Here is a 114,480-nt window from a genome sequence, read left to right as displayed (position 1 = left end):
CGCTACTACGCCCGCTTCGGCTTCACGAGCAACCCCACCTTGCGCTATGCCGACGTGCCCACCGAATATTTTCAGTACATCGTGTTCGAGGGAGCTGTGCCAACCGGCGCAGTTGCATATCACGCTGGATACGATGCTACTTGATCAGGAGAAAATGGTGGGCCCGGAGGGACTCGAACCCCCAACCAAGCGGTTATGAGCCGCCGGCTCTAACCATTGAGCTACAGGCCCGGCGCGAAAAAGCTTCGCGCTTGCGACTCCGGAGCAATGGTTCTCCGCAGCCGACTTGGCTCTAACCCAATTTCTCTTTTCCGACAAGGGACTGCCGTAATACCTTCACAATCAATCCGCAAAAGCGAATCCTGAGGAATTATCAACCAAGGAACGAACATGCTTCGGAAGAAAACCAGAGATTTTGCTCTTGCCGCTCTTGTCAGCGCCACTTTCTTCGTGCCTGCGGCAACCGCCTTTGCGGAAGACGCCAAGTCGCCGGAAGCCGTCATCACCGTCACCGGTGAAGGGCATGCGACGATTGCGCCGGACATGGCCGTTGTGACGTTGTCGGTCGTCCAGCAGGCGAAAGCAGCCCAGGATGCGCTCGACCAGAACAATAAGGCCATGGGCGCCGTACTGGCGACGCTGAAGGAGAGCGGCATTGCCGAGCGCGATCTGCAGACCTCGGGCTTTTCGATCCAGCCGCAATATACCTATCCCAACGACAAGGATGGCCGCGGCCAGCCGCCGGTCCTGACCGGTTATCAGGTGACGAACGGCCTGACCGTTCGCGTGCGTGATCTCTCCAAGCTCGGCGGACTGCTCGACCAGGCAGTCAAGCTCGGCATCAACCAGGGCGGCGATATTCAATTCACCAACGACAAGCCGGATGCGGTCCTTGAAGATGCCCGCAAGAAGGCGGTTGCCGATGCCGCCGCCAAGGCGAAGACCCTGACGGATGCCGCCGGCGTCAAGCTCGGCCGCGTCATCGCTATCAATGAGGGTGGGATCGCTGCTCCGCCGCAGCCCTACATGCGCAGCATGGCCGCAGCCGCGCCGATGGACAAGGCCGTGCCCGTCGCAACCGGCGAGAATGAGTACAACGCGTCGGTCAGCATCACTTACGCGATCCAGCAATAGAGCAGTTCCAGGAGAAGTGCTGAGCGGTTTCCGTCCGGAATTGCGAGACAACAAAGAGATGGAGCGGTTCAGAGTTTCCGTGAAAAGCTGAACCGCTCTTGACCAAAACAAAACCGCCCTTCGCTCAAATCCATTCGGATCGAGCAAAGGACGGTTTCGCGGCCCCCGCCAAAAAAAGCGAAAAGGTCAACATGAAGAGCGGGCGCCTTGTGCGCCCGCAATGTTTATCAGCGGCCGAGCATCGGGCAGCCGCGAACATTGGCAAACATCATCGTGTCCGGGCCGCGGCGACCGAAGCCATCGACGATAACACGTCGCGGCGTCACATCCACGACCCGGGCACGACGCAAGCCATAGCTGCGGGCAACGTCGATAGCCTGACGCGGGTCGCAACCGCGACGGTCAAAGCGCGGAGGCGGCCGATCATAGTCCGGCGGTGGCGGACGATGCCGGCCCGGACCGACATAGATATCCACGCCCTGTGCGGAAGCAAAATCCGCCGTGCCTGACAGCGCAGTTACTGCAACGGCAACGGCGACCCCCAACTTTGCCAGCATTTGTTTCATTATCTTCTCCGTGAAGCAAAAGCGCCCCTCATCTCCGCAGGATTTACCGAGCGAACGGGCAAGACGTAACGGCGCGATACTGAACGAGCTCAGAATCAGCCATTCATCCAATATTCAGCTACAATGAACGCTAAAGTGACACCAGATGGCCGATAATAGCATAGCGTAAAAAATAAAGCCGCCTCCCTTTCGGAGGCGGCTTCGAATCCATCGAATAGATGTGGAAAACCTTGGTGCGCTGCAATCAGCGGCGGATCAGCGGGCAACCGCGAACGTTTGCGAAGACAACGCGATCCGGACCGCGGCGACCGAACCCTTCGACCACGACGCGGCGTGGCGTGATGTTGTCGATGCGGGCGCGGCGCAGGCCCATGTCGCGCGCCTTCTGAACGGCAAGGCCCGGCGAGCAGCTGCGGCCGCGATAGTGGTCATAGCGTGCCTGCTGGATACCCGGGTGGAAATCGTTGGCCGATGCAGAGACGGCCGTTGCGGAAATGGTGCCGAGCGCGATGAGAGCTGCAATACCTGCCTTGGCGAAAAGATTGGTCATGGTGTTTCTCCTTCAAGTCCTTGCTACGGATCGTTGCAATCCCGTTATCTGCCCCGTTGATGGCCGATGCCTTTGGGATTGAGGGCACGTTAGGTCCGTCAAGCTGAACCGAACGCGAATTGGCCGTTCAGATTGTATTCATGACGATTAACAACCGATTGACGCAAAGGCATAAAGGGCTCAGGTGGAAAAATGCAGCACGATTTCGCGCCGGTGCGGCCGGTCGCGATGCTCGAAAAGATAGATCCCTTGCCAGGTGCCGAGCGCCAGCCGGCCGCCCATCACCGGAATGCCGATCGAAACCTGCGTCAGCGCCGCCTTGATATGCGCCGGCATATCGTCCGGCCCCTCCATCGTATGCACGATCCAGCGCATCGAAGGATCGGAGGATGGCGGCACGAGCCGGCTGAAGAAAGCCTTCAGATCCGTCTTCACATCGGGATCGGCATTCTCCTGAATGAGCAGGGAACAGGAAGTATGACGCACGAAGACGGTCAAAAGCCCCTCGCCGCCGGCCGCCGCCGTCCGGACGAACTCCCTCGCCTGATCGGTGAATTCGTAGAGCCCCTGCCCGTGGGTGGAGAGCGTAACAGCGGTTTGCGGCATGGCATTCCCCCACGTGGCGATAGATCCGCATCAGGTCGGGCGCAGTGGCCGGAATGTCAAGCCCGGCCACTGCTTACCGACTATAGTGCAATGGCGATTTTGAAGCCGCCATAGATCATGCGCTTGCCATCGAAGGGCATGTTTTCCATGTCATCCTTCAAACGCGGATCGGCCATGACCTTGGCCAGGATCGCATCGCGGCTCTCCCGCGATTCATAGGTGATCCACGAAAACACCACGACCTCGTCTTCCGTCGCCTGCACCGCACGCGGGAAGGAGGTGAGTTCGCCATAGGGCACGTCGTCGCCTATGGCCTCGACATAGCTGAGCGCACCATATTCGCGCCAGACCTCGCCGGCTTTGCGCGCCAATGTCTTGTACGGCTCGATCTTATCTTTCGGTACGGCAACAATGAAACCGTCGACATAGGACATTTCTGCCTCCTTTGTTCTATGCTCACCTTTGAAGGACGATCGGCGATGACCGGATCCGACATGGGTCCAGCACTTTTCTGCTTCGGCCTGACCAGATGGAGCGGACAAGAATTTGCCACAGCGCCCATCCGAAGGAACGCCAATGGAGATAGAATACAGGAACAATCCGAATCTCGGAAATGAGGCGCTCAATGCCCTGTGGGCTTCTGCATGGGGCGCATCCTCCGCGCGGGATTTCCAACCGATCCTTTCCAGAAACCTCGCCCATGTCGGCACGTTCGCCGATACGAGGCTGATCGGCTTCGTCAACGTCGCTTGGGATGGCGGCATTCACGCCTTCATTCTCGACACCTGCGTCGACCCGGCATTTCGCCGGCAGGGCATCGCGACCGCCTTGGTCGAGCGGGCAAAAATCCTGGCTCGCGAGGGCGGTGCTGAATGGCTGCATGCCGATTTCGAGCCGCATCTTGCCGGCTTCTACCGGAGGCTTGGCTTCGCCTCCACCGAAGCCGGCCTGATACGACTGCGCGATTGAGATAGGTGCCTAGAGCCGGATGATTTTAGGTCGAATCGACCTAAAATCTGAATCCGCCCTAGAATCAAAGAAGTAGAGCGTGATGTCGTCCGAAAACCGCCCACACTTTTCGGCATCACGCTCTAACCCTACGAGTGGACCTGCGAAAGCAGCCAGTTACGGAACAGGGCCGCGGCTGGATTTTGCAAGGCGTTTGGCGGATAGACGAGATTGTAGCTGGCAGCGGCCGGCTGCACCTCGACAAAACACCGAACCAGCGTCTTCTCGGCAAGATCGCGAGCGACCAGGGAGCTGCGAACGAGGGCGAAGCCGTGGCCTTGCCGGCAGGCTTCAAGCATATCGGCGAAGGAATCGAACAACGGCGCCTCCTCCACGGCCCGCGCAATGTCGAAACGCGGAGTTGCCTCGTCGTTGTTTCCGCCGGTGATCTGCTCGTACCAGCGTTGCCAATCCAGTATCGTATGCCGCATGCCGGCGTAACGCAGCAGCGGTGCGGCCCTTATGCCCTCACGCGGCGGCAATCGTTCGGACAGCTCCGGCGAACTGACGACAAATTCCTCATCCGTCAGCAGTTCCTCCTGCGTGAGGCCGGCCTCGGCACGGCCAAGCCAGATTGCCAGATCGGCACCGCCGGGCTGGAAATCCGGGCGCTGATAACCGACGGCCATTTTCACTTCGATTTTCGGGTGACGCTGGCAGAAATCCGGCAATCGCGCCGCCAGCCACTGGCTCGAAAACTCCGGCGAGACGGAGACGGCGACGCTGCGAACCGAGACACTCGCACGTGCCTGATAGAGCGCCGCTTCCAGTTCGAAAATCGTGCCGGCAATCGCGGGATGCAGGCGAGCGCCCAAGGACGTCAGCCTCGCGCCGTTTCGGCCTCTGTCGAATAGCCGCCCGCCGATCCAGCCTTCGAGCTGCGCAAGCTGATGGCTGATCGCCGTCTGCGTCTGCCCGATCCGCTCCGCGGCGCGACCAAAACCTCCGGTTTCGGCGATCGCGCAGAATGTCTGCAGCACGGATAGCGGTGGAAGCGGCCTCTTTCCCATGAAAATCCCGCATGCTTTCGAGCGCAAGACTTCATTATACACGGCATTATTTCAGGCGCATCTATCCATTCTCGAAAGTTTGGAGATCGAGATCAGATGAATATCTTTCATGATTATCGCTACAGGCCATGGATCACGCGACTTTTGCTCCGACAAAGCAGCGTTAAAAAACGGTCGCATGCGAAGGGCAACGGCAAGCGGGATGCCCTGCCCCCGGCGAACAGGCATTTGCTGCGAGATGTGGGGCTGGAGAGCCTCGCGGAAGCGCGTCGAGCCGATAAGAACCGTTAGCCTCTGAGCGTCTTCACCTTCGTCAGATCCGGAAAAAGCCGCATCCAGAGCAGCACCACGAATATGGTGCCGAGGCCACCGACAATGCCGGTCAAGACCGGCCCAAGCACGCTTGCAAGCATGCCGGACTCGAACTCGCCAAGCTGGTTGGACGTGCCGATGAAAAGCGAATTCACGGCATTGACGCGGCCGCGCATGGCGTCCGGCGTGAGGAGCTGCACGAGCGAACTGCGCACGACAACGCTGACGGTATCGGATGCACCGACGACGAAGAGCGCGGCGACGGATAGCAGGATATTACTCGATAGCGCGAAGACGACGGTGGCAACGCCGAAAATCAGCACCGCGAACAGCATCTTCTTGCCGACATCCGTCTGCAGCGGCCGCCGCGCCAACCAGATCGACATCACCAGCGCCCCGATCGCCGGCGCGGCGCGCAAGAGGCCAAGTCCCCATGGCCCGGCATGCAGGATATCGCGCGCAAACATCGGCAACAGCGCCGTTGCGCCACCGAGCAGGACGGCAAAGAGATCGAGCGAGATCGTGCCCAGCATGACCGGCCGGCTTTTGATGAAGGAGACACCGGCAAAAACAGAGCTCAGCGTCATCGGTTCGCGAGATGGGGCCTGTTTCTTCTCGAGGCGGATCGAGATGACATTGATGCTGGCAACGACATATAGCGCGGCCGAAGCGGCGAAAGGAGCGACGGGGCTGACGCCATAGAGCAGGCCGCCGAGCGACGGACCGATGATGAAGGCAGTCTGCATCATCGATGTGGAGGTGGCGATGGCCACCTGCAACAGCGAGGACAGCACGATGTTGGGCAGCAACGCCGCCATTGTGGGACGCTCGAAGGCCGTTGCCGCGCCCATGACGGCGACGGCGGCGAGGATCCCGACGGGACCTATCCAGCGCTGCCAGACGGCCACGGCCAGTACCAGTGCAGTCAGCGCTTCGATCAACTGGCAGGCAAGACCGATGCGTCGCCGATCGAACCGGTCGGCGACATGGCCGACGACGAAGGTCAGGATGACCATGGGCAGGAATTGGCAGAGGCCGACGAGCCCAAGGAAAAAGGCGCTGTGGGTCTGGTCATAGATCATCCAGCCCATGGCGACGGTCACGGACTGGAAGCCTATCGAGGAAAAAACGCGCGATGCCGCAAAGGAACGGTAGCCAGAGTGCCCGAGCACGCTCGGCCGGTCTTGAGTCTGCAGGGTATCCATGGGCTTTCTTCGTCCGCCTGCACAGATGCGCGGAGACTCGCTTTTCAATCGTTCGAAATTCTATCGAAGCCCCTGCTCTGCCTGAACCAGCGGCTTGTCAACCGCGTTTTTGCTGTCGTTGTGAATTCATTGCAGATGACAGATCAAATCGCGGTGAAGACGAGCTGAGAAGCCCCTGCGTGGCCGTGATCGACCAGTCGACGCCCAGCTCCGCCGCAATTGCACCGACCAGCCTCGGAACGTCGCTTCGCGCCTCCTCGTGCATCGCCTCCGCGACGATCAGCGCGGAGCGCGTGTCGTCGCGTACCGCGGATAGGCCGCTCTGCCGATTGGTCCATCGCCGGGCATGCGCCTGTCCGGCCTTATCGGCAAAGATCACCTCCCGCGGTTCCGGATGCTCCGTCTCGCCGGAAAAAGTCAGGTAACTTTCGCTGCCGTCGGCATGCCGCACTTCGAGATCACCGGATATTTTCGCGAGATCGAAAACGGCGACGGGAATGGCGAACGCAATCGAGATGGCATTGCAGAGATCGACGAGCGGATGCAGCCGCGGCAACGATCCCTCCTGGCGAAACCGGCGAAGCAGCGCTTCGGACGCGCAGCGATATTGCGTCGGCTTCAATCCCATCTTCGAAAACGTCCGCCGCCAGGCCTGTATTTCAGGCATCTCGCTTTCGCCGCCCTGCGCCAGCCGGTCGGCGGCAATCGTATGATATCGCGCGATACGATCCGAGACGTCGACATTGGAACTGATCCCTTCAGCGAACAGCACGCCGGGAACCAGCTCGGGAAACTCGCTCCACATCTCGTTCGAATGGCGGAAAAACATGGGCATCTCCTTCTGCATGGTTTTGCTTGGCACCGCAGAAAACCCCGTCATCATCCTCCGGTCTTGAATAAAATTGCGGACGCCTCAACCGATGGCCGCGGCATAGACGCCTGGCGAAAGGCCGAAGTTGCGGACGAAAGTGCGCGTCATGTGACTTTGATCGGCAAAGCCGCTGGCAAATGCCGCTTCCGCCAAGGACGTGCCCATGGCAATCAATCGGCGGGCTTCCTGTATCCGGCGCTGCAGGAGATAGGCGTGGGGCGTGAGTCCCGTTGCCTTGGCGAACGCTCGCAGGAACTGGAAGTTGCTCAACCCACATGAATCAGCGAGGTCGGCAAGGGTCAAAGGGGCGGCGGGATCGTCATCGATCAGATCTCGCGCCCGGCTGATAGCCGCGGGAACTGCGGCATCACGCGAGCTGCCCGGCCCCTCGCCCATCGCGGTGGCAACAAGCGATAGGAGCAAACCATCCCGCAAAAGTGCGTTCTGCGATGCAGTGCCTATTACGAGCGGAAACAAGGTTTTGAGACATGCAGCCATCTCGTTGTTGCGCATGACGGGCGACGGGAATTCCGCCGCTCCAAACCTGCCCTCGCCGATGTCGCGCAAGAGATCGGCGATGAGGCGAGGATCGAAATAGAGCATGGACCAGGCGCGGCTCTCGCCGACGGGCATGCCGTCATGCACCTCGTTCGGGTTGACGCTAATGACGTCGCCGGCTTCGGCCCGTACCATCCCTCGCCCGCTGAGCGAAGCCTGTGCGCCGGCCTCGATAACCCCGATGCCGAATTGATCATGCGTATGCTTGGGAAAGCTGTGGCCTGTTTCGGCCCTGACAGCCTCGACGCCGGCAACGCTGGAACGGTATATACTGAATTGACCGGACTTCATCCGCACCGTCTTCCTATGCCGCCAATATCGCTGCAGCGATGGCAGCAGCGCGTGCCATCACCTTTGAACGGCAATGATTGCGCGCCCGCAATCAGGAAGCAAGGCTCAGGCGCCTCCGGCCCCTTTGCCGTCTTCTGCCGTCACTAGTGCCGCCTGTGTGTTGCCGGCGACGGCCGTCGGCAGCGGTGTGCCGCGCTTGCGCTCGCGCGCCAGCGTCAGCAAGCCGGAAAAGATGATGAGTACGATGCCGACGGCCATCGGCATGTCGATGCTGTCGTTGAACAGCAGGTAGCCAAAGGCGATCGCCCAGAGCATCTGGCTGTATTGCGGCGGCGCGACCAGATTGGCGGGCGCCATTTGCGCGGCGTTCAACAGCAGGACGCTACCGAAAGCGCCAAGCAGGCCGTAGCTCGCCAGGAATATCCACTGCGTCGGCGTGGGCATGGTGACTTCGGAGAGCATGAGAAAGCCACTGACGATGAGGGTTCCGAAGAGGCCCGCGCCGTAGAGCGAAATGCGCTTCTCCTTCGAGCCAAGCGCGCGGTTGATGACAATGGAGATCGCCGCGGCAAGGCCGCCGATCGCCGCGCAGAGGTGGCCGACCGAGAGTTCGCGAAAGCCCGGACGCAGGACGATCAACACGCCGACGAAACCGAGAATGACGGCCGTCCAGCGCTGCCAGCGCACATCCTCCTTGAGAAAGATCACCGAGAGAATGGTCACGAAGGACGGCAGCAGGAACAGCAGCGCAAAGGCCTCCGCCATCGGCAGCATGGTGAAGGCGATGACGGAGCAGATGGCGCCGGTCGCGCCGCAGACGAAGCGCAGCAGCCACAAGGGACGGTTCGACGTCCTCACCATGTCGGTCCAATCGTCTTCCCGCCGCTTTAGAAACGGCACGGCGGCAAAGCCGAACAGCGCGCCGATGAAGGCGACCTGATAGGAGGGAATGACCCCATGCAGGATTTTGATCGAAGCATCGCTGAAGGCGAAGACGGCATAGGACGCGAATGCCACAAGGACACCACGCAGGGTGGAGCGGCCAACGGCCGCGGAACTGGAATCGGCTGTAATCGAGGACATCGGAATCTTGAGAAAAATGCGATGGGAGGACATTGAATCAGTGAGATACAGGCAATTGTATGATGAAATGAGCTGAATTTCGATTGGGTGGAAATAAACTATTGTTTCAGCCTGGAGGCATAACTGTGCGTATCATCAAAATGCAGGCAAACCGAGCCTCTCAAGCTGATTTTTAGGGACACGTCCATCGTTCGTATATGAAAAGGCCGTGACCTTCAAAGCTGCATCGTCAACTTGGCACCTGAAGGCAACTCGATACCAACCTTTTGAGGTCGGAACCGCCACCCCGTCGGCGGAGACACCGGTATCACTCCGCATAGTAGGCGAGAATGCCGAATTGACATAATTTGGCGCGTTAAATTCATGCCCAAATTGAGCTAGAGCTTCACTACGGCAAAGATACGAAACGCGCTCTCTACGTGGCATCTTCTTCCAGGCATCATAATTGCTCTTGGACAGTCGAGCCATCTCGACATCTGAATAAAGCTTTTTCGCGCGGACAGCCATCTTCGTCGCGTCTGATTTAGGCTGCGCTTCAGTGACTAATGCAGTGCCGCCAGTCGGATTACCTTGACTGCTCGAAGCGGACTGGTCTTGAGAATTTTGCTGAGAGGGAGAGGGCTTTACCGCCGGAACGACAATCTGTGGCAGATCTTTTGCTTCATTCTTGGCCTGCTCTGCAGGAGCCTGCTGTTTCAGGTCGGATGACGCCGCCGGCGGCTGCACCTGAAAATCCGAAGGCTCCTTGGTCGCAAGAACATCGGGCGCCGATGATGGGGCCTTGGTGGTCGAGTCACTTGCCGGCGGCTCAGCCGCATTTGCCGTCTGGTCCTTGGCATCAGCCTGCTGCTGGGCATCCTGCGCCTGTTGCGTTGCCTGCGCTTGTGCAACTGTCTCCGTGGCTGCCTCTGCCTGTTGCTCGGCCGCAGCATTGTTTGGCTGCATCGTAGGTGTATCGTTCCGCTGCTCCGAGGTGCCGGCCTGCTGTGTTGTGGTCGGATTCTTCTGATCGCCGTTCATGTCTGGAACAGGTACATCTACGACAGAAGGTTGCTGCTCGGCCTTCTCAACGGGCTTCTCGGCGCCGGGATCGTCAGGCTTGGGTGCGGGCTTTTCCGCCTTCTCCACCGGCTTGTCGGCCTTCGCTTCATCGGGTTTGGCGGGAGGCTTTTCAGCCGGCTCCTTGCCTTGAGGGTCGGATTGCTTTGGAGGCTGGTCGTCCGACTTTTTCCCCTGAGGCTGCTGCGGCTCCTCTTGGGTTTCGGCCGTCTGCTGCGCCGGCTTCTCGTCGGGTTTCGTCGTCGGCTTCGGAGGCTGGTCGGGCTTCTCGTTCGCCTTCGTCGCAAGCTCCTGCTTTTCCTCCTGCTGCGGCACCAGCTCGACATTGACGCTCTGCTCGGGCTTTGCCTCCGGCGGCGCCGGCAGCAGCGGCAGCAGAAAAATCGCGACAAACAGGACATGCAGAAGGATCGACAGGACAAAGCCCGGCCTTATCTCCCTATCCCGTTTTTCCGTCACCTTTTCCATTGCTTAGCGGACGGTTCGTGAGCAGAAAGCAATCAAGAGGAAACTGCGCATCGATTCATTCGATCCTTGCCGGCTAAAAGATCAGAGAGGACTTCTCGGTCGCTGACATATGGTACACGACCACATGCCGCGAAAGAGGCATCTGTCGAAATCGAACTTGTCAGGCCTCCGTGCGATCCGCAATGGCGCAAAAACAAACCTGCGTGATCACATCTAGCGAAAGCCGACCCCGTCCACCGTTAGAAAAATTCATCCAGCAGGCGATAGTAAGCCATTTTTTCGGCCTTCGGTTCGAAATTTCCATAGGCCTTCAAAAACTCGGAAACCAATCTTTCTCCGAAATTGCGCTCGATGCTGCCGCAGGCAAGCGCGATATCCTGATGGCGGTCGGCAATACCGAGACGGCAGCAATCGATATAGCCGCTGAATTTATCGCCATCGACGATGAAATTCGGAAGGCAGGCATCGCCATGCGTGACGACGAAATCCTCCGTTGACGGTCTTCTGGCCTGAAGCTCACGGAAAAGATCCTCTGCCGACCTTCCCAGTCGGGTCTCATCGAAGTCATCCTCATCGACGTGGCCGGCAAGCAGGCGCGCCCTTGCCGCGCCAATTCTGTTCTCCAGCCGATTGTCGAAGGGACAGGCGGCGATGTCGACAGCGTGCAATCGCCTCAAAGCATCCGCCAAGAGCTGCACGCGCTCGAGTGGCTGCAACCGTTCCGCGCTGACGAGATCGTTTCCCGAGAGCGCGCTCATCAAAAGCCATTCGCGTTCGCCGTCCTTCTCGTGGGCAATGACGTCCGGGCAGGTAAGGCCCTGCGAGGCCAGCCATCGCAGTCTGGCGACCTCGCCGGTCAGCTCACCCAAAGGATCGGCCAGCTCAGTCTTGAGATAGACCGGCGCTCGCCCATCGGCCTCAAGCCGGAAGACATGGGCCGAGGAACGCCCAAGCACATCCTGCCGCCACTCGTACCCAGCCAGCAGACCGCGCAGTCGAGCTGGGATGGATGCTTCCATGAATTGCGGCTCGCCTGCCATGTTCACCCCCTTGATGCCCATATCGTCAATAAAAAACCCGGCTCGCTTTCACGAACCGGGCCTGATTTCATAAGCTGCCGATGCAACTTAACTGTCGAGGAAGCTTCTGAGCTTGCGCGAGCGGCTCGGATGCTTGAGCTTGCGCAGCGCCTTGGCCTCGATCTGGCGGATACGTTCGCGCGTCACCGAGAACTGCTGGCCGACTTCTTCGAGCGTGTGGTCGGTGTTCATGCCGATACCGAAGCGCATGCGCAGCACACGCTCTTCGCGCGGCGTCAGCGATGCCAGAACGCGGGTCGTCGTTTCGCGCAGGTTCGCCTGGATGGCGGCGTCGATCGGCAGAAGCGCGTTCTTGTCCTCGATGAAATCGCCGAGATGCGAATCCTCTTCGTCACCAACCGGGGTTTCGAGCGAGATCGGCTCCTTGGCGATCTTCAGCACCTTGCGCACCTTTTCGAGCGGCATGGCGAGCTTCTCGGCCAGTTCTTCCGGCGTCGGCTCGCGGCCGATTTCGTGCAGCATCTGGCGCGACGTGCGGACGATCTTGTTGATCGTTTCGATCATGTGCACCGGAATACGGATGGTGCGCGCCTGGTCGGCGATGGAGCGGGTGATCGCCTGACGAATCCACCAGGTGGCATAGGTCGAGAACTTGTAGCCGCGGCGATATTCGAACTTATCGACCGCCTTCATCAGGCCGATATTGCCTTCCTGAATGAGATCGAGGAACTGCAGGCCACGGTTGGTGTACTTCTTGGCGATGGAGATGACGAGGCGCAGGTTGGCTTCGACCATTTCCTTCTTGGCAATGCGTGCTTCGCGCTCGCCCTTCTGCACCATGTGAACGATGCGGCGGAATTCCGAGATCGAAATGCCGGTTTCGGTCGCAAGGTTCTGGATCTCCTGACGGATATCCCGAATGGTGGTGTTTTCGGCCTTGGCGAATTCCTTCCAGCCGCGCGCGGCCAGATTGCCGATCGACTTCATCCAGTTCGGATCGAGCTCGGCGCCCTGATACTGCTCCAGGAAGCTGTCACGCTTGACGCCATAGGATTCAGCGAGGCGCAGCAGGCGACCTTCGTTCTGAACGAGGCGCTTGTTGATGTCGTAGAGCTGCTCGACCAGAGCGTCGATACGGTTCTGGTTCAGCGACAGAGACTTGACCGACTTGACCAGCTCATCCTTGAGCTCCTTATAGCGGCGCTCCTGCGCCGAAGACAGCGTACCGGAAGCCGACAGGCGTTGCTCGACCTGCTGGTCCTGCAGCTTGCGCAGCTTCTTGTAGGTTTCGGCGATAATGTCGAGCGTCGTCATCACCTGCGGGCGAAGCTCGGCTTCCATCGCGGCGAGAGAGAGGTTGGATTCGTCCTCGTCCTCTTCTTCTTCCTCGATTGGCAGGCCTTCGCCGCCGACATTGGTGATGTCGTCGTCACCGGAAGGAGAGCGGCCGCGGCGTGCCTTTTCCTTCTCTTCGGCTGCCTTGCGGTCAGCCTCGATCTTCTCGGGGCTCTGGAACTGCGGTGCAGCCTTGGCCTCGGGACCGGAATAGGTGGTTTCAAGATCGATGATTTCGCGCAGCAGCGTCGTGCCTTCGTTGAGTTCGTCGCGCCAGATAATCAGCGCCTGGAACGTCAACGGGCTCTCACAGAGGCCGCCGATCATGGTTTCGCGGCCGGCCTCGATGCGCTTGGCAATCGCGATTTCGCCTTCGCGCGACAGGAGCTCGACGGAACCCATTTCGCGCAGATACATGCGCACCGGGTCGTCCGTACGGTCGGTCGGCTCTTTCTTCTTCGCGGTCGCAAGCGCGGAACCGGTGGAGGGGGCCAGTTCGCCGCCTTCACTTTCATCGTCGCCGCCGGCATCGTCGTCGTCGCTTGCTGTGGCGCCAGCCTCTTCGACATCCTCATCTTCGATGACGTTGATGCCCATGTCCGACAGCATAGACATCGTGTCTTCGATCTGTTCGGACGTCACCTCTTCGGACGGCAGCACGGCATTGAGCTCGTCCATCGTCACGTAGCCGCGCTTCTTCGCGGCCTTGATCATTTTCTTGACCGCGTCATCGGAAAGATCGAGAAGCGGGCCGTCCGAGGTGCCGTCGCGTTCGACTTCAGCTTCTTCGTTCTCTTTGACCTTGGTTGCCATCTCTATATCGTCGCTTTCCCTGACGCTGCAAACTTACACGCGGTGAAACATTCACTCTGACTGGCGCGCCCTGCACCAGCCGCGACTCACCGACGAACACCTAACGGAATGACCTTTAATGCCCGATTAACCACGATCACCGCCACCGGAGTGCAAAGCTGGATTGCGTTTGGATTTCCGGCCATGATATTAGGTGATCCGCTTGCTCCAGTTTACCGTTCTTTCCGAAGTTAAACGGTGATTCCTAGAATTTTTGTTCTCGTCAAGCTTTTCCAGCAAAAAAAGCCGTTTAATGCGCGAAAAACCCTTATCCACAGGCTTGGCGCACCGTAATCAATTGCTTCCCGTATTTAGGAAGTCCCCGCACGATGACAAGAGCATACTGAACAAAGCCTCACATTTCCGGCATCGGCAGGTATTGCCGATGCCGGAAATGCGTTCAAATGGCATCAATTCCAGTCCATTACGACCTTGCCGGAATTGCCTGAACGCATGGCTTCGAAGCCATCGCGAAAATCATCGATGGCTATACGATGGGTGATGACCGGCGATACATCGAGACCGCCCTGCACGAAGGCGATCATCTTGTACCAGGTCTCGAACATCTCGCGACCATAGATGCCCTTCAGATTCAGCATTTTGAAGATGACCTTGTTCCAGTCGATCTCGAAGCCGGCCGGTGCGATGCCCAGAATGGCGATTTTGCCGCCATTGTTCATCTTGTCGATCATGTCTCGGAAGGCGGGAGCGGCGCCCGACATTTCCAGCCCGACGTCGAAGCCTTCGGTCATGCCGATGGATTTCATCACATCGGCAAGATTCTCCTTGGAAGCGTCGACGACGTGATCGATGCCGACCTTGCGGGCGAGCGCCAGCCGGGTGGGATTGATGTCGGTGATGACGACCTTGCGCGCGCCGCAACGTTTGGCGACCATCGCCCCCATAATGCCGATCGGTCCGGCGCCGGTGACGAGCACATCCTCGCCGACCAGATCGAAGGAGAGCGCGGTGTGAACCGCATTACCGAACGGATCGAAGATCGCGGCGATTTCATCAGGGATATCGTCGGGAATCGGCACGACATTGGATTCGGGAATGCAGACGAATTCGCCGAAAGAGCCAGGACGATTGACGCCGACGCCGAGCGTATTGCGGCAGAGATGGCCCCGGCCCGCGCGGCAGTTGCGACACTTGCCGCAGACGATGTGCCCCTCGCCGGAAACGCGCTCGCCGACGTGATACTTCGTCACCGCCGAGCCGATTTCGGCGATCTCGCCGCAAAATTCGTGGCCGACGACCATCGGCACGGGAATGGTCTTCTGCGCCCATTGATCCCAGTTCCAAATATGGACATCCGTGCCGCAGATCGCCGATTTCTTGACCCGAATGAGAACATCGTTCGGCCCGACCTCGGGAACCGGAACATGCTCCATCCACAGCCCGACTTCCGGCTTGGCTTTGACCAACGCTTTCATCATGTTCGACATGATCGGCTCTCTCCAACCAATTCAAATGATTCCGAGTTCTTTACCCGCTTCCGCGAAGGCCGTGATCGCTCTTTCGACATCCGCCTTCGAGTGAGCAGCCGACATCTGCGTACGGATGCGCGCCTGGCCCTTGGGCACGACGGGGAAGGAAAAGCCGATGACGTAGACGCCCTTCTTCAGCATCAGCGCCGCCATGTCCTGCGCGAGCTTCGCATCGCCGAGCATGACGGGGATGATCGCGTGATCGGCGCCGGCGAGCGTGAAGCCGAGTTTCGTCATCTCGCTGCGGAAGAGTTCGGCATTGCCCCGGAGCCGCGCACGCAATTCGGTGCCATTCTCGATCAGATCGAAGACCTTCAGCGAGGCTGCGGCGATAACGGGGGCCAAGGTGTTGGAGAACAGATAGGGGCGCGAGCGCTGCCGCAACCACTCGACGATCTCGCCTCTGGCGGAAGTATAACCGCCGGAAGCGCCGCCAAGCGCCTTGCCGAGCGTACCAGTGATGATGTCGATGCGGCCTTCGACGCCGCAATATTCGGCCGACCCGCGGCCATGCGCGCCGACAAAGCCGACCGCGTGGCTGTCATCGACCATGACCATCGCACCATATTTCTCTGCCAGGTCGCAGACGCCGCCGAGATTGGCGATGATGCCGTCCATGGAGAATACGCCATCGGTCGCAATCAGCTTGAAGCGGCTCCCTTCAGCCTTCTTCAGCTCCTCCTCCAGCGCTGCCATGTCGTTGTTGGCGTAACGGAAACGCTTGGCCTTGGAGAGCCGGACGCCATCGATGATCGAGGCGTGATTGAGCGCATCCGAGATGATGGCATCTTCCTCAGACAATAGCGTCTCGAACAGCCCACCATTGGCATCGAAGCAGGAGGAATAGAGGATCGTCGCCTCCATGCCGAGGAAAGCCGAAATTCGTGCTTCGAGCTGCTTGTGCTCTTCCTGCGTGCCGCAAATGAAGCGAACCGAGGCCATGCCGTATCCGTAGCGGTCGAGCGCCCTCTTCGCAGCATCGGCAAGCTCCTCATTGTCCGCCAGGCCGAGATAGTTGTTGGCGCAGAAGTTGAGGACGCGCGCACCGCCAAGGACAGCGATTTCACCGGCTTGCTTTGACGTGATAACGCGCTCGGCCTTGAAGAGCCCGGCTTCTTTCAAGCCGGCAAGTTCGCGGCGCAGATGTGAAAGGAATTCTGAGGTCATTGTCGCATTCCAATGCTGGTCACAGTGCCTAACTAACCAAGAAATAACATAGGATTGGGCCTCTTGCTGCATCCAGCAGCGGCAAAAATGCGCAACGCCGTGGCGTCCGCGCGATAGAGTGCAGGTTCGATATTATCTGTCGAAATGAGCTAGACAGGCGCAACTTCTCAGCCCGGCCCAACCGATCGCCATTGCAAAAATTACTTGACTGAGTCCACTATTATGCGGCAGATCGGTTGTCGTTACATGATAAGGCGAATCCAATGCGCTTGTTTCACAGATTTTCCCTCGCGGGACGGCTTGCCCTCGTCACCGGCGGCGGACGCGGCCTTGGCTTTGAAATGGCGAAGGCACTTGCCGACGCCGGAGCGCATGTCATCGTCAATGGACGCACGGCTGCCACATTAGACAAGGCCGTGGAAGCGATTCAAGCGACTGGCGGTTCCGCCGAAGCCGCTGCTTTCGACATTGCCGATCGCGAAGCACAGCGCGCAGCGATAAGTGCCATCGAGAAAAATCACGGCCGGCTCGACATATTGATCAATAATGTCGGCGCCCGCGATAGACGCTCCCTGGCCGACTTCGACGACGAGGCGATCCTCGCTTTGCTCAACACGGATCTCGCCGCCTCTATCATGCTCTCGCGCGATGCCGCCCGCCTGATGAAGCGAAACAATCATGGGCGGCTGATTTCGGTCACCTCGATCAGCGGACAGGTCGTCATGCCCGGAGACTGTGTCTATCCCGCAGCCAAGCAAGGGCTGACCGGCCTCATGCGCGGCATGGCTGTGGAATTCGGCCCGCATGGCATCACCAGCAATGCCATCGCCCCAGGCTGGTTCGCAACGGAAACCAACGCTGCAATGGCGGCGAACAAAGAGTTGATCCCTTTCGTGCGCCAACGCATCCCCGTCCAGCGCTGGGGACGGCCGGACGAGATCGCGGGTGCTGCGCTGTTCCTCGCCAGCGATGCCGCCTCCTTCGTCAACGGCCATGTCCTGACCGTCGATGGCGGGATGACCGTGCGCATGTAGCTGGCAGACCGTCTAGCCGGCACGCTCTGTCGTCAACGACCTATGAAATCCGCGATGACGGCGAGGAACGCATCCCCGTAGCGCTCCAGCTTCGACTGCCCGACACCGGAAATCCCGAGAAGCGCCTTGTGGTTCTTCGGTCGCTCCGTCGCAAAGGCGATCAGGGTCGTATCGGGAAAGACGACATAGGGCGGCACGCCCAATTCCTTGGCGATCCGGGTACGCTCGGCACGCAGCGCATCGAACAGGGCTTGCGCCTCGCCGGCAAGGCCATGCGCCGGCTTCTCCGACCGTCCCGCCTTCTTGCCCCGACGGCCGGTCTCGGGCCGATCCTTGCGGAAGAAAACCTGCCGCTCGCGCTTGAAGACCGCCCTTGCCTCCTCCTCAAGCTTCATGGCGCCGAAAGCCGTATGGTCGACACTCAGAAAGCCGCTCGCCAATAATTGCCGGAATATCGATTGCCAGGTGCGGGCGGGAATATCCTTTCCCGCGCCGAAAACGGGCATATCGACATGGCCGAACCGCTCCGTCTTTTCATTGACCGTGCCCATCAGCACGTCGATGACATGGCCGGTACCAAAGCGTTCGCCAGTGCGATAAACAGCGGCGAGCGCCTTGATCGCCGCCTCCGTGCCGTCCCAGGTCTCCACCGGCTTGAGGCAGGTATCGCAATTGCCGCAACCGCCGCCATGGGCCTCGCCGAAATGCGCGAGGATGGACTGTCGCCGGCATCCTGCCGTTTCGCAAATGGCGAGAAGCGCATTGAGCTTCGCCCGCTCGACACGCTTGATCTCCTCGGATGCGGCGCCCTCATCGATCATTCGCCGCCGCTGGATGACATCGGCCATGCCATACGCCATCCAGACATTCGAGGGCAGGCCATCGCGCCCAGCGCGGCCCGTCTCCTGATAATAGGCTTCGATCGAACCCGGCAGATCGAGATGGGCGACATAACGCACATTCGGCTTGTCGATGCCCATGCCGAAGGCGACCGTCGCCACCAGACAAAGATCTTCTTCCTTCAGGAACGCATCCTGATTGGCGTCGCGAAGCGATCGGTCCATGCCGGCATGGTAGGGAAGCGCGCGGATCCCCTGCCCGTTCAGCCATTCGGCCGTGTCCTCGACCTTGGCGCGCGAGAGGCAATAGACGATACCACTGTCGCCGCGATGGCCATCGAGAAAGCGCAGCAATTGCTGGCGCGGCTGATCGCGCTCGACAATCTCGTAGGCGATGTTCGGGCGATCGAAGCTGGTGGTGAAGACCTCGGCCTCATCGAGGGCCAGCCGCTCTATGATATCGTCGCGGGTATGCGGATCGGCCGTTGCCGTCAGCGCGATACGGGGCACGCCGGGAAAGAGTTCGGCAAGCCTGCCGAGATCACGATATTCCGGCCTGAAGTCATGCCCCCATTGCGAGACGCAATGCGCCTCGTCGATCGCGAAAAGCGCGATCCTGGCTTTGCCAAGCATCTGGCAGAAGCCCTCCGTCGCGATGCGTTCCGGCGTCACGTAAAGCAGATCGAGCTTGCCTGCGGAAATCGCGCGATAGACTTCGCTCGCCTCCTCGCGCGACAGGGAGGAATTCAAGGCAGCAGCGCGAATGCCGAGCTGCTTCATCGCCTCCACCTGATCCCGCATCAGGGCGATCAAAGGCGAAACGACGATGCCGACACCATCGCGGCAAAGTGCCGGAATCTGAAAGCAGAGCGATTTGCCGGCTCCAGTCGGAAACAGCACGACCGCATCGCCGCCGGAAACGACATGCTCGACGACCTGCTGCTGCTTGCCGCGAAAGGCGGGATAACCGTACACGCGTTTCAGGACGTCGAGCGGCGCGGGCGCATCGATGCGGTCACCGAACAACACGTCGTCTGCGGAAAATCGTGGCTCTTGTCTTTCAGGCTGTGACATCTATTCCCTATTTGCCAGCGGCACCTTTGACACGGCCGGAAAGCACGCCGAAGCCATCGATGATCGCCTCCTGATTTTCCAGCCTTGTCGCTTCGAGCTGAACTTCCTGCAAGGCGCGCATCAACTGCTCGATAAGCTCGCCATCGCCATCTTCCGTCGCCTCGGCAATCGCGCCCTGCAATTCGATCTTGTGCCAGCGGAGCGCCTTGGAGCGCTTGTGAAGCGCGAGCGCCTGACGGTAGCCTTCGCGCGCGTCTTCCATGGCAGCCTCCTCGGTCGCCGTCCACAGCCGGGCATTGCGGACCTGCTGGTCAAGGCCCTTCAGCAAGGCGCCGAAGCCTTGCTCCTCCAACTGTTCGATCAATCGCTCGCGGACGAATTGCGGCCCGACCATGGCCGCGGCAATCCCGAGAACCGCCGACCACAGGCGCTGCAATTCGCGGCTCTCGTAATCGATCGCGGCAATCTCGTCATACTCATCCTGCAACAGCGGCGGGTGATTGACGATGGTCAAGGCCAGCACGCTTTCGCGAAGACTCGGAATATCCTGATGTCCCTTGATCATGGCCGAGCGCTGTAAACGATCGGATGCCGTCGTCGGCATTGGGGGAGCGCCGCGCGCTTGCCCGCCGCGACCGCCGAAAGAGCGGCCGTTGCCATCGCGCGAGAAGCCGCGCCCCTGCTGGCCACCGTTTCGTTGGAACTGCGGCTGAAAAAGCCCGCCCAGCCGCTCGCGCATATTCTGTTGATAGTGACGGCGGACATCCTCATCCGTGATCACTGACACGATGCGCCGCAGCCGCGCTTCCAGCTCCGCCCGCGCCTCGGGCGTCTCGAACGTACCGCTGCCGGCCTCCCTCGCCCATATCAGATCGGCCAGCGGCTTTGCCTGCGCCAGCACCTTGTCGAAGGGCGCGCGCCCGTCATGCCGGACGAGATCGTCGGGATCCTTGCCGTCGGGCAGCAGCGCAAACCGCACGGTGCGGTTCGGCTTGATATGCGGCAGCGCCAGATCGGCTGCACGATTGGCGGCGCGAATGCCGGCACCGTCACCGTCAAAGCAGAGGACGGGTTCCGGCGTCATCTTCCAGAGAAGATCGAGCTGGCTTTCCGTCAAGGCTGTGCCCAGTGGCGCAACCGCATTCTCGACGCCGGCCTGGTACAACGCGATGACATCCATATAGCCTTCGACGGCAATGATGGTGCCGGCGCCATCGGCACCCTGGGCAGCACGACGTGCGCGCGTGAAATTATAAAGTACATTGCCCTTGTGAAAGAGCTCGGTCTCGTTGGAGTTCAGGTATTTTGCCGGCGCATCGGCCGACATGGCGCGGCCGCCGAAGGCAATGACCTTTTCTCTGGAAGAGAGAATCGGAAACATGATGCGGTCGCGAAACCGGTCGTAGGAGACCGGCACGTTCTCATGCACGACGAGGCCGCAGGCCTCCATCTGCTCCTTCAATACGCCCTTGCCGGCAAGATGCTCTTTCAGCGCGTTGCGGCTATCGGGCGAGTATCCGAGGCGGAAGGTCTCGATCGTGCGGCCGCTGAGGCCGCGATCGCGCAGATAGGCGCGCGCCCTCGCGCCGTTTGCCGTCTGCAACTGATCCTGAAAGAACTGCGTCGCCATCTCCATGACGTCGAGCAGCGATGTGCGTTCCTTTTCGCGCTTCGCCTCCATCGGATCGGCAACCGGCATGGGAACGCCTGCCATATCGGCAATCTGCTGCACCGCCTCCGGAAAGCTCAAACCTTCCAGCTCGGTGAGAAACCGGAAATGGTCGCCCGTTACGCCACAGCCGAAGCAATGATAACGTCCCTTGCGATCCTCGCAGTGGAAGCTCGGCGATTTCTCGCCATGAAAAGGGCAGCATGCCCAATAATCCCCGCGCGGCACATTGGTCTTGCGCCGATCCCACGCCACGCGACGACCGATCACGTCCGAAATCAAGACGCGGTCGCGAATCTCGTCGAGAAACGTATTGGAAAATCGCATGGCTACCTCTGGCTTGTCCCATATAAACAGGAATGAAGGGCATTGCCACGCCGCCTGGATATCCACACACGGTATTCACAGGCCTTTACCGGTGATTGCCTTGCCGCCCTCGCGATCACAACTCCGTGAACTGCCGTCCGGTTTTGCCCTGTCTTCCACCGCCCCGAATGCCGCATTTGACCTGTGGAAGGCAAGGCAAATGCTTTTCCCGCAGGAAAAAATGACCTCCCCGGGATTAACTGAGTAACTGATTGGTGTAAGAAAATCCGCGAAAAAGCAATGACTTGCACAGCCTGAAGTCGATAGCCGTAAATAAAATCCATGCCATGGACAATCAATGGATGCAAAGAAGCCGCACATAGGCGACACTCTTCGGCGGCACATTTGCGGCATTGTTCGTAAGCCAAACATTATTTTTTTGTAATTTGATTGTTGATGTGCGGCGCAATAGCGTTCTTCTCACGGGGCGAGACAAGCCGGCGAAGAAACTGCTTCGCGACGCGACATGCCGAGACGCCCCGACGAACGGGAAGCCATCAGGTACGGGCTTTCAGTTTAGGAGAGGGAAATGCGCATTCTAATCGTACCCCTGGCAGCCGCAGCCATCTTCGCCACAGCTAATTACAGCGCGGCCACGATGACCAGCGGCGCTCACGAGAAGAATGTGCTCTACGCCGGTGCGGGATATCAGTTACCGGCGGATATGAATGTCCCTGCTCTTACAGCAGGCATAAAGATTCAAATGTCCCGACTGCCGTCGCAGGCATTGGCCCTGCCCCAGGAAGTCAGGATCCTCAGATAAGTTCACCAGATACTCAGGTGGGGCACCATCCCTACCCCCGGCGCCGCCCCACCTGAGTGCCTTTGCAAAAGACGTTTGATTTTTGGGCCCCACCCTGCGTCATCAAACGTCTGCAAAGCGCAAGAAGGCAGGAGCTCCCCCAGCTCCTGCCTTCTCTAATTTCGGGCCTTCTCTAATTTCAGGCCCTCTCCAATCTACCAAGCAAGAGCAATGAACATACGCATGTGGTACATTTTGGTACCGCAAGCGTGAGTATCTTGACGCAACCGTCTCGATGGATATCTTTTATTACCTACGCATATGCGATCTTAATGATTATTTACTCAGACATTTTGGAATTTTGCTCAGTTCAACGGAGACGGCTGCATGTCTTTATCCGCAAAGGAACTTGCTCAAGACTCTGATTTTTTCGCGGAAATCATCAGCTATACTAGAGAAATTATATCAACTTACGATGAGAATCAGCGCGCATGCTCTGTTTTTGCTTCGCAGCAGCGCTGGCTGATGGCGCTCGCCGGCTTTGGCCTCTATTGCGGCGGCATCGACGGCGAGCCGCCGGGCCTCCATGCCAACCGCTTCGCCCACTATATCGTCGAGCACGAGATCGCCAGCCACAATACGGCGCTCAGTTTCATTCAGGAGATGGTGGCGCTCGGCTTTCTGCGTCATCTGCCCATCGCGGCCGATCGGCGGGCGCGACCGATGCAGCCCACGGAAGAAGCCGCAAGGCAGCTTGCGAAGTGGATCAGCATTCATCTTTCCGTACTGGACCGATTGGATGGCGGCAGGCGCAACGCCCTGCTTATCAAGCAACCGGAACTCGTCGGCCTGCTGCAGCCCCCGATCTCCGCCGGCATCATCGAAAGTGACGACCTGCGCCACCCGGGAGAGACGTTCGATCTGTTCACCTGGGCAAATTCAGGCGGCATCATCATGGACTATCTGATCTCCCGCGTCGGGACGATCAATCCGACCACGCAGAAAGCGATCATCGGACGGGTTGCCTTTACGGACCTCTGCTGCCGCTTCCTCATTTCCAGAACCAACGCAAAACGGCTCATGAACAAGGCCGTAAAGATGCAAAGCATCGGATGGACGGGACCTTCGGGACGGAGCCAACTCTGGCTGTCCCACTGCTTCATCCAGGAGTATTGCAATTACCAGGCGGGGAAATTCGCCATCATAGACGCCGCCTGGCAAAACACCCTCGGCCTGCGGCGGACCGGCATGCCGAGGGTGAAACAGAATTTTACTTCAGCAGTTCCTTCAGGATAGCCGAGGCCTTCGCAAAATCCATCTGACCGGCATAGCGTTCGCGCAGGGCGGCCACGCACTTGCCCATGTCCTTCAGGCCCTGCGCGCCGAGTTCCGCAACGATCGCGACGCAGATCTCGCGCACCTTTTCTTCGGAAAGCTGCTCGGGCATGAAACCCTGGATGACGGCGATTTCCCCGCCCTCCTTATCGGCCAGCTCCGGACGGCCGCCCTCGATATAGATCTTTACCGATTCCTCGCGCTGCTTGATCATCTTGGCGAGCAACTGCAGGATTTCGTCCTCGCTCGCCTGCTCCTTGCCGAGACCGCGATTGGCAATGTCCTTGTCCTTGATGGCCGCAAGGATGAGACGAACGGTCGAAAGCCTCGCCGTATCCCTTGCCTTCATGGCGTCCTTCTGGGCGTTGGAAAGGGTTTCGCGGATCATGTCTTTAACTCCTTGAGCAGGCCGGCGGGATCTTCCCGGCCACTTATGTCATGTCGTTGTCTCTTAGACCAACAGTGTCGATCAATGCAATTGCGCCCGAGAGCCCGAATTCCTTGATGAGAAAGCAAAAGCGCGCATTGACCGGCTCGCCTTGTTTAGCTATGTCCATCACCTGCACATTAGATCGATAGGAAGATCTCAAGCCGTGACGCGCGTCGCCGGCTGTACCTTGCTACAAACATGGCGGAACCGCCGGTCTCTTCAAGGCCGCGCCCGACGCCGGAAACGGGATGACTATGACCGCCACAGCCCCATGGACCACTGAAAAGCCGACCGCTCTCCTCGTTCTTGCCGATGGCACCGTGATCGAAGGCAAGGGCATCGGCGCGACCGGCAAGGTCCAGGCCGAAGTCTGCTTCAACACGGCGCTGACGGGTTACGAAGAGATCCTGACCGACCCCTCCTATCTCGGCCAGATCGTCACCTTCACCTTCCCGCATATCGGCAATGTCGGCACGAACGACGAAGATATCGAAGATCTGACACCCGCTGCCCGCCACGGTGCCGTCGGCGTCATCTTCAAGGCTGATATCACCGATCCCTCGAACTATCGCGCCGCCAAGCACCTCGACCAATGGCTGAAAGCGCGCGGCATCATCGGTCTCTGCGGTATCGATACGCGCGCGCTGACCGCCTGGATCCGCGAAAACGGCATGCCGAATGGCGTCATCGCCCATGATCCCAACGGCGTCTTCGACATCGAGCAGCTGAAGGCGGATGCTAAGGCCTGGAGTGGTCTTGAAGGTCTCGACCTAGCCAAGGTCGCCTCTTCCGGCCAGTCGTCGCAGTGGTCGCAAACACCTTGGGTCTGGAACGAAGGCTATGGCGAACTCGCCGCCGCCAACGCAAAATATCACGTCGTCTGCCTCGACTATGGCGTCAAGCGCAATATCCTGCGCCTGTTTGCCGGCCTCGATTGCAAGGTCACCGTCCTGCCGGCGACGGCCTCGACGGATGACGTCCTCGGTCTCAAGCCGGACGGCATCTTCCTCTCCAACGGCCCGGGTGATCCGGCGGCAACGGGTGAATATGCCGTTCCGGTCATCAAGGATCTGCTGAAGGCGGATATCCCGCTTTTCGGCATCTGCCTCGGCCACCAGATGCTTGGCCTCGCGCTCGGCGCCAAGACCGCGAAGATGCATCAAGGCCATCACGGCGCCAACCATCCGGTCAAGGACCACACGACGGGCAAGGTCGAGATCGTCTCCATGAACCATGGCTTCGCGGTCGACTCGAAGTCGCTGCCGGAAGGCATTGAGGAGACTCACGTTTCGCTCTTCGATGGCAGCAATTGCGGCCTGCGCGTCGCGGGCAAGCCGGTCTTCTCCGTGCAGCATCACCCGGAAGCCTCTCCCGGTCCGCAGGACAGCCATTACCTTTTCCGCCGCTTCGTCAATCTGGTGCGCGAAAAGAAGGGCGAACCCGCTTTGGCGGAACGCGCCTGATAGCGTCGACCACCTAATCACAAAGAGAAAAGCCCCGGATTGATAATCAATCCGGGGCTTTTCTCTTTGTGCGTCAAGTTGGGAGGTCTTTTCGTCACATCGCCTTCGGCTTCCTGAAACTCACGCCTGCAGACGGCGCTGCTTGACCACTTCAAGCTCGCTCATCAGGATTTCCTCGAGGAATTCGAAGTCAGATTGTCCGAACTCGACGAGGCCGAATCTCAGTTTGTAGCCCCAATTCTTGTCCTGGGTAAAATCAAGCCAGCCCAAGAGAGGACGAAGCGGCTGTTCGGGCGCATCCAGCCAATCCACATCCTTGCGGTAGGCCTTTCCGCAGCTCATCTCGCCAAGGTAAGGCTCGCCCTCACGAACAAAGCCGATGGCGGTAAAGCTCTGAAAGCCGTCCCTCTCGCCCATTTTGACGGATGGTGAGTAGTAGACGATGCCGTCACCCGGCTTGATGCGCATCAAGGGAGCTCGCTTGCCATGATTCACCTGCATGAAGCCATGCTTGCGCCCAAGGCGTACGTGCTCGGCGCTGGCCACCGCCAGCCAATAGGATCTCTGCGCCGGCTCGGGCCGCCGGCCGGACTCGTTGGCGGATGGGAAGAGGCGAACCATCTTACCCTGATCAAAGGAATCTTCCCGCGGGAAAGGCGCGGCATCGATACGATCGCTTGCATTGAATGTCATGGTCATCTCCCGTCTTTGGTATGAGACAACTATAGACGATCATGCTGTCAATTTTTGTCAGCAGTCTCCCAATCCGAGATTCCGCTATCAGCTGGCGGCCTTCTCCGAGCGCACGAGAATATAGAAACGAGCGCACAGCATCGCCGCGGCCGAGGCAAGACCGAGCAGGAAGCCGAACCATATGCCGATGCCGCCCAAGCCGAACCGAAACGCCAGCAGCCAGGCGAGGAAGAAGCCGATCGGCCAATAGGCGATCAGCGCCAGAATCATCGGCACGCGCGCGTCCTTCAACCCGCGCAACAGACCGCTGGCAATCGCCTGCAGCCCGTCGACAAGCTGGAACAGGCCGGCCACGACAATCAGCGGCGCGGCATAGGCCAGCACCTTCGGCGCGTCGGCCGACGTGACGTCAAGGAACCAGCTTCCCAGCCAGAATGGCGCGGTCGCGAACAGGATGCTGCCGCAAAGCGCAATACAGCTCGAAACGATGAGCACCACGATCGCAGCACGCTTCAGGCCGAAATGATCGCCCTGGCCGTGCGCGACACCCACCCGCACGGTCGCCGCCTGGCTGAGACCGAGCGGGATCATGAAGGCGATTGAAGCCCACTGCAAAGCGATACCGTGAGCGGCTAGCTCGATCGTACCGATCTGGCCCATCAGCAGCGATGCAGCGGTGAACAGGCTGACTTCGGCCAGAACCGTGACACTGATCGGAAAGCCGAGCCGGATGACATCCCACAAAGCGTGCCAGTCGGGCCGCCAGAATCGGACGAAAATCTCATACCGGCGCGTGTCCTCGTGGCTCTGAACATAAGCAACGATGAAGAGGAACCCAGCGGTCTGCACGGCAACGGAAACGATAGCCGCGCCATGCAGCCCCATAGCCGGCAAGCCAAAATGGCCGAGCACCAGAATGTAGGCCAGCACGGCATTCATCACCAACATGGCGATGGTGACCTTGAGGATGATGCCGGCACGGCCGATAGCACTCACCAGCGCACGGATAACATTGTAGAGCAGCCCGGGCAGCAAGGCGAAGTGACCGATATCGATATAGCCGCTGGCGAGTTTCGCGACATCGGGCTTCTGTCCCGCCGCCAGAAGGATTTGCTCGGAATAGAAAAAGGCGGGTTGCACTATTACCCAGTAAGCCGTCACGACCCAAAGACCCATGCGCAGCGCACGGCGCACCGAGGAAACGTCGCCTTTTCCGTAGGCCTGCGCCACCAGCGGCACAACGGCGATGGAGAAGCCCGAGCCGAAAATCAGAATCGTGAAGAGAAACTGCGCAGAGAGCACCATTGCCGCCAGCTGCTCGGCGCCGAGCCGGCCGACAATCATAACGTCCGTCGTATTGATGCCGAGCTGCGCCAACTGCGCACCGATCAAAGGAATGCCCAGCGCAAGCGTAGCGCGAACATGCGCGGACCACGAATTATCATTGTCATGCGCGGACGGGCGCGCAGTTACCGGCATATCCATTACGAAAACTCGATTGCTAGAGTCGCGCGAACCGCCCTACCCAAGGGTGCGCAAGCCTGTCGATCTATCGCAATTGGCGTTAAAAAGCCAGCCGACAAACCTATAATGCTAAAGAATTCATCATGGCATCAAAATATCTGATGAATTTTTAGGCCGCCTCGCCCGCCTGTGACTCGGCGACCATTTTGGGCTCCGTCTTGCGGACCTTGGTCAAAAGCACGATCAGCGCCGCCGCGACCAGAATGGCACCCATGATGAAGGGCGCGCCTGCAAAGACCACCGGCGCCGTCGGCGCAGTATAATACTGGAATAGATAAGGGAATAGCACGGGTCCGACGATGGCGGTGATGCTTGTCAGGCTGCCGAGCGCGCCTTGCAGTTCGCCCTGCGCTGAAGGCGGCACCTTGCTGGCGGCGATGGAACGCAAGGGCGCATCCGCGACGTTTTCGATGACGGTAAAGACAACGACCGCATACACCATCCAGCCCTGCCATGCGAAAGCGTAGCCCATGAGGCCGAGGCACGAAAACATCAACCCGAGGATCGCAGTCTTCCATTCGCCGAGCTTGGGAACCAGCCGCGGCAGAACGAGGCCCATAACGATGGCGGCCCCGATCCCATAGACGCCGAGGGAGAAGCCGATCTGGCCCTCGCTCCAGTTATAGCGATAGGACGTCACGAAGGACCAGACCGCCGGATAGACGCCGTGCGCCAGCCAATTCAGGAACATGACGACGCAGACCCAGCCGATGCCGTGATAGCGCCGCATCTGCTTGAGCGCCCCGAACGGATTGGCTCGCGTGATCTCGAAGGGCCGGCGATGCTTTGCATCCAGCGTTTCGGGCAGCAGGAAATAGGCGCCTACGAAATTCAGGAACGCCAGTGCCGCCGCGCCATAGAAGGGTACGCGCGGACCGAACTCGCCAAGGAAGCCGCCGATGACCGGGCCTAGGACAAAGCCGACGCCGAAAGCCATGCCGATCAGACCGAAATTCTTCGCGCGGTTCTCGTCATTGCTGATGTCGGCAATATAGGCCGAACAAGTGGAGAAGCTCGCGCCGCTGATGCCGGCGAGGACGCGGCCGACAAACAGCATCCAGTAGGAACCGGCGATCGCACAGATGAAATTGTCGATCGCAAATGTCAGCACGGACGCCAGCAGCAGTGGCCGACGGCCGAAGCGATCGCTCAGATTGCCGATCAACGGCGAAAACAGGAACTGCATGGCGGCATAGGCAAGCAGCAGCCAACCGCCTTCCGTCGCCGCCGCGCTGACCGACGCCCCCGTCAACTCCTCCAGATATTTCGGCATGACCGGCATGATGATCGCAATGCCGATGACGTCGAGAAAGAGGATAAGGAAGACGAGGAACAGACCTCGACGAGCGAATTTTTGATCGATCATGGAGATGCCTTCTGGCGGCCCCGCCTCCATGAAAGAGACAGAACGTGAACGAAAAACTGGAGCGTTCCCCATACATAAAGATTTTGGGAGAAACAATCCGTGAACGCTTCAATCTTATTGATTTATTGACCGCTTTTTTTGATCCTCGGCATAAAAGCGACTATCGGCCGCGACCGCGCCGCTGCTCGCGATTGAGAAAATCGACGAAAGCCCGCAGCGGCGCCGGCATGTGTCGTCTGCTGGCATAATATAGAAATGGCCCAGAAAAGACCGTATCCCATTCCTCGAGGATAGGCGCCAGTTCTCCGCTGGCAATCTGTGGCGCAAGGAACTCCCGAAATGTTCTGATGATGCCTAGTCCGGCCGCCGCCGCACTGCGCTCAATGTCGATCGAATTCGTCGCGATGACCATCGGCGGAGCAATGAAAATCGTCTCCCCATTCCTTTCGAACTCCCAGGGCGCAACCGAGCCGCTCAAGAAGCGATGACGGATACAACGATGCTCGAGTATGTCGCGCGGATGTTGCGGCGTGCCGTTTGCAGCCAGATAGGCCGGCGCAGCCGCAGTGACATAATGTTGCTGCCGCGGCCCGATCGGCACGGCGATCATGTCTTTTTCCAGTCTTTCGTCGTAGCGGATGCCGGCATCGTAACCGGCGGCCACGACATCGATGAAACTGTCTTCGGCAACGATTTCGACTGATATTGCGGGATATTCTATCAGGAAACGGCTGATGATGTCCGGCATGACGACCATGGCGGCGACGGTCGGCACATTCAGCCGCAAGGTTCCCCCTACGCTGTCGCGAAAACTGTTGATATCATCGAGCGCGCCGGCGATCTCGCCCATGGCGGGCGTCAAGCGTTCCATCAGTCGCTCCCCCGCCTCCGTCGGCGTTACGCTTCGAGTGGTACGATTGAGCAGACGGACCGCCAGCCGCTCCTCCAAGCGGCGGACCGCTTCGCTCAATGACGAGGCGGAAACCCCGCGTTTGCGCGCCGCTTCGCGAAAGCTGCGCTCGCGGGCAACGGCGGTAAAGGCAACCAGATCGGCCAGCGGCAAGTCATCCATTGTGCGAAATTCCAAACAGCCCGTTTCGATTTACCCGGATTATCGCACAGAGAGCAACGAAGTAAAACACCATCAAAGAAGCCTCTGGAAATGGGGACGCGCCTTCGACCAAGGAGAGTAATGATGGAAAAGCATCAATTGGGAAAAACCGGACAGCAGGTATCGGCGCTCGGCCTCGGCTGCATGGGGATGTCGGGCATGTATGGCCCGTCCGATCGCGCCGAGAGCATTGCAACCATTCATGCCGCGCTCGATGCCGGGATCAATCTGCTCGACACGGGCGATTTCTACGGCATGGGCCACAATGAGATGCTGATCGGCGAAGCCATCAAGGGGCTGAAGCGAGACGATTTTCTGCTGAGCGTCAAATTCGGCGCCCTGCGTGATCCCGCCGGTGCTTGGCTCGGCTACGATGCCCGGCCGGCGGCGATCCGGAATTTCCTCGCCTATTCGCTGCAGCGTCTCGGCGTCGACCATATCGACATCTATCGCCCTGCCCGCCTCGATCCGAATGTGCCGATCGAAGACCAGATCGGCGCGATGGCCGATCTCATCAACGCCGGTTACATCAGGCATATCGGCCTGTCGGAAGTCGGCGCGGATACGATCCGCCGCGCTGCCGCCGTTCATCCGATCGTCGACCTGCAGATCGAATATTCGCTGATCTCGCGCGGCATCGAGGACAAGATCCTGCCGGCTTGCCGCGAACTCGGCATCGGCATCACCGCCTATGGCGTCCTCTCCCGCGGCCTCATCAGCGGTCATTGGCAGAAAGACGGTGCTCGGAAAGGCGATTTCCGCACCTTGAGCCCACGTTTCCAGGCGGGAAACGTGGAAAAGAACCTGGAACTCGTGGAAGCCCTGCGAGAGATCGCCGAGGCGAAGGGCGTCAGCGTCGCCCAGATCGCGATCGCCTGGGTCGCAGCCCAAGGCAAGGAAATTGTGCCTGTTATCGGCGCCCGCCGCCGCGACCACCTCACGGAAGCCTTGGGAGCACTATCAGTCGAACTGTCGGATGCCGATATGGCGGCGATCGAGCGCGTGATCCCCAAGGATGCCGCCGCTGGCGGCCGCTACCCCGAAGCGCAGCTGACGCATCTCGACAGCGAGCAGTAACGAGCCAAAGGGCCTGCCCGCTCCCCGGTATTCCGGGAGCGGGCAAGCGAAATCAGACGGGATTGTTCAGCGTATCGCAATCGCTGAGCTTGCCGGAATCGAAGCCCTGCTTGAACCACTTCATGCGCTGCGCCGAAGTGCCGTGGTTGAAGCTGTCGGGAACGACGTAGCCCTGGGTACGCTTCTGCAGCGTATCGTCGCCGATCTGCTGCGCGGCGTTCAAGGCCTCTTCAAGATCGCCGGCCTGCAATATGCCCTTCTGCTGCGTGAACTTGCCCCAAATGCCGGCAAAGCAATCGGCCTGCAGCTCGATCCGCACCGACATCTTGTTGGCATCCGCTTCGCTCATGTTGCGGCGGGCCTGATTGAACTTCGGCAGGATGCCGAGCAGGTCCTGAACATGGTGGCCGACCTCGTGCGCGATCACATAGGCCTGCGCGAAATCGCCGGATGCGCCGAACTGGTCCTTCATCTGCTTGAAGAAGGCCATGTCGAGATAGACCTTCTGATCGCTCGGGCAATAGAAGGGGCCGGTGGCCGCAGACGCTTGCCCGCAAGCCGAAGGGAAACTGCCGGAGAACAGCACCAGCTTCGGATCCGTATAGGTCTGGCCCATCGACTTGAAGATGCCGGTCCAGGTGTCTTCCGTATCGGCAAGAACCGTTGCGACGAACTGCTTCATCTCGTCATTGGCCAGCTGACCGCCGCTGTTGTTGTCGGAAGTGCTCTGCTGATATCCGGAACCGCCACCCTCCAGCATGCCGCTCTGCTGCAACAGGCCGATGACGTCGACGCCCATCGCCCTCAGAATCAGGAAGATCACAATCAGCACGATAATGGTGCGGAAGCTCAAGCCGCCGCCGCCAACCCCCCCGCCGGGGAACCGGAAGCCGCCACCACCGCCACCCACGGGCGATGAGCCGCGCTCGTCCTCGATATTGTCGGATTGCCGACGCCCCTTCCAATCCATGGCGCACCTCCTGGCGATGCCTAAAATCAAAGTCCCTTGAGGCATTTATATATCCAGGAAGTGTAACAAAGCCAGTTGGCTATCGACAGAAGATCAGCTTAAACGGCGACGGCGCCACATTTCTTTCGACATCAGCCACAAAAGCGCGACGCCTATGCTTGCCACGACCAGGAGCGGGGCAATTTCATCGCCCTCGAAGGCCACCTTGTCCATGATGCGGCCGGGAATGAACGTAAACGCGCCCGCGCCGACAATACCGCCGAAGTAAAGGCCTCTTACGACGCGCTTATGAGCCTCGATATTGCGCTTGCGGGCATTGACGATGGCGCCCCAGCAGCCGAACAGAACGTATATCGAAAGCAGGTGAATGGGGCTGAAGCCATAAAACATGTTGATCTGATGAATGAAGAAGCTCGACAATGCCGTAACGACCATCAGAACCAGCCATATCTTGCCGAGCAGGCGGTGCCTCGGCGTCCCCTTCGGCCTGACGAGGAGATAGGTGCCGAGCAAGGCGGCGGGAATGACGGCCGCGACATGGATTTGGATCGCGATCGGGGCATCGAGAAGCGGCTCGAGGGTCATCATCTGTATCCGGTTGAGTTTGCCGAGCCTTTCCGCGATAGTGTTGTTCTCTCAATCGAAATTGCGTGAAAGAACGGGGAATCTTCGTGGATCACATCTTTCTGCAATCCACGCTTCGTGAATTGCAGGTCATCCAGCGTTCACCGCGCTTCTGGGCGACCTTTGTCACGATCGTCCTGATCTTTGCCTTGACCGGCCCATACGGCACCCTTGATCGGCTGATGCCGGGAGCGCGGCTCGGCTACTGGCTTGCCCTACACGCCATGGCCTGGTCGATCGCGATCGTCTTCTCCGTCTCCGCCGAAATCCTGCTGCGCAGGCATATAGCGAGCATGTTCGCCCGGTTAATGATCGGATCCATCGTTGCCGCATTGCCGATTGGCTTCGGCATCACGCTCATTAATCTCGCGTTCTTCGGAACGGCGCCCAGCCTGAGCGCCAGCCTGCATCAATCGCTCGGCTCCTTACCGCTCTGCGTCCTTTTCTGTATTCTCACCTATCTGACCATGCACCGGCAGATAGTGATGGCAGCGGAGGGATCGGATGCCACGGAAGCGAAAGCTACGCCCACCGCCGCGGCAGAGAGTCGAACCGTGGCTTCTCAGCCGCCGATTCTATTGCGCTTGAAGCCAGAAAACCGGGGCGCATTGGTAAGGCTCACCGTTCGCGATCACTATACCGAAGTCGTGACTACACGCGGTCGGGAGCTCATTCTGCTGCGTTTCGGCGACGCACTCGCGGAAATTGGCAATACGGAGGGCATGCGCCTGCACCGATCCCATTGGATCGCGACGGATCATATCACCCGCCTGAAGCGCGACAACGGCAAGCTTTTCGTCATTACGCGTGACGGTACCGAGGTGCCCGTCAGCCGCTCCTATGCCGACGCTGTCCGGCATCGCTTCGGCTAATGGCGGCAAAGGTTGCAGAATTCATGTCGATTCCGCGATTTATGGGGTTCCGTTTGCAAATACATTTGCCTATAAGCCGCTTCTAGCCTGAAAATATTTGCCCATGCGCCCCGGCCGGTGATCTCCCACCCTGGCCGGTTTTTCGCGCAACGAAAAAACGGATGAGAGCCCATGCCGAAGCGTCAAGATATCAAGTCGATCCTCATTATCGGTGCAGGACCGATTGTTATCGGACAGGCTTGCGAATTCGACTATTCGGGCACGCAGGCCTGTAAGGCGCTGAAGGAGGAGGGCTACCGTGTCATCCTCGTCAATTCCAACCCGGCAACGATCATGACCGACCCGGGCCTGGCGGACGCGACCTATGTCGAGCCGATCACGCCTGAGGTCGTCGCCAAGATCATCGCCAAGGAGCGCCCGGACGCGCTGCTGCCGACCATGGGGGGCCAGACCGCGCTCAACACCGCGCTGTCCCTGAAGCGCATGGGCGTGCTCGACCGCTACAATGTCGAGATGATCGGCGCCAAGCCCGCCGCGATCGACATGGCCGAGGACCGCGCCCTCTTCCGCGAGGCCATGGCCCGCATCGGGCTGGAAACCCCGCGCTCGATGCTGGCGAACGCCACCGACATCAAGGATGCCGACCGCAAGACGCATGAGGCCGAGCGCAGCAAGCTGAAGGCGCAGCTTACCGGCGCCGAGCTCGACAAGGCGCTCGACGAGCTTGAAAACCAGTGGAACCTCGGCGAAAGCGACCGCAAGCAGCGCTACATGAGCCATGCCATGGCGATCGCCGCCCAGGCACTCGATCATGTCGGCCTGCCAGCGATCATCCGTCCCTCCTTCACGCTCGGAGGCACCGGCGGCGGCATCGCCTACAACCGCTCGGAATTCTTCGAAATCGTCGGTGGCGGCCTCGACGCTTCGCCGACCACGGAAGTTTTGGTCGAAGAATCGGTCCTTGGCTGGAAGGAGTTCGAGATGGAAGTCGTCCGCGACAAGGCGGACAACTGCATCATCATCTGCTCCATCGAAAACATCGACCCGATGGGCGTCCACACCGGCGATTCCATTACCGTCGCCCCGGCGCTGACGCTGACGGACAAAGAATACCAGATCATGCGCAACGCCTCGATTGCGGTGCTGCGCGAGATCGGCGTCGAGACCGGCGGCTCGAACGTGCAGTTCGCGGTCAATCCGAAGGACGGCCGCCTCGTCGTCATCGAAATGAACCCGCGCGTGTCGCGCTCCTCCGCGCTGGCCTCGAAGGCCACCGGCTTCCCGATCGCGAAGATCGCCGCCAAGCTCGCCATAGGCTATACGCTGGACGAGCTCGAAAACGACATCACCGGCGGTGCGACGCCAGCCTCCTTCGAACCGTCGATCGATTACGTCGTCACCAAGATCCCGCGCTTCGCCTTCGAGAAGTTCCCCGGCGCCTCTCCGGTTCTGACCACTGCGATGAAGTCTGTCGGCGAAGTCATGGCGATCGGCCGCACCTTCGCGGAATCACTGCAGAAGGCATTGCGCGGTCTCGAAACCGGCCTGACAGGCCTCGACGAAATCGAAATCCCCGGCATCGAGGAAGGCGAAGGCAGCCGCAACGCCATTCGCGCCGCCATCGGCACGCCGACGCCGGACCGTCTGCGCATGGTCGCTCAGGCGCTGCGCTCGGGGCTGAGCATCGAGGAAGTGCACGAAGGCTGCAAGATCGACCCGTGGTTCCTCGAGCAACTTAAGAATATCGTCGATATGGAGGCCCGTATCCGCGAACATGGCCTGCCGGAAGATGCGACCAACCTGCGCATGCTGAAGGCCATGGGCTTTTCCGATGCCCGCCTCGCGACGCTGACAGGCAAACGCCCGAAAGAAGTTGCCGAACTGCGCAACGGGCTGGACGTTCGCCCGGTCTTCAAGCGCATCGACACCTGTGCCGCCGAATTCGCTTCGCCGACCGCCTATATGTACTCTACCTATGAAACGCCTTTCGTCGGTGCCGCCCGCTCCGAAGCGCAGGTTTCCGACCGCAAGAAGGTCGTCATCCTCGGCGGCGGCCCGAACCGTATCGGCCAAGGCATCGAATTCGACTATTGCTGCTGCCATGCCGCCTTCGCCCTGAAGGATGCCGGCTATGAAGCGATCATGATCAACTGCAATCCAGAAACCGTTTCGACCGACTACGACACCTCGGATCGCCTCTATTTCGAGCCGCTGACGGCGGAAGACGTCATCGAAATCCTCAAGGCCGAGCAGGAAAACGGCGAGGTCGTCGGCGTCATCGTCCAGTTCGGCGGCCAGACGCCCTTGAAGCTCGCCGAAGCGCTCGAAAAGAACGGCATTCCGATCCTCGGCACGGCTCCTGATGCGATCGACCTTGCCGAAGACCGCGATCGCTTCCAGAAGCTGCTGATGAAGCTCGATCTCAACCAGCCGAACAACGGTATCGCCTATTCCGTCGAACAGGCTCGCCTCGTCGCCTCCGAAATCGGCTTCCCGCTGGTCGTGCGTCCGTCCTATGTTCTTGGCGGCCGCGCCATGCAGATCCTCCATTCGGAAGGTCAACTCCAGACCTATCTTCTCGACACGGTTCCCGAACTCGTGCCGGAAGACATCAAGCAGCGCTATCCGAACGACAAGACCGGCCAGATCAACACCCTACTTGGCAAGAATCCGCTGCTGTTCGACAGCTACCTTGCCAACGCCATCGAAGTCGACGTCGACTGCCTGTCCGACGGCACCGACGTTTACGTCGCCGGCATCATGGAGCATATCGAGGAGGCAGGCATTCACTCCGGTGACTCCGCCTGCTCGCTGCCGCCGCGCACGCTCTCGCCTGCTATGATCGATGAGCTCGAGCGCCAGGCGAAGGCGATGGCCAAGGCGCTGAACGTCGGCGGCCTGATGAACGTTCAGTTCGCCATTAAGGACGGCACGGTCTACGTGCTGGAAGTCAATCCGCGTGCCTCGCGTACCGTGCCCTTCGTCGCCAAGACCATCGGTGCGCCGATCGCCAAGATCGCCGCCCGCGTCATGGCCGGCGAAAAGCTCGACGCAACGTTTGCCGCCTACGGCGAAAAGCCGGATCCGCGCAAGCTGAAGCACATTGCGGTCAAGGAAGCCGTCTTCCCCTTCGCGCGCTTCCCCGGCGTCGACATTCTCCTCGGGCCGGAAATGCGCTCGACGGGCGAAGTCATCGGCCTCGACACCGATTTCGCGCTGGCCTTCGCCAAGTCGCAGCTCGGCGCCGGCGTCGAATTGCCGCGTGACGGGACGGTGTTCGTCTCAGTTCGCGACGACGACAAGCCTCGCGTGTTGCCAGCCATCCGCATGTTGACGGAACTCGGCTTCAAGGTGCTCGCGACCGGCGGAACCCAGCGGTTTCTCGCCGAAAATGGCATCGAAGCGACGAAGATCAACAAGGTGCTGGAGGGCCGTCCGCATATCGAGGATGCCATCCGCAACCGCCAGGTCCAGCTCGTCATCAACACGACCGACAGCAACAAGGCGATCTCGGACTCGAAGTCGCTTCGCCGCGCGACACTGATGCAGAAGGTGCCCTATTACACCACCATGGCCGGCGCCGAAGCCGCTGCCATGGCGATCAAGGCACTGAAGGCCGGAAACCTCGAAGTCCAGCCGCTGCAGAGCTATTTCTGATGGATGTGATTCGGCCGTGACGGGTGTGAAACAGGATAGCCGGCTCACATTTTGGCACGGCCCGTCGGGCGGCCGAACGGGCAAGGAGCTTCAACAGGAGCCTTTCCTTAAGTCTTCGAATTTTCTGGCAATCGTCCGCCGCAATCTGCTATAGATGACAAAATAATGGCTCTGAATGGTTCCGAAGTACCGCTTCGGGACCTGTTTTCTTTTGTGTCTGCAGCAGAGCAACACAGGGAGTGAAGGACAAAAAAATGGTTGAAAAGGTACCGATGACACAGAACGGGTTCGTCAAGCTGCAGGAAGAGCTGCGCTGGCGTCAGCAGGAAGAGCGCCCGCGGATCATCGAGGCAATTGCGGAAGCACGCGCCCATGGCGATCTCTCCGAAAACGCCGAGTACCATGCAGCCAAGGAGGCCCAGAGCCACAACGAAGGCCGCATCGCTGAACTCGAAGACCTGACGGCACGCGCCGAAGTCATCGATCTCACCAAAATGTCCGGCTCGAAGATCAAGTTCGGCGCCAAGGTGAAGCTCATCGACGAGGACACCGAGGAAGAAAAGATCTATCAGATCGTCGGCGATCAGGAAGCCGACGTGAAGGCCGGCCGCATTTCCATCTCTTCTCCGATCGCCCGCGCGCTGATCGGCAAGGAAGTCGGCGATTCCATCGAGGTCAACGCGCCCGGCGGCGCCAAGGGCTACGAAATCCTCTCCGTCACCTGGGGCTGATCGCCCGTGCGCGATCGCGAATCAGCGCATGCCAGCGATCTCAGCGAGATCGAAATCATCGCAACGAATTTCAAACGCCGGCTTTCCGGCGTTACCTCGACGATCGTGCAGCTGATCCCCAAACAGGTCGAGCTTGGCTATCATATCGCCACGCTCGGCCCCGGCCTGCCGGAAGATCTGCCCAAGCTTGGCTGGCTCCGGCTTCCCGGCTTATGGAGCAGGCCGCGCCGCTGCCGCGTGCGCGTCTGGCATGCCCGCCGCAACAACGAAATGCTGGTGGGCATGCTGCTGCGCTCCGTGTTGCGCATGCCTCTGAAGCTGGTCTTCACCTCGGCGGCCCAGCGCCGCCACACCGGCTATACGCGCTGGCTCATCCGCCGCATGGATGCCGTGATCGCCACCAGCACCCGCTCCGGCAGCTTCCTCGAGGTGCCGCACACCGTCATCCAGCACGGCGTCGATCTCAACCGCTTTCATCCGCCGGAAAGACCCGACGACCGCATGGCGGCAACCGGCCTGCCCGGCACCTATCTGATCGGCTGCTTCGGCCGCGTCCGCCATCAGAAGGGCACCGATCTTTTCGTCAAGGCGATGATCGAGCTGCTGCCGCGCCATCCGGACTGGACGGCCGTGGTCTGCGGCCGCGTGACGGCCGAGCATCGCGGTTTCGGGGATGAGCTGGAGAAAATGGTGGCCGAGGCCGGCCTCTCCGATCGCATCCGCTTTCTGGGCGAAGTCGACGATATCAAGCCCTGGTATCGCCGCGCCACTCTTTATGTCGCCCCGTCCCGCAACGAAGGCTTCGGCCTGACGCCACTGGAAGCCATGGCTTCCCGCACGGCCGTCGTCGCCTCCGATGCCGGCGCCTATGCCGAGATGATCGTCCCGGGCGAGACCGGCGCCGTCGTGCCTGCCGGCGATGGTGAATCTCTGACCAGAGCGATCGCCTTTTATCTGGCCGATCCGGAGGAAACGCTTCGCCAGGGTGAGAATGCCGTACGCCATGTGCGCAGCGAATTCGCACTGGAAAAGGAAGCAACCGCCATCGGCGAGGTCTATAAGCGGCTGCTCATCGCCAATAAATAAGGCATGCCCCGCAAAGGTGCGCAGGGATTTTGCGATAATGACATGCGAAAAATCAAGAGCTTAAAGCACACGGAACGAATCTGTAGGCGGTCGATCAGCGACCAAGGTCAATATGGTGGCGCTCGATGAAATCGATCATCGAACGATCCTCCACCACATCTTCCTCGATGCTTTTGACGACCGACAGGACCTTGTCCCGATATTTCGCCGCGCTGCTGTCGTAAGCCCATCCTCGCGCGAGCTTCTCCGTCAGTTCCTGCCAGGATTTCGTATAATAATGGTTGAGCTGCAGAAACCGGTTTGAATAGAATTCCGGAGATTTTCGCGCGCGCCGCGTGAAACGCTTGCCGGCGTCATTGGCCGTCAGATCGCCATAAGCACGCGTCTGGAATTGATGCACGCTGACCTCAGTCACCTCGCATGGATCGACGATACATTTGAAATTGCTGACATTTTCCTTTGATGTCATCGGATCGGCGCCGCGCATCGTATAATTCAGTGTCAAAGGTCCGTCCGGCGGCGTCTCATGGCCGCTGGTGGCAAACATGTGCCATGGCAACGAGACATTCGGAAAATCGCCGACTGCCTCCAGTGCCCGCTCGACGGTCGCCGCGTCCTTCGGCAGAAGAAATTCGTCGACATCGATGAATGCCATCCAGCGATAGTCGCCACCAAAATTCAGGATGGCATGCGCAAAGGTGATGACCTGGCCGTTCAGCACGGTCGATGTCGCCGTATCGCGCATTCGCCCGGCCCAGGGGATGATCGTCAGCATATCCTCATTCAGGAGATTGCGAAGAAGAGTACAGGTATCGTCGCTGGAACCGTTGTCATAGATATAGAAGTGACGAATACCGACCGCCCGGTGGAATCGTACCCATTCCTCGATATAGCGCGCCTCGTTCTTGACGCAGGCAGCGATGGCGATGCCATGGCGCCCTGCCCTCGCCTCGGGCGGATCGATGGTCAGCTTCTTGGCATCGGACGCTTTGGGTTTCAGCCAGCGCATGAGCTTCATTCCAGCAACCTTGTTTTCAATCTACGCGTGGGCTCCGTCATCTTCGGCAAGCGTCACGCCTTCGATTTCATGGCGAACCTGTCGTTGTAACCGAAGTCATATTTCAGGAGTGCCGAAATGGGAGAATAGTTGACGAAAGAGACGCCACGCTCGGTGGCGATCTGCCGTGCAAGCACGAGATGCTCGATGATACGGCTTTCAGCCCGCGCAATGCCCGAAAAAGCCATATCGCCGACTGTCTCATAAAAGCGCGGCTCACCGGCATTGGAAATATCGATCCCCATAAAGCCGACCTGATGCTGTGCGCAATACAGAGCGAATTGCAGAGCGGATACCGCGACCGATCCGCCTAGAAAAACGCCGCGATCCGGCGAGAGTGAAAAGCCTGCCGAGCCCTCGGCATCCAGCTGCACATATTGCAGCTTCCTGAGATCGTCGAGCGAGCGGCGACGGGCGCCATAGGGTTTGCGGATATCGTCGATCAGGATGATGGTCTTGTCCGCCAGCCAGCTCTTGTCGATCTCGCAAAGCGCGCGCAGCACCGCGACGGAAAACAGACAAAGCGAACCTGGAGCGACCTTCTTGCGCAATAGGTCGATGTGTCGCCAGACGAAACGCTCATCCTCGACCGCAATCGCCAATGGCTCGCCGATCGGGTCGCCGGTCAGCCCGATAGCGCCGTTCAAAAGAATAGCGCTTTTGGCTTCCAGGCCGCTCAGGTCGCAGCCGCGAATGGATGGCCCGGAGCCGACAATATAGATTGCATCGCCACAGCGTTCGCGCAGCCGATCCATGCCGGCAAGGCTCGCGACTTTCGCTCCGCGGTAATGCACCTCGCTGATGCTTTGGCTGCGGACGATGCTGAGCCCTGGAAACCAATCCTGCACATGCGCCAGCGAACCGCCCAGGAAAAGGCGCACGCCGGACTTGATCAGCGACCGGTGCCAGGGGCGATCCGCCATCCGCCTAGAGCTCCACCAGACCGAGCTTCTTGACCTGCCTGATCGTCAGCATGGTGCGCACGGTATCGACATGTTCGTTCGCCGTCAGGACTTCGATGACGAAATCCTGGAAGCGGGTGAGGTTTTCGGCAACGCAGTGCAGAAGGAAATCGCTGTCGCCGGAAACCATCCACGCCTGCCGCACCAGCGGCCAGGCCGCCGTCGCATTGGCGAAAGCCTTGAGATTGGCCTCCGACTGATGCTTGAGGCCGACCATGCAGAAGGCCACGAGATCGAAGCCCAGTTTCGGGCTGTTCAGCATCGCGTGATAGCCTTCGATGACGCCGGCTTCTTCCAGCTTGCGCACCCGGCGCAGGCATGGTGGCGCGGAAATGCCGACACGGTCTGCCAACTCGACATTGGTCATCCGTCCGTCTCGCTGCAGTTCCCGCAGAATCTTGATATCGATGGCATCGAGTTCAGCGCGAAGCACTTTTATTGCCTTTCTTTAATTCCCCTTCGCCAGCTTCTATATAAGGCAGTAAAATACGCAAGAAAGTTTCTCTTGCGTAACCGATTCTTACACTAAGCCGATTTGCTCTGTGTGTAATGCAAGGCTGCCCTTGAATAAATGCATAAGGCAATCATAAATGAAGCGGCGGACCGTGAAATCGCCTGCTTTGGACGTTTGAAGCCGCGATTTCCCATCGCTGAAATTGAAAGGACTGACTATGCCTGCCCGCCACACGAAGGTGCTCATCATCGGCTCCGGCCCCGCCGGCTATACCGCCGCGGTTTACGCTGCGCGCGCGATGCTGCAGCCGGTTCTGATTGCCGGTCTGGAACAAGGCGGCCAGTTGATGATCACCACGGATGTCGAAAACTATCCGGGCTTTGCCGATCCGATCCAGGGTCCGTGGCTGATGGAACAGATGCTGTTGCAGGCCCAGCATGTCGGCGCCGAGATCGTCAATGATCTCGTAACCGAGGTCGATACCAGCCAGCGTCCCTTCGTCGCCCGCACCGATAGCGGCCAGGTCTGGACCGCCGACACCCTCGTCATAGCCACCGGCGCCAAGGCGAAGTGGCTGGGAATCGAAAGCGAACAGCATTTCCAGGGCTTCGGCGTTTCCGCTTGCGCGACCTGCGACGGCTTCTTCTATCGCAACAAGGACGTGATCGTGGTCGGCGGTGGCAACAGCGCCGTCGAGGAAGCGCTCTATCTCTCCAACATCGCCAAATCGGTGACGGTCGTGCATCGCCGCGATTCCTTCCGTGCGGAAAAGATCCTGCAGGAGCGCCTTTTCGCCAAGGCGAACGTCAAGGTTCTCTGGAATACCGAGGTTGCCGAAATCACCGGCACGCCGGCCAAGCCGCCGATGCCACCATCCGTCACGGGCGCACGCCTGCGCGATCTTCGCTCCGGCGCGATCGCCGAAACGCCGATCGACGGCGTCTTTGTCGCCATCGGCCATGCGCCGGCGACCGAACTCTTCAAGGGCAAATTGAAGCTCAAGGATAATGGCTATCTCTGGACCGCACCGGATTCGACCGCGACAAGCGTCGAGGGCATCTATGCCGCCGGTGATGTGACCGACGATACGTTCCGACAGGCGATCACGGCAGCGGGGATGGGCTGCATGGCGGCGCTTGAGGCGGAACGCTACTTGACCGGGCACATGCCCGTCGCCGTGGCTGCGGAGTGATGCAGCCGATGAGGGGAAACGGCATGCCATTGGATTGGGACAAGCTGCGTATCTTTCACGCGGCTGCCGAAGCGGGTTCGTTCACGCATGCGGCCGACAAGTTGCATCTGTCCCAGTCCGCCATCAGCCGACAGGTCAGCGCGCTCGAGCAGGACGTCGGCATCAAGCTTTTCCACCGCCATGCGCGCGGCCTCATCCTGACCGAACAGGGTGAGTTGCTGTATCGCACGGCTCACGACGTTCTCTTGAAGCTAGAGACGGTCAAGATGCAATTGACCGAGACGACCGACAAGCCGAGCGGCAAGCTGCGCGTGACGACGACCGTCGGCCTCGGCCAGGGCTGGCTTACCGACAAGATCCAGGAATTCTTGCAGCTTTATCCCGACATGTCGATCCAGCTCATCCTCGACAATGAGGAGCTTGACGTGAACATGCGCCATGCGGATTGCGCCATCCGGCTGCGCCAGCCGCAGCAATCGGATTTGATCCAGCGCAAGCTCTTCACCGTCCACATGCATGTCTATGCAGCCCCCTCCTACATCAACCGCTACGGCGAGCCGCAGTCGGTGGAGGCCCTGGACGAGCATCGCATCATCAGCTTCGGTGAACCCGCGCCGAACTACCTGCTCGACGTCAACTGGCTGGAGATCGCCGGCCGGTCGTCCGATAACAAGCGCGTGGCGCATCTGCAGATCAACAGCCAGACATCGATCAAGCGCGCATGCCTGCTCGGCATCGGTATCGCCGTTCTGCCTGATTATATCGTCGGTCGCGATCCGGGGCTGATTCAGCTCGCGATCAATGCGGACGTACCATCCTTCGACACATATTTCTGCTACCCGGACGAGATGAAAAACGCGGCTAAGCTCAAGGTTTTTCGTGATTTTATCGTGTCCAAGGCTCGCAACTGGAATTTCTAGTGAAGGTAAGTCACTGATAACGAACTCTTTTTATGACTAATATATCAGCTGCGCGTATGATGCATAGCTGATATGCACAAAATAGAGTTGAAGCCTGCCCATTTAACTACCATATCGCACATAGCTGATGCACACGGTGGCTTTTCCTCCCAGTTCCACCGCATTGGCTGTTCCCCTCTGGAGGTTTTTGACCTTCATACCTATAGGGCCCTGGTTTACTCCGGTGGCCCTTTTTTTTGCCTTTTTGATCCTGCCGTTGCAAATGCATAACTGCCATGCACAAAAAAGCATTGCGCACTGCACAAATTAGCATCATAACGCACGTAGCTGATGCACATGGTGGCTTTTCCTCCCAGTTCCACCGCATTGGCTGTTCCCCTCTGGAGGTTTTGACCTTCACACCTATAAGGGCCCTGGTTTACTCCGGTGGCCCTCTTTTTTTGCCCAATTTCTAAGCACCGCGCCCGCAGCCCCGTCAAAAAATAATATCCGGTGCGACCCTTGATATATCGAAATCCGTCGATACATGAATCGAGATTATTCGATATTGCTTGGTGAACACCATGGACAAGAACGAAATATTGAAGGCCTTGGCCAATCCGGCCAGGCTCGAAATCCTCAACCACCTCAAAGATCCAGAGACCCATTTTCCAACCCAGGAACACCCGCTGGAGCTTGGTGTCTGCGCCAGCCAGTTCGAGCGCTGCGGCCTCTCGCAATCGACCGTCTCGGCTCATCTCGGCACGCTCCACCGCGCCGACCTGGTGACGACGCGGCGCCTCGGCCAATGGATTTTCTACAAGCGCAACGAAGAAACCATCGCCGAATTCCTCGAAGCCATGCGGAAGGAACTCTGAACATGCCTCTTGCGCTCCTCGTTCTCGCGCTCAGCTCCTTTGCCATCGGCACGACCGAATTTGTCATCATGGGGCTGCTGCCGGAAGTGGCCTCGGATCTTGCCGTTACCATTCCGCAAGCGGGTTGGCTCGTCACCGGCTATGCGCTGGCCGTCGCCGTCGGCGCGCCGATCATGGCTGTCTCGACGGCCCATTTGCGCCGGCGATCGGCGCTGATCATGCTGATGGGCTTCTTCATTCTCGGCAACCTTCTCTGCGCCGTCGCCCCGAACTATTGGGTCCTGATGATCGCCCGCATCGTCACCGCGCTTTGCCACGGCGCCTTCTTCGGTATAGGTTCGGTGGTCGCTGCCAGCCTGGTACCGGAAAACCGCAAGGCCCGCGCCGTCGCCCTGATGTTCACAGGCCTGACGCTCGCCAACGTGCTCGGCGTTCCCCTCGGCACCGCGTTCGGCCAGGCCTTCGGCTGGCGCGCGCCGTTCTGGATCGTCACGCTGCTCGGCGTCGCCTCGATCGCCGGACTTGTCGCCGTACTGCCGAAGGATGAAGCGGCTCGTGAGGGTAGCCTCGGCCGCGAGATCGCGGCATTGCGTGGCCTCGGTCTCTGGCTGGCGCTGCTGACGACCGTTTTCTTCTCGGCCGCCATGTTCGCCCTTTTCACCTACATCGCCCCGATGCTGCGCGACGTCACCGGCGTCTCGCCCGAAACCGTAACCTGGACGCTGCTCTCGATCGGCGTCGGCCTGACGATCGGCAATCTGATCGGCGGCAAGCTGGCGGACTGGCGCCTTGGCACCACGCTTGCCGGTGTCTTCCTGGCGATCGCCGCGACATCGGCGATCTTCAGCATGACCATCCACTCCCTCGTCGGCGCCGAGATCACGCTCTTCCTGTGGGCCGCGGCGGCTTTCGCCGCCGTGCCGGCATTGCAGATCAATGTCGTCAACTTCGGCAAGGACGCCCCGAACCTCGTATCGACCATTAACATCGGCGCCTTTAACACCGGCAACGCACTCGGCGCCTGGGTCGGCGGGATGCTCATCGACGAGGGTTTTTCGCTTTCGCAAGTACCGCTGGCCGGCTCGGCCATGGCAATCCTCGGTTTCCTTACCGTCCTGCTGACATTCGCAGCCCTACGTCCCAGGGAAGAGGCGCTCGCCTCCTCCTGATCCCTTCCTCCTCTCCATCCTCCCCCTCATAGAAAGGATTACCCATGACCAAATTGTTCGAACCAACGAAGCTTGGCGACATCTCCATCGCCAACGGCATCGTCATGGCGCCTCTGACGCGCAATCGCTCGCCGAATGCCGTGCCGAACGAGCTGAACGTCAAATATTATGCCCAGCGCGCCACCGCTGGCCTGATCATCACCGAAGCAACGGCGATTACCCATCAGGGTCAGGGCTATGCCAACGTTCCCGGCCTCTATAGCAAGGAAGCGCTCGACGGCTGGAAGAAAGTGACGGATGCCGTGCATGCCAATGGCGGCAAGATCGTCGTGCAGATGTGGCATGTCGGCCGTATCTCCCACACGACTTTGCAGCCGGACGGCGGCAAGCCGGTCTCCTCTACCTCCAGGCGCGCTGAAAATTCGAAGACCTATCTGGTCAACAGCGACGGCACCGGCGGCTTTGCAGACGTTTCCGAACCGCGTGCGCTCGAAACCTCGGAAATCCCCGGCATCGTTGAAGATTATCGCAAGGCCGCCCGCGCCGCGATCGATGCCGGTTTCGACGGTGTCGAGATCCATGGCGCCAACGGCTATCTGATCGACCAGTTCCTGCGCGGCGACGTCAACGACCGCACCGACCAGTATGGCGGCTCGATCGAGAACCGCGCCCGCTTCCTGTTCGAAGTGGTCGATGCCGTCACCAAGGAAGTCGGTGCGGGCCGCACGGCAATCCGTATTTCGCCGGTCACGCCATCGGGCGATGCCAGCGATCCGGCCCCGCAGCAGCTCTTCACCTATGTCGTTGAGGGCCTGGCGAAGTACGGCCTCGCCTACATCCATGTCGTCGAAGGCCAGACCGGCGGCAAGCGCGACTTCCTGCCCTTCGATTACGATGCTCTGCATGCAGCCTATAAGGCCGCAGGCGGCAAGGCCGGCTGGATGGTCAACAATGCCTATACCCGCGAGATGGCTATCGAAGCCGTCGATAGCGGCAAGGCCGATGTCGTCGCCTTTGGCAAGCCGTTCATCTCCAACCCGGATCTCGTTCGGCGCCTGAAGCAAAATGCGCCGCTGGCGCAATGGGACCAGGCAACGCTCTATGGCGGCGGCGCCAAGGGTTACGACGACTATCCGGCTCTGGACGAGGCGGCTTGAAGCGGCCTCTGAAGGCTCCTCATATCAACAGAGCACCCTCGCAACGGATGTTGCGAGGGTGTTTCATTATCTGAGCTTTGAAATGGACCGAAATAGCCGGATTAAGCAGGGTATTGCGCCTGAAAACGGCGCTCATGTGCCCTGCAGGCAACCGATGGACGCCAGGCTTGCCTGGACAGCCGCATCGATCGGCGTATGCGGTTCTTCGCCGAGCGCGGCCAGCAGCTTGTCGTTGCGCATCTGCAGCGGCACGTCCCAGAGATAGCTCATTTCGCGCAGCTCCCGCATGAATGGGACGAACGGAGCCGCCAGCGGCACGATCCACCAGGGAAATGCCTTTACCTTCACCTTGCTGCCGAGCGCACGCTGTACGGCATCCACCATCTGTGTACCGTCCCCGTCCCAATGTCCCCGCATATGATAGACGGCGAAGACCGGCAGCTCGTCGCCCTTCTCGATCAGCCGGATCATGGTCTCGGCGACATCAGGCAGATAGGCCCATTGATGACCGACACCGCGTTTGCCCGGGTAGGTCATCGAGCTGATCGGCTTGCCCGGTGTCACCATCGCCTGCGAGAACCAGCTGTTGGCTCGCGCTCCGCCGAAGAAATCACCGGCCCGGACGATGATGACCGGGGTGCCGTCCTGCTCCGCGGCCGCTCTCAACCGCCGCTCCATCTGAACGCGAATGGCACCCTTGCGGGTCTTCGGCCGCTGCGCGCTATCCTCGCTGACATCAGGGAAGACATCGGGACCGAAATTATAGACGGTCCCCGGCAGCACGATCCGCGCGCCGACTGCCTTGGCCGCTGCAATGGTATTATCCAGCATCGGCAGGACGACCTTGCCCCAATTGCGGTAACCGGGCGGGTTGACCGCATGCACGATGACAACGGCGCCCTGCGCAGCCTTCAGGACATCTTCGGCCTGCATCGCGTCGCCCTGAATCCAGTCGAACTCCGGCTGGCGGCGGGATGCCTCGGCTGCATTGCGGTTCAGCGCCCGAATGCGCCAGCCACGCGCGGCGAGCCCCTCAGAGACGGCGCCGCCAATGCCGCCGGTGGCGCCGAGTATCAAGGCTGTCCTGGTATTTTCTCTCTGGTTGTTCATGGTCATCTCCATCGGTTTCGATGGGCTGACTATGCTTCTAGTTACCGATAAACGAAATTGCCGAAAAATCTGCAGATGATATACATAAATGTATGACGCCATTATCTGAGCCAAGCTGGGATTTCTATCGCACCTTTCTCGCCGTGCTGGAGCATGGCTCACTGTCGGCTGCCGCGCGCGAACTCGGCCTGACGCAGCCGACGGTCGGCCGTCATGTCGACGCGCTGGAACAATGGGTCGGAGCGGAATTGTTCACGCGGTCACAGCAGGGTCTGCTGCCGACCGACGCCGCCCTCGTTCTGAAGCCTTATGCAGAGACTTTGGCGAGCACGACCTCAGCTCTGTTGCGGGCAGCGTCCGGCTCGAAGGACAAGATCAGCGGCACGGTGCGGATCAGTGCGAGCGAGGTCATCGGCGCGGAAGTCCTGCCACCGATCCTTGCCAAGCTGCAGGCACGATACTCCGATCTGATCGTGGAGCTTTCGGCCTCCGATACGGTGGAAGATCTGCTGCAGCGCGAGGCCGATATCGCCGTGCGCATGGTCGCGCCGGCGCAAGGAGCATTGCTCGCGCGGCATATCGGCATCATCTCACTCGGTCTCTTCGCTCACCGCAGCTATATCGAGCGGCACGGCAAACCGACAACGATCGAAGAATTGCATCAGCACAGACTCATCGGCTTCGATCGCCAGACTGCCTATATACGCATGATGCAGAAGCGTTATCCGATGCTCGAAGGCGCCACCTTCAGTTTTCGCTCCGATCACAGTATCGCGCTTCACAATGCGCTGCGTGCCGGCATCGGCATTGGCTTCCTTCAAATCCCCTTGGCAAGCCGCGATCCAAACCTCGTGCAGCTGTTACCCAAGATCGAGGTGCAGATCGACACCTGGATCGTCATGCACGAAAACCTGAAAACATCGCCACGCTGCCGCGTGACATTCGACGCGCTGGTGACGGGTTTGCTTGATTACATCAAGGAAAACAGCGCGGAGAACGGATCTTGACCATGGGAACAGCGGTGGAGTTAGTGCCATACGACCGACGATGGCCGGAAGACTACGAACGCATTCGCGAAAAGCTCGAACAATTGTTGGCGCCCCACGTCGTGACGATCGAGCATATCGGCAGCACATCCATTCCCGGCCTCGCGGCAAAACCGCTTATCGATATCGACATTACCCTGCGTGGATCCGCCGACATTCCTGCCGCGACGCGGATTCTTCTGGACCAAGGCTACGAACCGCGCGGCAACCGCTATGACGATGAAGTCTGGGCATTCATGCGGCGCGACGGCAGGCCGCCAGAGCGCGTGTATCTTTGCCCGCCGAACAACCGGACACATGAACGCAGGATGATCTTTCGGGATTATCTTCGGACGCACCCGGCGGAAGCGGCGGCCTATGCGAAACTAAAGCTGGAACTCGCCCAAACCCACCGGCACGATGGTGACCGCTATACCGCCGAGAAGCGTCACTTCGTCGACGCGATCATCGAAAAAGCAGTCGGCCAACGGCAGGCTAGCGCAATTTCAGGAAAAGTGCGCAGCCTTTTTCCGTCCGGAATTATGAGAAAACACTAAGATGGAGCGGTTTAGAGATTCCGTGAAAACTGAACCGCGCTAGGCACCAGGCGCCGTATCGACCGGCGGAAAATGCCTCTGGCCGTCGAGAACCTCCGTTTCCGGACGGTCCCCGCCATCGGCATATTCCTCATGCCACTTGCCGCTCTCATCCTGCCAGCTGATTTCAGCCGAGTCGCCCCCGATCTGCTGTTCAGCCGCAACGATCCGCGCGGCCTCCACAGCTTCGGAATGCGTCGGAAACGCCTCCGAATAAACATCGCGGAAGCGATAAGCCCAACCACCGTCATGCGGCACGATTTCGTAAACGACCTTGACCATTCAAACCCTCCTTCTCATCTGCCAAGACCTTTGAAGCCGGACGTTGCCGGCGGGATCGCGTGCATCTGAGACGGGTTTCGAGGATGCCGCGGCATTTTGGATGGGCAGACCTATCCGCGCAGTATTCCATTAAACTGCGTTAACTGCAAATTTCGGCCCGGCCTGGCTGCTTGATGTGCGAAATCATTGCTTTAGAGTACAACCGTGAATCGGCGCAGAGGTTGGGGCAAAGGTTGGGAAAGTGATCACAGCAAAGTGGTTCAAGCAGGAAAAATTCCTGTTGGTCGCATTGGCAATTGCCGTCATTGCCTATGTTGGCGAGCATTCCGTGCTCGAAGTGGGACAAACTGCCTCGATGATCGCAGCAGCGGCATTGATCGCAACGATTGTGCTGGCCTCCATGCGTGTCGCGCATCATGCCGAGACCCTCGCCGTCAAGGTCGGCGACCCCTACGGCACGATGATCCTGACCTTGTCGGCCGTCGCTGTCGAAGTCATCATCCTTGCCATCATGATGAGCGGGGAAAGCTCGCCGACGCTGGTGCGCGACACGATCTATGCCGCTGTCATGCTCGATATCAACGGTATCCTCGGCCTCGCCGCCCTTCTCGGTGGCCTCAAACATGGCGAGCAGCCCTACAATGACGATTCCAGCAAGACCTATGGCGTGATGATCCTGACGGCCATGGGAATTTCGATGATCGTGCCGGAATTCATTCCGGATGCGAAATGGCATTATTATTCCGCCTTCACCATCGTTGCGATGGTCGCGCTCTATGCGCTGTTCCTGCGCATGCAGGTCGGCAAGCACAGCTATTTCTTCAGCTATAGCTATCCGCGCACGGAGAAGAAGCACACCGCCTCGGAAGAAGATCACGATGAAGAGTCCACCACCACCTCCATCGTCACCATCCTGATCGGCGTCGTGCTGATCGGCTTGCTGGCGGAATTCATGTCGGCCTTCATGGATACCGGCCTCAAGGGCACGGGGGCGCCGCCCGCCATCGCGGCTATCGTCGTCGCGGCAATCTCGGCGGCCCCGGAAATCCTGACGGCATTGCGGGCAGCCTTGCGCAACCGCATGCAGGCGACGGTCAATATCGCCATGGGTGCCTCGCTATCGACCGTCATCTTGACGGTGCCCGTCATGGAGGCGATTGCGCTCTATACCGGTCAGCCCTTTATCATGGCCATGTCGCCGGTGCAGACCGTCATGGTGATGATCACGCTGATCGCGGCCGCCATCAATCTCAACGACGGCGAAACCAACGCCATCGAAGGCATGACCCATTTCATTCTCTTCGCAACCTTCATCATGCTGACCGCACTTGGTCTTTGATTCCGATTTCAACGGCTTGCGCCGATCGGCGGACTCAAATTGCGAAGCGCTTGAAGCAGTTCATGAGCCCGAAACCATCAAGCTGAACGCAAAAGCCCGCCATCTCTGGCGGGCTTTTCATCTGGTTTGTCTTCAACGTTACTTGCAGGCTGCGCAGAAGCGCTGAATGCGGCGGCAAGCTTCTTCGAGCAGCTCCTCCGAGGTCGCATAGGAGATGCGGAAGTTCGGGCCGAGGCCGAAGGCCGAACCGTGCACGACGGCCACGCCTTCCGATTCCAGCAGCTCGGACACGAAGTCCTCATCCGTCTCGATGACCTTGCCGGTCGGAGCCGTCTTGCCGATCAGGCCGGCGCAGGACGGGTAGACGTAGAAAGCACCTTCCGGAACCGGGCAGGAAATGCCCTTCGCCTGGTTTAGCATCGATACAACGAGATCGCGACGGCCTTCGAAGATCTTCTTGTTGCGGGGAATGAAGTCCTGCGTGCCATTCAGCGCCTCGACGGCGGCCCACTGGGCGATGGAGGTCGCGCCGGAGGTCTGTTGGCCCTGGATCATGTCCATCGCCTTGATGAGCTGCAGCGGGCCGGCAGCATAGCCGATACGCCAGCCGGTCATGGCATAGGCCTTCGAGACCCCGTTCATCGTCAGCGTACGGTCATAGAGGCTCGGCTCGACTTCGACCGGCGTGGCGAATTTGAAATCGCCATAGGTCAGGTGCTCGTACATGTCGTCGGTCAGGACCCAGACATGCGGATGCTTGACCAGAACGTCCGTCAGCGCCTTCAGTTCGGCATGCGAATAGGCGGCGCCCGACGGATTGGACGGCGAGTTGAACATGAACCACTTGGTCTTCGGCGTGATCGCAGCTTCCAGATCGGCCGGCTGCAGCTTGAAGCTGTTGGCCTGCGTCGTTGCGACGAAAACCGGCGTGCCGCCGCAAAGCGCCACCATTTCCGGATAGGAAACCCAATAGGGCGTCGGGATGATGACTTCGTCGCCGGGGTTCAGCGTCGCCATGAAAGCGTTGAACAGGATCTGCTTGCCGCCGGTGCCGACGATCGTCTGCTCCCAGGTATAGTCGAGATTGTTCTCGCGCTTGAACTTGGCGGCGATCGCCTTGCGCAGTTCCGGGATGCCGGCGACCGGCGTGTACTTCGTCTCGCCGCGATTGATCGCGTCGATGGCGGCCGTCTTGATATTATCGGGCGTATCGAAATCCGGCTCACCGGCGCCGAGACCGATCACGTCGCGTCCTTTTGCTTTCAGCTCGCGCGCTTTCTGGGAAACGGCGATGGTGGCAGAAGGCTTTACACGGGAAAGAGCGTCGGCAAGAAAGGCCATGGTGATCGGTCCTATTCGGTTGAAAATGGCAGAAAGCCTGCGGACCAGTTTTCTGCGCTAAGCTCTATGTCGAATATGGGCGGACGTTTCAAGCGCAAAGGCGTCACAGTGGCTTTATTTCCTGGCTTCCCGCGCCAAACGTGCGAGCTCTTCCTATCCGCCTGGAAGCCTGCAATACGGGACCACGCGCCTCTTCTGTCCGAACCAGATCGACAAACCGCCGAACACCGGCGATCCGTCCGAACTTGAATCAATACATGAGGCACTTGAATCAGGTTCAGAAGAACAGAGAAATTTCCAATAAAGAACAAATACCTCCCCGACATCAGCCCCTCGCGAAAAGGGTCGGTTGCCGCAAGTATCCGAAACAGCCCTCGCCTGCCGGCAGGATCGAGAGAACTGAGGGACTTGCCATCCGAAGATGCAGGAACACAAAGACGTTATCGGTTCAACCGCTGCCTTGAATGCTAAGTGAACGGCCCCACCTTGCGAAAACGAGGATATTGGGGAGTTGGAACGAATGCGCCCTGATGGAGTGGGATTTGGCAGAGTCGGAGTTTCGATCGTTTTGATGGCCAGCGCCGTGCTCTCGGCCACGGCCACGCTCGCCGAACCATCACAAACCATCAAGACCCAAGAAGTAACCGTCAAGGTCGAAACGATAGCGGCGGGGCTCGAACATCCCTGGGCGGTCGAAGTCCTGCCGGACGGAGCCTATCTCGTTACGGAACGCCCGGGTCGCATGCGGCTTGTTCGCGACGGCAAGATCTCCGCTCCGATCTCTGGCGTCCCTGAAGCCTATGCGCACGGCCAGGGCGGCCTGCTTGACGTGGCGCTCGATCCGAAATTCGCCAGCAACCGCACGCTCTATTTCACCGCCTCGGTGGCGGGCAACGGTGGAAGCGGCACGGCCGTCTTTCGTGCCCGATTGTCGCAGGACGGAAAACAGCTGACCGACGTGAAACGCATCTTCCTGATGAACAAGCTGTCGCGCGGCGATCTTCAGTATGGCTCGCGCATCGCGATCGCCCGGGACGGCAGCCTTTTCGTCAGCCTCGGCGATCGCCGCCAGCAGGATCGCGCCCAGGATTTTCAGGACGACGCGGGTTCCATCATCCATATCGAGAACGACGGAAGCGTCCCGGCCGATAATCCGTTCAAGGACGGCAAGCGTGCCCTGCCGGAAATCTGGTCGAAAGGCCATCGCAATCCGCAGGGCATCACCTTCGACAGCGAGACGAACAAGCTCTACACGGCAGAACACGGCGCCAGAGGCGGCGATGAGATCAATACGCCCGAAGCCGGCAGGAACTACGGCTGGCCCATCATCTCCTACGGCGTCAATTATTCCGGCACGAAGATCGGTGTCGGCACCGCGAAGGCCGGCATGGAGCAACCTCGTTTCTATTGGGACCCTTCGATCGCGCCCGGCGCCATCGCCGTCTATCGCGGCAAGATGTTTCCCGAATGGAACGGCGATTTCCTCGTCACGGCGCTGAAGTTCGAGCTGCTGTCACGACTGAGCCAGGACGGCAAGGGCAAGATCACCGAGCGGGAACGCATGTTCGACGATAAATTCGGCCGCATGCGCGATATCACGATCGCCCCCGATGGCGCACTGCTGATCACCACCGATGAAGACGATGGTGCGCTCCTGCGGATTTCCAGGGCTGCAAACTAGCCTGAAGCGCTCCGCTTCGGGCGCCTTTCGCCTTGCTCGGCGCAAAAGCAGCTGCTAACGGTCGCGTCACTCTTTCCTTCCCTTCCGCAGGATGCAGATGTCTCGCATACAGGCGAATTTGTTGTTGTTGGTTGCCGCCGCGATCTGGGGCGGCGGTTTCGTTGCACAATCGACAGCCATGAAAGCGATCGGACCCTTCTGGTTCATCGGCCTGCGATTTGCCGTGGCCACCCTGGTCGTCCTGCCTTTCGTTTGGATGGAAAAGAGGAAGGCCGCAAAGCCCCTGACACGCAGCAACTGGCTCGCCTTTCTGCTGATCGGCATCACACTTTTCGGGGGTGCCGCGACCCAGCAGATCGGGCTTTTGACAACGACGGTGACGAATTCGAGCTTCATAACCGGCCTCTACGTGGTCTTCGTGCCGCTGATTGCCGTCATCTTCCTGCGCCGGTCGCCGCATTGGATCATCTGGCCGGCAGCGCTGATGGCGCTCTGCGGCATCTACCTGCTGTCGGGAGGCTCATTCTCACGCCTGACATCAGGCGATTTCCTGACAGTCGTCTGCGCGCTCTTCTGGGCGGCGCAAATTACCCTTGCCGGCTCGGCCGTCAACGAAACGGGCCGGCCACTTGGTATTTCCGCAACGCAGTTTGCCGTCACCGCCGTTCTCGCCCTGGCCGTGGCAATCGCCGTCGAACCGATCAGCATCGCCGATATCCGCGCAGCACTTGGCGAAATCCTTTATGTAGGCATCTTTTCGTCCGGCCTGGCTTTCGCGCTGCAGATCATCGGCCAGCGCTACACGACCGCCCCCCAGGCGGCGATCTTCCTTTCTTCGGAAGCATTGTTCGGGGCTTCGCTCGGTGCTTTGCTGCTGGGCGAAACCATGGGGCCGCTCGGCTATGTCGGTTGTGCCTTGATGTTTAGCGCTATGCTTGCAGTCGAACTGGTACCGGAATTGACCCGCCGTCGCCATGCCACGGCATAAAAAGCCCTGAAATGCGTGCTTTCAGCGGCTTTTGACAAGCTTTACTGAAATTTTTCCGCACAATCGAAAATGGGCGTTCATACCAGCCGATTTGGGAAAATTTCGCCAAAACTATATCGCGAGCGATGGAAAAACCTTAGAAACTTGTTTCGAAGCGAGAAAATTTGCGAATCGCCATAACACATGCGCATTACGCTATTGTGCCTCTGCCGATACGTTAGAAAACTTTTGCTTGCCAATTTCCCATAAACACAGCACTCTCAGCGCTGTTCGGGCATTTTTAGAGCATGGGAAGTCCTAATAGAATTGCGCGCCGGAAACGCTAATATTCCGGTCAGCCTGATCGAGAAGCGGGTGGCAAACATCGCATCGAGATCATGCCGAGTTACGGGGACCTTTTCCTTCAAAATTCGAGAACTGCCTGCAAGCGCCCGCAAGGGTAAGGAAGTAGTGCTGCCCGTGTGGATGGTGGGCAGAGAGAAAAGGACCTGAGGCATGGCCGAGACTGGCACTGTAAAGTTTTTTAATACCGATAAGGGCTTCGGTTTCATTAAACCGGACAAGGGTGGCGCGGACATCTTTGTACATATTTCTGCAGTTCAGGCTTCTGGTCTGGCTGGATTGTCGGAAAACCAGAAGGTAAGCTTCGACACGGAACCGGATCGCCGCGGCAAGGGACCGAAGGCCGTCAATCTGCAGATTGCCGGCTGAGACGCCTTAACGGCTTTCAATTCGAGTTGAGGCCCGGCAGCGATGCCGGGTTTTGTCATTCAGTCTGCATTCAGTTTGCCCCGTATAGTCTGCCCCATGAAAGAGCGGGAATGACAGTCATCCCGTTTCCTTAGAGGATAGGCCAATGACCATACTCGGCAAAACGCTCGTCATGTCCGCGGTCGCCGCGGCACTGACGGTAACTTCCATGAGCGCCGCGTCCGCTGATGAATGGCGTCATCACAACCGCGATGGATGGGCGCTCGGCGCCGCCGGACTCGCTACCGGCCTGATCGTCGGTTCTGCCATCGCCAGCCAGCCGCGCTATGTCGAGCCGGGTCCGGCCTATGTCGATCCCGATTACGACGCGCCTCCCCCAGCCTATTATTATCGTCAGCCTCCGCGCCGCGTTTATGTCGAGCGGGATGTGAGCTACTATGCACAGCCGGTATCCGGTCTGCGCCCGTGGTCCTCCGCCTGGATGCGTTATTGCTACGACCGCTACAGAAGCTTTGACGGCCGCTCTGGCACCTATGTCGGCTATGACGGCATGCGCCACTTCTGCGCTGCCGACTGATTGGAGCAATTCCAGGAAAAGTGCGCAGCGGTTTTCCTGGAATTGCGAGACAACAAAGCGCCGCTTTCGAGCGGCGTTTTTTTACAATCCGCGCAGGAAAGGATTGGTGCGGCGCTCGTCGCCGATCCGGCTGCCTGGCCCATGACCGCAGATGAAGCCGACCTCATCGCCAAGCGGGAAGACCTTGTCGCGGATCGATTCCAGCAGCTGCTGGTGGTTGCCGCCGGGCAAATCCGTTCTTCCGATCGAGCCGTTGAACAGCACGTCGCCTAGATGGGCAAAGCCCTGCTTGCGGTTGAAATAGATGACATGACCGGGGGCATGGCCTGGGCAGTGGAAAACCTCGAACTCATGCTCACCGAAGGAGAGCTTGTCGCCCTCCTTCAGGAAGCGGTCCGGCACGACATTGCGCACGCCGGTAATGTTGAACATCTTGCCCTTGCCCTCGATATCGTCCAGCAGGAAGCGATCGTCTTCATGCGGGCCGATCACCTCGATCCCAAGCGCTTCGCGCAGCTCGTCGGCGCCGCCGGCGTGATCGATATGGCCGTGCGTCAGCCAGATCGCCTTCAACGTGATGCCGTTCTCGCGCACGGTCTGCAGGATGATGTCGACATCGCCGCCCGGATCGACCACGACGCCCTCCTTCGTCTCCGGATCGAACAGGATGGTGCAATTCTGTTCGAAAGGGGTCACCGGAATGATACCGGCTTGGAGCATGCCCATGGAGCGCCTCGTCTGTTTGATCGTCCTGCTGCGGATATAGCCGCAAACCTCCGGCAAAACAGCCCCCGCCGGCGTCAAAGCGATGCCAAAGCCAGCTTTCGCCTCGCAAAATGGCGAATAAATATAAAGAATTAATAGATTTAAAGGCGCGTGTTCATTCAACGGAAGCGGGATCAAAGCAGGCCAGCCGGAACACTGAAGCACCCGAGGCGTTGAGATAGGTCTTTAGAGGCCAGAAGGAGAGAACCAATGTCCTTGAAGAGAAATTTGCTGCTGGCCGGTGTCATCCTTGCCGGCAGCGCGGGCCTGGCCCAGGCTGAAATGTCCGCAACCACCGCCACCGACATCGAAGTTCGCTCCGGCCCGGGCGCGGAATTCCCGACCGTCGGCGTCGCAACGCGCGGATCCGAGGCGACGCTGGATGGCTGCATCGAAGGCAGCCGCTGGTGCCGCGTGGATGTCAACGGCATGCGAGGCTGGGTCTATGCCCAGTCTCTCAGCGTCGAACAGAACGGCGCGTCGGTGGTAGTCCAGGACCACCGCGATGATCTCGGCATTCCCACCATCACCTATGAGCAGACGGATTCCGTCAGGACCGGCAGTGTCCGGACCGCGCAGCCTGGTCCAAATGACGAATTGCTCGGCGCCGTCGATCAGGGCAGCGGCAATGTCGTCGTGATCACGCCATCTGAGGAAATCCGAACCTACATCGACGACAATCCGGTCGATACGGTCCAGTTGAACGGTGACCTGGTCGTCGGCGCCACGGTTCCGCAAAGCGTGGAAGTGCACCGCATTCCGGATTATCAGTACAGTTATGTCGAAGTGAACAACCAACCGGTCCTGGTCGATCCGAGAACGCGTCGCATCGTCTACGTCTACCGCTGATTCGCCCGCAAGGCCGAACAAGATGGCGAAATTGGCTTGCGACTGACCGGCCGCAAGCTCATATCGCGGATTTCCCCTGAAATTATTGCAGAATTCTCCCGTCTGAGTTGCCCTTCTATTTGCAGCGATCCTTGCTTGATGTAATCCTAATATCCACTGGGGATTATCGCCGCTTCCTGCTGTAGCAATCCGGGACGCGACGAGAGGGGATCCGGGAGCGTCTTCCGGAGCAATAGGAGAAGGGTAGTCATGGAAAGTCTAGGGCCTATCATCACGCAATTGATAGCCGGTGCGATCGGTGGCAACGCCGCGAGCGCCGTTTTGAAGCAGGATGGGATAAATCTTGTCGCAAGAACCATCGCCGGCGCCATCGGTGGCCTTGGCGGCGGTCTGATCCTTAATCTGATCGGCAGTGAAGCGCTTACCGGCCTCATCGCGCAAGGCATATCCTCGCTGGTTGCCGGCGGCGTGCTTTCCGCCATTGTTGGCGCGGTTCTCGGCCGCAAGTCGTAAATTCATCAAATCGCACAGGCCGGCGGAGAGACCCGCTCGGCTTGTGCGCATCCGAGCGCCGCTCCGTCCGGCACCGGTCTCCGCCCATCCGTAGCTCGGAATGGGATGACATGGACCATGTCGGCGCAGCCGACGCTTACCGAATTCGGATCGAATGCCTTGCCATTCGATCGCTTTTATGCGGCCTCTCTTCCTGCCATGGCCTGCAAAGATTGCCTTCGCCACCACACAGGGGTTGATTATCGTTTCCACCGCGCTCTATCCACGAGATGCAACAGGGGGAAATACGAGATATATTGGAATTTTGCGGAGCCGCTCGCGTAATTTTCCGATGCGGCAACGCCGTTTGAGCCGTGCGGCAATTGTACGAAAACAGTCGATGGCGTAAAAATGTGTCAACGAAGCTGACATATTTTTATATAAGTTTCCCGGATGCTCCAAAATTGGAAAGGAACTGCCAGGGTGCCACGACAGATGAGCCAGAACGCGGCAAAGACGGAGCTGCTGGAAACGCCGATGCAGAATGCGGGAAGCATCGATTTCGAGGTGATCGAGCTGCTTTTCTTCGCCTACCGCGATTTCGTTTCGGATCCGGACCAGATTCTCGTCAAGAGCGGCTTCGGGCGTGCTCATCATCGCGTCGTTCATTTCGTTAACCGCGAACCCGGCATGACCGTTGCAGACCTTCTGGAAACATTGCAGATCACCAAACAGAGTTTGGCGCGGGTTCTCAAACAATTGATCGATTCGGGTTATATTCGGCAGGTCGCCGGTCCGAAGGATCGGCGACAGCGCAAGCTTTACCCCACGCGGGCCGGCCGCGATCTGGCTCTGGCGCTGGCCGAGCCGCAATCGCGCCGCATTGAACGGGCATTCGAAGGCACGTCGGAAGCGACACGCGAAAGTGTGAAACGTTTCCTGCGGGAAATGCAGACCGAGAAGTGACAGCATTCAGGCCGCGGGGGCCGGTGCGGAATACCTCATCGCAATCGATGGGTAGGACAGGATCGAGACGGATCGAATGACGACAAAAACAGCAATCTCGGATGATGCAGCACATCTTCTCGTCGTGGACGACGATACGCGTATCCGCGCCCTCCTCAACCGCTACCTGATGGAGAAGGGTTTCCGGGTAACGGCTGCCGCCGACGGTGCCGAGGCCCGCCGCAAACTGGAAGGGCTCGATTTCGACCTCATCATCATGGATGTGATGATGCCCGGCGAATCCGGGATCACGCTGACATCGAGCCTGCGCGCCATCAAGAACATTCCGATCATCATGCTGACCGCACTTGCCGAAGCCGACTCCCGCATAGCGGGCCTCGAAGCCGGCGCGGACGACTATCTGCCGAAGCCCTTCGATCCGCGCGAGCTGGTGCTGCGCATCAACAACATACTTCGGCGCAATACCCCCGCCGACTCCCCGAAGATCGAGCTTGTCATGTTCGGACCCTATACGTTTTCGCTGACGCGCAAGGAGCTCAAGAAGGCAGCGGAACTCATCCGCCTGACCGACCGCGAACAGGAAATCATGCTGCTCTTCGCGAAGCGCGCCGGCGAGACGATCCCGCGTCATGAGCTGATCGGCAGCGATGCCGAAGTGGGCGAACGCACCATCGACGTGCAGATCAACAGGCTACGTCGCAAGATTGAAGACGATCCGGCCAACCCTATCTGGCTGCAGACGGTGCGTGGCATAGGCTACCGCCTGAGCATAGACTGAGATCGGCTCGCGGGACCAGGTGATGGTGACTTTCGATTCGATCAGGCGCGACCAGGACCACACGCCCTCCAACGGGCTCCGGTGGCTGACACGCTGGCTGCGCCGGTATGTTCTGCCGACCGGCCTCTATGCTCGCTCGCTGCTGATCTTCATCCTGCCGATGATCATCCTGCAGGCAGTCGTGACCGTCGTCTTCATGGAACGCCACTGGCAGATGGTGACGCAGCGGCTGTCGATGGCGACCACCCGCGACATCGCCGCCATCATCGCGATAATCGAGACCTATCCGCAGGATGCCGATTATTCGGCCGTTACCCAGATGGCGCGTCAGAAGCTCGACCTCGCCATTTCGATCGAGCCGGGTGGTGAGCTGCCGCGGCCCGGCGAGAAGCCCTTCTTTTCGATCCTCGACGGCATTCTGAGCGATGAGATCCGCGATCAGATCAACCTGCCCTTCTGGATCGACACCGTCGGCAACTCCAGCCTGGTCGAGATCCGCATCAAACTGCCCGACAAGGTGCTGCGCGTCTTCGCCAAGCGCAGCCAGACCTATGCCTCCAACACTCACATCTTCATTCTGTGGATGGTCGGCACCTCGCTGGTGCTGATCGGCATCGCCGTGCTCTTCCTGCGCGGCCAGATCCGCCCGATCCTGGCGCTGGCTCAGGCCGCGGAAAGCTTCGGCAAGGGACAGCGGCTGGAAAACTATTCCCCCCGTGGCGCTGACGAGATACGCCGTGCCGGCCTCGCCTTCATCCTGATGCGCGAGCGTATCGAACGGCAGATCGAGCAGCGCACGGCGATGCTCTCCGGCGTCAGTCATGACCTGCGAACGGTTCTGACCCGTTTCAAGCTTCAGCTTGCTCTTGTCGGCGACAATCCCGATCTTGTCGGCCTCGGCGAGGACGTCGAGGACATGCAGAGCATGCTCGAGGGCTATATGGCCTTCGCCCGCGGCGAAGCGGAGGAAGATGTCGGCCAGTTCAAGCTCAGCGACATCCTTGAAAAGGTCCGGCAGGATTTCACGCTGCATGGCAAATCCATGAGCTTCTCGATCGACGGCGACGACGAGATCTCCGTCCGGCCCAATGCCTTTACGCGGCTGGTGACCAATCTCGCCACCAACGCCCGCCGCTATGCCAACAGCCTCCGCGTCGAGGCCCGCCACAGCGCCAAATGGCTGACGATCGTCTTCGATGATGACGGACCCGGCATCCCCGTCGAAGCGCGCGACGATGTTTTCAAGCCGTTCTTCCGGCTGGATACAGCGCGCAACCTCGACAAATCCGGCACGGGCCTCGGCCTTGCCATCGCGCGCGACATAGCCCGCAGCCATGGCGGCAACGTCACGCTCGGCGACAGCCCGCTCGGCGGCCTGCGTGCCACCATCCGCATTCCTGCGTGAGGGGAGACATCTGATGCCGATCGATATTGATGGCATGCATTGGCTGAACGCGCCGCCGCTGTGGGAAATGAACCAGGGCCGGCTGTTCGTCCGTTCCGGCAACAAGACCGATTTCTGGCAGGAAACCTATTATGGCTTCCATCGCGACAACGGCCATTTTCTCGGAATGCCTCGCCGCGGCGATTTCACCGCCGAAGTAACGTTCATCGGACATTATCGAGAGCTTTACGACCAGGCGGGGCTGATGGTCCGCCACGACGCCAGGCATTGGATGAAATGCGGGATCGAATATACCGACGGCGCCAGGCATTTCAGCGTCGTCGTCACCAATGGCAATTCCGACTGGTCCGCTTTCCGGCTGGATCACGACTTCGATGCCATGTCCGCGCGGGTCACCCGCAACGGAGACGCCCTCTTCATCCAGTATCGCACCGACCGTATGAGCGAATGGCGAATGGCGAGACTCGCCTGGTTCGATCCGACACTGGAGGATGTATTGGTCGGCCCGGCCTTCTGTTCCCCTCAGCGGGAGGGCTTCGAGGCGGAATTTCTCGATTTCAGCCTGACCGATCCTGTATCAAGAGATATTCACTAAGTCTGCTTTCCCCGCGATCGTGAAAGGGGGGGGCACTCACATCAACCTTTTGCCGTTCGGCACCGGTTGGGTCACCGCGGCAAGAACGATCGCTCCCGCCTCATCCTCGAAGCCGAGGGTCAGCACTTCGGAACGCACCGGCCCGATCTGGCGGGGCGGAAAATTGACAACGGCCAGTACTTGCCGTCCGACAAGAGTTTCGGGCGTATAATGCACGGTGATCTGGGCGGAGGAACGCTTGATGCCGATCTCCGGCCCGAAATCGATCCTAAGCTTGAAGGCGGGCTTGCGCGCTTCCGGAAAGGGCTCCGCTTCGATAATTGTTCCGACACGGATATCCACCCGTTCGAAATCGCCATAGGTGATCTCTTCCGTCATGCCCTGCCCTTTATCGAAAATTTGGAAGGGCTCAGCGTTTCATGGAATCGCTGAGCCCTTCTTCTCTTTACTTTCACGCAAATCCGGACGGAAAACCTTCGTGCGCTTTTCCTGAAATTGATTTAGCCAGCCAGTTCCTGTGCCCGCTTGCGTGCCGCTTCCAGGGCCGCATCGAACAATGGCTGCATGCCATCTTCCGCCATCAGCACGCCGAGCGCCGCAGCGGTCGTCCCGCCGGGAGACGTCACGTTCTGGCGCAGGCGCGAGGCGTCGTCGGGAGACTGGTGCAGCAATTCACCAGCCCCCGCGACGGTTTCCCGTGCAAGCCGCATGGCGAGGTCCGCCTGCAGGCCGAGCTTCCGGCCCGCCTCCGCCATGCATTCGACGAGATAGAAAACATAGGCAGGCCCGCTGCCCGAAACCGCAGTCACCGAGTCGATGTCGGCCTCGTCAGGCACCCATTCGACCGGGCCGGACACTTTCAACAGGTTGTGGACTAGCTGCCGCTGGCGATCGCTCACGCCAGCATTCGCGAAAGCCCCGGTCACGCCACGTCCGACCATGGCGGGCATATTCGGCATGGCTCGCACCATCGCCGCCTGTCCCAGGTGCTGTTGAAGCGAGGAGAGCGTCTTGCCGGCGGCAATGGAGACAACGACGGTTCCCTCGCCCACTAGAGACTTGAGCGGCGGCAGAACCGCATCCATGAGCTGGGGTTTGACGGCGATGAAAAGAACACCGGCCGTCACGCCGGCGGGAGCTTCGGTGACGTGGCTGGCACCAGCATCCGCGATCATTTTCCGCATCGCCTCTGCCGGATTGGGATCGACGACGATGACCGACGATCCCGGCACACCATTCTTCAGCCATCCCGTCAGCAGCGCGCCACCCATATTCCCCGCGCCGATCAGCATGATCGGCCCGGAGGATACCAATGCGTTGGCGGATTGTTGACCTGTCATCTCACGCTTCGCCCACCGTTTCGAAGAGCACGGCTTCCATGGCGCGGTTCGCATCGAGCCCGGACCATACTACGAATTGGAAAGCCTGATAGTATGCCTCGCAGGTGTCAAGCGCGTTGGAAAGCAGCACTTCCACTTGCCGGTTGGTGGGCTCGGCCCCGCCGGACAGCAGCAGCGACTGCCGGAAGATGACGATATCTTCCTGCCGCCATAGATCGAAATGGCCCATCAGCACCTGCCCGTTGATGCAGGACAGGAGCTTGATCACCTCGTTGACGCGCGGATCCGGAACCTTGACATCGAATGCGCAGGCTATGTGCAGCGCCTCGAACTCCTCCATCCAGGAGAATGAGACATGATAATCGGTCCATCGCCCTTCGACGGTCATGGCGATTTCATCCTCGCCCGACCGCTCGAACGACCAGTCGTTATTGGCAGCAACGAACTCGATCATGTCGACCGGATTCGATTGTCGTTCGACTTCCATTTCCATAAGGCTCATGCAGCACCTTCTTGACCGGAACGATTGCAGTTTTCCCGTGACCCAACACTGAAAGAACGCAAACAGTTTTACTCCGGAAACACATTCGGGATGATGTTGAACGGTTGCCAGACTAACGCTTCCAGCATGCCCGGGGCTTACCAAGTCCGTTTCGAATCATCATTTAAAATCAGTGTATAGCGGCATGCCCGGCATGCCAGCCCCTGAGCGGCGATTTTGGAAACGGCACTGTGGAAAGCTCTTCTGACGCCTATTCAGAAGGGAGTCATAACCGACTCTGGCGATTGGCTTTTTTGCCTATGTCCACAAGTGGAAAAACAGACGGAAATTTTCATAGGAAAAAGGTGCGGCAAGCGGGTGCCGCACCGGTCTACAAGCTGAAGGTCGGACTTATTTGCCCTTCGAAGCGAGTTTGGCTTCCAGCGCTTCGATTCTCGCGAGCAACGCCTCGTTCTCATCGCGCGCCTTGATCGCCATTTCGCGAACGGCCTCGAACTCCTCGCGCTTGACGATATCCATGCTGTTCAGCCACCGCTCCGCATGGGCATTGAAGGCCGTCTCTATCTCGCGGCGCACGCCCTGGGCAGCACCGGCGGCATCTGTCATCAGCTTGGCGAATTCATCCAAGATTCGGTTCGGTCCAGTGCTCATGGCAATCTCCTTGCGGCCGTCGGCCCTCAACGGTCAGGCATCGATACGGGCCAGATAGTGCTGAGGTAAGATTTCCAAGGGGCCGATGCAAGCAAATTGAGATAGGACGGGACAACGCAGCTTCGGATCACGGACGCCGCAACAAACGACTTGACCGATTCAGTGGCGAACGCCATGTTCCGCGCACATTTGGATACTTAGCATGATCCTGTTCCGAAATGGCACGGTGCTATCGGGAACATGCTGCAACGGGCCTGACGATCTTGCTGACATCCGCCAATCTCGCCGCAATCCTGCCTTTTCCGGATATCGATCCGATCGCCGTTTCTCTCGGCCCGATTTCAGTCCATTGGTACGGGCTTGCCTATGTCGCGGGCATTCTGCTCGGCTGGCTCTATGCAAGGCGGCTGGTCGATAACGGCAGGCTCTGGCTCAACGATACCGCGCCCATGACGCGTCAGCATCTGGACGATTTCATCCTGTGGGTCGCCTTCGGCATCGTTCTCGGCGGCCGCATAGGCTACATCCTGTTCTACGATCTCGGGCCTGTGCTCGCCAATCCCATCCGCGCCATCCAGGTCTGGAACGGCGGCATGTCCTTCCACGGTGGATTAATAGGCACGACCATCGCCATGATTTTGTTCGCAAGGCGCAACAAGATTCCAGTTTGGAGCCTGTTCGATATCGTCGCCGCCGTCGCGCCGATCGGGCTTTTCTTCGGCCGCATCGCCAACTTCATCAACGGCGAGCTATGGGGCCGCGTCACCGACGTGCCCTGGGCGATGGTATTCTGCAGCCCGCATGTGATCGCCGCCCATAACGGCGTCTGCCCCGCAGGTCCCGACCCGCGCCACCCGAGCCAGCTTTATGAAGCCGGCATCGAAGGCATCATTCTCTTCCTGGTTCTCTTTGCCCTCACGCGCTGGATGCTGGCGTTGAAGAAACCGGGCATGGTCAGCGGTATTTTTATCATCGGCTACGCTTTCTCGCGTATTTTTGTCGAATTCTTCCGTCAGCCTGATGAGCAGCTCGGCTATTTGCTCGGCACGGACTGGCTGACGATGGGCATGGTACTGTCGCTTCCGATGGGCGCCATCGGCCTTTGGGTCGTGATCCGCGCCCGTCAGGCGGCGGCCGGGCAGATGGCGTGAGGTGGGGTTAATATCGCGTGGTCTTTTCAAAAGAGGCTCCCAGCCTGTCAGGGCCACGCATTAGCGAAAGCAAAGAATGACGACGGCGCTCGGGGAAAAAATCAAAGCCATCATCCGCACCAACGGGCCATTGAGCATCACGGATTATTTTTCGCTGTGCCTCGCCGATCCGGTGCATGGTTATTACAAGACACGTGAACCCTTCGGCCAGTCCGGCGACTTCGTCACCGCACCCGAAATCAGCCAGCTTTTCGGCGAGATGATCGGCGTCTTCATGGTGCACGCCTGGCAACGGCACGGAACGCCGGCCGATGTGCGCCTCGTCGAAATCGGCCCTGGCCGCGGCACGATGATGTCGGACATGCTGCGCGTCATCGGTAAGCTCGCGCCGCCGCTCCATGAAGCAATGACGGTGCATCTCGTCGAAACCAGCGAGCGGCTGCAGGGCTTCCAGCGGCAGACCCTCGAAGCCTATGGCGCAAAAATCTCTTGGCATTCGGATTTCGGCGAAGTTCCAAAGGGCTTCACGCTGATTGCCGCCAACGAACTCTTCGATGCCATTCCGATCCGTCAGTTCGTTCGCACCGCCAATGGCTTCCGCGAGCGCACCGTCGGCCTCGACGTCAACGACGAACTGACCTTCACGACGGGCGTCGCCGCGCTCGATCCCGCGCTTCTTCCGGAAGGCGGACTTCCACCGATCGGCGCTGTGTTCGAGATTGCACCTGCCCGCCAGGCCGTCATGACAACGATCTGCGACCGGCTGGCGGCTCACGGCGGCACGGCACTAGCCATCGACTACGGCCACATGGCGACCAGCTTCGGCGACACGCTGCAGGCCGTGCGCATGCATGAATACGACCCTCCGCTGGAACATCCCGGCGAGGCGGATCTCACCAGCCATGTCGATTTCCAGCACCTGGCACAAACCGCGCTCGCCTCCGGCCTGCACATCAACGGCTGCTGTCACCAGGGCGATTTCCTGGTCGGGCTCGGTCTGCTGGACCGTGCGGCCGCCCTCGGCCGGGATCAGGATGCGGCAACGCAGGAAGGCATCCGCATCGCTGTGGAGAGGCTCGCAGGCGCAGGCGAAGGCAAGATGGGAGAGCTTTTCAAGGTGCTGGCCGTTTCCAGCCCGGCGATCGACCTCCTGCCCTTTCGCCCTGTCGGCTGAAACCGGACCATTGATCCCGTGGATTGACAGTGCGCGCCGGGCTGGGCCAACATCCCGGCAAGATCGAACTGCTTCGCCGCGGCTGCGTTATGTCAAGCACGACCGGCCAAACCAGATATCAAGGGATGTTTTAGGTGCCGACACCACTTGCTAGCACGCTGCTGAGCGCCGCCGAGGCTGCCGGCATTCGCCATGGCTATTTCACCCGAGCCGGCGGCATTTCTGAAGGCCTCTATCGCGGCTTGAACGTTGGCCTCGGCTCGAACGACGATCGCGACCGCGTACACGAGAACCGCCGCCGCGTCGCCGGCTGGTTTGGCCTACCCGTCGATCAGCTTGCCACCGTGCATCAGGTCCACTCTCCCGATGTCGTGACGATCGGCGCACAATATGACGGCAGCCGCCCGCAGGCCGATGCGATGGTAACGGCGACGCCGGGTATCGCGCTTGGCGTGCTCGCCGCCGATTGCGGCCCCATCCTCTTCGCCGATCCGGAAAACCGGGTCATCGGCGCCGCCCACGCCGGCTGGAAGGGCGCGCTGACCGGCGTCTTGGAAAACACCATCGATGCGATGGAAGCACTTGGCGCAAGACGCGAGGCAATCATTGCCTGCCTCGGCCCCTCGATCAGCCAATCGAGTTATGAGGTCGGCCCCGAATTTGTCGAGCGTTTCCTCGCCCATAATCCCGGCTATGCGAAATACTTCGCCCCTTCGGAGCGAGATGGCCACGCCATGTTCGATCTGCCAGCCTTGACCGTTGATCGCCTGCACAAGGCTGGCATCACCGCCGAAAGCCTGAACCTCTGCACATACCCGGACCCGGAACGCTTTTTCTCCTATCGGCGCACGACGCATGCCAGGGAGCCGGATTACGGACGACAGATTTCCGCCATCGCCATCGGGGAGGCAGCTTGACATGGCCCTGCAATTCGAACGCAGCGAATACGATGCTCGTCTGGCGCGGCTATTGGCGAGGATGCAGGAAGAAAAGCTCGATGCGATGCTGCTCTTCGCCCAGGAGAGCATGTACTGGCTGACCGGCTACGATACGTTCGGCTATTGCTTCTTCCAGACATTGGTCGTCAAGTCGGACGGTTCCCTGACGCTTCTGACGCGCTCGGCCGACCTCCGCCAGGCACAGCTCACATCTGTTATCACCGACATTCGGATTTGGGTCGATCGCGTCAATGCCGATCCGACGCTCGATCTCAAGGAGCTTTTGTCCGATCTCGACCTCCTCGGCACCCGCATCGGCATCGAATATGATACCCATGGCATGACCGGCCACGTCGCCCGCCTGCTCGATCACCAGCTTGCCAGTTTCGGCCAGATCGTCGACGCCTCCTACCTGGTAAGCCGCCTGCGCCTGACCAAGAGCCCTGCGGAAATCGCCCACGTCGAACGCGCCGCCGCGCTGGCCGACGATGCCTTGGACGCCGCCCTGTCTTTGGTCAAACCCGCCGCGGATGAAGCCGATATCCTCGCCGCCATGCAAGGCGCCGTCTTTTCCGGCGGCGGCGATTATCCCGCCAATGAGTTCATCATCGGCTCGGGTTCGGAAGCCCTGCTCTGCCGCTACAAATCCGGTCGCCGGAAGCTCGACGCCGAGGATCAGCTGACGCTCGAATGGGCAGGTGTCGACGCCCATTACCATGCCGCCATGATGCGCACGGTCGTCATCGGCAATCCAAGCCATCGCCACCGCGAACTCTACAGCGCCTGCCTGGAAACCCTGCAGGCGATCGAAACGATCCTGATGCCGGGGCATACCTTCGGCGACGTCTTCGACATGCATGCCAAGATCATGGACGAACGCGGCCTTGCCCGGCACCGGCTGAACGCCTGCGGCTATTCGCTCGGCTCCCGTTTCTCCCCCTCCTGGATGGAGCACGAGATGTTCCATATGGGCAATCCGCTTGAGATCCAGGAGAACATGTCGCTTTTCGTGCACATGATCATCGCGGATTCCGATAGCGGCACGGCGATGACCCTCGGCCAGACCTATCTGACGACGTCGCAGGCGCCGAAAGCCCTTTCCCGCCACCCTCTCGAATTTCTTAACCGTTAGGGGCGTAAGATAGCGGTCCTGAACGGTCAGACCGTCGGGAGAAAGGATCGCGTCGATGGGATTGGTCAGGATAACGTTGACTGTCGCCGGCATTTGCCTCGCGCTCTCCGCCTGCAATACCACGGACGCCCTGACGCCGCCCGAGGCCATCCGCGATGTCGGTTCGAGCCCGGTTACGCAAGGCGATGTCGAGCGCATGGCTGCGGCTCCCCAGCGTCGCCAGACCTATCAAAGCTCGCAGGAGAGCTACGGCTATCAGCAGCAGACCTCGCAGCAGGCATATCAGCCGCAAAACTACGGCGGCAGCGGCACGCTCGACCAACAGGCATCGGCGCTGAAATCGAGCGGCAGCAATCCTTACGCCTCTCGTCCGCTCGACGATTCCCGCACCGCCTCCATCGCTCCGGCCAACAATCAGTTTTCGGAGGCCGACGAGCAGCGCGAGGCCGACCGGCGCCTGTCGGACGATCAGCAACCGCAGCAACAGCAGGAACAGACTGCGGATGACCAGCAGCCGGAGCAACAGCAGCCGGAGCAACGACAGGCCTCGCTACCGCCCGCCGCCGCGCCCGGGGGCAACAGCATCCGTTTCCTGCCGATCATCGGCGCTCCCGTCGAAGCCGTCACGCCACTTTCGCGCCAACTCGGCGCCGACGCCCGCTCCCTCGGCCTGACAATCAAGAGCTCGAGCGATTCCAGCGCCGCCTATATTCTCAAGGGCTATCTCTCCGCCTTCGAGGACGGCCCGCAGATTTCCGTGACCTATGTGTGGGATGTACTCGATAGCAACGGCAACCGCGTGCACCGCATACAGGGTTCGGAAAGCGCGCCGCTGAAGCGCGGCGACCCTTGGTCGGCCGTTCCTCCGACCGTCATGCAGAAGATTGCCACCAAAACCATGTCGGAATTCAATTCCTGGCGCGATTCCAGCGGTGGATAGCCACAAGCTTTTCAGAAATATGAAAGCTAACACGCATCTCCCCCTTGCATTCGAGAGCAAGGCGGTTAAAAGCGCGGCTATCAGGTTGGTAACAGGCGGACCACAATGAAGGTTTTCGCAGGCAATTCGAACCGGCATCTTGCCGAAGCGATCTGCAATTATCTCAACGTTCCCTTAGGCAAGGCTAGTGTCAGGCGCTTCGCGGACCAGGAAATCTTCGTTGAAATCCAGGAGAACGTGCGCGGCGAGGACGTATTCGTCGTCCAGCCGACCGCATTCCCGGCCAACGACCATCTCATGGAACTGTTGATCATGATCGACGCCATGCGGCGCTCTTCGGCGCGACGCATCACGGCGGTTCTTCCCTATTTCGGCTATGCCCGCCAGGATCGCCGCGCCTCCGGGCGCACGCCGATCTCGGCCAAGCTGGTGGCCAATCTGATCACCGAGGCAGGCGCCGACCGCGTTCTCACGCTCGACCTGCACGCGGGCCAGATCCAGGGCTTCTTCGATATACCCACCGACAATCTCTATGCGCTGCCGATCCTGACGCGCGACATCAAGGCGAACTACGATATCGGCAACGTCATGGTCGTCTCGCCTGATGTCGGCGGCGTCGTGCGCGCCCGTGCGCTCGCCAAACGCCTCGACTGTCTGTTGGCGATCGTGGACAAGCGCCGTGATCGCCCAGGCGAGTCCGAGGTGATGAACATCATCGGCGAAGTGGAAGGGAAAGATTGCCTGCTGATCGACGACATCGTCGATTCCGGCGGCACGCTCTGCAACGCGGCCGATGCCCTGCTCGCAAAGGGCGCGGCAAGTGTCACCGCCTACATTACCCACGGCGTGCTTTCGGGCGGTGCCGTGACGCGCGTCGCAAACTCGAAACTGAAGGAACTGGTGATCACCGATTCCATTCAGCCGACGACCGCCGTGCAATCGGCACCCAACATCCGCGTCATCACGACGGCAAGCCTCATCGGCGAAGCCATCAACCGCACCAGCCAGGAAGAATCAGTTTCGAGCCTGTTCGACTAAGGCTCGAACGACATTTCAGGTGGCTCTTGCTCCCGCCGGATGTGCCTGCTTCCATGCCAGCAGGCCGACTCCGATCAGGCCGGAAACGAAGACGGCCGCACCCGATCCCATGATCGAAGGCCCGATGCCGAACCAGGCAAACAGGCTCGGCGACATAAGGTAGGCCAAAAACAGACCCGTGAAGATCGCGCACATCAGCAGACGATAGACCTGCGCCAGCCTATGCGGCTCGCTGCGCGTCTGCATCAGATGCAGCATGGCAAGGTTCTCGAACGGGCCGTTGATCGCCGCAAAGCAGGCGACGATCATCAGCCATATGCGGTCATGCATCAGCGGCAGCAGGAAGACCCCCGATCCGAAGATGAACTTTGCCGCGACGATCCACACCACCGGCCGACGTGGCTTGACGCTGCTCAGGATCAAATTGGTCGTCAGGTTGCCGACGCCATAAGCGGTCATCATCAGGCTGTAATCGGTCAGCGGATCGGCGCTGGTTTCGCGTAAGTGCAGGATCATGCCCAGCAGGATTCCCATGGCCCAGGCAATATTTCCTATCAGGTTGGTGAACAAGCCATAGAGGATTGCCGCATGGCCGCGAGCTGCCCGCCATCCTCCGAGGACACCATCCACGACAGCGGCCATTCCGGAAAATTCACGTCGGCGTGGTGCCGCAGGCCGCCTCGCCACCGCTAGCCAGACGGCGAGCGCCGAAAGCAGGAAAGTCGCTGCCGTCACGGTAAAGAATTGCGATTTCGGCAGAAATCCGTTCACCAGCGCGATCAGGCTCGGACCGAGAATGCGCGCCATGCGGCGAGTGGCGTCGAACAGGCCGTTGGTCGCGTGCCGGACATCCGGATCGACCGCGATCGTCGGCAACGTTGCCTGCAGTGACGGATCGAACGCGGATGTAAGCAAGGCAATGCATCCGGCAAGCACCACCAGCAGCGGCAGGCTCATCAGATGCAGAAGCCCCGCAAGCGACAGCATCAGCAGCAGAGCCGCCCGCACGAGATCGCTCGCGATCATCGTGGTGCTGTGACGCCAGCGATCCGTGACGATGCCGCCGAAAAGACTGCCGAGCAGCAGTGCGCCGGATTGCAGTGCGGACACATAACCTGCATCACTGCCGATGAAATCGGCTGCGATCCAGACGACTGCGACCATATAGAATTCGGAGCCTGTCGCCGCCAGCACCTGACCGGCCCATAGGAGAGAGATCGAGCGCTGGCTCAGCGGCTTCAGGACAAACATGATCGCATTCTGATTTCGGAGGGACTTACTTCACAACCTGGCCGTTGACCGACACGTGACCGTCATCGGAAAGATCGATATCCCAGCGCGAGCGTCCATCGGCATCCGTCTTGGCAAAACCCTTGGCCATCATCAGGCCGAGAGAGACCTGAGAAAGATCGGCCTTGGTCTTTGCTGCCTCCTGAATGGCCGCGATCGTCTTGTCGAGATCGCGGGCGAGAACCGTCATCTTCATGGCGACGCGATCCTTCTCTGCCAGCCAGCCGCGCATGCTGCCGGAAGCCTGGACATCATAGAGACCGGAAACGGCGCTGATTTTCGGGAAGTTGATGGTCATCGTTCCATCGGGGAACATGGCCTTTTGCAGCTTCTCGTCTATGGCTTTGTCGTTACCCGGCTTCTTGAAATCGGTGTCCTTCAGGACATTCATCATGGCGGTGAAATTGAGGTTCGGCACCTGCACCTGGATATCGGCCGCATTGGGAATGAAGGCAATATAGTCTTCAGGCACCAAGCCTGTGGCCAGCGTCAGCTTTTCGGCATTCAATCCAAAATCGGCGTTCATGGCATTGGCAGGCCCGGCAACCTTGAAGGAATAGCCCATCTTCTGCAGCCCGCCATTGCCGAATGGCGTCGTAACCGCGATATCGTTTATGGCGACGGACTCGTCGAAGGAGCCGACGATCGGCATGGCATTCATCACCAAGGCCTTGAGCGCCTCGCCGTCTTTATCCGAAAGCGTCTTCTCATCCTTGTGTTCGGAGATGAACTGAAGCAGGGAGTTCACCGCCTTTAAGGGCAGCTTCGTCGCACCCATGTTGAAATCGATCGCCGCGATCTTGATTTCGCCGAGCGTCGCATCGTCTGCCGAGATCTTGTTGTAGAGTGCCCGCAGACTGCCGTTCATCTTGATATCGAGCCTGCCCGCCTCACCGCTATCGGCCGACGACAGCGTATAAACGATGCTGTCGGCAGTGGCGTCGTTCTTCTGGACGCCATTGTTTTCGTCAGTCGTCTTGGTGGCGAGGGTAATGCCCTGCCCCTTCATATCCATCGAACGCAGATAGTGAAGCGCTGGATCGAAAACGCCCTTGAAGGTGGACGATGCCAATGCATAGCGAAATTCGCTGTTGAGGCTACTGCCAGGCTTGGAACGCGCCGTCACGTCCAGGGCATTGTTGCCTTCGATATTCCAAAGGCCGCTGTCGAGCGGCGTCGCCAGCATCAGCAATGGCTTGAGGCCGCTGATGTCGAAACCGCTCATATTCAGCTTGTCGAGCAGCTTCTGCAGATCATAGGTGACCTCATAGTTCGCCCCGGCCGGCTTGACCGAGATTGCACCGCTCTTGGCGATATCGTCAGGCAGGAAATAGGTCAGGTTGCCATAGAGGTCCTTGGCACCCTGTTCGCTGACGTCAGCCGCCTGCGCACTACCAATAACGCCGGCAGCGACGACAGTCGCTGCAGCAATCGCTTTGAAACGCATAATTCACCCCCAAATATGATGGAAAAGAAACGTGAAAATTCGAAAAGGACCAATCGGCCTTTCGAATGAAACTTTATTGTCGCCCCGACACATGGGCTTGCTCCCCAAACATCAAGGCTTCTTCATCACCTGACCATTGACCGTCACCGTCCGGTCCTCATCCATTGTGATGTCCCAGCGCAGACGACCGTCGGGATCGGTCTTGGCAAAACCTTTGGCGGCAAGCAAGCCAAAAGAAACTTTATTCAGGCGCGGCTCTGCCTTGGCGGCATCCTGGATGGCGGCAACCGTCTTGTCGAAATCGCGCGCCAGGATCGTCGCCTGCAGTGAATAGCCGGCATGCGGCTTGATCGAGCCCTTCAGCGCGCCGGAAATCTCGACATCATAGACGCCTGAAGTGGCGCTGATCTTCGGAAACTCCAGCGTTCCATAGCCACTCGGGAACATTGTGCGCTTCAACGCCTCACTGGAAACCGGTGTAGCGCGCGCGGCGATCGCCTCGAGGCCGGTATCGATAAGACCCGCGAAGTTGATGTTCGGCACGCCAAGCTGCACATCGAGCGTCGATGGCAGGAACGCCGAATAAGCCGCCGGAACGAGATCCGCATCCGGTGTGAATTGTTCGGCCCGCAGCTCCAGATTGACGTTGGAGGCCTTGGTCAGGCCGTCCATCTTGAAACTGTAGTCGATGCGCTTGACGCCGACCTTGCCCTTTTTCGTCGCCACCAAGGCGTTGTTGAGGGTGACGGTCTTGTTGAGCGATCCGAAAACCGGCAGGGCGCGGTGCACCAGCTGCTCGAACTTCTCGCTGCCGCTTTCTGAAAGCTGCTTGGCCTTGACGTGCTGAACGAAGAAGCGAATGAGCGCGCGCAGATCCTTCGCCGGCAGGCTGGTGGCGGTGAGGTTCGTATCGACGCTATCGGCACTGAAGGTGATGGGCAAACCATCCGGCCGCACGGTGAACTGCTCGCTCAGGCGCTGCAGGGTCCCCTGCAATTGCAGGTCGACCTTGCCGGCTTCGCTGCCGTCGATGACCGTGTGAGCGAAAGAGACGCTGTCGATGGTGGCATCGAGCTTCCGCCCGCTCCTCGGACCGGTGCCGACACTGGAAAATTTCACGCCGCTGCTTTTGATGCCCATTGAACGCATCATCTCGATCGTCGGATCGAAAATGCCGTCGAAGGAGTTGGAGGCGATGGAATAGGCAAGGTCGGACGTCGGCGAATGCAGGGCGATATCGAGGCTGTTGTCGCCCGTCAGGTGCCATCTGCCCCGTTCGACAGGCTGCGCGAAGAGGGAGAGCGGTTTGAAGCCTGTAACCGAAAATGCACTGGAATTGATCTTGTCGAAGAATTTCGCCAGATCGTAGACGATCTCATATTGGTCACCCACCGGCTTGACGGTGACGAAATCGCTGCGGGCAAGATCCTGCGAGAGCGGTTGGGTGAGGATATTGCGAAGCTCCTTGGCTCCCTGCTCATTGATCTCGGCAGCCTGCGGCGCGCCGGCAAGACCCATGGAAAAAACAGCGGCGGCGATGATCCTGGGGCGCATGCCGACCTCTCCTTCTGACCCTGATCGATTGAATTCGACTGTTGATGGGGCTGGGGGAATATGTCAAGGCGTTGATAGACATGGCATCGCAGGCTTGTCTCGGCAGTTGCAATGCCACCACAAAGCTTCGCAATCCGGGGTGCTTGCACCTTTGGCCGCTTTGTATTATACGCCACGCGTCCGCGTAGACACCCTTGGAGGCAACGCGGATGAGGCAGGGCATGCCCTCCTCCAGTTCAGCCGATGCGACTTTGTCGACCGGGTGAACTCTCCAAATAACCTCGAAAGGAATAGCTATGAGCCACGAAAGCTACGAGCTCAAGGCCGAGGCGCGCGAACGGGTTGGTAAGGGGTCCGCCCGTGAACTTCGCCGCAATGGTCTCATTCCCGCTGTCATCTATGGTGATAAGCAGGCCCCCATTTCCATCGCGCTCAACACCAATGAGGTGACGAAGCGCATCCACGCCGGCGGTTTCCTCACGACGATCGCAACGATCGACGTCGGCGGCAAGAAGATCAAGGTTCTGCCGAAGGACTACCAGCTCGATCCGGTCCGTGACTTCACGGTTCACGTCGATTTCCTGCGCGTTTCCGGCAACACCGCGGTCACCGTGGAAATCCCGGTTCATTTCGAAAACCACGAGAAGTCCCCGGGCCTCAAGGCTGGCGGCGTGCTGAACATCGTTCGCCACGAAGTCGAAGTCCATTGCCCGGCCGATGCGATCCCGGAATTCTTCACCGTTGACCTCAGCGGCCTGAAGAGCGGCGACAGCATCCACATCTCGGCCATCAAGCTGCCGAAGAACGTCACGCCGGTTATCGCCGACCGCGACTTCACGATCGCAACGATCGTTGCTCCGGCAGCCGGTCTTGCTGAAGAAGAAGCAGAAGGCGGCGAAGAAGCCAGCGCCTGATTGGCATCTTCAACTTAAAGCATCGAAACCCGCCTTCCCTTTTGGGGATGGCGGGTTTTTCATTGCCTGAAATCAAATATTAGAGAAAGTAAAAATAAAAACGTCTTGAAATCTATACTATCGTTGATTTCCATTAACCCCAGAATTTCAGCAACATTTAACAGATTCATGAAAATCTACGCGAAAGAGTTGTAGAAAGCGGCACCCCCAAAGCTCCGCTGGTCTATGGCTGGGGAGCAAAAGGAACAATGAGCCATTCGGTCGAAAACAGGTTTTTCGCGATCGTCTGCGGTGCGCTGCTGGTTTTCGTAGCGCCGCTCTTCATCCTTTTTCTTTTCTTGTCGTCCGAACGCGCCGAGAAGGAAATCAAGGATCATATAACCGTCCTGCTCGTCGCCAATGCCCAGGCGCTTGCCAAGCCGCTGTGGGATCTGGATGAGGATAGCGTCACCCAGATCAGCGCGACGACGGTCGCCGAAGGTGCGATCGTTCGGGTCAACGTGCGCGATCTTTCCGGCCAGCTCGACGTCACGCAATCCACCATTCCGAAATCCTACATGGGCAATCTGGAGTCCATCTCGCGACCGATCGTCTACAACGGCGTGGACGGCACCAAAAAGCTCGGCACCATTACGGTCTACTATCCACAACTCGGCCTCTTCGATGGTTTGAAGAACGAGGAAATCGTCTTCATTTCCATCTTCATCTTCGCCGTGCTGACGGTCTTCGGTGCGGCGCTGATCGGCAACCGCATTTTCGTCATTCAGCCGTTGATGCGCCTGACACACGCCATCGAGGCCACGCGGCGGCTCGGCTCTCGCCATCATGTCGACTGGCAGTCGAACGACGAGATGGGAAGGCTCGCCAGCAGCTTCAACGATATGCAGAGCAAGTTGCAGCGCGAGGAGACCGAGCTGAAGTTTGCCCATCGCCGCGCCACCGATACCTATAATCTGACGCCCGCCATGCTTTTCTCCCTCGACAAGGACGATTGCATCGCCGCCGTCAGCGACTACTGGCTCGCCGCGACCGGCTACGGCCGTGCCGAGGTGATCGGCCGCGAGTTCGCAAGCCTGGTCCTGCCGGAATCGCGCGCGCGATACGTCGAGCGCAAGAACAGCAATCCCGATACCGCCGCCCGTCTCGCAGTCACCGTCAAGTTCCTGTGCCGGAACGGACGGGTAATGGACGTCCTGATTCTGGAAACCACCGCCATCCAGGACGGTCTGTCGCTTTCCGTCATGACCGACGTCACCGAGCTCAAGCAGTCCGAGGACAAGAACCTCCGGCAGGCAATCACCGATCATCTGACCGGCCTCCTCAATCGTCAGGGCTTCGAGACCGCGTTGGACGCCAAGATCAACGAAGCCGATCTGCGCAAACGCGAACTTGCCTGCCTCTTCATCGATCTCGACCGGTTCAAGTGGATCAACGACAATATGGGCCATGCCGCGGGCGACGCGGCCCTGCGCGAGCTCGTATCCCGCCTGCAGACATGCCTGAAATCGGGCGACATCGCCGCCCGCCTGGGCGGTGACGAATTCGCGATCCTGCTCCTGGCGGAAGATGCCGAAGCAAGAGCAATCGACATGGCTGCCCGTATCGCCGAAATCTTCGAAGCGCCCTTCGAGGGCGATGCGCGCCTCAGCGCCAGCATCGGCATCGCCATCTATCCGCGCCATGCGGCCAATGCCGCCGAGCTGCTGCTGAAGTCCGATATCGCCATGTATGCCAAGAAGCGCGACGGCAAGAACGGCGCACAGATCTTCGACAATGGCATGCTCGACGACTCGCGGCGACGCGCCGAACTGGAAAGCCATATCGAGGCCGGCCTCCTAGAGGACTGGTTCGAGGCCTATCTGCAGCCGGTGGTGAATATCGACGATCGTTCGATCGCCGGCTTCGAGGCATTGATGCGCCTGCACCATCCGCAGAAGGGTATCCTGCCCCCTGCCCGCATCATCGAGGTCGCCGAAGAGACCGGCTCGATCATTCGCATCGGCAACCGCATCATGGAAAAGGCGATCGCCAATTTCGCGCGCCTGTCGCGTCTCGACGGCATGCAAGACACCTACCTCGCCATCAACTTCTCGCCTCTGCAATTTGAGCCCGAACTGCCGCTGCGCATTGCCACCCTGCTTTCGCGCTATGACGTTCCCGCCGGGCGCATCGTCGTCGAAATCACCGAAGCCGTACTCATGGACGACAATCCGGAGACGCGCATGGTCATCAACGAGATCTGCCGTTACGGTTGCCGCATCGCGCTCGACGATTTCGGCACGGGCTATTCGTCGCTGAGCTACATCAATCGCTTCCCGGTCGACATCATCAAGATCGATCAGTCCTTCATCCGCGCGATCAACGATACTGCTTCCGATGTCAGCGCCAAGAGCCGCATGCTGGTCGAAAGCATCACCACGCTGTCGCACAAGATGAACTGCACGGTCATTGCCGAAGGCGTGGAAACGGAAGAGGAATGCGCGACCCTGCGCACCATGGGCATCGACTACGGCCAGGGCTATCTGTTCTATCGGCCACAGCATCCGGACACCCTGGCAAAGACACTCGTCAGCCAGCAGCAGGATCATCCCTCCCCCATAGCACAGGCGTCATAGCGATGAGGAACCGCATGCGAAAGCCGCTGCTCACGATTGCAATCAGCCTGTTTTCGCTATTCCTTTTCCTTCCAGCCCGCGCCGAAACCGTTCATTTCACCACCGAGGAATATCCGCCCTTCAACTATCGCGATGGCAAGACGGCTGTCGGAGCCCTTACCGAACAGGTACAGAAGGTGATGGCCGATATCGGCGTCGATTATAGCATCGCCATCTTGCCCTGGGCGCGGGCCTATAATCAGGCGTTGGCGGAACCCATGACCTGTGTCTTCGCGACCGCCCATAATGAAGAACGCGATCCGCTCTTCAAATGGGTGCAGCCATTGCTGATCGATCGCAGCATCTTGATCAAGCACAGCGGCTCCAAGATTGCCGCCGCCGCCATCGACGAAGCCAGGAAATATCTCGTCGGCACATGGCGGGAGGACTATACGGAGACGATACTGCGCCGGAACAATTTCCCGCGCATCGACGTGGGTAGCGATTTCAAGGCTACGCTGAAGAAACTGATGAGCGATCGCATCGACCTGATGCCGATCTCGGAATTCTATTTCGAAAAGCTGAAAACGGAGGGCAATGCCGTGGAGAAGGTAACCGTCCTTTCCCAGCAGCCCATGGGGATCGCCTGCCAGAAGGACTTCCCAACCGACCTTCTGAACAGGATGCAGGCGGCGCTGAATGCGCTGATCGTCGACGGAACACAGAAGCAGATTTTCCTGAAGTACGGCCTCCACCTTGGCGACTGACGCATCCCGCCTTGACTTTGCCGCCAAATCGCTGTGGTGAAGGGCATCGATATTTTCCAAGGGGTGAAGCGCATGCTTCTTATCGCCGGCCTCGGCAATCCGGGCGCCAAATATCAGGGCAACCGCCATAATATCGGCTTCATGGCCGTGGATGCGATCTATCGCCGCCATAGCTTTTCGCCCTGGCAGAAGAAGTTCAAGGCGGAGATTTCCGAAGGCGAGCTCGGCGGCCAGAAGGTGCTGCTCATCAAGCCGCAGACCTTCATGAACCTCTCGGGTGAAGCTGTCGGCGAAGCCATGCGCTTCTACAAGCTCCAGCCCTCCGACCTCGTGGTGATCTACGACGAACTCGATCTGCCGGCCGGCAAGGCGCGGCTGAAGACCGGCGGCGGCCATGGCGGTCACAACGGCATCAAGTCGATCGACGCCCACTGCGGCCGCGAATATCGGCGCCTGCGCCTCGGCATCGGTCATCCCGGCGTCAAGGAGCTTGTGCACAATCACGTTCTCGGCGATTTCGCCAAGGTGGATCAAAGCTGGCTGGAACCGCTGTTCGACGCACTTGCCGACAACGCCGATATGCTGGTGCGCGGCGAGAATTCGCAGCTGATGAACAAGATCGCGCTTGCCCTCGGCGGCAAGGCGGAAGACGACGCTCCCAAGCCGGAGAAGAAGGCGCCTGCCAAATCCCATATTCATCAGGCGCGCAATCATAACCAGCCGAAGATCCCGGAAACCGGTCCCATGGCGGAAATGCTGAAGAGGATATTCAGCAAGAAGGATAATTGAAATGCCGGACGCAGCAGTCGAAGATGCCGCAGATATCGTCATCCGGCCGGTCGCGGTTGCGGAACTGCCGACCCTCCTTGCGCTCTACCGGCATCTGAATGTCGAAGACCCGGTGCTTGAGCTGCAGTTGGCGGAGAGCCGCCTTGCGGAAATTCTTGCCCATCCCGGCATGACGATCCTCGCCGCCTTTGACGGAGACAAGGTCGTCTCTTCCGTAACACTGATCGTCATCCCAAATCTCACGCGCGGCGGGGCGCCCTATGCTTTGATCGAGAATGTGGTGACCCACGCCGACTATCGTCGGCGCGGCTTTGCCGGCGCGGTCATCCGCAGGGCGTTCGCAAGCGCCTGGGAGAGGAACTGCTACAAGGTCATGCTGCTGACCGGCTCGAAGAATCCGGCAACGCTGCGCTTCTATGCCAATTGCGGATTTACGCAGGACAAGACCGGCTTCCAGGTCCGTCGTCCTACCTAACAAGGGCAGCCGTTCCTATTCTTCCGGCTCGGTAGTGAACATCAGCGGGAATCCCGCGCTTTTAGCAAGATCGACCGCCTCCTGCGCCTTCGTCTCGGCAATATCCCGCGCACAGACCATGACCACGCAGGTGCCGAGCTTATGCGCGGTCATCATGACGCGGTAGCCGGTCTCCTCGCTCATGCGGAAGACGGCCTTGAGCACCATGATGACGAATTCCCGCGGCGTATAATCGTCGTTCACGAGAATGATCTTGTAGAGCTTCGGTCGCTCGACCTTCGGCTTGGTTTTTAGTCTTTGGTTTCAGGACAACATCATTGTCACTCATCGGCATCACCGTTGACGACAGGGGAAAGAGGCTTTGGGCTAATAGGGAAATTATAGTGCAGCGCAGTACACCGTTCAAGGACCACGGTCTCATGACAATGCGCCCTGACAACGCGCAAAGCAGCATTCGAGCGACTTCCGCCTCTCTTTCGGCAGAAAAGAGCCTCCTTGCCCGCACAAGACTTGACCCGCAACGGCCCTTCCCCCATAGGCACAGCAAAGATTTTCAAGATATGGACAAGGTGCCATGGGTTTCAAATGCGGTATCGTCGGGCTGCCGAATGTCGGCAAGTCCACTCTGTTCAACGCGCTGACCAAGACGGCGGCGGCGCAGGCGGCGAACTATCCGTTCTGCACGATCGAGCCGAACACGGGTGAAGTCGCGGTTCCCGATCCGCGCATGCGCAAGCTCGCCGACATCGCCAAGTCGAAGGAACTGATTCCCACGCGCATCTCCTTCGTCGATATTGCCGGCCTCGTGCGCGGCGCATCGAAGGGTGAGGGTCTCGGCAACCAGTTCCTCGCCAATATCCGCGAAGTCGACGCCATCGTGCATGTGCTGCGCTGCTTCGAAGACAGCGACATCACCCATGTCGAAGGCCGCATCAATCCGGTCGCCGACGCCGAGACGATCGAGACCGAGCTGATGCTCGCGGACCTCGAGAGCCTTGAACGCCGCACCGAGCAGACCCGCAAGCGTGCCACCGCCAAGGACAAGGAGTCCTTGGCGATGCTGCCGATCATGGACGCTTCCCTGGCATTGCTGCAGGAAGGCAAGCCCGTCCGCACGCTGCTCTCGAAGCTGGACGCCGAAGAGATCCGCATCCTCAAGGGTCTGAACCTCCTGACCTCGCACCCCGTGCTCTATGTCTGCAACGTCGCCGAAGGCGATGCGGCAACCGGCAATGAGTACACGGCAGCCGTTGCCGCCATGGCCAAGGAGCAGAATTCGGAAGTCGTCATCATCTCCGCCGCGATCGAGGCGGAAGTGGCGCAGCTGCCCGATGACGAGGCGAAGGAATTCCTCTCCGCGCTAGGCCTCGACGAAGCCGGCCTCGACCGCCTGATCCGCGCCGGTTACAAGCTGCTGCACCTCATCACCTATTTCACGGTAGGCCCTAAGGAAACCCGCGCCTGGACGATCGAACAGGGCACCAAGGCGCCGCAGGCGGCCGGCGTCATCCATTCGGATTTCGAACGCGGCTTCATCCGCGCCAACACGATCGCCTTTGACGACTATGTCGCCTACAACGGCGAAACCGGCGCCAAGGAAGCCGGCAAGGCGCGTGACGAAGGCAAGGAATACGTCGTCCAGGACGGCGACGTCATCCACTTCCGCTTCAACACCTGATCGCTTTTCGGCTGCCGTCGCCTAAGCAATTTCAGGAAAAGTGCTAGCGGTTTTCCGTTCGGAATTGCGTTAAAATAAGATGATAGAGCGCTTCCTTGCTTCGAAGAAAAGCGGAAACGCTCTATCGGAGCGCCGGCAATCTCGCCTGTATGCCCGCAGGCAACCGCCGCACGATGACGCGGCGCAGATCGGCCCAGCCGATACCGATGACGAGCACCACCAGGCCGACAATCATCAGCACCAGGAAGCCGACCTTGTCGAGACCGGCATTGTTGTGCCGGAAAATGGCCGCAGTCGCGAGGCCGAGCGACACGAGACCTGCGGTCACGAAAGCGCGGCGATCGATCACAAGCCCGATCAACATCATCATCAGAACTGCGATCAGGACGGTCACCGCCTGCAGGTAGCCTCCGAAAAGCGCGTCGGTGAGATTGGTGAAAACGCCGCCGCCGCTCGCAAGCTCCAGGCGCAGAGCCAGGAGGACGGTTGAATAAAGCAGCGCCGGAGCGGTCGCGAGATGCAGCCAGAAGGCGACGTCGGAACGGCGCGTGACTCTTTTCGGATCGCTGAGGTCGTAGCGCATTGCCAAGGCGAAGCTGCCAAGTGCCGCAATCAGCAAGATCATGAGTGTCTGGATCGGATAATCTACCGGCACATTCGCGGACCCAGTGACAGTGCCGGCGACATAGAAGACTGTCGCCAGAAACAGCCCAAACAGCGAGAACAGGAATAGCGCCAGGGAAAGCGGGACCCGGTAGCGCCAATAGAACAATATCAGCAGGGGCGGGAATGGCGCAGCGAGGATAAATGCGCCGATTGTGAAATTATCGACCAATGCCGGGGTGGAACTGACATAGGTCACGACCGTATGGAAAAGCCAGAAGACGAGCGCCACGGTCAAGACGACAGCCGGAAGCGCCAGCCGTTGGCGGCGCACGAGGATTTCGGCCAGGATGACGATTGCCAGCAGAGACGCATAGCGGTTCGCCAGACCCCATAGCCCGACCAGCAGCACAATGATGCCGATGGTAATGAGCACGTCGTGAAAGCCGCGCACGAAACGCGGCGCTTCCGTCTCTTCCAGCGGATTGGAATCATCAAGTGAGCGTGGTGCCGAAAGATCCTGAGCCGCCGGCAACGCGCCGATGTTCCGCTCGCTGAGATACGGCAGCAGTCGCTCCGCTTGGTCGGAGGAAATAATCCCCTCGCCTGCCGCCTCTTTCAGTGCGATTTTGAGTTTGCTCATTCTTCCCGCTCCATATCGCCACTACCAAGCCTCATCATATCGCTGCCGCACAATCAAGGGCTGCCGTATGCGAATGCGCAATCGTATTCGGCTAGCCTCATCCGACCACGAAAATGCTTGCGCCATCGCCACCCAGATGCGATTGCCCATAAGCAGAATGTGGAGGATGGGAGGACAGATGACGAAGTTCGTCTATGAAGACTTTCAGCTGGGACGGGAATTTCCGCTCGGCCCCAAGCATGTGACGGCGGCGGAGATCGTAGAATTCGCTAGGGAATTTGACCCGCAGCCCATGCATCTGGATGAGGAAGCAGGCCGCGCAAGTATTCTCGGCGGACTCGCCGCTTCCGGCTGGCACACCTCTTCGATGTTCATGCGCATGATGTGCGATTCCTATCTCCTCGCCACCGATGCGCAGGGCGCGCCTGGCATCGATTTCATGGAATGGAAGAAGCCTGTTCTGGTGGACGACACCCTGTCGGGCCGTTCCATCGTCGTCGAGGCGCGCCCCATGCGTTCGCGCCCCGGCATCGGCATCGTCAAGTTCCGTCATGAGGTCGAGAACCAGCGCGGCGAGCTCGTCTGTCTCGGCGAAAACGCAACGATGATCCGCATGCGCGCCGGCGCGGAGATATCCGCATGAAGATGAGCGAACTTTATACCATCGGCGAGCGCATCGAGATTGGCAGCCATACCTTCACGCCCGAAGGCATCGTCCACTTTGCCTCGCGCTACGATCCGCAGATCTTCCACATGGATGCGGAAGCGGCCAAGCAATCCTTGTTCGGCGGGCTCTGCGCCTCTGGTTGGCATAGCTGCTCCGTGTGGATGCGCACCTTCGTCGATTACTGGAAGTCCGAAACCGCACGGCTGATCGCCGAGGGCAAGACGCCGCCCAATCTCGGCCCCTCACCCGGCTTCAAGAACTTGCAATGGCTGCGGCCGGTCTTTGCTGGCGACACGATCACCTATGGTGTCACGATCGTCGGCAGCAGGCCCTTAGCCTCGCGCCCCGGTTGGGCGCTCTACACACTGGCCTGTGACGGCGTAAACCAGCATGGCAGCCAGGCCCTGCGCTTCGAAAGCACCGTGCTGGCCTTCGAATAGCGACGACGGTTCCGCCGTCGCTACCTCGCTCGTCTGATGAGCACACTCAGTGTCCGGCGAATTCCACCAGCGTATGAACCGGTACATCAAGCTCTTCGAGCTTTTTGCGGCCGCCGAGATCAGGCAAATCGATCACGAAGCAGGCAGCAACGACTTCGGCGCCGATCTGCCGCAGAAGCTTCGTCGCGCCGACGGCGGTGCCGCCCGTTGCGATGAGATCGTCCACGAGAATGACCCTCTCGCCCGGATTGACGGCATCGCGATGCATCTCCATCTCGTCCACGCCATATTCCAGGCTGTAGGCGATGCGGACGATATCGTGCGGCAGCTTGCCCTTCTTGCGGATCGGCACGAAGCCGGACGACAACTGATGCGCCACCGCGCCGCCCAGAATGAAGCCACGCGCTTCCATGCCGGCGACTTTGTCGATCTTGGTGCCGGCATAGGGATGCACCAGCGCATCCACGGCGCGACGGAATGCCCTGGCGTCGCCAAGCATCGTCGTGATGTCGCGAAAGATGATGCCGGGCTTGGGATAGTCCGGAATGGAGCGGATGCTGGCAGCGAGCTCCGAAGCAATAGTGTTCATGAAATACGTACTCTCAGGCTATGATAGGGCCGGCCGCACCCTATCAAGACCGGCGCTCTATACCAACAAAAAAGGCGGCCTCGATGGGCCGCCTTTTCGTTGAAACATCGCAATACTCAGTGAGCGCCGGCCTTGGCATAGACGGAACGCTTGGTGAGATAGATCAAGATGGAGAAGATCAGCAGGAACACCATGACCATGAAGCCGAGATGCTTGCGATCCTCCAGATGCGGCTCGGATGTCCACATCAGGAACGCAGACACATCGCGCGCATACTGATCGACCGTCTGCGGCGCGCCATCGTCGTAGGTCACCTGTCCGTCCGAAAGCGGCTTCGGCATCGCAAAAGTCGCGGCCGCATCGAAATACGGGTTGTAGTGCGAATTCTGCGGCACCTTGAAACCGGCCGGCGGCTCTTCATAGCCAGTCAGCAGCGAGTAGATATAGTCCGGGCCGCCTTCCTGATACTGGGTGAAGATATCGAAGATGAACTGCGGGAAGCCGCGCTCGACTTCGCGCGCCTTGGCAAGCAGCGACATGTCAGGCGGCACCGCCCCGTTGTTGGAGGCCGCGGCGGCCTCGTCATTCGGGAACGGCGAGTTGAAATGATCCGACGGAAGCGCCTTGCGGGTGAACATCTCGCCCTGGGGGTTCGGCCCGTCCTGAACCTCATAATTGGCAGCAAAGGCCTTCACCTGGGCTTCCGTATAGCCGAGATCTTCCAGCGTGCGGTAAGCCACCAGCTTCATCGAATGGCAGGCGGAACAGACTTCCGTATAGACCTTGAGACCGCGCTGCAGCTGGGCCTTGTCGTAATAGCCGAACGGGCCGCCGAAGGTCCAATGCTGCTCGCGCGGCTCCTTCAGCGGATAATGCGGCGTCTCGTTCTCCGTGGCAGGTTTCGTCTCCGCCGCCATGGCGGCCGCCGTCAGGGAGCCGCCGATCAGGGCGAGCGAGAGAAGGCCGGCAACAATTTTTTTCATCGTTTTCTTCCTTCCAACCGCTCAGGCGCTCATCGCGACGGCGTCTTTTTTATCGCCGCCCTGCTTTTCAAGAACCGCTTCCGTAATCGAATTCGGAATGCGCCTCGGTGTCTCGACTATGCCAAGCACCGGCATGATGACGAGGAAGAACAGGAAGTAGAACAGCGTCGCGAACTGCGCAGCCGTGGTGTAGATGCCCTCCGCCGGCTGCGAGCCGAGCCAGCCGAGCAGGACAGCGTCGGCAACGAACAGCCAGAAGAACAGCTTGTACCATGGGCGATAGACGGCTGAACGAACCTTCGACGTATCGAGCCACGGCAGGAAGAACAGCACGATGATGGCGCCGAACATCGTCAGGACGCCGCCGAGCTTGGAGTCGATCGGCCCGATGTTGAAGGTGATCGAGCGCAGCATCGCGTAGAACGGCAGGAAGTACCATTCCGGAACGATATGGGCCGGCGTCTTCAGCGGATTGGCCGCGATATAGTTGTCGGCATGGCCGAGAAAGTTCGGCAGATAGAAGACGAAATAGGCGAAGACCAGCAGGAAGATGGAGACGCCGAGCGCATCCTTCAGCGTCGCATAGGGCGTGAAGGCCACGGTATCCGTCTTCAGCTTGACTTCGACGCCGGTCGGGTTCGTCTGGCCGGTCACATGCAGCGCCCAGATGTGCAGGATGACAACGCCCGCGATCATGAACGGCAGCAGATAATGCAGCGAGAAGAAGCGGTTGAGCGTCGGATCGTCGACGGCGAAACCGCCGAGTAGGAAGGTCTGGATCCAGTCGCCGACCCATGGGAAGGCCGAGAAGAAGCCGGTGATAACGGTTGCACCCCAGAAGGACATCTGGCCCCAGGGCAGAACGTAGCCCATGAAGGCGGTCGCCATCATCAGCAGGTAGATGATCACACCGAGAATCCAGAGGATTTCACGCGGCGCCTTGTAGGAGCCGTAGTAGAGACCGCGGGCGATGTGGAGATAGACGGCCACAAAGAAGAAGGACGCGCCGTTGGCATGCATGTAGCGCAGAAGCCAGCCGTGATTGACGTCGCGGACGATCTTTTCGACCGAATTGAAGGCGATCGCCGTGTTGGCCGCATAATGCATGGCGAGAACAACACCGGTCAGGATCTGCAAAAGCAGCATGACAGCCAACATGGCGCCGAACGTATAGGCATAGTTCAGATTGCGCGGGACCGGATAGGCGATGAAACTATCATAGACCATACGCGGCAGCGGAAGCCGCGCGTCGACCCATTTTTCGAGCCCTGTGGATGGCTCGTAAGACGAATGACCACTCATGATTCAGCTCCCCCTCAACCGACCTTGATCTTCTTTTCCGACGTGAACGCATATTGCGGTATGAAGAGGTTCTCCGGCGCGGGTCCATGGCGGATGCGACCGGCAGTATCGTAAACCGAACCGTGGCAGGGACAGAACCACCCGCCATATTCCCCTGCCTGACCGAGCGGAATGCAACCGAGATGGGTGCAGACGCCGATCATCACGAGCCAGTTCTCCTTGCCGTCGCCAGCCGAACGGGCAAGATCCGTTGCCTGCGCGTCAGCCGGGAGATTGGCATTGCGAGCGACCGGATCCTTCAGGTCCGAGAGCTGCGCGCCCTTGCCGTCGTCGATTTCTTTTTGCGTGCGGTTACGGATGAAGACAGGCTTGCCGCGCCACTTCACCGTTAGGGACATGCCAGGCTCCAGGCTCGACACGTCGACTTCGATGGATGCAAGAGCGAGTGTCGATGCGTCCGGCCGCATCTGGTCGATAAACGGCCATGCGACGGCAACTGCACCCACCGCGCCGGCCATACCTGTCGTCAAATAAAGGAAATCGCGACGAGTCGGCTCGCCGGTGGACTCAACTGTCGTACTATGCTCGCTCAAAGCTGCACATCCTCTTCCCGCAAACCACGGCAAAAACCGCGGTACCCCTCACTAACGGTGAATCATCGCGACCATAATTCCGCCATAGATTCCTCCGTAACCCGCTGCGTTCTAAGCTTGATCGCAAATTATGTCCAGTCTTGGCAAGGGGAGAGGGCACAATGTCGCGGCAAAATCGCGCTATTGCGTCGCAGGCCCGAAGCTTAAGCTTCCCTCTCGCGGCAGCCCGAGGTTAAGCGCATGAAAAAACAGTGGATTCACATAATATTTTTTCGCATCGCATAGCAAAATAAGTAGTAATTTCAATGCCGCACTGCAAAAACTGCCACGATCATCGCATCTTCATTCCATCGTCGGCATGAGCCTTTACCTCTTAAAACCAAATGGATTTGTCTTGCGGTTTGTGGACGATTGTCACCGTTGCCTTGTGCCGTCAGAACATCGGAACATGAAGCACGAGAACTTGCCATGAGACACACGATTTATTGCGTTCTATGCGTTCTTGCCACGCTGGCGCTTGGGATCCTTGCGGCGCGCTACGTCACTGAGTCCTGGTTGCTGGCCTTTTTCGAAAGCCTGCAGACCCACATCAGCGTCTTTGCAATCCTGTTTGCCTTGATCGCATTCGTTTTCAAGCGCCACTGGTACGCACTATTCCTGACCACGGCCGGAACCGTGCTTCTGGTCCACTCGATGCTCATGCTCCAGGAATACGCCGCGTCTTCCCTCGTCGCCTCGGCAGAGGCAGGCGGCGGAAATTTCAGGCTCCTGTCCTTCAACGTCGAAGACAGCAATTTTGAAAACGGCGCCCGCATCGCCGATCTCGTTATCGCCTCGAAAGCCGATGTCGTCGAAATTTTCGAGGCAGGACCCGTCTTTTCCGAAATGGACCGCATCACCAAGGTCTATCCTTACCGCATTGGTTGCGGCGTGATGACCACCGACTGCGACTCCCTGCTGCTGTCAAAAAGACCGTTCCAGAGCCAGCTCATGCGCAGCCTCGGCAGCCTTTGGGACAATCGCTTCATTCTGGCCACCATCGACATGGACGGCCAACCCGTGAATTTCGCTTCCGTTCATTTGAGCAAGCCCTATTTCGATGCGTTCCACCAGATCGAGCTTGGTCTCCTCGCTCCCGCCCTCAACGACGTGAAAGGGCCGCTTATCCTCGCGGGCGATTTCAACGCGTCGATTACCGCTCCCGACATGCGCGACTTTCTGGCCGCGACCGGCCTTCGCCATGCCTTCCCCGAGCCGGCGACATGGCCAATCACTTTAGGCGCCTACGGCATCAGCATCGATCACGTCTTCGCCCGCCCACCGCTCCGGCTGGTATCCGTCACGCAGATCCGCGATGCGATGGGATCGAACCACTTTGGCTTGATGACGGAGCTCAGCGTGCCTCGCACCGGTGGTCCAAAGGGCGCCGCAGTCGATTAGGCCCGATGCCGGTCAATCGGCATCCGCCGCGATGAAGCCGCCGGACTGGCGTGCCCAGAGTTCGGAATAGAGGCCGCCGCGGGCAATCAGCTCGTCATGTGTACCTTCTTCGATGATCTTGCCCTTGTCTATGACGATCAGCCGGTCGAGCTTGGCAATGGTCGAGAGCCGGTGGGCGATGGCGAGAACCGTCTTGCCCTTCATCAGCGTATCGAGGTTGGACTGCAGCACGGCTTCGGCTTCTGAATCCAGCGCCGACGTCGCCTCGTCGAGCACCAGGATCGGCGCGTCCTTCAGCATGACGCGAGCGATCGCGATGCGCTGGCGCTGGCCGCCTGAAAGCTTGACGCCGCGCTCGCCGACATGGGCGGCATAGGCGGTGCGTCCCTTCTGATCCTCCAGAGCGGTAATGAAGCGATCCGCCTCGGCCTGTCGCGCCGCTTCCACCATCTGCTCGTCCATGGCATCGGGGCGGCCGAAAAGGATGTTGTCGCGAATGGAGCGATTGAGCAGCGCCGTATCCTGCGTCACCATGCCGATCGCGCCGCGCACCGATTCCTGCCGCACGGCGGCGATATCCTGGCCATCGATCAGGATACGGCCGCCTTCGAGATCGTAGAAGCGCAGCAACAGGTTGACGAGCGTCGTCTTGCCCGCGCCCGATCGGCCGACGATGCCGACCTTCTCGCCGGCAGCCACATTGAGGGAGAAATTATCGATGACGCCGCCGCCGCGCCCATAATGGAAGGTGATGTTGTCGAAACGGATTTCCGGGCCGGTGACGACCAGGTTCTTCGCATCCGGCCGATCGACCAGGCCGATGGGCTCGGAGATCATTTCCGCCGAATTCTGGATCGTACCGAGATTACGCATGATGGCGTTGAACTGCGCCATCATGCGGCCGAAGAGCATGTTCAGCCGCAGCACCATGCTGAGCGTGAAGGCGACGCCACCGGTCGAAATCTCGCCCGACAGCCAGAGATGAACGGCCAGCGCGCCGATGGTGGTGATCATGACGCCCGACAGCAGCGCCAGCGAGGAACGCACGCCGGTCAGCAGCCGCGTAAACGGCATGACGGCTGCCTGGAAGCGGTCGAAGCCATTGCGGATGTAATGATCGTTCTGCTCCTCCCGCCCGAAGAGCTTCAGCGTCTGAATATTGGCATAGGCATCGACCATGCGCCCGTTCAGCATCGACGATGCTTCGGCGGCATTACGCGCATGCCGGCGAATGCGCGGCACGAAATAGCGCGCAAGCATGGAGAAAACGCCGATCCACACCGCGATCACCAGCGCAAGCCGCCAATCCAGTCCGCCGACCAGCGCAATGGTCGAAGCCGCATAGATGATGATGAACCAGACGACCTGCAGCAGCGACACGACGAGATCGCCCGTCGCCTGCCCCGCCGACCAGACCTTGGTGACGACACGGCCGGAAAAATCATTCTGGAAGAATTCGACGGATTGTCTCGCCACATGCCGGTAGGCCTGCCAGCGCACGAGGTTCAGGAAGCCCGGAACAACCACCTGCTCCTCGACGAGTGCGCCGAGGCTGACGACCACGAAGCGCACGACAAGCACCACGAAAACCATGCCGAGAAGTGTCGCGCCATGGCCGGCAAGCAGCCCGCTCCACCCCTCGCCCGGCTTTACCTTGTCGAGAATATCGACCAGATGCCCGACAAACCAGAACAATGCCGCCTCGAGCATGGCGACTGCCCCGCCGAGCGCCGCCATTGCCAGGAATGGACCTTTGGCCTGACTGACATAATACCAGATGAAAGCGCCAAGCGACCGCGGCGGCCTGAGATCGCCGCTGCGGTAATAGGGATCAATCCAGGTCTCGAACAGACGGTATACGGAGCGGATGAGCATGCCAGCGATATAGGCAATTTCCCAAGCGACGCAAAGGAAATGGCCGCGTGGCAAAGGCTATATTTTCGTTAGAATCCCGCCGAGCGTCCACCTCTTGTGTCCTGCAAACGAAAAGGGCGGCTTTCGCCGCCCTTTCTCATCCCTACTCCGCCGCCGCCTCAGCTTCCTCGTGATCTGCCAAGAATCCACCGGATTGCCGGCTCCAGAGCTCGGCATAGATGCCGCCGTTCTGGACCAGCTCCTGATGCGAACCCATCTCGATGATCCGGCCCTTGTCGAGAACGACGAGGCGGTCCATCTCGGTCAGCGTCGATAGGCGGTGGGCGATGGCGATCACCGTCTTGCCGTGCATCAGGGCGAAGAGGTTTTCCTGGATCGCTGCTTCCACTTCGGAATCGAGCGCCGAGGTTGCCTCGTCGAGCACCAGGATTGGCGCGTCCTTCAGGAAGACGCGGGCGATCGCGACACGCTGCCTCTGGCCGCCGGAAAGCTTGACGCCACGCTCGCCGACCTGCGCATCCAGGCCTGTGCGACCCTGCATGTCGACCAGGCCTTCTATGAAGTCCCAGGCATTGGCGCGCTTGGCCGCCTGTATCACTTCCTCGTCGGTCGCATCCGGACGGCCATAGGCGATGTTGTCGCGGATCGAGCGATGCAGCAGCGACGTATCCTGCGTCACCACGCCGATCATCGAGCGAAGGCTATCCTGCGTCACCCCGGCGATATCGTGGCCGTCGATAGTGATGCGGCCGCTTTCCAGATCATAGAAGCGCAGCAGCAGGTTCATCAGCGTCGTCTTGCCGGCACCGGACCGGCCAACGAGGCCGACCTTTTCGCCCGCACGGATATCGAGGCTCAAGTCCTCGATCACACCCTTCGCCTTGCCGTAATGGAAGCGAATGTGATCGAACCGGATTGCCCCCTGCTTGGCCGCGATCGGCGAAGCCGCCGGCTTATCGACGATGTCATGCGGCTTCGTCATCATCTCCATGCCGTCATAAACGGTGCCGATGTTTTCGAAGAGCGCCGAGACTTCCCACATCACCCACTGCGACATGCCGTTGACGCGCATGGCAAGGCCGATAGCAATGGCGATGGAGCCGACCGAGATCGAACCGCTGAGCCAGAACCAGATCGACAGTGCCGAGACGATGAACAGCGCCGCGCAGTTGTTGAAATAGACCGAGGCGTGGAACAGCGTCACCTTGCGCATCTGCTTATGGACGGTATTGAGGAATTCCTCCATGCCGGCCTTGGCATAGGTCTCCTCGCGACCCGCATGTGAGAAGAGCTTCACCGTGGCGATGTTGGTGTAGCTATCGACCACGCGGCCTGTCATCGTCGAGCGCGCATCGGCCTGCTGCGCGGCGATCTTGCGCAGCACCGGCACGAAATGAGCGACGATCGCGACATAGACGCCGAGCCAGAGCAGGATCGGAATCATCAACCGCCAATCGGCCGCCGCAATGACGAGGATCATCGACAGGAAGTAAGTGACGACGTACACGAAGACGTCGAGGATCTTCATGACGGTTTCACGTACGGCAAGCGAGGTCTGCATCACCTTGGTCGCGACACGACCGGCAAACTCATTGGCAAAGAAGGTCATGCTGTGACGCAGCAGGAAGCGATGCATCTGCCAGCGCGCGATCATCGGATAGTTGCCGAGCAGCACCTGATGCATGATGAAGCTGTCGAGGATCGCCGCGAGCGGCAGCCCGACGAGCACCATCGCGCCCATCCAGAACAGCTTGTGCCATTCGGTCTGCAGGAACGTCGTCTTGTCGGCCTTGGTCAGCCAGTCGACGATATCCCCGAGGAACTGGAACAGCGCCACCTCGCCGATCGCGATCGACATGGTGAGGATGCTCATGGCGATGAGCCACGGCAGCGCCGGCCTGGAATAGTGCCAGCAGAAGGCGAAGAGGCCGCGCGGCGGAGTGTCCGGCACCTCACTCGGGAAAGGATTTAGTCGGCGTTCGAACCAGCCAAACATTGAAATGCTCCAGAGACTCGACCTTTTGACCACCTGCTGCGCCTAAAGGTCGCAGATTGATATGGTGGCCGGGCGATGAAAGAACGAGGCCATCTTGGTCGCGAAATGAATCAAAAAAGGAGGTACCTGCGAAGGAGCGCCTTAAAGTGCCCCGATCAGAACCGTGAGTTCACGGCACGAAGGCGCATCATTACAAAGGTGATATCCATCTGCGCCTCCTATTTCGCTGGTTGTAGAGCGAGTGTCTTTTAGCGCGCATTTCTCTTTTTGAAAAGTGGAGTATGCCTGAAAAATGGGCTGAAAACTTCAATTGTGCTGATGGGAGACATCACAAAAAGCGAGGGATCGGCGAAAAGCGGAGACAAATTCGGATGTTTTCGCTAGTTGCAGCGCATGACCAAGCTCCGCATCGCCCTCTATCAACCCGACATTCCCGGCAATACCGGCACGATCCTGCGGCTTGCCGCCTGTCTCGGCCTTTGTGTCGACATTATCGAGCCGGCTGGCTTCGACATATCGGATCGCAATCTGAGGCGCGCCGGCATGGACTACCTTGCCGCCGTCAGCCTGACCAGGCATGTCAACTGGGACCGGTTCGAGGCATGGAGGCGGGAAAGCGGACGGCGGCTGGTGCTGGCCTCGACGAAGGCGGCGCAGCGCTATACCGATTTCGCCTACCGCGACGACGACATTCTTCTCTTCGGCCGCGAAAGCGCCGGGGTGCCGGAGCATGTGCACGAGAAAACCGATGGCCGCGTCCTGATCCCCATGGTCGAGGGCCAACGCTCCATCAATGTCGCGATGTCGGCAGCGATGATATCGGGCGAAGCCTTGCGGCAAACGCAATGGCTACCACTCGCCGCACCGGGGCCGCACGGAGCCTGAATGTCGCACCCGAATAGGCGTTGGCACGTCGGATAAAGTGTGAGAAGCTTCGCCTTGGAATGCTCTAACTCAGGCAGCCTTGGCGAGGTGACCCCATGTTCCAGACGGCATTCACGCTTTCCCTGACGCAGTTCGCACGCACATTGAGCCTCCCCGAGCGGCTCCAGCGTTCCCCTTTGCGCAACCTTGCGCTTGAAGGCCTTCGCCAGCGGAACCTGGCTCTCGATGCGCTGTTCTACGACGTCACGGTCATCACGCCGGAGGAAGCCTTCTACATCAGTGACTCGCTCGCCGCCGAAGGCGCGATCATGATCGTTCCGCCCAGCGGTCTTGGCGCGCTTATCCTCTGCGAAACCATCGATGAATTCGTCCTGCGCGGCGGCACCGATGCTCGGGCGCTCGCAGTCGCCGGTATTGGCGGTTCGGCACTCGGAGCCGCCGCTTTCGCCCGCAACGTGGCGGACGCGATCGACGCGCCGGTCGCGGTCGTGGTCTCGGGCTACGGTATCGCCGATGTCATCACCGAAGCCTTCGGCGGATTGTTTTTCTTCGCTCATCTGAGGGGCCTGCGGCCGTTTCTCGAAAGCCTGGACGACCTTGCCGGCCGCCCCAAAATGGGAATGCAGGCTGAGGCGGCAGCTGCCCACACCAGTCTCGACACCCGAACCGTGCAGGCGCTTCTTGCCGATCCCCGCCTCTCCTTCCGCCTGCTGGCGGGCCACTCCAAAGGCAATCTCGTCCTTTCCGCCGCCCTGCATAACCTCTCAAAGCAGGACGAAGGGCGGGTCGCCGAACTGGCGCAACATACCAAGATCGTGACGATCGGCGCGCGCATTGCGATGCCGCCGGCATTCACCGATGTCGTCGATGTCATGGGTGAATGGGACTGGTTCGGTGAAATCAACTCCCGCCGGTTCATCCACGCCGATCAGCGCGTTGCACACGCATGGCATCACACGAACACCGATTTGAGCGGCCACCTGCCGGTGACCATCACGCTGATGGAAATTCTTGCGGCATCTCCCATCGCCGAAGATCAGAAGGCCGGGGAACACCAAGCTGCAAAGCTCGGTACCGTGGCCGAACCGCCGGCAATGCCGGAGACAAGGCCACCCTCGCCTTCGGCTCCGGGCGGCGGCAACACGGCCACGATCGAGAAGGTCAAGAAAGCTTTCTCAGCAGGCCCTATGCCAAACGCTCAGCCGCTCGCATCCAGCCCGTCGGATGATGCACCATCACCCAAACCGCATTGAACTGGCAACACATTGCAAGCTGGCCGCAAGGGGATGGGGCGGCCCCAGCCTCTTCGCCGTCACTGCAGTCGGTGGTGTCGTTCGCGTCAGTCCGCCGACGGCCATTGTGAAACACGATGAACACGCTTCGATTTAAATCTCCTCTGAACCGAGAGGCTTACAAACGCATTCCGGCTTGGCAACTGCTGGCCGACGGATGACAAAACGCGGAGGCACAAGGCCAGCTTCCCTCGCTCGCAGATGCGGGAGATCTCTGCCTTCTGCAAGTGTCGACAGTTCCCCGGCCCCTTGCGGACGTGCGCCACTGCCCACTGAGCGGTGTGTGCTAGAAGACGAGCGAGGAACGCATCGCAAGTTTGATTAAGTCGCCGTTTGAACGATCGCAAACCGCAGCTTGCGCGCGGCCATCAGCAAACTTCGATCTAAAATTGCACGACATCGTCATGGAGCAGCGGACCGACCTTGAGCCAGACCCTGGCCCCGGCCGGACCGACCGTCGCATTCAAGGGAGCACGTGCCGGCAGGCGCAGCCAGGATTGGCCTTCGAACCCGTCCTGCTCGTCGGAAAAGGCGCCCGAGAGGACAAGAATTTCGAGCCCGTCGGGGTTGTCCAGCCGAAGCGCAGCGCCCGGCGCCCACTCCTCGATGCGGACCTGTTCGTGACCGTCATTGAAGAGGATCGCCGAGGCAGTGACTCCAGGGAAAGGTTCACCCTTCTCGCCTTCCCCTGGCCGCCGGACGACGCGCGCCTGATCGTCCTGCCGGAACTGCCACAGCTTGACGAAGATGGTGCAGCCATCCTCGGACCCCGGCGCGTGTCCGGTTCCCGGCGGGTTGCGGATATAGGACCCGGCTGGAAAATCGCCGGTCTCGTCCTGGAAGATACCTTCGAGGACGAGGAACTCCTCACCGCCGGGATGGCTGTGATGAGGGAAGCGACTCTGCGGCGCGTAGCGCACGATGGAGGTCGCGCGGGCCTTTTCCTCGCCGACGCGGAACAGCATGCGCCGATCGACGCCCCTGGTCGGGCTGGGGACCCAGTCCAGCTTGGCCGCATGGACCACCGTCCGCACACCGAGATCGTCGTTCAACAGCATCGTCAGAGCTCCCCCAGGCCACCATCGACGGCGATCTCGGCACCCAGCATGTAGCTTGATGCCTCGCTCGCCAGGAAAGCCACCGCGGCCGCGATCTCCTCGGGCTTGCCCATCCGGCCGGCCGGCACCTTTGAGCCGACCTTATCGGCGTAGACCCGGAACTCCTCCTCGGTCTGGCCCGGCGTGCGATGGATCGGCGTCTCGATCGGCCCAGGGCTGACGGCATTGACACGGATTTTCCGGTCAGTGAGCTCGGCCGCCAGCACTCGGGTGAAGGACCGCACGGCGGCCTTCGACGCCGACAAAGCCGCGCGGCCGGGTGCGCCGACCTGGCCGAGCCAGGAAGTGTTGAGGATGATCGAGCCACCGTCGGACAGGATCGGCAGTACCGACTGGACAGTGAAGAACACGCCCTTGACGTTGATGTCCATCAGCCGGTCGAAGCTCTCCTCATCGGTCGTGGCGATTGGCGTGCCATAAGCGACGCCGGCGTTGGCGAACAGGATGTCGAGCTTGCCGAATTCCTTGCCGAGAACCTCGGCCATCGCCTTAAGATCGGTCACCGAGCGTACCTCAGCGCGGATCGCCAGCGTGTCGCCGCCGATCTCCTGGCGGGCGACTTCCAATTTTTCCGGATCGGTGCCGGTGATCGCCACCCGAGCGCCGACAGCGCGCAACCGCTTCGCCGTGGCGAGGCCGATGCCGCTGCTGCCACCGGTAACGAGTGCGGTTTTTCCGTTCAGCATTTCACTGTCTCCTTGAGCTTGGTTGAACTGAGTCTGGTCATTGTTTCGCTTGCTGCACGCCGGGCGGCATCCAGGGCGCCGACGAGATAGCCAGGGTTCGTCGCGCTGGTCTCGCTGCCGCCGAGCGAGATACGCTTCGCCCATGGCCCTGTGATCCAGGGTCCGGGATTGGGGGAAGGATGAGCGCCGCCATGGCGGTCGTCGACAGTCGCGGTCAACGGATCGGCGGCCCAATCCTTGAACAGCGTGGCGCGGGGCTGCGCGGCCTGCGGCCCGAAGAGACGGGCGAGCTGCGCGGCGCAGGCCTGCGCCAACCTCTCCTCTCCGATCTCGGCGCGTTGATCGGCGGGAATGCCGACGAAACCGAACAGCGCGGCAGAGCCCGAAGCGGTGGTCGCATCATGGATCTCGACGAGCGGACCGACGCCGCTTTGCGCGGTGCCCGAAAGGCCGGCCTCGCGCCAGAAAGGGCGGTCGTACAGCGCGAAGAACTTGGCGTGCGGCGCCATCCATGTCGTCGTGTTCCGCCAGCGCATCATGGTTTCGGGTGCGAGCGCCGGCGCGAAGGCGATGCTGGCGATGAGCAGCCGGGGCGGCAGCGCAAGGATGACCTGCGTGGCCGCGAGCATCTCGGTGCTTCCATCCGGCGCCGCGAGCGTCAGGTCGACCCCCTCCTCACCGAGGACGATCCGCGTGACGCGGATGCCGGTGCGCAGCCGCTCCGGAGGGAGCGCGTTGGCGAGCGCCGTGACGATGGCACCGGTGCCGCCGTCGAGCCGCATTGATTGCGGCTCCTGGCGCATCGCGTTGAACCGTTGCGGAGCTTCCTGCCGCATCCGCTCTACGACGACATCACCGTCGCTGTGCTGGGCGAAGTGGCGGAGCCCGAGTTCGCTGATGACCTCCGCCATCAGCGGATGCATGCCGGGCCAGAACCACGAAGGCCCGAGATCGAAGCCGTCTGCGGACGGCTCGCCGCCCGCACCGACCGACAAGATGCGCCCGCCCAACCGGCGGCGCGCTTCCAGCAATTGGAAGTCGATGCCAGAAGCCTGCAGCCGCCACGCGGCATAAAGGCCGGCGAGGCCGCCTCCGACGATTGCGACAGCGGTACACATGAAAAGCGCCTTCTTGAGAAAATAAGGACGGGAACAACCGCCCCCGGTTCGCAGTGCACCGGGTGCAGGAAACCTGCACCCGGTATAGAGATCAGGCCTGGGGCAGCGCGTCGATCGTGTCGAAGACGCGCGCGGTGTAGGTGAGCGCGGCACCCGCATTGAGCGAAATGGCGACGCCGAGCGCTTCGGCGATCTCCTCGCGAGACGCACCCAGTTCCACAGCCTTCTTGGCGTGGACTGCGATGCAGCCGTCGCAGCGGGTTGTCACGGCGACCGCCAGGGCAATCAGCTCATGCATCTTCGGCTCGAGCTTGCCGGTCTTCACCGCGCTGCCCTCGATCGTGTGAAGGCCGCGCAGAACGTCGGGGCTCAGCTTGGCGAAGTCGCCAACGCGGCCGAGAAGCGTGTCGCGGTAAGCGTTCCAATCCTGCATGTGGCTCATGACTTTATTCTCCTGATGTGAGGGTCATTGACGCCCGGCGGTGACGCCGCCATCGACGGGAAGGACGGTGCCGGTGATCCAGGACGCCTGATCGGAGGCGAGGAACAGGATCGCTTCGGCGACGTCGCGCGGCTGACCATTGCGGCCGAGCGGATGGAAGGCATCGAAGGTGGGAAGCACCTCCTTCACCTGATCGTCGGACAGGAAGGTGTTGTAGACCGGGGTCTCGACGACGGCCGGTGCCACCGCGTTGATACGGATGTTGTACGGCGCAAGTTCGATGGCGAGGTTGCGCACCATCGCGTGGACGCCCCCGTTCGCAGCCGAATAGGCCGCCGAGGGTGTCGCGCCGATCGCCTGGATCGCCCACATCGAGCCGGTCTGGACGATCACGCCGCCCCTATCCTTCATCGCCTTGGCCGCCGCCTGCGCGGTGAAGAACTTCCCCTTCAGGATCGTGTCGAGATACCAGTCGTAGTCTTTCTCGGTCAGATCGAGGAACGGCTTCGGATTGAAGACGCCGGCGTTGTTGACGAGGATGTCGAGCTTACCGAACTTCGACACCGTCACGTCCACGAGCGCCGCGCCGGTTGCCGGATCAGCGATGTCACCAGCAGAAACTGCAATGTTCTGACCGCTGAGGTCGATTTCGCGTGCGGCAGCTTCCAGCTTTGCCGGGTCGCGGCCGTTGATCACCACTTTGGCGCCCTCGGCGACGAACCGGGCCGCCGTTTCCTTGCCGATACCGGAGCCGCCACCAGTGATCGCGACGACTTTGCCTTCAAATCTCGTCATGCTCTTTCTCCTTACCTGTCGACAGGTAGATTGCGATGACGCTCATCTACGCCTTGCCAAGCGTGATTGCAACCCCTATCTGTCACCAGGTAGGTAAATTGTTCAGAACGGATTCGAGACGTGACCGATACTGTGGAAGCCATCATGGACGCGACCGAGCGTCGTATCAGGCAGGCCGGCTATAGTGGCTTCAGCTTCCGCGAGGTCGCAGCCGACGTCGGGGTGAAGAGCGCGAGCGTCTACTATCATTTCCCAACCAAAAGCGCGCTCGCGGCCGCCGTGGCACGCCGGTACAACGCTCGTGTCGTCGAAGCCGCCTCTGCTGCCGTCGAGAGCGGACAGGATGTGGTTCAGGCGTGGAAGGCGGTATTCCGCGGTGCGCTCGGCGAGGGCGCGAAGATGTGCCTGTGCGGCTCGCTCGGGGCCACCGTCAGCGACCTCACGCCGGACGTCGTGCACGAGGTCCGGCAGTTCTTTGAGGCGGGCATCGCCAGCCTGGTCGCCGGTGGGTTGACCGAGGAACGCGCGACCCAGGTACTGGCAACGCTTGAAGGCGCAATCCTGATGGCAAGCGCACAGGGCAATCCGGTTCTCTTTGATCGCGCTACGGCGCATCTCGACTGAGCAGGCCGCACTTCAATCGAGAAACGACCCGATATAGCTTGCGTCTTCCGCCAATGGACTACAGAAGTCATGCGTCAGCGTGTAAGTCCGTGCGCTCGCGGGATTGAGGGGACCGCACCGGAATTTCCCTTGGACGATGCGTGTTACATGCCCCAATTAGCGGCTCCACTCCTACCGTGCCTCGACATAAGTATCTGATTAATATGGTGTTTTTTGAGGACACCGATGGTCCACAATCACCCAAGCCGCATTGAGCTGGCAACACATCGCAAGCTGGCCGCAAAGGGACGGGGCCGCCCCAGCCTTTTCGCCGTCACTGCAGTCGGTGGTGTCGTTCGCGTCAGTCCGCCGACGGCAAGCGCCGCATGGTGAACTCGATGCGATCGCCGTCGACCTGACGCCAGCTTTCGACTTCGGTCCAATAAGCAGCTTTCGGAAATTCGTCGAACCACTCGCGCGCCTTTTCACGCGCTTCGGGGCGACTGAGACAAAAGGTCTCGCGAACGAATTCGCTCTTTCTACCGGCCGGGTGTTCCTGCCGGTAACGGAATATTCTGCGTCTCAACCCATCCAGGGGCGGCGGTCCAGGTATCCTCATGATAAAACCTCGCCTTTGAGAGAGGGAACATAATACCGCATTGTGAAATTTGCGAGTCGATTCTCCTGTGACGTTGCTGCACTGGCTGCGCCGCAATCTTGCTGATATTCCAAATCACGATACATACAGCGCGAATCGCGGGCCGCCGGCTGCTCGCACCGTCGGAGAGCATGCATGGAACGACCCAATCTTCCCAAGGGATTACCCGAGGATATTGAAGAAAAGAAAGAGGCAGCGCGACATTGGTTCGAAGGACTGCGCGACTCGATCTGCGCGGAATTCGAGCGGCTGGAAACCGAGCTGACCGGCCCCCTTTCCGACCAAGAACCGGGCCGCTTCGTGGCCAAGGACTGGCAAAGAGACAAGGGTCAGGGGGGCGGCGGCCGCATGTCGATGATGGAAGGCCGCGTCTTTGAAAAGGTCGGCGTCCATACGTCGACGGTCCACGGCGAATTCTCTCCCGATTTTCGCAGCCAGATTCCGGGCGCGGAGGAAGATCCCCGCTTCTGGGCCTCCGGACTGTCGCTGATTGCCCATCCTGTCAATCCGAATGTGCCGACCGTGCACATGAATACCCGCATGGTGGTGACGACGAGCCAGTGGTTCGGCGGCGGTGCCGACCTGACGCCGGTGCTCGATCGCCGGCGCACCCAGGAAGACGCAGACAGCGCGCTCTTCCATCGTGCCATGCAGATCGTCTGCGACCGCCACGCCGTCGCGGACTACCAGCACTACAAGAGCTGGTGCGACGAATATTTCTTCCTGAAGCACCGCAACGAGCCGCGCGGCATCGGCGGTATCTTCTTCGACTGGCTGCGTTCTTCGGAGGAAGCCGGTGGCTGGAATGCCGATTTTGCCTTCACGCGCGATGTCGGCCGCGCCTTCACGATGGTCTACCCGCGCATCGTCCGCTCCAATTTCAACGAAACATGGACGGAAGAGGACCGCGACGAGCAATTAATTCGCCGCGGGCGCTATGTGGAGTTCAATTTGCTCTACGATAGGGGTACAATATTCGGGCTAAAGACGGGCGGCAACGTGGAGTCGATCCTATCGTCTCTGCCGCCGGTCGTGCGTTGGCCTTAATGGTGGTGCGTTGGCCCTAATGCATGTCGCGCAAGGGTGGCGGCGTTTTGCGATAACGGCATGCGAAAAGCGAGCGATGCGGAGCGCAACGGGCGCCCCGGAAGGATCGCGACACGCTTTGGATGTCCGACGCGAGTTGATCGGACAATGCCCTGAAATCGGCGGGAGGAGTGCCTAAGTGATCTAATGCTCGTTTCAATCGGAGGAGGTTGTAATGGCGGCAGAGAAACAAGTCACCGAAGCTTCGAAGGAGCAGAAATTTTCACGCACGGTCGATAGTCCGGAATTCGTCATCCGGCTGGCCGAAGATATGCGGATCCGCAGCGGGTCCGACCTGCCACTATCCTGTTTCATCGAACAGGTGAGGATGCAGTTGGCAGGTAAATCCCCGAACGATATCGCCCGCCTCGCGGCCGATCGTTGGGCAAGACAGACGCCGGTTACGAAGTATCAGTCGTCGGACTGCTTCAAATCCTGGGCAATGCCGGATTGAAATCCGGAAAACCGCCGCCGGCAAGCGGGTGGATTGCCGGACGGCAGAAACCTTTTTCCATCCCCCGCGTTTAGCCCTCACGCCCTTCGGTATGGAGGGATGTGGGACTATTGAAAGTTGAGGAGGAAGATATGCGACTGTTCGAATGTGGTACGCTCGTGCCCGGCTGCTCCTGGCATACCCGCGCCAAGGACGATGCCGAAGTGGTTCGCCGCGCCGTCGAGCACATGCGCGAAGCACATGGCGAAACAATCATCCGGGAAAACATGGTCGACAATATCAAGGCACGCATTCGCGACGAGGCCAACGCGGCCTGATTAGAGGGCAGTAAGAGGCCCCGATATCACGCTGCGGCCAATTCCTTCAGTCGGGCGAGAAGGCTCGCCCGGTTCATCTTGAAGTTTCCGTCGAGCCATTCCTGCTCGAGCTTGCCAAGAAGTTCGCCGATGCGCGGCCCCGCGGCGACGCCCGCGGCCAGCGCATCCGAACCGCTGAGCGGGAATGCGGGCTTTTTCCATTTCGCCGCTCGCTCGAGCAATTTGCCCAGCCGCGCGGCACGTCCCATCTCCTCGAAATCGCTTTCCGCCTTGCTCCGGGCAGTCACCAGCGCCAGCTTCAGGCGAACCGCGACGCCCGATGGGTCATGGCTATAAAGCAGTCGGTCGAAGGCCGCTTCCGAGATATCGTCCTTGACGACGGGCGCGTTCGCCCATGCCTGCAGATAGGCGCCTTCGGCTTTTGAAAGACGCAACCGCTCCGCCAGCTTGGCAAGTCTTGCGGCATCCGGCGGCACGATTGCGGCAAGCCGCAGCAGGGGCTCCGCCGGCCAGTCAAGCGCCTGCTCGGTAGCGACAAGCCCCGGAATGGCGTCGATACCCCATTTTTCGGTTTCCGGCAGCACTTCGGTCAATATGCCGATCTGGCGCATCCAGAGCAGCGCTCTGCCCGGATCCTGAGCCGCCAGCAGCTTCTTCATTTCCGACCAGACGCGCTCGGCGGAGAGCGTGGCAATTTTTGACCGTGCAGCCGCGCAGGCGCGCAACCCGTCCGCATCCGGACGACCGCTGCCGTAGTAAGCGAAGAAGCGGAAAAACCGCAGGATGCGCAAATGATCTTCAGCGATCCGCGTCGCCGCATCGCCGATGAAGCGAATGTTGCGGCGCTCCAGATCGGCCAACCCGCCGACGAGATCCACGACCTTGCCATCCGCGGACGCATAGAGCGCGTTGATGGTCAGGTCGCGCCGCTCGGCGTCCGCCTGCCAATCCTGACTGAAGGCAACGCGGGCGCGGCGCCCGTCCGTTTCAACGTCGCGCCGCAAGGTAGTGATTTCGAACGGTTTTCCGTCGATGACCAAGGTCACGGTGCCATGCGCGATGCCCGTCGGCACCGCCTTGATTCCCGCCTCCTCGGCTCTTTCGACGACAGCTTCCGGCAAGAGAGTGGTCGCTATGTCGATATCGGCGACCGGCAATCCCATGAGGCTGTTGCGCACAGCCCCGCCGACGACGCGGCCCTCGCCGCCATCGGCATCGAGCAGTGCCAGCACCCGCTGCAGCGCCTCATCGCGAAACCAGGCCTCATGGGCAACGGACGTCATGTATAGAGCCTTTCATAAAGCGTGCGGACGATACCCGCGGTAATGCCCCATATCATGCGCTGACCGTAAGGCATGCGGTAGAAATGGCGTTCGCTCCCCTGCAAGAGCATCGTGTCTGTGACATGGTGGCTGGGATCCATGAGGAAGGAGAGCGGCACCTCGAAGGCATCCTCCACCTCTGTCGGATTGAGAGCCAGATCGAAGCCCGGCTTCACGACGGCCAGAATGGGCGTAATGCGAAAACCGGTCGCGGCCAGATAATGCGGCAGCCGCCCGACAGGCTCGATGAAGATATCGGCCAATCCGATCTCCTCGCCCGCCTCGCGCATGGCAGCCATTTCCGGCGAGGCGTCTTCCGGATCGATAGCGCCGCCCGGAAAGGCGATCTGGCCGGAATGCTTGCGCAGGGTGGATGTCCTCAGCGTGAAGATGACCTTGGCATCGTCGCCGCTGTCGACGACCGGTATAAGTACAGCGGCATCCTTCAGCTTCAGGTCCGCGACCTGCGCTATCGTCTCCGGATTGAGGAGATGATCGCCGTGATCGCGCCAGGCGAGGTCGATCGGACCGCCGCTCTGATTGAGGGCGCGACGCCGGAATTCATCCGCGGAATAAAGAGGGAATTCACTCATCGAGTCAGTGCATCCAGTTCGGCGACCGGCATGACGGGGAAGATCGTGCCCCCGGAGCGCACGCAGAACATCTCGCGCCCGGCGATTTCAACGGGTTCGCCGAGCTCGACGAGATCGTACATGACGGCGCGCGTCACCAGAGCCTCCAGGCGCCCCCGGACATGCAGGTAGGGCTTCAGCTCGTCGTTCTCACCGCGGATGACGAAGCGGATCGGATGGTCCCTGCCCGCCTCGACGACATCGCCGACATTCGTGCGGAATGTCAGCACGCGCTTGCCGTCGCGCTCCGTCACGCTCATCTCGACGGCGACGAACGGTGCATCGACGACGCGAATGCCGACCTTTTCCACAGGGGTCACAAGATAAGTCTTTTCGTCGGCATCCTTACGCAGGACGGTGGAAAACAGCCGCACCAGCGGCGCGCGGCCGATCGGCGTGCCTAGATAGAACCAGGTGCCGTCGGCCCTGATTTCCATGTCGATATCGCCGCAAAAGGGCGGATCCCAGCGTTCGACGGGCGGCAGACCCTTCTTGCGGCCGCCGCTATCGCCGGCGGCGCGCGAAATCAGCGCCGCGAGGCTCGCTGCATCGCCCGTTGCCTTGATTTCCTCGGTTGCCATTCTTCTGTCCCGGTTGGTCGTTAGTCACGAATATGACAGTTCTCACGAGATAGTCATTTGAAACGTGCTTGTCAGCCGTCTCGGTGGCGATAAGTTGTATTGATTATGAGGCAAATGTGTAACGTCTGCGAATCACGCGCACCGTTTTTCTGCCATTGGAGACGCAAATGGGCATGATCAAATCGACCGAAACGAGCCTCGACGAGCAGGCCATCATCGCTTCAGCCGAAAAGGCGCTTGGCGATATTGCCGCCGTCCGCCAGGAGGTGTCGAAGGTCATTTTCGGCCAGGAAAGCGTCGTGGAGAACACGCTTCTGGCAGTGCTCGCCGGCGGTCACGCACTGCTGGTCGGCGTGCCCGGCCTTGCAAAGACCAAGCTCGTGACCACGCTCGGCGCGGTCCTTGGCCTTGCCTCCAACCGCGTGCAGTTCACGCCGGACCTAATGCCGTCGGATATCCTCGGCTCCGAAGTGATGGACCAGGACGAGAGCGGCCGCCGCTCCTTCCGCTTCGTCAAGGGTCCGGTCTTCGCGCAATTGCTGATGGCCGACGAAATCAACCGCGCCTCGCCGCGCACGCAGTCGGCCCTGCTGCAGTCCATGCAGGAATACCACGTCACCATCGCCGGCCAGCGTTATGACCTGCCCGCTCCCTTCCACGTTCTCGCAACGCAGAACCCGCTTGAACAGGAAGGCACCTATCCGCTGCCAGAAGCCCAGCTCGACCGCTTCCTGCTGCAGGTCGATGTCGATTATCCCGAGCTCGCCGACGAGCGCCGCATCCTGCTGGAAACCACCGGTCTCAGCGAAGCGACGCCGCAGGCGGTTATCGATGCCGAGCGCCTGCTGGAAATCCAGCAGCTGATCCGGCAGATGCCGGTCGGTGAAGGCGTGGTCGATGCTATCCTGTCGCTGGTGCGTTCCGCCCGTCCGGGCCAGGGCAATGCCTCGACGGACAAGCATGTCGCCTGGGGCCCCGGCCCCCGCGCCGGCCAGGCCATGATGTTGTGCGCCCGCGCCCGCGCGCTTTATGAAGGCCGGCTCGCGCCGTCGATCGACGACGTGCATGCGCTGGCCGAGCCGGTGCTGGAACATCGCATGGCGCTGACCTTCGCGGCCCGCGCCGAAGGCATGTCCGTGCGCGATGTCATCGCAGGACTGGTAAAACAGTCGAGACCATGAGCCGGATGTCGAGGAGAGTATAGCGCGTGGCATCCATCGGACAGATCGTCAGACCGACCTCAGGCAACGATGCCCTCTCCCGAGCCCGTAGTCGCGCCGCACTCGTGCCGGACTGCCTTGTCGAAGCCAAGCGCATCGCCAATACCGTGATCGCGGGATGGCACGGCCGGCGCAAGCGCGGCATCGGCGAGAATTTCTGGCAATTCCGCCCCTATACTGAAGGCGAAAGCCTGTCGCGCATCGACTGGCGGCGCTCGGCCCGCGACGATCATACCTATATCCGCGATCATGAATGGGAAGCCGCGCACACGATCTGGCTCTGGGCCGATCTGTCGCCGTCGATGATGTATAAATCGACCTATGGGCACGCCTCCAAGGAGAGCCGCGCGCTCGTCCTGATGCTGGCGCTGGCGGAGATTCTCTCCCGCTCCGGCGAACGCATCGGCTGCCCCGGCATCATGGAGCCGGTGTCGACCCGCAATGCCGCCGAACGGCTGGCGGCAGCCCTGATGCACACGCCGCTCGAAGGTGGCCTGCCGCAGACGGCGATGATCCGCGGTTGGAGCGATATCGTGCTGATCGGCGATTTTCTCGATGATGCCGATAGCGTCATGGGCAGGATCGGGCCGCTGGCGCGCCGGGGCTTGCGCGGTCACGTGATCGAGGTGGCCGATCCGGCCGAAGAGCTCTTTCCCTATAGCGGACGCACCGAGTTTAGCGATCCCGAAACAGGTTCGAAGCTGATTGCCGGCCGCGCGGAAAACCTGCGCGACGACTATCGACGCGCCTATCTCGCCCGCCGCGAAAATCTCGGCCAGTCGCTGCGCCATCTTGGTTGGACCTTCGTCAGCCATTGCACCGACCGGCTGGCTTCGGAAGCGCTGGTCCCCGTGCATATGTATCTTTCCGGCATGCCCGCAAAGGCAGCCCCGGGAGGGCAGCCATGACCGGTCTCTCCTTCGCATTCGCCTCTCCCGCCATCCTCGCAGCCCTTATCCTGCTCCCGGCGATCTGGTGGCTGCTGCGCCTGACGCCGCCGCAACCGCGAACCGAAGTCTTCCCGCCGCTGCGTATTCTGGCGAGCATCCTCAAGCGCGAGGAAACGCCGGCGCGCAGCCCTTGGTGGCTGACGCTGCTGCGCATGCTGCTGGCCGCCCTCGTCATCCTTGCGATCGCCAACCCGATGTTCAATCCGCGCACCAATACGCTCTCGAGCGGCGGCCCGCTGGTATTGATGATCGACAATAGCTGGGCGAGCGTCTCGGATTGGGAGCGCCGTGTCCGGACGGCCGATGCGCTGATCGACGATGCCGATGCCAAGAGCATTCCCGTCTCGATCGCCTTCACCGCCGAGCAAGGCAACGATGCGACACCGGGTGCTGCGACATCGGCGCGCGACAAGCTGCATGCGATGAACCCGCGGCCGCTGGTGCCGGATCGCGAGCGTACTGCGAATGCCGTGAAGGCCGCGCTCAACGGCAGCAAGCCCGGCACGATCGCCTTCATTTCCGATGGCGTCGAGAGCAGGGACAAGGACGACATCGTCAGCCGGCTCGCCGCGCTGCAGCCAAGCGAGCTGCGGCTGATCGAAGGCGATGGTCAAAACATCATCGCAATCACCGGCGCGACCAATACCGCCAACAACATGACCGTCACCGCAACGCGGCTGAACGGCACCGGCCCGATGCGCCTTGGGCTGACCGCGCAGGACAACCAGGGACGGCCGATCGCTGCCGGTTCGCTTGATTTCGCCGGCAGCCAGACCGTCGCCACCGGCTCCATTGCCGCTCCTTTCGAGATGCGCAATGATTTCGCCCGCATAAGCCTCGATCGGCAGGCGAGCGCGGGCAGTGTCTATCTTCTGGACGACGGTTTCCGGCGCCGGCGCGTGGCGCTTCTCTCCGGCCAGGCTGCCGACGAATTCCAGCCGATCCTGTCACCGCTCTACTATATTCAGCGCGCCCTCCAGCCCTACGCCGACCTGACTCAGCCCAATAGCGCCGACCTGGCAAAATCGATCCCGGAATTGCTTGCCGGCAATCCCTCGGTCATCATCATGGCCGATGTCGGCCGCCTGCCGCAGGAAACCTATGCGCCGCTGCAGAAGTGGATCCAGAATGGCGGCACGCTCGTCCGCTTTGCCGGCCCGCGCCTTGCCGCGGCACCCGCAGATGATCCCCTCGTTCCCGTGACACTGCGGCTGGGGGAGCGCACATTCGGCGGCGCCCTTTCCTGGGCCGAGCCGCAGCCGCTTGCCGATTTCCCGTCCTTCGGCCCCTTTGCCGGCATGCCGAAACCCAAGAACGTCCTGATCAAGCGGCAGGTTCTGGCCGAGCCGACGCCGGATCTCGCCGAGCGCACCTGGGCAAGCCTTGCCGATGGCACGCCGCTGGTGACCGAAAAGCAGATGCAGGCCGGCCGCATCGTTCTCTTCCACGTCAGCGCCGAACCGCAATGGTCCGACCTGCCGATCTCAGGCGATTTCGTCGAAATGCTGCGCCGGATCGTGCAGCTGTCCCATGCCGGCGGCGTCACCCCGGCGGAAGGGGCCGCAGCCAAGGAGAGCGAAGCTATGTCGCCTTACCGGCTTCTGACCGCAAAGGGCGTGTTGACCAGCGAAATCGGCAGCGCCCGCCCGCTGGAGCCGAACAGCAAGGGAGCGTCGATCGCAAGTTTCGACAATCCGCCCGGCCTCTACGGCTCCGAAGAAGGCTTTGTCGCACTGAACACGCTGCCCAGCGGCACGCAACTGAAACCGCTGGATGCATCGGCGGCCGGCTCGGTCGCGCGGGAAGGCCTTATCGGGGGAGAAGCCTGGTCGGCAAAGCCGATCCTCTTCACGCTCGCCTTCCTCGTTCTTCTCGCCGACAGCATCATCGTATTGTTCATGAATGGCGCCTTCACACGCCTCGGCAGATCGGCAAAGACGATCGCTGGAGGTGCGGCGATGCTGCTGCTGGCGGCCTCGCTTGCCATCTTCCTGCATCCGGCAATCGCATTGGCCGACGATGCAAAACCCGGCGACGACACCATTTTTTCGCGGCTGGACAAGACGCATCTTGCTTATGTCGTGACGGGCGAGACGGAAGTCGATCATATCTCGGAGCGCGGGCTTGCCGGCCTCTCCGACTACCTCACCTATCGCACGACGCTCGAGCCCAGTCCTCCGGTCGGGTTGGACCTGACCAAGGACGAACTGGCCTTTTATCCCCTTATCTACTGGCCGGTTTCAGCGACCGCACCGATGCCATCCAACGACGCCATCAACCGCATCGATGCCTATATGCGCAACGGCGGCACAGTGCTGTTCGATACCCGTGACGCCATCGACACGATGGGCGATACCTCGACACCCAGCCCGAACGGCCAGCGGTTGCAGCAGATCCTCGCCAATCTCGATATTCCGCCCTTGGAGCCGGTGCCTGCCGGGCATGTGCTGACCAAATCCTTCTATTTGCTGTCAAGCTTCCCCGGCCGCTATGCCGATAGTCCGCTCTGGGTGGAAGCGCGGCAGGATATGCGCCGCGACGCAAATGCGGTCGCAACCTCAGACGGCGTGACGCCGATCATCATAACGGGCAACGATCTTGCCGGCGCTTGGGCCGTCGATGAAAACGGTTCGCCGCTGCTGCCGACCGTGCCGCCGGACGAAACTCAACGCGAATACGCCTACCGCACCGGCGTCAACATCATGATGTACATGCTTACCGGGAACTATAAATCCGATCAGGTCCACGTTCCGGACATCCTGCAGCGCTTGGGGCAATAATATGAATATCGGTTTTGCCCCATTCCTCCCCTGGCCCATCCTGGCCGCTCTGGCAGTGCTGACGCTCGCCATCGCGGCGCTTGCGATCTTCAGGCGCCTGCGCGGCGGCTGGATCCGTGCTCTGGCGGGCATCGCTCTCTTGGCCGCGCTCGCCAATCCCGTGCTGATGCAGGAGGATCGCGAGCAACTGACGACCATCGTCCCCATCGTGGTCGACCGCAGTCTCAGCCAGCAGACGCCGGAACGCTCCAAGATGACCGATGACGCCCTGGCTATGCTCAAGGACCGGCTGGCGCAATTCCCTCGCATGGAACCACGCATCGTCGAGGTGCGCGATCCGGCGGAAGCAGAATCGCCGTCGACGCGGCTTTTCTCGGCACTCTCCTCGGCGATCGCGGACGTGCCGCCCGCCCGCATCGGCGGCGCCATCTTCCTGACCGACGGCCAGATCCACGATATTCCCGGCGTCAACCAGCAACTCGGCTTCGACGCACCCATCCACGGGCTGATCACAGGCAAGCCGGACGAATTCGATCGCCGCATCGAAATCGTGCGCGCGCCTCGGTTCGGTATCGTCAATGACGAGCAACAGCTCGTCTTTCGTGTCGTTGACGATGGCAAGAGCCCAGGCGTCACGGCAGCAGTCACGGTCAAGATGAACGGCGACGAAATCGCCACGCTGCAGGCAACGCCCGGCCAGGACACGCCCTTCAGCTTCAAGGTGCCCCGCGCCGGCAACAATGTCCTCGAATTCGCCGTCGCCGAGGTGCCCGGCGAGGTCACGGCCATCAACAATCGCACCGTCCAGCTGATCGAAGGCATCCGCCAGAACATGCGCGTTCTGCTCGTCTCGGGCGAGCCGCATGCCGGCGAGCGTGCCTGGCGCAACCTTCTGAAATCGGACGCCTCGGTCGATCTCGTGCACTTCACCATCCTGCGTCCGCCGGACAAGCAGGACGGCACGCCGATCAACGAATTGTCGCTGATCGCCTTCCCGACGCGCGAGCTTTTTGTCGACAAGATCAATTCTTTCGATCTGATCATTTTCGATCGCTACCAGGACCGTCAGAACGTCCTGCCGACGATCTATTATGATTACATGGCGCAATATGTCGAAAACGGCGGCGCCCTCCTCGTGGCCGCCGGTCCGGAACATGCCGGCGGCAGTTCGATCGCGCTGACGCCGCTTGCCTCCGTGCTGCCGGCCGAGCCGACGGGCCAGATGATCGAGAAGGCCTTCTATCCGCGTCTGTCGGATCAGGGCCGGAAACATCCCGTGACACGCGGCCTGGATGGATCCGATACCGAGCCGCCGCATTGGGGCCGCTGGTTCCGCAGCGTCGATGTCGAACGGCCGCAGGGGCAGACCGTGATGGTCGGCGCGAATAACAGTCCCTTGCTGGTGCTGAACCGCGTCAGTCAGGGCCGTGTCGCCATGCTGCTTTCCGACGAAGGCTGGCTCTGGGCGCGCGGCTTCGAAGGCGGCGGCCCGCACGTGTCGCTCTATCGCCGCATTGCCCACTGGCTGCTGAAGGAGCCGGCGCTGGAGGAAGAAGCACTGACGGCGAACGCCGCCGGCCGCACGCTGCAGGTGACGCGCCAGACCATCGGCGACGATCCTGGCCCCGCCACGATCAAATCACCATCCGGCAAGAGCGAGACCCTGCCGCTGAAGCGGACGCAACCCGGTCTCTATCAGGCCGAAAAACATATGGATGAGATCGGGCTCTATCAGATCGCCAATGGCAATCTGTCGACGCTCGTTCATATCGGTGCCATCGATGCCCCGGAATTCAAGGCGATGATCTCGACCACCGAGACGCTGCAGCCGCTGGCGCAAAAGACCAAGGGGCTTGTCACCCGGGTCGCCGGCGCCAATGGCAGCGTGACGGTACCGCAGGTCCTGCCGGTGCGCGGCACCGTTCGCGTCGCCGACAACCAGCGGCTGACCATCCGCATGACCGACGAAACCGTGCTAAAGGGTATCAATACCCTGCCCTTGTTTGCGGGCTTTGCCGGTCTTGCCGCCCTCCTCTTTGCCTTCTCCGCCACATGGTGGCGCGAAGGACGGTGACCGTGATGAACATTGATGTGACCGATACCCCCAGCGAAAGCGAACTCGCGGTCATCAGCGAGGGATTGACGGCCTTCAATGCCGCCGATGTCGGCCCCTCCGAACGTCGTCCCCTTGCGGCTCTGATTCGCGATGAGACCGGCAAAACCATCGGCGGGATTTCCGGCTACACCGCCTGGGGATGGTTGTTCACGGGATGGCTCTTCGTGCCGGAAAGCCTGCGCGGCCAGGGCATGGCGGGAAAGCTGCTGGATGCGGCCGAAGCTGAAGCGAGCGCGCGCGGCTGCTTCGGAGCGTGGATCGATACGTTCAATCCGCAGGCACTGCGCGCCTACCAACGGCAAGGCTATGCGGTCTTCGGTGAATTGCCGGATTTCCCCGCTGGCAGAAGCCGCTTCTTCCTGCAGAAGAAACTATCGCCCCGCTGAAGAACAGCGGGACGATAGTTTTCGTTTTCAACGCAAAGACTTAAACGGCGATCGCAGTCAATTGCATGTCGTCTTCCTCGTCCTCTTCTTCCGTCGTAACGGCCGGAACCGAATCGTCGCGCCACGCGATCGAGCCTTGCAGCCGCGCATGCGTATCGGCGGCGATGGGCACGACCAGCACCCGGTTCGGATCGACGGGACCGGGGAAAGTCAGCGTGTTATAGGCGACCTTCTCGAAACCGAGCGGGCCATAGTAAGGCGGATCGCCGACGAGGATGACGGCTTCCGAGCCCTGGCGTTTGGCGGCCTCGACGGCGATGCGCACGAGTTCGCGGCCAATGCCCTTGTTCTTGTGGGAGGGGCGTACGGCGAGCGGGCCGAGCAGATGGCCCTTGACCGATCCGGCTAGTACCGCCGTCATCCGCACCGAGGCGATCGTCTCGCCATCGTCGGCGCAAATGAACGACAGCGACCGGTCATGCGGCCCCTGTTCGCGAATGCGTGCGGCAGCCCGCGTAAACCGGCCGGGACCGAATGCTTCTTCGTTGATGAGTTCGATGACAGCGTCGTGCGACGCATCCTCAGTGAGGTAGACCAGATCGTGCTTGTACATTAGACCAGTGAAACCAGATAGACGGACGATATTGTTCTCGAAGGCGCTCGTGGAGCGTTCGGGATCATCGGCGTCGTCGCAGGCTTCTGGTGACTTTCATGACAAGGGGTCCTTAGAGTGTGGAAAGCCGGATAGCAGGAAATATTCGGCGCGTCCAATGCAAAATGCATGATGCCGTTTATTGATGCGAGATCGTGTCGGCATCCTCGCTCCCTGCGCGTAGCCCTAGGAAGTGTGGACAGTTATCTGATCCATAGAACGATTGCTGCGATAGTGACGACTGCGAGGTAGTTTTCGGCGGTTTTTTCGAAGCGCGTAGCGACCCTGCGGAACTGCTTGAGTCTGGAGAAGCAGCACTCGATCAGGTGGCGCTGGGCGTAGAGAT

General features: G+C 60.1%; 110 protein-coding genes, 1 tRNA gene and 2 pseudogenes (1 of these 113 only partly in view). 56 read left to right on the top strand and 57 right to left on the bottom strand.

The annotated features are described in order from the left end of the window. On the top strand, positions 1-144 hold the 3' portion of the coding sequence (locus tag HGP12_RS25260; RefSeq protein ID WP_168842421.1) for a GNAT family N-acetyltransferase. The gene continues 357 nt to the left of window position 1, outside the view; 144 of the gene's 501 nt are visible here — the last part of the coding sequence; the start codon falls outside the window, past its left edge; its stop codon occupies positions 142-144. Between the two features lie 11 nt (positions 145-155). Here HGP12_RS25260 and HGP12_RS25255 read toward each other — a convergent pair. Beyond that, a tRNA-Ile gene (locus HGP12_RS25255) sits at positions 156-231 on the bottom strand. A 159-nt stretch (positions 232-390) separates the two neighbouring features. On the opposite strand from HGP12_RS25255, the gene HGP12_RS25250 reads away from it, so the two are divergent. Further along, on the top strand, positions 391-1,134 hold the full coding sequence (locus HGP12_RS25250) for an SIMPL domain-containing protein (RefSeq protein ID WP_168842422.1): 744 nt from the start codon (positions 391-393) through the stop codon (positions 1,132-1,134). 227 nt (positions 1,135-1,361) lie between these two features. Here the strand turns inward: HGP12_RS25250 and HGP12_RS25245 are convergent, their stop codons facing one another. The 4 genes from HGP12_RS25245 to HGP12_RS25230 form a co-directional block, all read right to left on the bottom strand. Further along, entirely contained in the window at positions 1,362-1,700 is a 339-nt protein-coding gene (locus tag HGP12_RS25245) for a hypothetical protein (protein ID WP_168879635.1), read from the bottom strand. A gap of 244 nt (positions 1,701-1,944) precedes the next feature. Then, positions 1,945-2,250: a hypothetical protein gene (locus HGP12_RS25240; RefSeq protein ID WP_168842424.1), complete on the bottom strand. Its 306-nt coding sequence runs from the start codon at positions 2,248-2,250 to the stop codon at positions 1,945-1,947. A 180-nt stretch (positions 2,251-2,430) separates the two neighbouring features. Further along, entirely contained in the window at positions 2,431-2,856 is a 426-nt protein-coding gene (locus HGP12_RS25235) for a secondary thiamine-phosphate synthase enzyme YjbQ (RefSeq protein WP_168842425.1), read from the bottom strand. Between the two features lie 80 nt (positions 2,857-2,936). Then, entirely contained in the window at positions 2,937-3,290 is a 354-nt protein-coding gene (locus HGP12_RS25230) for a DUF1428 domain-containing protein (RefSeq protein WP_168842426.1), read from the bottom strand. Between the two features lie 142 nt (positions 3,291-3,432). On the opposite strand from HGP12_RS25230, the gene HGP12_RS25225 reads away from it, so the two are divergent. Beyond that, entirely contained in the window at positions 3,433-3,825 is a 393-nt protein-coding gene (locus HGP12_RS25225; RefSeq protein WP_168842427.1) for a GNAT family N-acetyltransferase, read from the top strand. A gap of 128 nt (positions 3,826-3,953) precedes the next feature. Here the strand turns inward: HGP12_RS25225 and HGP12_RS25220 are convergent, their stop codons facing one another. The 10 genes from HGP12_RS25220 to HGP12_RS25175 form a co-directional block, all read right to left on the bottom strand. Next, on the bottom strand, positions 3,954-4,874 hold the full coding sequence (locus HGP12_RS25220) for a LysR substrate-binding domain-containing protein (protein ID WP_168842428.1): 921 nt from the start codon (positions 4,872-4,874) through the stop codon (positions 3,954-3,956). Positions 4,875-5,161: 287 nt separating this feature from the next. After that, positions 5,162-6,391: an MFS transporter gene (locus tag HGP12_RS25215; protein WP_168842429.1), complete on the bottom strand. Its 1,230-nt coding sequence runs from the start codon at positions 6,389-6,391 to the stop codon at positions 5,162-5,164. Positions 6,392-6,488: 97 nt separating this feature from the next. Beyond that, positions 6,489-7,220 (bottom strand): B3/4 domain-containing protein, encoded by a 732-nt coding sequence (locus HGP12_RS25210; RefSeq protein ID WP_168842430.1) that lies wholly within the window; start codon positions 7,218-7,220, stop codon positions 6,489-6,491. Positions 7,221-7,304: 84 nt separating this feature from the next. Beyond that, complete coding sequence (locus HGP12_RS25205) at positions 7,305-8,111, bottom strand: AraC family transcriptional regulator (protein WP_168842431.1); 807 nt, start codon at positions 8,109-8,111, stop codon at positions 7,305-7,307. A gap of 105 nt (positions 8,112-8,216) precedes the next feature. Beyond that, positions 8,217-9,194 carry a DMT family transporter gene (locus HGP12_RS25200; protein ID WP_168842432.1) on the bottom strand — a complete coding sequence of 326 codons (978 nt, stop codon included), beginning with the start codon at positions 9,192-9,194 and terminating at the stop codon, positions 8,217-8,219. A gap of 135 nt (positions 9,195-9,329) precedes the next feature. Beyond that, positions 9,330-10,721: a DUF930 domain-containing protein gene (locus HGP12_RS25195; RefSeq protein ID WP_168842433.1), complete on the bottom strand. Its 1,392-nt coding sequence runs from the start codon at positions 10,719-10,721 to the stop codon at positions 9,330-9,332. A 239-nt stretch (positions 10,722-10,960) separates the two neighbouring features. Next, positions 10,961-11,761, bottom strand: coding sequence for an APH(3')-II family aminoglycoside O-phosphotransferase (locus HGP12_RS25190; protein WP_168842434.1), 801 nt, complete (start codon positions 11,759-11,761; stop codon positions 10,961-10,963). Positions 11,762-11,848: 87 nt separating this feature from the next. After that, positions 11,849-13,909, bottom strand: a complete 2,061-nt coding sequence (rpoD, locus tag HGP12_RS25185; RefSeq protein ID WP_168842435.1) for an RNA polymerase sigma factor RpoD — start codon at positions 13,907-13,909, stop codon at positions 11,849-11,851. Between the two features lie 449 nt (positions 13,910-14,358). Next, positions 14,359-15,396 carry an L-threonine 3-dehydrogenase gene (gene tdh / locus HGP12_RS25180; RefSeq protein ID WP_168842436.1) on the bottom strand — a complete coding sequence of 346 codons (1,038 nt, stop codon included), beginning with the start codon at positions 15,394-15,396 and terminating at the stop codon, positions 14,359-14,361. A gap of 21 nt (positions 15,397-15,417) precedes the next feature. Further along, entirely contained in the window at positions 15,418-16,605 is a 1,188-nt protein-coding gene (locus tag HGP12_RS25175; protein WP_168842437.1) for a glycine C-acetyltransferase, read from the bottom strand. 263 nt (positions 16,606-16,868) lie between these two features. On the opposite strand from HGP12_RS25175, the gene HGP12_RS25170 reads away from it, so the two are divergent. Continuing rightward, a complete protein-coding gene (locus HGP12_RS25170) occupies positions 16,869-17,639 on the top strand; it encodes an SDR family oxidoreductase (protein WP_168842438.1) in 771 nt (256 codons plus the stop codon). Positions 17,640-17,671: 32 nt separating this feature from the next. Here HGP12_RS25170 and recQ read toward each other — a convergent pair whose 3' ends face one another. Continuing rightward, a complete protein-coding gene (gene recQ, locus HGP12_RS25165; RefSeq protein ID WP_168842439.1) occupies positions 17,672-19,552 on the bottom strand; it encodes a DNA helicase RecQ in 1,881 nt (626 codons plus the stop codon). A 7-nt stretch (positions 19,553-19,559) separates the two neighbouring features. Next, positions 19,560-21,548 (bottom strand): DNA primase, encoded by a 1,989-nt coding sequence (gene dnaG / locus HGP12_RS25160; protein WP_168842440.1) that lies wholly within the window; start codon positions 21,546-21,548, stop codon positions 19,560-19,562. A 568-nt stretch (positions 21,549-22,116) separates the two neighbouring features. Here dnaG and HGP12_RS25155 point away from each other — a divergent pair. Then, positions 22,117-22,350 carry a hypothetical protein gene (locus HGP12_RS25155; protein ID WP_168842441.1) on the top strand — a complete coding sequence of 78 codons (234 nt, stop codon included), beginning with the start codon at positions 22,117-22,119 and terminating at the stop codon, positions 22,348-22,350. A 504-nt stretch (positions 22,351-22,854) separates the two neighbouring features. After that, positions 22,855-23,625: a hypothetical protein gene (locus tag HGP12_RS25150; RefSeq protein ID WP_246703526.1), complete on the top strand. Its 771-nt coding sequence runs from the start codon at positions 22,855-22,857 to the stop codon at positions 23,623-23,625. Here the strand turns inward: HGP12_RS25150 and HGP12_RS25145 are convergent. Beyond that, positions 23,600-24,052, bottom strand: a complete 453-nt coding sequence (locus HGP12_RS25145; protein WP_168842443.1) for a GatB/YqeY domain-containing protein — start codon at positions 24,050-24,052, stop codon at positions 23,600-23,602. The two genes, HGP12_RS25150 and HGP12_RS25145, sit on opposite strands and share 26 nt — an antisense overlap. A gap of 296 nt (positions 24,053-24,348) precedes the next feature. On the opposite strand from HGP12_RS25145, the gene carA reads away from it, so the two are divergent. After that, positions 24,349-25,557, top strand: a complete 1,209-nt coding sequence (gene carA / locus HGP12_RS25140) for a glutamine-hydrolyzing carbamoyl-phosphate synthase small subunit (RefSeq protein ID WP_168842519.1) — start codon at positions 24,349-24,351, stop codon at positions 25,555-25,557. A gap of 120 nt (positions 25,558-25,677) precedes the next feature. On the opposite strand, the gene HGP12_RS25135 is transcribed toward carA, so the two are convergent. The 4 genes from HGP12_RS25135 to HGP12_RS25120 form a co-directional block, all read right to left on the bottom strand. Beyond that, the gene (locus HGP12_RS25135) at positions 25,678-26,250 is read right to left on the bottom strand and encodes an EVE domain-containing protein (protein ID WP_168842444.1); all 573 of its coding nucleotides are present in this window, start codon (positions 26,248-26,250) and stop codon (positions 25,678-25,680) included. Positions 26,251-26,337: 87 nt separating this feature from the next. Then, the gene (locus HGP12_RS25130) at positions 26,338-27,735 is read right to left on the bottom strand and encodes an MATE family efflux transporter (RefSeq protein WP_168842445.1); all 1,398 of its coding nucleotides are present in this window, start codon (positions 27,733-27,735) and stop codon (positions 26,338-26,340) included. Between the two features lie 148 nt (positions 27,736-27,883). Beyond that, entirely contained in the window at positions 27,884-29,140 is a 1,257-nt protein-coding gene (locus HGP12_RS25125; protein WP_168842446.1) for a TCR/Tet family MFS transporter, read from the bottom strand. A gap of 160 nt (positions 29,141-29,300) precedes the next feature. Further along, positions 29,301-30,212, bottom strand: coding sequence for a LysR family transcriptional regulator (locus HGP12_RS25120; protein WP_168842447.1), 912 nt, complete (start codon positions 30,210-30,212; stop codon positions 29,301-29,303). A 123-nt stretch (positions 30,213-30,335) separates the two neighbouring features. Here HGP12_RS25120 and HGP12_RS25115 point away from each other — a divergent pair, with 123 nt between their 5' ends. Further along, the gene (locus HGP12_RS25115) at positions 30,336-31,328 is read left to right on the top strand and encodes an aldo/keto reductase (RefSeq protein ID WP_168842520.1); all 993 of its coding nucleotides are present in this window, start codon (positions 30,336-30,338) and stop codon (positions 31,326-31,328) included. A 52-nt stretch (positions 31,329-31,380) separates the two neighbouring features. On the opposite strand, the gene HGP12_RS25110 is transcribed toward HGP12_RS25115, so the two are convergent. Then, positions 31,381-32,298 (bottom strand): neutral zinc metallopeptidase, encoded by a 918-nt coding sequence (locus tag HGP12_RS25110; protein WP_168842448.1) that lies wholly within the window; start codon positions 32,296-32,298, stop codon positions 31,381-31,383. Positions 32,299-32,391: 93 nt separating this feature from the next. Then, entirely contained in the window at positions 32,392-32,883 is a 492-nt protein-coding gene (locus HGP12_RS25105) for a DUF2306 domain-containing protein (RefSeq protein WP_205926633.1), read from the bottom strand. Positions 32,884-32,969: 86 nt separating this feature from the next. Here HGP12_RS25105 and HGP12_RS25100 point away from each other — a divergent pair, with 86 nt between their 5' ends. The 4 genes from HGP12_RS25100 to HGP12_RS25085 all read left to right on the top strand — a co-directional run bounded on the left by HGP12_RS25100 (position 32,970) and on the right by HGP12_RS25085 (position 39,268). Next, positions 32,970-33,794 carry a LytTR family DNA-binding domain-containing protein gene (locus HGP12_RS25100; protein WP_168842449.1) on the top strand — a complete coding sequence of 275 codons (825 nt, stop codon included), beginning with the start codon at positions 32,970-32,972 and terminating at the stop codon, positions 33,792-33,794. A 171-nt stretch (positions 33,795-33,965) separates the two neighbouring features. After that, positions 33,966-37,451 carry a carbamoyl-phosphate synthase large subunit gene (gene carB / locus HGP12_RS25095; RefSeq protein WP_168842450.1) on the top strand — a complete coding sequence of 1,162 codons (3,486 nt, stop codon included), beginning with the start codon at positions 33,966-33,968 and terminating at the stop codon, positions 37,449-37,451. A 254-nt stretch (positions 37,452-37,705) separates the two neighbouring features. Continuing rightward, complete coding sequence (gene greA / locus HGP12_RS25090) at positions 37,706-38,182, top strand: transcription elongation factor GreA (RefSeq protein WP_168842451.1); 477 nt, start codon at positions 37,706-37,708, stop codon at positions 38,180-38,182. Between the two features lie 6 nt (positions 38,183-38,188). Then, entirely contained in the window at positions 38,189-39,268 is a 1,080-nt protein-coding gene (locus HGP12_RS25085) for a glycosyltransferase family 4 protein (RefSeq protein WP_168842452.1), read from the top strand. A 94-nt stretch (positions 39,269-39,362) separates the two neighbouring features. Here the strand turns inward: HGP12_RS25085 and HGP12_RS25080 are convergent, their stop codons facing one another. From HGP12_RS25080 to HGP12_RS25070, 3 genes are all read right to left on the bottom strand, one after another. Continuing rightward, complete coding sequence (locus HGP12_RS25080) at positions 39,363-40,277, bottom strand: glycosyltransferase family 92 protein (RefSeq protein ID WP_168842522.1); 915 nt, start codon at positions 40,275-40,277, stop codon at positions 39,363-39,365. Positions 40,278-40,339: 62 nt separating this feature from the next. Continuing rightward, positions 40,340-41,248 (bottom strand): glycosyl transferase, encoded by a 909-nt coding sequence (locus tag HGP12_RS25075; protein ID WP_168842453.1) that lies wholly within the window; start codon positions 41,246-41,248, stop codon positions 40,340-40,342. Positions 41,249-41,252: 4 nt separating this feature from the next. Continuing rightward, positions 41,253-41,720, bottom strand: a complete 468-nt coding sequence (locus HGP12_RS25070; protein WP_112344091.1) for an Lrp/AsnC family transcriptional regulator — start codon at positions 41,718-41,720, stop codon at positions 41,253-41,255. A 238-nt stretch (positions 41,721-41,958) separates the two neighbouring features. On the opposite strand from HGP12_RS25070, the gene trxB reads away from it, so the two are divergent. The 5 genes from trxB (at position 41,959) to HGP12_RS25045 (ending at position 47,036) form a co-directional block, all read left to right on the top strand. Continuing rightward, positions 41,959-42,933 (top strand): thioredoxin-disulfide reductase, encoded by a 975-nt coding sequence (gene trxB / locus HGP12_RS25065; RefSeq protein ID WP_168842454.1) that lies wholly within the window; start codon positions 41,959-41,961, stop codon positions 42,931-42,933. 23 nt (positions 42,934-42,956) lie between these two features. Continuing rightward, positions 42,957-43,853 (top strand): LysR family transcriptional regulator VtlR, encoded by an 897-nt coding sequence (locus HGP12_RS25060; protein ID WP_168842455.1) that lies wholly within the window; start codon positions 42,957-42,959, stop codon positions 43,851-43,853. 563 nt (positions 43,854-44,416) lie between these two features. Further along, positions 44,417-44,710 carry an ArsR/SmtB family transcription factor gene (locus HGP12_RS25055; protein ID WP_120664537.1) on the top strand — a complete coding sequence of 98 codons (294 nt, stop codon included), beginning with the start codon at positions 44,417-44,419 and terminating at the stop codon, positions 44,708-44,710. Between the two features lie 2 nt (positions 44,711-44,712). Continuing rightward, positions 44,713-45,879, top strand: coding sequence for an MFS transporter (locus tag HGP12_RS25050; protein ID WP_168842456.1), 1,167 nt, complete (start codon positions 44,713-44,715; stop codon positions 45,877-45,879). 44 nt (positions 45,880-45,923) lie between these two features. After that, entirely contained in the window at positions 45,924-47,036 is a 1,113-nt protein-coding gene (locus HGP12_RS25045) for an alkene reductase (RefSeq protein WP_168842457.1), read from the top strand. 132 nt (positions 47,037-47,168) lie between these two features. Here HGP12_RS25045 and HGP12_RS25040 read toward each other — a convergent pair whose 3' ends face one another. Beyond that, positions 47,169-48,146: an NAD-dependent epimerase/dehydratase family protein gene (locus HGP12_RS25040; RefSeq protein ID WP_168842458.1), complete on the bottom strand. Its 978-nt coding sequence runs from the start codon at positions 48,144-48,146 to the stop codon at positions 47,169-47,171. 92 nt (positions 48,147-48,238) lie between these two features. Here HGP12_RS25040 and HGP12_RS25035 point away from each other — a divergent pair, with 92 nt between their 5' ends. Continuing rightward, positions 48,239-49,153, top strand: coding sequence for a LysR family transcriptional regulator (locus tag HGP12_RS25035; RefSeq protein WP_168842459.1), 915 nt, complete (start codon positions 48,239-48,241; stop codon positions 49,151-49,153). Further along, positions 49,150-49,728, top strand: coding sequence for a GrpB family protein (locus HGP12_RS25030; protein ID WP_409526860.1), 579 nt, complete (start codon positions 49,150-49,152; stop codon positions 49,726-49,728). The genes HGP12_RS25035 and HGP12_RS25030 overlap by 4 nt, the downstream gene beginning before the upstream one ends. A gap of 39 nt (positions 49,729-49,767) precedes the next feature. On the opposite strand, the gene HGP12_RS25025 is transcribed toward HGP12_RS25030, so the two are convergent. Further along, positions 49,768-50,049 carry a DUF2188 domain-containing protein gene (locus tag HGP12_RS25025; RefSeq protein ID WP_168842460.1) on the bottom strand — a complete coding sequence of 94 codons (282 nt, stop codon included), beginning with the start codon at positions 50,047-50,049 and terminating at the stop codon, positions 49,768-49,770. Between the two features lie 241 nt (positions 50,050-50,290). Between HGP12_RS25025 and HGP12_RS25020 the strand changes: the two genes are divergently transcribed. After that, positions 50,291-51,388 (top strand): calcium:proton antiporter, encoded by a 1,098-nt coding sequence (locus tag HGP12_RS25020; RefSeq protein WP_168842461.1) that lies wholly within the window; start codon positions 50,291-50,293, stop codon positions 51,386-51,388. A gap of 138 nt (positions 51,389-51,526) precedes the next feature. On the opposite strand, the gene HGP12_RS25015 is transcribed toward HGP12_RS25020, so the two are convergent. Further along, complete coding sequence (locus HGP12_RS25015; RefSeq protein WP_168842462.1) at positions 51,527-52,729, bottom strand: pyridoxal phosphate-dependent aminotransferase; 1,203 nt, start codon at positions 52,727-52,729, stop codon at positions 51,527-51,529. 571 nt (positions 52,730-53,300) lie between these two features. On the opposite strand from HGP12_RS25015, the gene HGP12_RS25010 reads away from it, so the two are divergent. The 4 genes from HGP12_RS25010 (at position 53,301) to HGP12_RS24995 (ending at position 56,686) form a co-directional block, all read left to right on the top strand. Next, positions 53,301-54,410 carry a PQQ-dependent sugar dehydrogenase gene (locus HGP12_RS25010; RefSeq protein WP_246703525.1) on the top strand — a complete coding sequence of 370 codons (1,110 nt, stop codon included), beginning with the start codon at positions 53,301-53,303 and terminating at the stop codon, positions 54,408-54,410. A 97-nt stretch (positions 54,411-54,507) separates the two neighbouring features. Next, positions 54,508-55,398 (top strand): DMT family transporter, encoded by an 891-nt coding sequence (locus HGP12_RS25005; RefSeq protein ID WP_168842464.1) that lies wholly within the window; start codon positions 54,508-54,510, stop codon positions 55,396-55,398. Between the two features lie 495 nt (positions 55,399-55,893). Then, a complete protein-coding gene (locus tag HGP12_RS25000) occupies positions 55,894-56,109 on the top strand; it encodes a cold-shock protein (protein WP_004116423.1) in 216 nt (71 codons plus the stop codon). A 145-nt stretch (positions 56,110-56,254) separates the two neighbouring features. Beyond that, positions 56,255-56,686, top strand: a complete 432-nt coding sequence (locus tag HGP12_RS24995) for a BA14K family protein (protein ID WP_168842465.1) — start codon at positions 56,255-56,257, stop codon at positions 56,684-56,686. Between the two features lie 81 nt (positions 56,687-56,767). Here HGP12_RS24995 and HGP12_RS24990 read toward each other — a convergent pair whose 3' ends face one another. Beyond that, positions 56,768-57,412, bottom strand: coding sequence for an MBL fold metallo-hydrolase (locus HGP12_RS24990; protein ID WP_168842466.1), 645 nt, complete (start codon positions 57,410-57,412; stop codon positions 56,768-56,770). A gap of 249 nt (positions 57,413-57,661) precedes the next feature. Between HGP12_RS24990 and HGP12_RS24985 the strand changes: the two genes are divergently transcribed. From HGP12_RS24985 to HGP12_RS24960, 6 genes are all read left to right on the top strand, one after another. Further along, positions 57,662-58,300: a DUF1236 domain-containing protein gene (locus tag HGP12_RS24985; protein WP_168842467.1), complete on the top strand. Its 639-nt coding sequence runs from the start codon at positions 57,662-57,664 to the stop codon at positions 58,298-58,300. A 249-nt stretch (positions 58,301-58,549) separates the two neighbouring features. Continuing rightward, positions 58,550-58,813, top strand: a complete 264-nt coding sequence (locus HGP12_RS24980; protein ID WP_149634793.1) for a hypothetical protein — start codon at positions 58,550-58,552, stop codon at positions 58,811-58,813. A 474-nt stretch (positions 58,814-59,287) separates the two neighbouring features. Further along, on the top strand, positions 59,288-59,758 hold the full coding sequence (locus tag HGP12_RS24975) for a MarR family winged helix-turn-helix transcriptional regulator (RefSeq protein ID WP_205926624.1): 471 nt from the start codon (positions 59,288-59,290) through the stop codon (positions 59,756-59,758). 76 nt (positions 59,759-59,834) lie between these two features. Then, on the top strand, positions 59,835-60,536 hold the full coding sequence (locus tag HGP12_RS24970; RefSeq protein WP_112340717.1) for a response regulator: 702 nt from the start codon (positions 59,835-59,837) through the stop codon (positions 60,534-60,536). Between the two features lie 22 nt (positions 60,537-60,558). After that, on the top strand, positions 60,559-61,941 hold the full coding sequence (locus HGP12_RS24965; protein WP_168842469.1) for an ATP-binding protein: 1,383 nt from the start codon (positions 60,559-60,561) through the stop codon (positions 61,939-61,941). Between the two features lie 13 nt (positions 61,942-61,954). Continuing rightward, positions 61,955-62,536, top strand: coding sequence for a DUF1349 domain-containing protein (locus HGP12_RS24960; RefSeq protein WP_168842470.1), 582 nt, complete (start codon positions 61,955-61,957; stop codon positions 62,534-62,536). A gap of 36 nt (positions 62,537-62,572) precedes the next feature. Here the strand turns inward: HGP12_RS24960 and HGP12_RS24955 are convergent, their stop codons facing one another. The 4 genes from HGP12_RS24955 to HGP12_RS24940 all read right to left on the bottom strand — a co-directional run bounded on the left by HGP12_RS24955 (position 62,573) and on the right by HGP12_RS24940 (position 65,029). Beyond that, complete coding sequence (locus HGP12_RS24955) at positions 62,573-62,914, bottom strand: tRNA-binding protein (protein WP_168842471.1); 342 nt, start codon at positions 62,912-62,914, stop codon at positions 62,573-62,575. Positions 62,915-63,036: 122 nt separating this feature from the next. Further along, positions 63,037-63,876 (bottom strand): pyrroline-5-carboxylate reductase, encoded by an 840-nt coding sequence (gene proC / locus HGP12_RS24950; RefSeq protein ID WP_168842472.1) that lies wholly within the window; start codon positions 63,874-63,876, stop codon positions 63,037-63,039. A 1-nt stretch (position 63,877) separates the two neighbouring features. Then, positions 63,878-64,378, bottom strand: coding sequence for a YbjN domain-containing protein (locus HGP12_RS24945; protein WP_112340712.1), 501 nt, complete (start codon positions 64,376-64,378; stop codon positions 63,878-63,880). Between the two features lie 390 nt (positions 64,379-64,768). After that, the gene (locus tag HGP12_RS24940) at positions 64,769-65,029 is read right to left on the bottom strand and encodes an accessory factor UbiK family protein (RefSeq protein ID WP_069612652.1); all 261 of its coding nucleotides are present in this window, start codon (positions 65,027-65,029) and stop codon (positions 64,769-64,771) included. A gap of 263 nt (positions 65,030-65,292) precedes the next feature. On the opposite strand from HGP12_RS24940, the gene lgt reads away from it, so the two are divergent. The 6 genes from lgt (at position 65,293) to HGP12_RS24910 (ending at position 71,402) form a co-directional block, all read left to right on the top strand. After that, the gene (gene lgt, locus HGP12_RS24935) at positions 65,293-66,180 is read left to right on the top strand and encodes a prolipoprotein diacylglyceryl transferase (RefSeq protein WP_168842524.1); all 888 of its coding nucleotides are present in this window, start codon (positions 65,293-65,295) and stop codon (positions 66,178-66,180) included. 76 nt (positions 66,181-66,256) lie between these two features. Further along, positions 66,257-67,354, top strand: coding sequence for a class I SAM-dependent methyltransferase (locus HGP12_RS24930; RefSeq protein WP_168842473.1), 1,098 nt, complete (start codon positions 66,257-66,259; stop codon positions 67,352-67,354). A 134-nt stretch (positions 67,355-67,488) separates the two neighbouring features. Then, the gene (pgeF, locus tag HGP12_RS24925; protein WP_168842474.1) at positions 67,489-68,271 is read left to right on the top strand and encodes a peptidoglycan editing factor PgeF; all 783 of its coding nucleotides are present in this window, start codon (positions 67,489-67,491) and stop codon (positions 68,269-68,271) included. A 1-nt stretch (position 68,272) separates the two neighbouring features. After that, entirely contained in the window at positions 68,273-69,424 is a 1,152-nt protein-coding gene (locus tag HGP12_RS24920) for a M24 family metallopeptidase (RefSeq protein ID WP_168842475.1), read from the top strand. A 55-nt stretch (positions 69,425-69,479) separates the two neighbouring features. After that, positions 69,480-70,364, top strand: a complete 885-nt coding sequence (locus HGP12_RS24915; RefSeq protein WP_168842476.1) for a hypothetical protein — start codon at positions 69,480-69,482, stop codon at positions 70,362-70,364. Between the two features lie 105 nt (positions 70,365-70,469). After that, a complete protein-coding gene (locus HGP12_RS24910) occupies positions 70,470-71,402 on the top strand; it encodes a ribose-phosphate pyrophosphokinase (protein WP_168842477.1) in 933 nt (310 codons plus the stop codon). A 15-nt stretch (positions 71,403-71,417) separates the two neighbouring features. Here the strand turns inward: HGP12_RS24910 and HGP12_RS24905 are convergent, their stop codons facing one another. From HGP12_RS24905 to HGP12_RS24895, 3 genes are all read right to left on the bottom strand, one after another. Further along, positions 71,418-72,653: an MFS transporter gene (locus HGP12_RS24905; RefSeq protein ID WP_168842478.1), complete on the bottom strand. Its 1,236-nt coding sequence runs from the start codon at positions 72,651-72,653 to the stop codon at positions 71,418-71,420. Between the two features lie 25 nt (positions 72,654-72,678). Continuing rightward, positions 72,679-74,139 carry a YdgA family protein gene (locus HGP12_RS24900; protein ID WP_168842479.1) on the bottom strand — a complete coding sequence of 487 codons (1,461 nt, stop codon included), beginning with the start codon at positions 74,137-74,139 and terminating at the stop codon, positions 72,679-72,681. Positions 74,140-74,250: 111 nt separating this feature from the next. Then, positions 74,251-75,693, bottom strand: a complete 1,443-nt coding sequence (locus HGP12_RS24895; protein WP_168842480.1) for a hypothetical protein — start codon at positions 75,691-75,693, stop codon at positions 74,251-74,253. Between the two features lie 296 nt (positions 75,694-75,989). On the opposite strand from HGP12_RS24895, the gene HGP12_RS24890 reads away from it, so the two are divergent. The 5 genes from HGP12_RS24890 (at position 75,990) to HGP12_RS24870 (ending at position 81,232) form a co-directional block, all read left to right on the top strand. Continuing rightward, positions 75,990-76,607 (top strand): 50S ribosomal protein L25/general stress protein Ctc, encoded by a 618-nt coding sequence (locus tag HGP12_RS24890; protein WP_168842481.1) that lies wholly within the window; start codon positions 75,990-75,992, stop codon positions 76,605-76,607. A gap of 248 nt (positions 76,608-76,855) precedes the next feature. Continuing rightward, positions 76,856-79,222, top strand: coding sequence for an EAL domain-containing protein (locus HGP12_RS24885; protein ID WP_168842482.1), 2,367 nt, complete (start codon positions 76,856-76,858; stop codon positions 79,220-79,222). 14 nt (positions 79,223-79,236) lie between these two features. Next, on the top strand, positions 79,237-79,968 hold the full coding sequence (locus HGP12_RS24880) for a substrate-binding periplasmic protein (RefSeq protein ID WP_168842483.1): 732 nt from the start codon (positions 79,237-79,239) through the stop codon (positions 79,966-79,968). A gap of 72 nt (positions 79,969-80,040) precedes the next feature. Beyond that, complete coding sequence (gene pth / locus HGP12_RS24875; RefSeq protein ID WP_168842484.1) at positions 80,041-80,757, top strand: aminoacyl-tRNA hydrolase; 717 nt, start codon at positions 80,041-80,043, stop codon at positions 80,755-80,757. A 1-nt stretch (position 80,758) separates the two neighbouring features. Beyond that, positions 80,759-81,232: a GNAT family N-acetyltransferase gene (locus tag HGP12_RS24870; RefSeq protein WP_168842485.1), complete on the top strand. Its 474-nt coding sequence runs from the start codon at positions 80,759-80,761 to the stop codon at positions 81,230-81,232. Between the two features lie 15 nt (positions 81,233-81,247). On the opposite strand, the pseudogene clpS reads toward HGP12_RS24870, so the two are convergent. Then, positions 81,248-81,560, bottom strand: a pseudogene (gene clpS / locus HGP12_RS24865) (ATP-dependent Clp protease adapter ClpS). 246 nt (positions 81,561-81,806) lie between these two features. On the opposite strand from clpS, the gene ychF reads away from it, so the two are divergent. Beyond that, the gene (gene ychF / locus HGP12_RS24860) at positions 81,807-82,910 is read left to right on the top strand and encodes a redox-regulated ATPase YchF (RefSeq protein WP_168842486.1); all 1,104 of its coding nucleotides are present in this window, start codon (positions 81,807-81,809) and stop codon (positions 82,908-82,910) included. A 121-nt stretch (positions 82,911-83,031) separates the two neighbouring features. Here the strand turns inward: ychF and HGP12_RS24855 are convergent, their stop codons facing one another. Then, positions 83,032-84,156: a hypothetical protein gene (locus HGP12_RS24855; protein WP_168842487.1), complete on the bottom strand. Its 1,125-nt coding sequence runs from the start codon at positions 84,154-84,156 to the stop codon at positions 83,032-83,034. A gap of 178 nt (positions 84,157-84,334) precedes the next feature. Between HGP12_RS24855 and HGP12_RS24850 the strand changes: the two genes are divergently transcribed. Next, positions 84,335-84,799: a MaoC family dehydratase gene (locus HGP12_RS24850; protein ID WP_168842488.1), complete on the top strand. Its 465-nt coding sequence runs from the start codon at positions 84,335-84,337 to the stop codon at positions 84,797-84,799. Continuing rightward, positions 84,796-85,263, top strand: coding sequence for a MaoC family dehydratase (locus HGP12_RS24845; protein WP_168842489.1), 468 nt, complete (start codon positions 84,796-84,798; stop codon positions 85,261-85,263). Before HGP12_RS24850 ends, HGP12_RS24845 begins: the two co-directional genes overlap by 4 nt. A 46-nt stretch (positions 85,264-85,309) precedes the next feature. On the opposite strand, the gene HGP12_RS24840 is transcribed toward HGP12_RS24845, so the two are convergent. The 4 genes from HGP12_RS24840 to petA form a co-directional block, all read right to left on the bottom strand. Next, positions 85,310-85,852, bottom strand: coding sequence for an adenine phosphoribosyltransferase (locus HGP12_RS24840; protein ID WP_168842490.1), 543 nt, complete (start codon positions 85,850-85,852; stop codon positions 85,310-85,312). A gap of 116 nt (positions 85,853-85,968) precedes the next feature. Continuing rightward, on the bottom strand, positions 85,969-86,835 hold the full coding sequence (locus HGP12_RS24835; protein ID WP_168842491.1) for a cytochrome c1: 867 nt from the start codon (positions 86,833-86,835) through the stop codon (positions 85,969-85,971). A 21-nt stretch (positions 86,836-86,856) separates the two neighbouring features. After that, entirely contained in the window at positions 86,857-88,137 is a 1,281-nt protein-coding gene (locus HGP12_RS24830; protein WP_168842492.1) for a cytochrome b N-terminal domain-containing protein, read from the bottom strand. Between the two features lie 14 nt (positions 88,138-88,151). Beyond that, positions 88,152-88,730, bottom strand: coding sequence for a ubiquinol-cytochrome c reductase iron-sulfur subunit (gene petA / locus HGP12_RS24825; RefSeq protein WP_168842493.1), 579 nt, complete (start codon positions 88,728-88,730; stop codon positions 88,152-88,154). 468 nt (positions 88,731-89,198) lie between these two features. Between petA and HGP12_RS24820 the strand changes: the two genes are divergently transcribed. Next, the gene (locus tag HGP12_RS24820) at positions 89,199-90,170 is read left to right on the top strand and encodes an endonuclease/exonuclease/phosphatase family protein (protein ID WP_168842494.1); all 972 of its coding nucleotides are present in this window, start codon (positions 89,199-89,201) and stop codon (positions 90,168-90,170) included. Between the two features lie 12 nt (positions 90,171-90,182). Here HGP12_RS24820 and HGP12_RS24815 read toward each other — a convergent pair whose 3' ends face one another. Next, on the bottom strand, positions 90,183-92,045 hold the full coding sequence (locus HGP12_RS24815; RefSeq protein ID WP_168842525.1) for an ABC transporter ATP-binding protein: 1,863 nt from the start codon (positions 92,043-92,045) through the stop codon (positions 90,183-90,185). A 142-nt stretch (positions 92,046-92,187) separates the two neighbouring features. Further along, the gene (locus HGP12_RS24810) at positions 92,188-94,041 is read right to left on the bottom strand and encodes an ABC transporter ATP-binding protein (protein WP_168842495.1); all 1,854 of its coding nucleotides are present in this window, start codon (positions 94,039-94,041) and stop codon (positions 92,188-92,190) included. A 393-nt stretch (positions 94,042-94,434) separates the two neighbouring features. Here HGP12_RS24810 and HGP12_RS24805 point away from each other — a divergent pair, with 393 nt between their 5' ends. After that, complete coding sequence (locus HGP12_RS24805; protein WP_168842496.1) at positions 94,435-94,926, top strand: tRNA (cytidine(34)-2'-O)-methyltransferase; 492 nt, start codon at positions 94,435-94,437, stop codon at positions 94,924-94,926. A gap of 95 nt (positions 94,927-95,021) precedes the next feature. Next, positions 95,022-96,179: a hypothetical protein gene (locus tag HGP12_RS24800; protein WP_168842497.1), complete on the top strand. Its 1,158-nt coding sequence runs from the start codon at positions 95,022-95,024 to the stop codon at positions 96,177-96,179. Between the two features lie 422 nt (positions 96,180-96,601). On the opposite strand, the gene HGP12_RS24795 is transcribed toward HGP12_RS24800, so the two are convergent. The 5 genes from HGP12_RS24795 to HGP12_RS24775 form a co-directional block, all read right to left on the bottom strand. Continuing rightward, positions 96,602-97,276, bottom strand: a complete 675-nt coding sequence (locus tag HGP12_RS24795; RefSeq protein WP_168842498.1) for a cupin domain-containing protein — start codon at positions 97,274-97,276, stop codon at positions 96,602-96,604. A gap of 2 nt (positions 97,277-97,278) precedes the next feature. After that, the gene (locus HGP12_RS24790) at positions 97,279-98,022 is read right to left on the bottom strand and encodes an SDR family oxidoreductase (protein WP_168842499.1); all 744 of its coding nucleotides are present in this window, start codon (positions 98,020-98,022) and stop codon (positions 97,279-97,281) included. Then, entirely contained in the window at positions 98,016-99,140 is a 1,125-nt protein-coding gene (locus HGP12_RS24785) for a flavin monoamine oxidase family protein (RefSeq protein ID WP_168842500.1), read from the bottom strand. Before HGP12_RS24785 ends, HGP12_RS24790 begins: the two co-directional genes overlap by 7 nt. A gap of 91 nt (positions 99,141-99,231) precedes the next feature. Continuing rightward, the gene (locus HGP12_RS24780) at positions 99,232-99,573 is read right to left on the bottom strand and encodes a carboxymuconolactone decarboxylase family protein (protein ID WP_168842526.1); all 342 of its coding nucleotides are present in this window, start codon (positions 99,571-99,573) and stop codon (positions 99,232-99,234) included. Between the two features lie 33 nt (positions 99,574-99,606). After that, on the bottom strand, positions 99,607-100,377 hold the full coding sequence (locus HGP12_RS24775) for an SDR family NAD(P)-dependent oxidoreductase (RefSeq protein WP_168842501.1): 771 nt from the start codon (positions 100,375-100,377) through the stop codon (positions 99,607-99,609). Positions 100,378-100,497: 120 nt separating this feature from the next. Between HGP12_RS24775 and HGP12_RS24770 the strand changes: the two genes are divergently transcribed. Beyond that, positions 100,498-101,001, top strand: a complete 504-nt coding sequence (locus HGP12_RS24770; protein WP_168842502.1) for a TetR/AcrR family transcriptional regulator — start codon at positions 100,498-100,500, stop codon at positions 100,999-101,001. A gap of 340 nt (positions 101,002-101,341) precedes the next feature. Here the strand turns inward: HGP12_RS24770 and HGP12_RS24765 are convergent, their stop codons facing one another. Then, complete coding sequence (locus HGP12_RS24765) at positions 101,342-101,602, bottom strand: hypothetical protein (protein WP_312862932.1); 261 nt, start codon at positions 101,600-101,602, stop codon at positions 101,342-101,344. A 171-nt stretch (positions 101,603-101,773) separates the two neighbouring features. Between HGP12_RS24765 and hemF the strand changes: the two genes are divergently transcribed. The 3 genes from hemF (at position 101,774) to HGP12_RS24750 (ending at position 103,495) form a co-directional block, all read left to right on the top strand. Beyond that, on the top strand, positions 101,774-102,685 hold the full coding sequence (gene hemF / locus HGP12_RS24760; RefSeq protein ID WP_168842504.1) for an oxygen-dependent coproporphyrinogen oxidase: 912 nt from the start codon (positions 101,774-101,776) through the stop codon (positions 102,683-102,685). Positions 102,686-102,899: 214 nt separating this feature from the next. Continuing rightward, complete coding sequence (locus HGP12_RS24755) at positions 102,900-103,178, top strand: hypothetical protein (RefSeq protein WP_168842505.1); 279 nt, start codon at positions 102,900-102,902, stop codon at positions 103,176-103,178. A 131-nt stretch (positions 103,179-103,309) separates the two neighbouring features. Continuing rightward, on the top strand, positions 103,310-103,495 hold the full coding sequence (locus HGP12_RS24750; RefSeq protein WP_149634758.1) for a DUF1059 domain-containing protein: 186 nt from the start codon (positions 103,310-103,312) through the stop codon (positions 103,493-103,495). Between the two features lie 26 nt (positions 103,496-103,521). On the opposite strand, the gene HGP12_RS24745 is transcribed toward HGP12_RS24750, so the two are convergent. From HGP12_RS24745 to HGP12_RS24735, 3 genes are read right to left on the bottom strand one after another with little or no spacing between them, the layout of a single operon-like run. After that, entirely contained in the window at positions 103,522-104,778 is a 1,257-nt protein-coding gene (locus HGP12_RS24745) for a CCA tRNA nucleotidyltransferase (RefSeq protein ID WP_168842506.1), read from the bottom strand. Next, entirely contained in the window at positions 104,775-105,410 is a 636-nt protein-coding gene (locus tag HGP12_RS24740) for a CoA pyrophosphatase (RefSeq protein ID WP_168842507.1), read from the bottom strand. Before HGP12_RS24740 ends, HGP12_RS24745 begins: the two co-directional genes overlap by 4 nt. Continuing rightward, positions 105,407-106,030 (bottom strand): DUF1285 domain-containing protein, encoded by a 624-nt coding sequence (locus HGP12_RS24735; RefSeq protein WP_168842508.1) that lies wholly within the window; start codon positions 106,028-106,030, stop codon positions 105,407-105,409. The genes HGP12_RS24740 and HGP12_RS24735 overlap by 4 nt, the downstream gene beginning before the upstream one ends. Before the next feature lie 167 nt (positions 106,031-106,197). Here HGP12_RS24735 and HGP12_RS24730 point away from each other — a divergent pair, with 167 nt between their 5' ends. Genes HGP12_RS24730 through HGP12_RS24710 form a run of 5 tightly spaced genes read left to right on the top strand, consistent with a single transcriptional unit; the run spans position 106,198 to position 113,482 of the window. Further along, entirely contained in the window at positions 106,198-107,211 is a 1,014-nt protein-coding gene (locus HGP12_RS24730) for an AAA family ATPase (protein ID WP_168842509.1), read from the top strand. 26 nt (positions 107,212-107,237) lie between these two features. Next, positions 107,238-108,158, top strand: coding sequence for a DUF58 domain-containing protein (locus HGP12_RS24725; RefSeq protein WP_168842510.1), 921 nt, complete (start codon positions 107,238-107,240; stop codon positions 108,156-108,158). Continuing rightward, on the top strand, positions 108,155-110,980 hold the full coding sequence (locus HGP12_RS24720) for a DUF4159 domain-containing protein (RefSeq protein ID WP_168842511.1): 2,826 nt from the start codon (positions 108,155-108,157) through the stop codon (positions 110,978-110,980). The genes HGP12_RS24725 and HGP12_RS24720 overlap by 4 nt, the downstream gene beginning before the upstream one ends. A gap of 1 nt (position 110,981) precedes the next feature. After that, a complete protein-coding gene (locus HGP12_RS24715; RefSeq protein WP_168842512.1) occupies positions 110,982-113,054 on the top strand; it encodes a hypothetical protein in 2,073 nt (690 codons plus the stop codon). 5 nt (positions 113,055-113,059) lie between these two features. Next, a complete protein-coding gene (locus tag HGP12_RS24710) occupies positions 113,060-113,482 on the top strand; it encodes a GNAT family N-acetyltransferase (RefSeq protein ID WP_205926627.1) in 423 nt (140 codons plus the stop codon). A gap of 40 nt (positions 113,483-113,522) precedes the next feature. On the opposite strand, the gene HGP12_RS24705 is transcribed toward HGP12_RS24710, so the two are convergent. Both HGP12_RS24705 and HGP12_RS24700 read right to left on the bottom strand, forming a co-directional pair. Then, the gene (locus HGP12_RS24705; protein ID WP_168842514.1) at positions 113,523-114,095 is read right to left on the bottom strand and encodes a GNAT family N-acetyltransferase; all 573 of its coding nucleotides are present in this window, start codon (positions 114,093-114,095) and stop codon (positions 113,523-113,525) included. Between the two features lie 242 nt (positions 114,096-114,337). Continuing rightward, positions 114,338-114,480, bottom strand: a pseudogene (locus HGP12_RS24700) (IS5/IS1182 family transposase); the annotation flags it as partial.

It is taken from the genome of Rhizobium sp. P28RR-XV (assembly GCF_012641385.1).
Lineage (GTDB): Bacteria > Pseudomonadota > Alphaproteobacteria > Rhizobiales > Rhizobiaceae > Rhizobium.
This window is presented reverse-complemented; position numbering and strand designations above follow the sequence as displayed.

Coding starts and splice junctions, on each gene's coding strand:
- HGP12_RS25110 (WP_168842448.1), bottom strand. CDS start 32,298: ATGGATTGGAAGGGGCGTCGGCAATCCGACAATATCGAGGACGAGCGC.
- HGP12_RS24880 (WP_168842483.1), top strand. CDS start 79,237: ATGCGAAAGCCGCTGCTCACGATTGCAATCAGCCTGTTTTCGCTATTC.
- HGP12_RS24745 (WP_168842506.1), bottom strand. CDS start 104,778: ATGACGTCCGTTGCCCATGAGGCCTGGTTTCGCGATGAGGCGCTGCAG.
- HGP12_RS25155 (WP_168842441.1), top strand. CDS start 22,117: ATGCGCATTCTAATCGTACCCCTGGCAGCCGCAGCCATCTTCGCCACA.
- HGP12_RS24775 (WP_168842501.1), bottom strand. CDS start 100,377: ATGACGAGATTTGAAGGCAAAGTCGTCGCGATCACTGGTGGCGGCTCC.
- HGP12_RS25125 (WP_168842446.1), bottom strand. CDS start 29,140: ATGATCGATCAAAAATTCGCTCGTCGAGGTCTGTTCCTCGTCTTCCTT.
- dnaG (WP_168842440.1), bottom strand. CDS start 21,548: ATGCGATTTTCCAATACGTTTCTCGACGAGATTCGCGACCGCGTCTTG.
- HGP12_RS25145 (WP_168842443.1), bottom strand. CDS start 24,052: ATGATCCGCGAAACCCTTTCCAACGCCCAGAAGGACGCCATGAAGGCA.
- HGP12_RS25080 (WP_168842522.1), bottom strand. CDS start 40,277: ATGCGCTGGCTGAAACCCAAAGCGTCCGATGCCAAGAAGCTGACCATC.
- HGP12_RS25010 (WP_246703525.1), top strand. CDS start 53,301: ATGGCCAGCGCCGTGCTCTCGGCCACGGCCACGCTCGCCGAACCATCA.
- HGP12_RS24970 (WP_112340717.1), top strand. CDS start 59,835: ATGACGACAAAAACAGCAATCTCGGATGATGCAGCACATCTTCTCGTC.
- HGP12_RS24780 (WP_168842526.1), bottom strand. CDS start 99,573: ATGCAGGATTGGAACGCTTACCGCGACACGCTTCTCGGCCGCGTTGGC.
- greA (WP_168842451.1), top strand. CDS start 37,706: ATGGTTGAAAAGGTACCGATGACACAGAACGGGTTCGTCAAGCTGCAG.
- HGP12_RS24915 (WP_168842476.1), top strand. CDS start 69,480: ATGGGATTGGTCAGGATAACGTTGACTGTCGCCGGCATTTGCCTCGCG.
- HGP12_RS25175 (WP_168842437.1), bottom strand. CDS start 16,605: ATGACCTCAGAATTCCTTTCACATCTGCGCCGCGAACTTGCCGGCTTG.
- HGP12_RS24720 (WP_168842511.1), top strand. CDS start 108,155: ATGACCGGTCTCTCCTTCGCATTCGCCTCTCCCGCCATCCTCGCAGCC.
- HGP12_RS24995 (WP_168842465.1), top strand. CDS start 56,255: ATGACCATACTCGGCAAAACGCTCGTCATGTCCGCGGTCGCCGCGGCA.
- HGP12_RS25230 (WP_168842426.1), bottom strand. CDS start 3,290: ATGTCCTATGTCGACGGTTTCATTGTTGCCGTACCGAAAGATAAGATC.
- HGP12_RS24840 (WP_168842490.1), bottom strand. CDS start 85,852: ATGAACACTATTGCTTCGGAGCTCGCTGCCAGCATCCGCTCCATTCCG.
- HGP12_RS24830 (WP_168842492.1), bottom strand. CDS start 88,137: ATGAGTGGTCATTCGTCTTACGAGCCATCCACAGGGCTCGAAAAATGG.
- HGP12_RS24930 (WP_168842473.1), top strand. CDS start 66,257: ATGACGACGGCGCTCGGGGAAAAAATCAAAGCCATCATCCGCACCAAC.
- HGP12_RS24965 (WP_168842469.1), top strand. CDS start 60,559: ATGGTGACTTTCGATTCGATCAGGCGCGACCAGGACCACACGCCCTCC.
- HGP12_RS25235 (WP_168842425.1), bottom strand. CDS start 2,856: ATGCCGCAAACCGCTGTTACGCTCTCCACCCACGGGCAGGGGCTCTAC.
- HGP12_RS25135 (WP_168842444.1), bottom strand. CDS start 26,250: ATGACATTCAATGCAAGCGATCGTATCGATGCCGCGCCTTTCCCGCGG.
- HGP12_RS25240 (WP_168842424.1), bottom strand. CDS start 2,250: ATGACCAATCTTTTCGCCAAGGCAGGTATTGCAGCTCTCATCGCGCTC.
- HGP12_RS24820 (WP_168842494.1), top strand. CDS start 89,199: ATGAGACACACGATTTATTGCGTTCTATGCGTTCTTGCCACGCTGGCG.
- HGP12_RS25105 (WP_205926633.1), bottom strand. CDS start 32,883: ATGACCCTCGAGCCGCTTCTCGATGCCCCGATCGCGATCCAAATCCAT.
- HGP12_RS24705 (WP_168842514.1), bottom strand. CDS start 114,095: ATGTACAAGCACGATCTGGTCTACCTCACTGAGGATGCGTCGCACGAC.
- trxB (WP_168842454.1), top strand. CDS start 41,959: ATGCCTGCCCGCCACACGAAGGTGCTCATCATCGGCTCCGGCCCCGCC.
- carA (WP_168842519.1), top strand. CDS start 24,349: ATGACCGCCACAGCCCCATGGACCACTGAAAAGCCGACCGCTCTCCTC.
- HGP12_RS25035 (WP_168842459.1), top strand. CDS start 48,239: ATGACGCCATTATCTGAGCCAAGCTGGGATTTCTATCGCACCTTTCTC.
- tdh (WP_168842436.1), bottom strand. CDS start 15,396: ATGTCGAACATGATGAAAGCGTTGGTCAAAGCCAAGCCGGAAGTCGGG.
- ychF (WP_168842486.1), top strand. CDS start 81,807: ATGGGTTTCAAATGCGGTATCGTCGGGCTGCCGAATGTCGGCAAGTCC.
- HGP12_RS24790 (WP_168842499.1), bottom strand. CDS start 98,022: ATGCTGAACGGAAAAACCGCACTCGTTACCGGTGGCAGCAGCGGCATC.
- HGP12_RS24815 (WP_168842525.1), bottom strand. CDS start 92,045: ATGCTCATCCGCTCCGTATACCGTCTGTTCGAGACCTGGATTGATCCC.
- HGP12_RS25190 (WP_168842434.1), bottom strand. CDS start 11,761: ATGGCAGGCGAGCCGCAATTCATGGAAGCATCCATCCCAGCTCGACTG.
- HGP12_RS24755 (WP_168842505.1), top strand. CDS start 102,900: ATGGCGGCAGAGAAACAAGTCACCGAAGCTTCGAAGGAGCAGAAATTT.
- HGP12_RS25055 (WP_120664537.1), top strand. CDS start 44,417: ATGGACAAGAACGAAATATTGAAGGCCTTGGCCAATCCGGCCAGGCTC.
- HGP12_RS25120 (WP_168842447.1), bottom strand. CDS start 30,212: ATGGATGACTTGCCGCTGGCCGATCTGGTTGCCTTTACCGCCGTTGCC.
- HGP12_RS24805 (WP_168842496.1), top strand. CDS start 94,435: ATGACCAAGCTCCGCATCGCCCTCTATCAACCCGACATTCCCGGCAAT.
- HGP12_RS25005 (WP_168842464.1), top strand. CDS start 54,508: ATGTCTCGCATACAGGCGAATTTGTTGTTGTTGGTTGCCGCCGCGATC.
- HGP12_RS25115 (WP_168842520.1), top strand. CDS start 30,336: ATGGAAAAGCATCAATTGGGAAAAACCGGACAGCAGGTATCGGCGCTC.
- HGP12_RS24785 (WP_168842500.1), bottom strand. CDS start 99,140: ATGTGTACCGCTGTCGCAATCGTCGGAGGCGGCCTCGCCGGCCTTTAT.
- HGP12_RS24890 (WP_168842481.1), top strand. CDS start 75,990: ATGAGCCACGAAAGCTACGAGCTCAAGGCCGAGGCGCGCGAACGGGTT.
- pth (WP_168842484.1), top strand. CDS start 80,041: ATGCTTCTTATCGCCGGCCTCGGCAATCCGGGCGCCAAATATCAGGGC.
- HGP12_RS24835 (WP_168842491.1), bottom strand. CDS start 86,835: ATGAAAAAAATTGTTGCCGGCCTTCTCTCGCTCGCCCTGATCGGCGGC.
- HGP12_RS25130 (WP_168842445.1), bottom strand. CDS start 27,735: ATGGATATGCCGGTAACTGCGCGCCCGTCCGCGCATGACAATGATAAT.
- carB (WP_168842450.1), top strand. CDS start 33,966: ATGCCGAAGCGTCAAGATATCAAGTCGATCCTCATTATCGGTGCAGGA.
- HGP12_RS24795 (WP_168842498.1), bottom strand. CDS start 97,276: ATGCTGTTGAACGACGATCTCGGTGTGCGGACGGTGGTCCATGCGGCC.
- HGP12_RS24900 (WP_168842479.1), bottom strand. CDS start 74,139: ATGCGTTTCAAAGCGATTGCTGCAGCGACTGTCGTCGCTGCCGGCGTT.
- HGP12_RS24960 (WP_168842470.1), top strand. CDS start 61,955: ATGCCGATCGATATTGATGGCATGCATTGGCTGAACGCGCCGCCGCTG.
- HGP12_RS24740 (WP_168842507.1), bottom strand. CDS start 105,410: ATGAGTGAATTCCCTCTTTATTCCGCGGATGAATTCCGGCGTCGCGCC.
- HGP12_RS25075 (WP_168842453.1), bottom strand. CDS start 41,248: ATGGCGGATCGCCCCTGGCACCGGTCGCTGATCAAGTCCGGCGTGCGC.
- proC (WP_168842472.1), bottom strand. CDS start 63,876: ATGACAGGTCAACAATCCGCCAACGCATTGGTATCCTCCGGGCCGATC.
- HGP12_RS24730 (WP_168842509.1), top strand. CDS start 106,198: ATGGGCATGATCAAATCGACCGAAACGAGCCTCGACGAGCAGGCCATC.
- HGP12_RS24980 (WP_149634793.1), top strand. CDS start 58,550: ATGGAAAGTCTAGGGCCTATCATCACGCAATTGATAGCCGGTGCGATC.
- HGP12_RS24810 (WP_168842495.1), bottom strand. CDS start 94,041: ATGTTTGGCTGGTTCGAACGCCGACTAAATCCTTTCCCGAGTGAGGTG.
- HGP12_RS25045 (WP_168842457.1), top strand. CDS start 45,924: ATGACCAAATTGTTCGAACCAACGAAGCTTGGCGACATCTCCATCGCC.
- HGP12_RS24710 (WP_205926627.1), top strand. CDS start 113,060: ATGAACATTGATGTGACCGATACCCCCAGCGAAAGCGAACTCGCGGTC.
- HGP12_RS25210 (WP_168842430.1), bottom strand. CDS start 7,220: ATGTTTTTCCGCCATTCGAACGAGATGTGGAGCGAGTTTCCCGAGCTG.
- HGP12_RS24885 (WP_168842482.1), top strand. CDS start 76,856: ATGAGCCATTCGGTCGAAAACAGGTTTTTCGCGATCGTCTGCGGTGCG.
- HGP12_RS24985 (WP_168842467.1), top strand. CDS start 57,662: ATGTCCTTGAAGAGAAATTTGCTGCTGGCCGGTGTCATCCTTGCCGGC.
- HGP12_RS25245 (WP_168879635.1), bottom strand. CDS start 1,700: ATGAAACAAATGCTGGCAAAGTTGGGGGTCGCCGTTGCCGTTGCAGTA.
- HGP12_RS24895 (WP_168842480.1), bottom strand. CDS start 75,693: ATGCGCCCCAGGATCATCGCCGCCGCTGTTTTTTCCATGGGTCTTGCC.
- HGP12_RS25205 (WP_168842431.1), bottom strand. CDS start 8,111: ATGAAGTCCGGTCAATTCAGTATATACCGTTCCAGCGTTGCCGGCGTC.
- HGP12_RS25060 (WP_168842455.1), top strand. CDS start 42,957: ATGCCATTGGATTGGGACAAGCTGCGTATCTTTCACGCGGCTGCCGAA.
- HGP12_RS24975 (WP_205926624.1), top strand. CDS start 59,288: ATGAGCCAGAACGCGGCAAAGACGGAGCTGCTGGAAACGCCGATGCAG.
- HGP12_RS25025 (WP_168842460.1), bottom strand. CDS start 50,049: ATGGTCAAGGTCGTTTACGAAATCGTGCCGCATGACGGTGGTTGGGCT.
- HGP12_RS24945 (WP_112340712.1), bottom strand. CDS start 64,378: ATGAGCCTTATGGAAATGGAAGTCGAACGACAATCGAATCCGGTCGAC.
- HGP12_RS24990 (WP_168842466.1), bottom strand. CDS start 57,412: ATGGGCATGCTCCAAGCCGGTATCATTCCGGTGACCCCTTTCGAACAG.
- HGP12_RS25170 (WP_168842438.1), top strand. CDS start 16,869: ATGCGCTTGTTTCACAGATTTTCCCTCGCGGGACGGCTTGCCCTCGTC.
- rpoD (WP_168842435.1), bottom strand. CDS start 13,909: ATGGCAACCAAGGTCAAAGAGAACGAAGAAGCTGAAGTCGAACGCGAC.
- HGP12_RS25000 (WP_004116423.1), top strand. CDS start 55,894: ATGGCCGAGACTGGCACTGTAAAGTTTTTTAATACCGATAAGGGCTTC.
- HGP12_RS25215 (WP_168842429.1), bottom strand. CDS start 6,391: ATGGATACCCTGCAGACTCAAGACCGGCCGAGCGTGCTCGGGCACTCT.
- HGP12_RS24905 (WP_168842478.1), bottom strand. CDS start 72,653: ATGTTTGTCCTGAAGCCGCTGAGCCAGCGCTCGATCTCTCTCCTATGG.
- HGP12_RS24955 (WP_168842471.1), bottom strand. CDS start 62,914: ATGACGGAAGAGATCACCTATGGCGATTTCGAACGGGTGGATATCCGT.
- HGP12_RS24715 (WP_168842512.1), top strand. CDS start 110,982: ATGAATATCGGTTTTGCCCCATTCCTCCCCTGGCCCATCCTGGCCGCT.
- HGP12_RS24910 (WP_168842477.1), top strand. CDS start 70,470: ATGAAGGTTTTCGCAGGCAATTCGAACCGGCATCTTGCCGAAGCGATC.
- HGP12_RS25050 (WP_168842456.1), top strand. CDS start 44,713: ATGCCTCTTGCGCTCCTCGTTCTCGCGCTCAGCTCCTTTGCCATCGGC.
- HGP12_RS25225 (WP_168842427.1), top strand. CDS start 3,433: ATGGAGATAGAATACAGGAACAATCCGAATCTCGGAAATGAGGCGCTC.
- hemF (WP_168842504.1), top strand. CDS start 101,774: ATGGAACGACCCAATCTTCCCAAGGGATTACCCGAGGATATTGAAGAA.
- HGP12_RS25200 (WP_168842432.1), bottom strand. CDS start 9,194: ATGTCCTCGATTACAGCCGATTCCAGTTCCGCGGCCGTTGGCCGCTCC.
- HGP12_RS24845 (WP_168842489.1), top strand. CDS start 84,796: ATGAAGATGAGCGAACTTTATACCATCGGCGAGCGCATCGAGATTGGC.
- HGP12_RS24940 (WP_069612652.1), bottom strand. CDS start 65,029: ATGAGCACTGGACCGAACCGAATCTTGGATGAATTCGCCAAGCTGATG.
- HGP12_RS24735 (WP_168842508.1), bottom strand. CDS start 106,030: ATGGCAACCGAGGAAATCAAGGCAACGGGCGATGCAGCGAGCCTCGCG.
- HGP12_RS25250 (WP_168842422.1), top strand. CDS start 391: ATGCTTCGGAAGAAAACCAGAGATTTTGCTCTTGCCGCTCTTGTCAGC.
- HGP12_RS24850 (WP_168842488.1), top strand. CDS start 84,335: ATGACGAAGTTCGTCTATGAAGACTTTCAGCTGGGACGGGAATTTCCG.
- HGP12_RS25195 (WP_168842433.1), bottom strand. CDS start 10,721: ATGGAAAAGGTGACGGAAAAACGGGATAGGGAGATAAGGCCGGGCTTT.
- recQ (WP_168842439.1), bottom strand. CDS start 19,552: ATGTCACAGCCTGAAAGACAAGAGCCACGATTTTCCGCAGACGACGTG.
- HGP12_RS25040 (WP_168842458.1), bottom strand. CDS start 48,146: ATGAACAACCAGAGAGAAAATACCAGGACAGCCTTGATACTCGGCGCC.
- HGP12_RS25150 (WP_246703526.1), top strand. CDS start 22,855: ATGGCGCTCGCCGGCTTTGGCCTCTATTGCGGCGGCATCGACGGCGAG.
- HGP12_RS24800 (WP_168842497.1), top strand. CDS start 95,022: ATGTTCCAGACGGCATTCACGCTTTCCCTGACGCAGTTCGCACGCACA.
- HGP12_RS25220 (WP_168842428.1), bottom strand. CDS start 4,874: ATGGGAAAGAGGCCGCTTCCACCGCTATCCGTGCTGCAGACATTCTGC.
- HGP12_RS24750 (WP_149634758.1), top strand. CDS start 103,310: ATGCGACTGTTCGAATGTGGTACGCTCGTGCCCGGCTGCTCCTGGCAT.
- HGP12_RS24920 (WP_168842475.1), top strand. CDS start 68,273: ATGGCCCTGCAATTCGAACGCAGCGAATACGATGCTCGTCTGGCGCGG.
- HGP12_RS24870 (WP_168842485.1), top strand. CDS start 80,759: ATGCCGGACGCAGCAGTCGAAGATGCCGCAGATATCGTCATCCGGCCG.
- HGP12_RS24855 (WP_168842487.1), bottom strand. CDS start 84,156: ATGAGCAAACTCAAAATCGCACTGAAAGAGGCGGCAGGCGAGGGGATT.
- HGP12_RS25015 (WP_168842462.1), bottom strand. CDS start 52,729: ATGGCCTTTCTTGCCGACGCTCTTTCCCGTGTAAAGCCTTCTGCCACC.